The organism is Arthrobacter sp. ZGTC212, from assembly GCF_002929255.1.
GTDB classification, from domain to species: Bacteria; Actinomycetota; Actinomycetes; order Actinomycetales; family Micrococcaceae; genus Arthrobacter_B; species Arthrobacter_B sunyaminii.
The window spans coordinates 841,770-941,779 of record NZ_PJIJ01000001.1; the positions used below are offsets into that span (position 1 = coordinate 841,770).

Below are 100,010 nucleotides of genomic sequence, written 5' to 3' on the forward strand. Positions count from 1 at the left end.
CGCAGTGCGAAGCCGCGAACGTCGCGCCAGGTGTCGGGGGAGCCCTGCTCGCCGGCCACCGAGGAGAAGCGCTGGACGGTTTCCGTCACGGTGCCCGGCTGGAAGACAGCGGCACGCGTGTACTTGGAAACATCCTCGGTGACAACGAACTCACCGAATGCGCCGCCACCCTTGGCGTGCACGATGCGCTCCGGGATGCGCTCACGGTTGAACTGGGCCAGCTTCTCGACCAGGTAACGGTCGTGCAGGGCGATGGCTCCGTTGGGGCCGGCGCTCAGCGAGTTGGCATCGCTGCCAACCGGTGTGCCGGTCTGGGTGGTGGTGAAATTCGACATGCTCTCTCTTTCTTAAGGGTGTTCAGATGACGTCAGGAAGCTTGGCCGGCGCAGTCTGCGCAGAGCCCCCGGTAGAGCACATCCGCAATTTGGATGGTCATGCCGTGGGTGTTCTCCGGCGTCAGGCAAGGCGCGTGCCCCACTGCGCAGTCCACGTCCTCGATCCGTCCGCAGCCGGTGCAGATCGCGTGGTGATGGTTGTCATCCACGCGGGTCTCGTACCGGGCGGGGGAGTGCGGCGGCTCGATCTTCCGCAGCAGCCCGGTCTCGGTCAGGTCCGCCAGGACCACATAGACCGACTGCAGGCTGATGTCCGGAAGCTCCCCGCGTGCTGCGGCGGCGACGTCGTCGGCCACGGCATGGGGGTGATGTTCGACGGCGGTGAGGACCGCCAGCCGCTGCTTGGTGACCCGACGACCGTGGGTGCGCAGCGCTTCGGACCACCGTGCGGTGGTCTCTGCGGTGGCTGCTGTCGATGTCATGGCCACTAGCTAACCACTTATTATGAATAATTCATAATAAGACTCGAGCCTGCCCACTAGTGTGGTCTCAGGAGTTCGGACCGACGTTCAATACAGGGGAATCCTTTGACAGGTACCAAGGCACAGCCAACCCATAAGCGCGTGCGGGTGGGAGAGTACGACGTCGACATCCGCACCTACGGGTCCGGGGCCGATCAGATGGTGCTGGTGCACGGCCTGGGAGCCTCCGGGCGCTATTTTTCCCGGCTGGTGGACGAACTGGCGAAGGATTCCACGGTACATACGCTGGAAATGCCGGGTTTCGGGTCCGCATCCACACCGCACCACGGTCTGGACATGGCCGGCTTTGCACAGATCAGCTGCGATGCCCTGCGGGCCGCCGGGATCGGTCCCGCCCAGTGGGTGGGCCATTCCATGGGTTGCCAGGTGGTGACGGAAATGGCGCTGTGCGCGCCGGACCTGGTGACCTCCGTGGTGCTGATGGGGCCCACGACCAACAGCGGGGAACGCCATGCCGTGCTGCAGGGACTGCGGCTGGCGCAGGACTGCCTGCGGGAACCTCCGGTGATCAACTGGATTCTGCTGACCGACTATCTGCGGGCCGGTCCCCGCTGGTACCTGCGCACCATGCCGAAGATGGTGCGGCACCGGCTCGAGGAGCGCATCGGCAGGGTCCAGGCGCCGGTGACTCTCGTCCGCGGCGCCAGGGACCCCATTGTTCCCGCCCGCTGGCTGCGGGAACTGGCCGCCGCGCGCCCCGGAGCGGTTGCCGTGGAGCTGCCCGGCCAGCCGCACGTGTGCATGTACACCGAGCCGGCGCAGACCGCGGCGCTCCTTCGGGAAGCAGCACGCCGGCAGTGATGCCGCAGCGGATGCGCCGCCGGGCGGCGCTGGCCAGGGCCTGGGCAGCGGACTACGCCTATGTGGGGTTTTGGCAGGTGAACGGGTTCCTGTTCCGCAAGGATCCGTCCGAGTACCTGGTGCCGGAGGCCGGTGCGGCGGGACGCCCGGTGGTCCTGATTCCCGGGGTGTATGAGAACTGGCAGTTCCTGCGCCCGCTGGCGCAGGCACTGTCTTCCTGGGGGCATCCGGTTCACACGGTGGCGCCGCTGGGCTTCAACCGGGGCCGGATCGACCGCATGGCGGAACTGGTCCAGCAGTATCTCGTGGAACGGGACCTTAGCGATGTAATCGTGGTGGCCCACAGCAAGGGCGGCCTCATCGGCAAGCAACTGATGCTGCTGCCGGAAGGTGCCCGGCGGGTGGACCACATGGTCGCCGTCAACACACCCTTTTCCGGCTCCGTCTACGCCCGCTTTTTCTTTGTTCCGTCCATCCGCGCCTTTTCGCCGCGCGACAAGCTGCTGCTGCGGCTCCAGGGCAGCAGCGACGTCAACGCGCGCATCACCTCCGTGTACAGCCGCTTTGACCCCCACATTCCCGGCGGCAGTTCCCTGCCCGGAGCGCGGAATATCCAGCTCGAAACGATGGGGCACTTTCGTCCCATCGGCGATCCCCGGCTGCTGGATGTGCTGAAACAGGAAGTCGAGCGGGAGCCTTAGGACGCCCCGCGCGCCAGCGCCTGCTCGACGGCGGCCTCGGCACCGCCGGTCCAGGGCTCTCCATGGCCGGTCAACAGCGTGGGGGCGCCTGTCGCGGCCAGCAGTTCCAGGGATCGAAGCGCCTCCGGGCTGTTGGCGGTGGCCGCTCCGGAAACGATCTGCGGCCCCTTGGTCCCGGTATACGGGTTGAGCGTCACCAGGGAATCCCCGCAGATCAGCACGCCCCGGTCCGGATAGTGCAGGGCAACGTGCCCGGCAGTGTGCCCGGGTGTATGGATGATGCGCGGTGATCCGGGAAGGGTGGAGCCGGTGTCTTCCCCGAGGCTGTGCACATCGGTGACACCGCGGACGTTTAGCGCTCCCGCCAGGGTCATAGCGCCCAGGTAGGGGATCGACGCGGGGTAGCGGACGGGATAGAGGAACCTGTTGTTCTCATGCTCATATCGGTAGGGGTGGGCCGCAATGTACCGGTCGTCGTCGTGCACCAAAATGGGCGTCCGGAACTCCCGCCGGATTTTGGCGGCTGAGCCTACATGGTCGAAATGCGCGTGGGTCAGCACCAGCGCCGACACGGATCCCGGCCCGTAACCCAATTCGCGGACGGCCCGGGACAGCTCCGGCCACATGCCGGGCAGGCCGGCATCGATGATGGCCAGGCCGCCGTCGTCTTCCACCAGGTAGGTGTTGACGTAGGCATGTTCGATGCGGTGGATTCCCTCTGCAACGTTCCGGGTAAACACGTGACCTCCAAGGATTCGCGGCTTTTCCTCCATCGTAAGGGTGCTGTCTATCGGTGCCGGCAACCCGCCGGAGGCGCCTGTAAGAGGGCCCGGCGGCCTCCGGCTTAGACTGCTCGGGTGCCAAAACTCCTCGCTGACCTGACCCCGCTGCGTGAAAGCCCGGATTTCCGCCGCCTCTGGACCGGAACGGCGCTTTCCGCCGTCGGCACCCAGCTGACGCTGGTGGCCGTCAGCCTGGAGGTCTATTCCCTGACCCAGTCGAGTTTTTATGTGGGACTGCTCGGGTTGGTGGGGCTGGTTCCGCTGGTGCTGGCCGGGCTCTACGGTGGCTCCGTGGTGGATGCGTACGACCGCCGCAAAGTGGCCCTGTTCTCCTCCGTTCTGCTGTGGCTGTCCACGATCGGCATTGCCGCCCAGGCATGGGCGGGACTGGGCAACATTTGGCTGCTCTATGCCCTGGTGGCAGTCAACGCCGGTGCCGGCGGGCTAAACCATCCCGCACGCAGCGCCATCATTCCGAGGCTGGTGCGGCCCGAGCTGCTGCCGGCCGCCAATGCCCTCAGCATGATCACCTTCGGCCTGGCCATGACCATCGGCCCCCTGCTGGCCGGTGTCCTGGTGGCCAGGGTCGGTTACGGCTGGACCTACACCGTCGACGTCGTCACCTTCACCGCCGCAATGTGGGCGGTGTACCGGCTGGACCCGATGCCGCCCGTTGGTGAGGTACAGAAGGCCGGCCTGAAATCGGTGCTGGAGGGCTTCCGCTTCCTGGCGACCCGGCCCAACATCCGCATGACCTTCCTGGTGGACCTTGCCGCCATGGTCATGGCCCAGCCCCGGGCACTGCTGCCCGCCATCGGAGCCGTGCTGCTGGGCGGGGGAGCCACAACGGTGGGGGTGCTGCTGGCAGCCACCGCCGTGGGCGCTTTCCTCGCCGGTCTCTTTTCCGGGCCACTCGGCGCGGTGCGGAGGCAGGGGCTGGCGGTGCTGTGGTCGGTGGTGGCGTGGGGCCTGTCCGTGTCCGCGTTCGGTGTGGTGGTGGTGATGGCCGGACGGAACGACGGCGCCGAACCCACCGCATGGCTCATCCCGGCTGCCATCGCCATGGCGTGTGCGGGCATCGCCGATTCCGTCAGCGGAGTCTTCCGTTCCACGATCCTGCAGTCCGCGACGCCGGACGCCATGCGCGGGCGGCTGCAGGGGGTGTTCGTGGTGGTGGTGGCCGGAGGCCCGCGCCTGGGTGACCTGGTGGCCGGCGTCGACGCCTCCTTCCTGGGTGAAGGATGGGCAGCGGTTATCGGTGGCCTGGTCTGCGTGGTCCTGGTGGGAGTGCTGGCCCGGAGCCAGCCGCGTTTCGCCCGGTACGACGCCCGGCACCCCGGGCCCTAGCGGAACAGACGCGCCCCGTGAAACGTTGATATCGGTGAATCCACTGACGAAAGGACCACCTAAGTGCATCAACACTTCAACGGACTGAAGACCGCCGCGTTGTTCGGTGTGCTCTTCGCCGTGCTGCTGGGCATAGGCGCCCTGCTTTCCAGCGGAACCGGCAGCTCCTCGTTCATCTGGATCTTCCTGTTCATCGGGCTGGCCACCACCGCATACAGCTACTGGAACAGTGACAAGCTTGCCATCCGCGCCATGCGGGCCATTCCCGTCACCGAACAGCAGGCTCCTCAGATGTACCGCATCGTGCGGGAGCTCTCGGCCCGCGCCGGTCAGCCGATGCCCAAGCTCTACATTTCACCCACCATGGCACCCAACGCGTTTGCCACCGGCCGCAACCCGCAGCATGCGGCTGTCTGCTGCACCGAGGGCATTTTGACGCTGCTCGACGAGCGGGAGCTGCGCGGAGTGCTGGGCCACGAGCTCATGCACGTCTACAACCGGGACATCCTGACATCCTCGGTGGCGGCCGCCATCGCCGGCGTCATTACCTCACTGGGGCAGTTCCTGCTGTTCTTCGGTGGCGGTGACCGCCGCAACGCCAACCCGCTGGCCATGATCGCGATGGCTGTTCTGGCCCCGTTCGCCGCGTCGCTGATCCAGATGGCGATTGGCCGGACGAGGGAATACGACGCCGACGAAGATGGCGCCAAGCTCACCGACGATCCGTTGGCGCTCGCCTCCGCACTGCGCAAGCTCGAAAGCGGAACCCAGCGTGCACCGCTGCCGAACAATGACCAGCGGTTGGTCAACACCTCGCACCTGATGATCGCCAACCCCTTCCGGAACGGCGTCCGCGGGCTGATGGCCACCCACCCGCCCATGGCCGACCGCATCCGCCGGCTGGAAAACATGGCCGGACGTCCGCTCGGATCCTGACCGCTGCTCTCGTCCTCGCCGGCCGGCACCAATGCCGGCCGGCGGACGAAGGGTAGGCTCTCAGGCATGCGCCTCATTCTTGTCCGCCACGGCCAGACTCCCTCCAATGAGCACCATTTCCTGGACACTGATGTCCCCGGTCCGGGGTTGACGGAGCTGGGCCTTGCCCAGGCAGCAGCGTTGCCGGAAGTCCTGGGCCATGAGCCCATCGACGGCATCTTTGCCTCCAACCTGGTCCGGACCCAGCTCACTGCTGATCCGTTGGCCGCAGCTCTGGGCCTGCCCGTGGAGGTTCGCCCAGGGCTGCGGGAGATCTCTGCCGGCGATCTGGAAATGCGCAATGACCGCGACGCCGTCATTGCCTACCTCAAAACCGTCTACAGCTGGGTTCGGGGAGATCTGGGAGTGCACATGCCAGGCGGACCCGACGGCCATGAAACCTTCGCGCGGTTTGACGCAGTGATCGAAGAATTACAGTCAGCCGGACTGAAAAACCCTGTGGTGGTCAGCCACGGCGCCATGATCCGCGCCTGGTGCACAGCCCGGGCGGAGAATGTGGAGCCCGACTTCATCGTGGAGAACGCGCTGAGCAACACCGGCGTGGCTGTGATGGACCGGGTCGACGGCGACGGCGACGGCGCCGGCGACGGCCAAGGCACGAAGGGCTCATGGAAGCTGCTCACCTGGATGGGTGAGGCAGTGGGCGGCAGCGCCCTGCGGGACTACGGCGAGGACGGTCCCGCCGGCGAAGATGTGAAGCTCTAGGCACGAACCGGGGCGCAGGCAATCCTTCGCACAGATAAAGGGGTTCTCCGGAGCTGATGAGCCCTTTATCTGTACTAGCGACTTATCTGTACCAGCGCCAGAGGCGGCGTCTGATCAGGCGGGACCCCCCGGATCTGCCCGACTGAACAGGTGCTGCAGGGAGATGCCCGGACAAGGCGACGGCGCCGCACCCCACCAAGGGGAGCGGCGCCGTCGTCGTACTTGCGCTGGATAACCGGCTGCCGCGGCAGCCGCAGAAGGCCTAGCGGAAGTTGATGAACTGCAGGTCCACGTCCACGTCGGCACCCTTGAGTAGTGCCATCGTCGCCTGCAGGTCGTCGCGGGACTTGGATGTCACGCGCAGCTCGTCGCCCTGGATTCGGGAGTTCACGCCCTTGGGGCCTTCGTCGCGGATGATCTTGTTGATCTTCTTGGCCTGGTCCTGGGCGATGCCTTCCTTCATGGAGGCTTCAATCCGGTACTCCTTGCCGGAGGCAAACGGCTCGCCGGCATCCAGGGACTTCAGGGAAATGCCGCGACGGACCAGCTTGGACTGCAGGACGTCGAGTACCGCCATGACGCGTTCCTCGGAGTTGGCCTTCATGAGGATCTTCTCGCCGCTGAAGTCCACCTCGGCGCCGACACCCTTGAAGTCGTAGCGCTGGGACAGTTCCTTCTGCGCCTGGTTCATGGCGTTGGCAACTTCCTGTTTGTCGATCTTGCTCACAACATCAAATGATGACTCGCTGGCCATGTGCGCTCCTTGCAGTAGTTTTTCTCCTGCATCCAGCCTAGTAGGTCCGGGCATCCGTGGCAGCCCTCACAGGCTGCACCCAGCATTTGCCGGGATGGGTCCCATCTTTCCGGGCGACAGTATTGGGGTGAACAACACCGCCAACCCTCCGTCCGATCCCCGTCATCGACGAAGCCAGATGGGCAAACTCCGCACCGCCGCGGCAGGATCCGTGCTGGCTGCGGTTTCCATCACTGGTGTGGGAGCCGCCGCGGCCCCCGCGCAGGCATCGGAGCTGCGGTCATTCCTGACACCGGTGGAAGGGCTGGGTGCAGCGGTCGCCGGCGCCGAGGAGACAGTCTCCGCTCCCCACGCGTCAGCGGAGCGCCGGTTGCTGGGCATCCGGGAAGACCTGGCCAACGCCGTCGCGTGGGGTGCCGTGACGCGGGCGCAGGCCGATGTGTTCTACGCCCAGATGCAGTCACGGATTGCCCGCGGGCTCTAGTCCGGACTGCCTTCAGGGCGGGGCAGGAAGCAATTCACGCCGCCGATTCGTATCTTGGGCAAAAGTTCTGTAAAGTTGTTTAGGCCGCAGTCGCTTGCGGCAGTCTTCCGCGAAGATGTTGATCGCGAAGATGTTCGGCAGATTACCCGAGCGGCCAAAGGGGGCTGACTGTAAATCAGCTGGCAACGCCTTCACTGGTTCGAATCCAGTATCTGCCACCGAACGGGAAGAGCCCGCTCCGCCAGGAAACTGGCCGGGGCGGGTTTTTTCTTGCCCGGGGCACGGCCCCGCATTGCCGCCTTCACCGCTGAGCGAACAACTGCAGACATCTCCGCATCCCCCGGATAGCGTTGAAGGATGGCAACTATCGACATCACTGAGGCAACGTTCCCCGAGACCATTGAGGAAAACGACATTGTGTTCGTGGACTTCTGGGCGGACTGGTGCGGCCCCTGCAAGCAGTTCGCACCGGTGTACGACGCCGTGTCCCAGAAGCATGACGACATCACCTTCGCGAAGGTGGACACCGAAAAAGAGCAGGGCCTGGCGGCTGCTGCCGGCATCACCTCCATCCCTACGCTGATGGCTTTCCGCGAAAAGGTCCTGGTCTTCTCGCAGCCCGGCGCGCTCAACGCTTCCCAGTTCAGTGAACTGGTGGATGCGGTCAAGGGACTGGACATGAAGGCTGTCCACGAGCAGATCGCGGCCCAGGAAAGCGGGCAGGCAGCAGCAGGGTCAGACGGACAGGCCAACTAGCCGTTCACATTCGCCGCTACCGATGAGCGGCACAGGCTTCGCACACTGCGGGGGTCCCCTCAACGGGGACCTCCGCGGTGTGCGTTAAGCGCGTCGTATCAGGCAGCACCGGTTGCGCCGCGGCCGGGGTTACTCTGGCGCCGGCCGCTGTCCCGGTCTAGGGTCTAGGCATCCCGCGGCGGCACCGGCTCCGGCAAACGGTGTACATCCAAACGGCGTACATCGGTGAAGCCCGGGCCCGTATCAACGACGATAAGGCGAGGCGAAGAATCCTATGAGCTCAAACCGCGGAGTTGCCTACATAGAACCCGGTGTCGTGGAAGTGCAGGACATCGACTATCCAACCTTTGAACTCCGGGACGGACCCGGAGTCAATCCCGCCAATGTGGGGCGCAAGGTGCCCCACGGGGCAATCCTGAAGGTGGTCACCTCCAATATCTGCGGATCGGACCAGCACATGGTCCGCGGCCGCACCACCGCTCCTCCCAACCTGATCCTGGGACATGAGATCACCGGAGAAATCGTGGAAACCGGCCCTGACGTGGAATTCCATTCCGTGGGGGATTTGGTGTCGGTGCCCTTCAACATTTCCTGCGGACGCTGCAAGAACTGTAAGGAGCGGAAAACGGGCATCTGCCTGAACGTGAATCCGGACCGTCCGGGCAGCGCCTACGGGTACGTGGACATGGGCGGTTGGGTGGGAGGCCAATCCGAATACGTGCTCGTTCCGTATGCGGACTGGAATCTGCTGCGGTTTCCGGACAAGGACCAGGCAATGGAGAAGATCCTTGACCTGACCATGCTCTCGGACATTTTTCCCACCGGCTATCACGGGGCGGTCACCGCGGGGGTCGGTGTCGGATCCACCGTCTACATCGCCGGTGCCGGTCCGGTGGGCCTGGCCGCGGCGGCCGGAGCGCAACTGCTGGGAGCCGCCGTCGTTATTGTCGGTGACCTGAACAAGGACCGCCTGGCACAGGCCCGCAGCTTTGGCTGCGAAACGGTGGATGTGTCCCTGGGAGACCCCAAGGACCAGATTGAACAGCTCCTGGGCGTCCCCGAAGTGGACTGTGCCGTGGACGCGGTCGGGTTCGAGGCACGCGGCCACGGCCATGGTTCGTCCACAGAGGCGCCGGCCACGGTGCTGAATTCATTGATGGACATCACGGCCGCAGGCGGTGCCCTGGGCATTCCCGGGCTATATGTCACCGGCGATCCGGGCGGAGTGGATGAGGCGGCGCAGAAGGGCTCCCTGAGCCTCGATCTGGGAACCGGCTGGGCTAAGTCATTGGCCTTCACCACGGGCCAGTGCCCGGTGATGAAGTACAACCGGGAGTTGATGATGGCGATCCTGCATGACAAGGTCCAGATCGCCAAGGCTGTCAACGCCACGCCCATCAGCCTGGACCAGGCTCCGGAGTCCTACCGTGAATTCGACTCCGGGGTGGCGCGCAAATACGTCATCGATCCGCACGGCATGGTGGGCGCCCGGGCGTCCTGACCGCAGCGCGGGGGCAGTTCAAGGGCCGGAACCGGAAACGGTTTCGGCCCTTTGGCTGCGTGCAGGGACCTGTCCTCTTCTTATGGGTTTGGCCGCGGAAGTAAGCTCGTAGCTCCGGTGGACCGCGCTGGCTGCGGCGCGCCGGACGCACCATTCACCTGAAGCAGAGCCGGAACGGGGACGTCATGCCCACTTGCAAGCTTGCTGCTCGATACACCTTCCACGGTCAATCCATACCCCGGGACAAGCGGGGCCGGGGAATCTTCCCGCAGGACGGCCGGCCGTGAACGGCGCGGATACCGCCTGGGTACTGATCTGCGCAGGCCTGGTGCTGTTCATGATTCCAGGGCTGGCACTGTTCTACGGCGGCATGGTTCCGGTCCGCAACGTCCTGACCATGATGATGCAGAACATCATCCCGCTGGGCATCATCACCGTCACCTGGGTGCTGGTGGGCTACACCCTGGCGTTCAGCAACCAGGGGAACTCCCTGGTGGGGGAGTTCGACGCGTTTGCCCTGATCGACGTGGACACCCCCCAGTTCCACACTGTGGCGGCGGGGGTAACCATCCCCGCGCTCGCCTTTGTCGCCTACCAAATGATGTTTGCCATCATCACCCCGGCGCTGCTGACGGGGGCGACGGCGGGACGGCTGAAGTTCGCCGGCTGGACCGTTTTTCTGGCCGCATGGTCCATCCTCGTCTATCCGCAGGTGGCCCGCTGGCTCTGGCATCCCAAGGGATGGCTGACTCAGCTCGGCGCCCAGGACTGGGCCGGAGGAATGGTGGTGCACGCCTCGGCCGGAGCCGCCGCCGTCGCCGTGCTCCTGGTTGTAGGCCGACGCCGCGGCTGGCCCAACCTCAAGACTTCGCCCAACAACCTGCCGCTCATGCTGGTGGGCGGCGGCATCCTGTGGTTCGGCTGGTTTGGGTTCAACGCCGGCGACGGGCTCCAGGCCAACGACATCGCGGCCCAGGCCCTGATGAACACACACGTGGCGGGCGGTGCCGCCATGCTGACCTGGCTGCTGGTGGAACGCCTGACCAGCGGCCACTCCACCCTGGTGGGCGCGGTTTCCGGGGGTGTCGCCGGCTTGGCCACCATAACCCCCTGCGCCGGCTTTGTCAGCACCGGCGGAGCACTGCTGATTGGCCTGATTGCCGGCTGCGTCTGCTGCTTCGCGGTGGGGCTCAAGCACGTGCTGCGCTATGACGATGCCCTGGACGTCATCGCCGTCCACTTTATCGGCGGCGTCCTGGGATCCTTCCTGCTGGGCTTCTTCGCGGACAGCTCCGTGAATGCAACCAGCGACGACGGACTGTTCAACGGAGGCGGCGGGCTGCTGCTCTGGCACCAAGTGGTTGCCATTGTGTGCGTGGTCCTGTTTTCCTTCATCCTGAGCTGGATAATTGCCGCGATCATCAGCCGCACCATGGGGCTGCGCGAGCCCGGCCCGGAACAGGACGACCTGGACCAGATCCAGCAGGGCGCCTCAGCCTACGCGCTCAGCGGGATCACCTCACGGCCCACCACCAGAGGACGGGGCTCCGACATGACCTCGACAACCGGAGACGGCGCTCAAAGCCCTTCCAGCGCCCCCGGCTATTTGATCAGCGCGGTCGTCAACACCGATCGTATCGATGGCCTCCGCGATGCCCTGTTGCTGGCCGGGGCCAGATCCCTGGAACTGGCAGACTCCGCGGTGTACTCGGACAGGGTGCGTACGGAAAACTTCCGCGGCGACCAACGGAAAATGGACTTCGAGGATCGGCTGCGCGCACAGGTGGCCGTTGACCGCGAGCACGAGGAGGCGGTGGTGGCAGTGCTGAAGCGCTTTGGGGCCGAGCCGTCGTCCATCTACCGGTTGGCGATCACCCCCTATTAGCCCTTCGCAGGCGGGGCAGGTCTTGGCAGCGACGGGACAGAGAGAAATCCGTGCCCTAACGGCCGCGGTGGTCCTCCGGGGCCAGCCGCGGCCCGAAGGCCTGCTTCCGGAAGCCGCTTAGCACCAGCAGCCGCACGAGCCGCTGCCGGTGGCCCCGCCAGGGCTCCAGCAGCTCCAGCATCCCGGCGTCGTCCGTCCGGCGCCCGGTCAGCGCTTCACCCACGAACGCTGCCAGGTGGTAGTCGCCCACGGAGACTGAGTCCGGAGCGCCGTGCGTGCGCTGCGTGATCTCCGCGGCGCTCCAGGGGCCGATGCCGGGAAGCGAACACAACCGCTCCGTCAGGTCCGTGCCGAGCGGAACCCCGGACAGCCGTTCCAGGCCGGAGGCAGCCGCGCAGGCCCGCAGAATGGTGCCGGACCGGTGGAAATCCACCCGGGCACGGTGCCACTCCCAGCTCGGAACCCGGCGCCAGGTTTCGGCGCCGGGCGGAACTTTCAAGCCGGCGGGTGCCGGGCCCGGAGCATCGGCACCGTATTTGGTCACCAGATACCGCCACGCGTAATAGGCCTCCATGGCGGTGACCCTCTGTTCCAGGATGACGGGAACAATGCTGTCCAGCATCCGGCCGGTGCTGGGCAGCCGCAGTCCGGGGTTCCGGCGCCGGGTTTCCGCCACTGCGGCGGGGAGGGAAGCGGCGAAGTCGGGGTCATCAAAGGCCGTCCAGTCATCACGTTCCCCGAGCAGACCCGGAACGCCAGCCAGCGCCGCCTCGGCGCCCGGCCCCCAGGCCCGGGCCAGCACACGGGCGCCCGGTGCCGGTGCGGGCTGCTCGCTGAGTGCCAGCGTGGCGTTCCCTTCCGGCGTCGAAAAGGCCAGCCACGCAACCCCGGGGCCAATCCGCACCGACGGATCTTTTCTGCCGTGGGCCAGAATGCCCAGCGTCTGGGTCAGGCTCAACGGCCGGTCCGATTCCCAGAGGATGGAGAGCGGCCCGGCTCCGGAGCAGGCGCCGGGTTCCCCAGCGGCGGACACCGGTACGGAGAAGGACATATCTCCATGGTGGCACGCACCGCTGACAGCTCAGGGCCGGGGAGGGGGCCGGGCGGTGTGGCTTTTGCTACGCCGGGTTCCGGGGAAGGCTGGACCCGTGGAACCGAACAAGTAACGTGTTGCACATGAAGTTTGCAGATACTGTCCTGGACCTGATCGGCAAGACCCCGCTGGTGAAGCTGCACCACGTTACCGATGGCATCGCGGCCACGGTGCTCGTGAAGCTGGAATACCTGAATCCGGGCGGATCCATCAAAGACCGCATCGCGGTCCGGATGATCGAGGCTGCTGAACGGGAAGGCAAGCTGAAGCCCGGCGGCACCATCATCGAGCCCACCAGCGGAAACACCGGCGTCGGCCTGGCACTGGTGGCACAGCAAAAGGGTTACCGCTGCATCTTCGTCACGCCGGACAAGGTGGGGGTGGAAAAACGCGATGTGCTTCGCGCGTATGGCGCCGAAGTGGTGGTGACACCCACCGCCGTCGCACCCGACAGCCCCGACTCCTACTACGGAGTCTCCGACCGCCTGGTCCGGGAAATCCCCGGCGCCTATAAGCCGGACCAGTTCTCTAACCCCTCCGCCCCGGAAAGCCACTATGAGTCAACGGGCCCGGAGATCTGGGCGGACACCGACGGCACGGTGACCCACTTCGTGGCCGGCGCCGGCACGGGCGGCACCATCACGGGCACCGGCCGCTACCTCAAGGACATCTCCGCCGACCGTCCAACCGGCCCGGTGCGCATCATTGCCGCCGATCCGGAGGGCTCGGTCTACTCCGGCGGCACGGGACGTCCCTACTTCGTGGAGGGCGTAGGCGAGGACATGTGGCCGGGCAACTATGACCCGTCCGTTCCGGACGAGGTGATTCCCGTGAACGATGCGGAGTCCTTCGCCATGACCCGCCGGCTCGCCCGGGAGGAAGGCCTGCTGGTAGGAGGCTCCTCCGGCATGGCAGTAGTGGCGGCCCTGCGCGCTGCCCGCGACCTGGGCCCCGACGACGTAGTGGTGGTGGTGCTGCCGGACAGCGGCCGCGGCTACATGGGCAAGATCTTCAACGATGAGTGGATGCGCTCCTACGGTTTCCTGCAGGGCCCGGAGCAGGAAGCCGCCGTCCGCGACGTGCTGGCCACCAAGGACGCCTCGCTGCCGGACCTGGTGCACACCCATCCCAACGAGACGGTCCTGGACGTCATCAACATCCTGAACGAGTACGGTGTCTCGTGCATTCCGGTCCTGTCGCAGGAACCGCCGGTGCGCATCGGCGAGGTCCTCGGATCAGTGGACGAGCGCTCGCTGACGGAGAAGCTGTTCCGCGGCGAGGCCAAGCCCACTGACAGCATCAGGGACCACATGGGACCGCAGCTGGCGATGGTCGGCGCCGGGGACTCCGTGGCTGCCGCTAAGGAAAAACTGCAGGAGAACGACGCCGTCATGGTCACCTCAGAGGGCGCGCCGGTGGGAATACTCACGCGGCATGACCTGCTGTCCTACATGAGCGTCTAACCGACATCCATCCTGAAGCAAGGGAGCAAACCATGAGCGAAGGCTTCAACACCCGCGCCATCCACGCGGGCCAAACCCCGGACCCCACCACCGGTGCGGTCATTCCGCCGCTATACCAAAGCACCACCTACGCCCAGGACGGCATTGGCGGACTGCGCAACGGCTACGAATACGGCCGCGGCACCAACCCCACCCGCGATGCGCTGCAGGACCAGCTGGCCGCACTGGAGGGCGGCGCCCACGCGTACTCCTTCAGTTCCGGCCTGGCCGCGGAGGACGCCCTGATCCGCGCCCTCCTGGCCCCCGGAGACCACATTGTGCTCGGCAACGACGCCTACGGCGGCACCTACCGATTGATCAACAAGGTTCTCTCCGCGTGGGGCATCACCAACGCTGCGGTGGACATGTCCGACGTCGGCGCCCTCACCCGGGCCATCGCCGCCGGCAACACCAAAATGGTGTGGCTGGAAACGCCGTCGAACCCCATGATGAAGATTTCCGACATTGCCGCTGTCGCCCAGGCCGCGCACGACGCCGGGGCCTGGCTGGTTGTCGACAACACCTTCGCTTCCCCGTACCTTCAGCAGCCGCTGGCACTGGGCGCGGACATTGTGGTGCACTCCACCACCAAGTACATCGGCGGGCATTCCGACGCCGTTGGCGGCGCGGTCATCCTGAACGACGACGCCGCCGCCGAGAAGATCGGCTTCATCCAGTTTGCGGTCGGCGCGGTGTCCGCTCCGATGGAAGCCTGGCTGACCACGCGCGGACTGAAGACCCTGGGTGTGCGGATGGACCGGCATTCGTCCAACGCCATGGCGGTCGCCAAGTGGCTGCGGGACCAGCCCGCCGTCGAAAACGTGCTCTATCCGGGGCTGGAAGACCACCCCGGACACGACCTGGCCAAGGCCCAGATGAAGGACTTCGGCGGAATGGTCTCAGTGTCCTTCAAGGGCGGCGAGGCCGCGGCCAGGAAGGTGGCCGAATCCACCCGTGTGTTCACGCTGGCGGAGTCGCTGGGCGGGGTCGAGTCGCTGATGAATTATCCGTCGGAAATGACGCACGCATCAGTCAAGGGCACCGAGCTTGCCGTTCCGGAGAACCTGCTGCGGCTTTCCGTGGGCATCGAGGATCTCGAAGACCTGATCGCGGACCTGCAGCAGGCACTGGACCAGTTGTAGGAAACCTGCAGCCTTAAGGCCGCCGCCGGCCCAGGAGCCGGCGGCGGGCCTTGGGATCTCGTTCCTGGAAGAACCTGCTGCTTTGCGGCAGCCACAGCAGCAGCACACACAGCAGCAGGACGGCGCCGAGGGCGACCAGCGCCGGGCCGCGGAACAGCAGCGGTATCCCGAGAATCATGCCCACGGTGGTGAGTGTCTCGCGTGCGCTGCGTTTCCCGGTCCGCAGGCGCAGCGCATAAAACCCCATCACCACCGCCACAGCCAGGGTCACCAGCCCCAAACTGGTGAGTGCGGCGCCGTCGCGGTGCTGGGTCTGGGCTGACGTGATGAAGGAAATCCCGGCCACGGCCACGAGAACGGCCGCCGCCAGCCAGGCTCCGAAAGCGGCCCGGATGATCTTGGGCAGAGGAGTGCGGGGACTGTTCGTCACGGGGCTGCGGTCTGCGGGTCTGGTCACTGGCGGCCGGCCACTACGGGCGTCCGGGTCTGGGTGTCATAGCGGTAGACCTCGCGTCCGCCGATCCACACGGTCAGCGCCCGCTGCATGACATCGAGCGGATCTCCGCTCCAGAGCACAACATCGGCGTCCTTGCCCGGCTCAAGCGAACCGATGCGGTCTGCCAGGCCCAGGACCTTGGCGGGATTGATGGTGACCGAACGCAGGGCTGTCTCGGGATCCAGTCCTTCCTTCACCGCCAGGGCTGCCTGATAGATCAGGAAGTTGATCGGCACCACCGGATGGTCGGTGATGATGGAGATTTCCACGCCCGCTGCGGCCAGCTTGCCCGGGTTTTCCATGCTCCGCTGGCGCAGCTCCACCTTGGAACGGGTAGTAAACAGGGGTCCGATCAGCACCGGCACCCCGCGCTCGGCCAGGACGTCTGCCAGCAGGTGGGCCTCGGTGCCGTGGTCCAGGACCAGGTCATAGCCGAACTCGTCGGCCAGCCGCAGGGCCGTGCCGATATCGTCGGCGCGGTGGGCGTGCTGGCGCCACGGGATTTCCCGGCGCAGTACCATGGCGAGGGCTTCGAGCTGGGGGTCGCGGTCGTCGTCGTCGTTCTTTCCCATGTGGTTCTGCGCATCCATGAACGCCTTGCGGATCACCAGCGCCGTGCCCAGCCGGGTGGACGGAGTCTGCTTCTTGTCGCTGTACACGCGCTTGGGATTCTCACCGAGGGCGGACTTCAGGCCGCTGGGGGAGCGGAGGACCATTTCCTCCACATACCGCCCGTGCGTGTGCAGGGCCACGGCCAGACCGCCAATGGGGTTGCCCGAACCGGGGTTGATGTTCACTGCGGTGACCCCTCCGGCGAGCGCATCATCGAAACCCAGATCGTGCGGGTTGACGCCGTCGATGGCGCGGACCCCGGCCATCACCGGGTCCGTCATTTCATTCGTGTCGTTGCCGGCCCAGCCTTCGCCCTCTTCATGCACGCCGAGGTGGGTGTGCGCGTCGACCAGGCCCGGCAGCAGCCACTGGCCGCCGGCATCGATGACCTGCGCTCCCTCCGGAACGGTGACGTCCGGGCCAAGCTCCCGAATCCTGCCGTCTTCCAGCACCACCGTGCCGTCGAACGGCGGCGCAGTGACGGGAACAACGCGGGCATTAACGATGGCCAAAAGCGGTGCGGACATGAGCAACCTTCCAATGATGGATTGACTGCGCCCAGCCTATCCTGTGCCCCGGACAGTTCACCGATGCGCGGCCCCCGGTAGACTTGCGAGCGTTAATATCTCGGTTGGCTGTAGTGCAGGGAGAATCATGGGCCTGAAGACCCGATCCGGAATGGCCCGGCTGGCAGTAACTCTGGCGGCGCTGTTCGCTGCGGCACTCATGATCACTGCAGCCTTTGTGATTTCCCCCCGGCACGGGCTGGATTTCAGCGTCTACCTGACCGGTGGACAGAGCGTGATCGACGCCGGAGGCGAGCTCTACACCAAGGAACTGCGGTACCGCGAGGGCAGCAGCCTCCTGTTCACGTATCCGCCTTTTTCGGCGCTCCTGTTCGCCGTTCTGGCGCCGTTCGGGCAGAGCCTCGGACTCAACATTTTCACCGGCATCTCGCTGCTGATCGCCGCAGCCACTGCCGTGTTGGGTGTTGCCTACGCCTTCCGGCAGCCGGGAGTGCGCGCCGTCCTCAAGCACCAGTGGCTGCGTCCGCTGGCGCTGGCCGGCATTGGCTTCGTGATCCTGCTGGGACCCTGGCGGGAAACCCTGGCGTTCGGGCAAATCAACATTCTGCTGTTCGGGCTGATCATGGCGGACTTCCTGATTAAGCGGGACACCTGGCCCACGGGACTGCTGACCGGCGTCGCTGCCGGCTTGAAGCTCACGCCGCTGGTGTTCGGCCTGTATTACCTGGCGCGCGGAGACTGGCGCGGCCTGCGGAACATGACCTTTGGCTTCCTGGCCACCTTTGGGCTTGGCTTCTTGATCCTGCCGCGGGAATCACGCACCTATTGGGCCGAGCTGCTGCCCGACACCTCCCGGATTGGCGGGGCCGGATATGTGGACAACCTGGGTATCAAGGGCGCCATCCTGCATTTCACCGGACCGGATTTCCCCGTGGACCTGCCCTGGCTGCTGCTGTCCCTGCTGATGATTGCTGCGGCGGCCGTGATCATCCGGCTCGCCGGCAACCGCGGAGACCTGATCACTGCCCTGGCTGCAACCGCGCTCCTCATGCTGCTGATCTCACCGGTCTCCTGGTCCCACCACTGGGTGTGGGCGGCCCTCTTCATCCCGGTCCTCTGGCGGAACATCGCGGACTTTACGCAGCAGGGAACAGGGGTTCACCGCTGGGGCATGGTCCTGCTGGTCTCATCCTTTGTGGTTTTCCTGCTCTCACCCAAGGCCATTGGCTGGCTCATGGGGGCACCAAACCTTGATTCCCAAATACCCGAGGCATGGCTCATGGCCTCCAGCGTCGGTGTCTTCTGGGGAGTGGGCCTGATGGCCTGGTGGCTCGTCGCGCTGTGGAAGAGCCGCCCGCAGCGTTGGTGGAAACAGTCCGTTTCGGAACAGATCCCGCTGGCTCCCGTGAAGAACGTTCAGCCGTAGTTTCCGGTCACTGCCCGCCGAGTGTCAGGCGGAACACAAACCAGCCTCGTAGAATCATCCGCATGACCCCGGGAACCCTGCTGGCCGTGTGCCGCGTCCACGAACTGCTGCCCACCACCGATTCCACCGGCGTGACGGCAATCGACAAGCGTCCCGTCGTCGGGCCCGTGAAGGTTCACGGTCTCGGTTTGAGCGGGGACATTCAGGCCAGCCGCAAGCACCACGGCGGGGAATCCAAGGCCGTTTACGCCTATTCGCAGGACGACGCCGACTACTGGGCAGGCGAACTGGGCGCGGACATTCCTCCGGGCCTTTTCGGGGAAAACCTGCGGATTGCCGGCCTTCCGGTATCCGAGGCCGTGATCGGTGAGCGCTGGCAGATCGGGGACCGGACCATCCTGGAAGTGACCTGTCCCCGCACGCCGTGCCGGAATTTTGCCCAGCGGATGGAGCAGCCCGGCTGGGTGAAGCGGTTCGCGGCGGCCGGCCGGGTAGGAACCTATTTGCGCGTTGTCCGCAACGGGGCCATCAGCGCAGGAGACCCGGTGACTGTTATCCGGCGTCCGGAACACGGGGTGACCTCCGGCGATGTTTTCCGCGGGCTCAGTCCGGCACAGGCAGGGCTGCTGGCCGACGCGGAGGCTGAAGGGGGACTGGTGCTGTCCCCGGAAATCAAGAAGGTCCTGCGCACCCTGGAATCACGGCAGTCCCGGGAAACCGCGGCCGCCGCCCAATAAACCCAAAAGATCAAGCGAACTCCGGAAAACGCCGTCAAACCAGCAAAATCGAGAGCCGGGAGACCGGCCAAAACAGCTGATTATGGGCCCGTGTGCCCAAGCTCACCGGCAACTGTGGACGGGCCACCCCCGGCATGCCGTACACTTGAAACATCCCCCACTCCGGTATTCCCTTATTCTCCTACGGTTTCTGACCGTTAGGTACGTTGTGTTGGGGCTCGCGTTTTCGAATGCGGGCAGATTCATCTTTTTGGGAGCGCCGGCAAAGAAATCGTCACACCGGCCACGCCTCACAATCCAGTGAAATTGGCCTACAGCTGTGACGGAAAGTCCTGCCATGGGATTGCAACAGCGCCGGACTTACGTCCTGCGGCCGATATTGGCCGCGCGGTCCCAATGAATGAGGATTATTTCTTTTGCTTGACACTGTAGAAAACACTGACACCGCAGCAACCGCCGCTCCCGAAGCAGCTGAAGAGAACCAGGTTCTCTTCACCGATTTCGGTCTTGATGCCCGCGTTCTGCAGGCCCTGGTTGACGTCGGCTACGAAAAGCCGTCCCCCATCCAGGCAGCCACCATCCCCCTCCTGCTTGAAGGCCGCGACGTCGTCGGCCTGGCGCAGACCGGTACCGGCAAGACTGCCGCGTTTGCTGTTCCCGCCCTGTCCCTGATGGCCGGCCTGCCCGCCACCAAGGACACCCAGATCCTGGTGCTGGCGCCGACCCGCGAACTGGCCCTCCAGTCCGCTGAAGCCTTCGCTTCCTACGCCAAGCACATGGACAACTTCACCGTCCTGCCCGTCTACGGCGGCTCCGCTTACGGCCCCCAGCTGGCCGGCCTGCGCCGCGGCGCCCAGGTTGTTGTCGGTACCCCGGGACGCGTCATCGACCACATCTCCAAGGGTTCCCTGGACCTGTCCAACCTGCAGTACCTGGTTCTGGACGAGGCTGACGAAATGCTCCGCATGGGCTTCGCCGAAGACGTTGAGCAGATCCTGGCGACCACGCCCGCCGACAAGCAGGTGGCACTGTTCTCCGCCACCATGCCCGGCGCCATCCGCAAGATCGCCAAGAAGTACCTGAACAACCCGGCGGAAATCACGGTCAAGTCCAAGACGACCACCGGTGCGAACACCCGCCAGCGCTACGTGCAGGTCATGGGCCCGCACAAGCTGGACGCCATGACCCGCATCCTGGAAAGCGAAGACTACGACGGCGTTATCGCCTTCGTCCGCACCAAGATGGCCACCGAGGACCTGGCTGACAAGCTCAAGGCCCGCGGTTACCTGGCCGCAGCAATCAACGGTGACATCCCGCAGCAGCAGCGCGAGCGCACCGTCGAGGCCCTGCGCAGCGGCAAGATCGACATCCTGGTTGCCACCGACGTCGCCGCCCGCGGCCTTGACGTTGAGCGCATCAGCCATGTCATCAACTACGACATTCCGCACGACACGGAGTCCTACGTCCACCGCATCGGCCGCACCGGCCGTGCAGGACGCACCGGCGACGCGATCCTCTTCATGACTCCGCGCGAGAAGTACCTGCTGCGGGCCATCGAAAAGGCCACCCGCCAGCCCGTTGAGCACATGCAGCTTCCGAGCATCGACATTGTGAACAACAAGCGCCTGGCGAAGTTCTCCGAGCAGATCACCGAAACCCTGGCGTCCGAAGACGTTTCGGTGTTCCGCGACCTGGTCACGACCTACCTGGCTGACCACGACGTCACCGCCGAGGAAGTTGCCGCTGCACTGGCCGTCATGGCACAGGGCGGCCGCCCGCTGCTGATGGAAGAAATTCCCCAGGCTCCGGCCCGCCAGCGTGAGCGCTCCGAAGGCCGCAACGACGGCAACGGATCCCGCGGCCCGACACGCCCGCTGACCGAAGGCAATGCAACGTACCGCATCGCTGTCGGCCGCCGCCAGCGCGTCATGCCCGGCTCCATCGTTGGCGCCATTGCCAACGAAGGCGGACTGTCCTCCGCACAGATCGGCGGCATCGATATCCGCGCCGACCACACGCTCGTTGAGCTCCCGGCTGACCTCAGCCAGGACCAGCTGCGCGCTCTGTCCCGCACCCGCATTGGCGGCGAGCTGATCCACCTCGAGCTGGACAACGGCCGCAAGCCGGCCCGCGAACGCGAAAGCGGCGGCTTCAATGACCGCGGCGACCGCGGCGGCTTCAAGAAGGACTTCAAGAAGCGCGACGGCGAGCGCAGCTTCGGCGACCGCAGCGGCAGCGACCGCGGCGGCTTCAAGAAGCGCGACGGCGACCGCGGCGGCTTCAAGCCGGCCGGTACCCGCGCACCGCGTTTCCGCGACTAAGCACCGGGCTTTTTGGAGGGGCAGCGCCGAGAGGCGCGGCCGCTCTGAGATAAGTTACTGACGCACAGGAAAGGCACCTCCGAATTATCGGAGGTGCCTTTCCTTTTCTGCGTGTGGAAGTCTCTCGGGAGTCCGGGGAGTCCGGTGCGTTACGGCCCGGTCATGCAGTTCAGGAGACCAGCGTGCGCTGGCTCTCCAGCCGCAGTTCCAAGTCATTCATGACGATGGCGGCCAAGTCCTCGAGAGTCTGAACATCGTTTTCCGTGAATTCCCGTGGCTCCCGGTCCAAGACGCACAGGGTGCCCAGGTTGTAGCCGTCGCGGGTCTGCAGCGGCACCCCGGCGTAGAACTGCATCCCAAACTCGCCGGCCACCAGGGGATTGGCCAGAGTCCGCGGATCCACCCGCGCGTCGGACACCACCCAGGCATCGTCCTGCAGGATTGCCGAGGCGCACAGTCCCGGGTCCCGGCCGATCTGCTTGACGTCAGTTCCGTGGTGGGACTTGAACCAGATCCGGTCCGTGTCCACCACACTCACTATCGCCACCGGGACGGAGAACAGCCGTGCAGCCAGGGCCGTGATGCGGTCAAAGGCACCGTCCGGGGGAGTGTCCAGCAGGTTGTAGCGCCGCACAGCTGCGATGCGCTCGGCTTCGTCGGCCGGAATCAGCGGCAGGCTCATCCGGTGGCGGGCGCGGGGTGCCACCGCAAGTTCATACAGGGCGAGGGAAGCCTCGTGGGCGGACGGGCGGTCACAGGGCTTTAGAGCCGTCATGGCGGTCAGCAGGCTCCGGAACCCATCCTCGAGGTCCTCGGGGATGGCAGGGGTGCGCAGGAGGCGTGCCACAGCACTCTCCAGGGCGGGCCCCGGGTAGGCAGGTACGCCGGTGAGGCACTGCAGGAGCACCAGGCCCAGCGAGTAGATGTCCGATTCCGTGCCTACCGCCTCGCCGCGGGCCTGCTCCGGGCTCATGTACGCAGCGGTGCCGGTGAAGGTGCCGTTCTGCGGCTGCGGCTCCCGGGCAATCAACGCCACGCCGAAATCGGTGAGCTTGGCGCGGAGGCGGGCGTCGTCACCGCGGTAGTCAAAGAGCATGATGTTGGCCGGTTTGACGTCCCGGTGCACCACGTGGGCGCGATGCATGTAATCCAGACCCACCGCGAGGTCATAGCCCAGTTGGGCCACCTTGCGGGGAGCCAGCGGTCCGTCCTGAAGCCGCAGCCGCAGATCCGCACCCTCCACCAGTTCCATCACCAGGTACACCTGCTGGATACCGGGAGCGGCGAGATGTGTCCCGGCGTCGAGCAGAGTCACGAGACTGTGGTGGTTCAGCCGTGCCAGGATCTTCGCCTCGGCGTCGGCCTGCTCTTGTTCTTCTGCCGTGGCAGCCGAAGTCCGGACCACCTTCACGGCTACGTCGCGGCCCAGGAATTCATCCCGGGCGCGGTAAACGGTGCCCATGGAGCCGGCACCGATTTGTTGCTCCAAACGGTAGCGACCGCCCAACAGGGCACCGTCCGGGTGCTGCGGTGAATCTGTCACTATGCCTACTTTCTCGTCCCCTAAGCATACTGACTATTGGCGGAAAACCCTCCTTCGGGGCACCGCTTCCAGGCGGAGCGGCGGGCTCGGGAAGCTGCCGATTTCCCCGCAGCTCAGAGTGGCCCGGATCACTTTATCTGTGCGGTTTTTGCCCGATTTCATGTTCTCGAAAACTACTGGTAAAGTATTTACTCGTTGCCCCGATAGCTCAGTGGTAGAGCGCCATCTTGGTAAGATGGAGGTCCCGGGATCGATTCCCGGTCGGGGCTCTCAATGGGAGGGCCCGTGTTGCTAAGGCTGTTTGTTTTTGCAGAGGCCAATTTAGGGACGCGGGCTTCACTCATTTAGTGGCGGTGTAGCTCAGTTGGTTAGAGCGCACGACTCATAATCGTGAGGTCGGGAGATCGAGCCTCCCCACCGCTACAGACTAAAACCCCCGGTTTTCCGGGGGTTTTTTCTTTTTCCCGCCGGTTGCCCACCTGCCGCGCACAATCCCTGTCCAATTAGGCCCGCACGCCGCGTCCGGTGTGCAGAGCGCCCTGCGGCAGGACAATTCGTCCAAATCTCCGGTCCGGCCCGTGCCTAAGCTGGATGCACCGTCCGGCGTGACGAGTGACACAGGGGGAATTCCCCGAGAGAAAGTCCGCCGGGGAACAGGGGAGCATACAGATGGTGAATTCAGCATCGCCGGGCGGACCGGCCGCACTGGATGGACCGGCCGGACTGGACGGATCAGCGGCAGGCTGCGCAGCGGACGCCGCGGGCCAGCGGCCGCTTGACGGGATCCTGGTTGCGGATTTCTCCCGCGTGCTGGCAGGCCCGCTGTGCACCATGACGCTGGCGGACCTGGGCGCCCGGGTCGTGAAGGTGGAACGCCCGGGAGCCGGTGACGACACCCGCAGCTGGGGGCCGCCCTGGTCGGAAACGGGTTCAACGTATTTTGAATCGGTGAACCGGAACAAGGAGTCCGTCTGCCTGGACCTCAGCGACCCTGACGATCTGCAGGCGGCGCGGGAATTGGCACTGCGTGCGGACGTGCTGGTGGAGAACTTCAAGCCCGGCGGACTGGACCGGCTGGGCCTGGGGTACGCCGAACTCAGCACCGCGAATCCCGGGCTGGTGTATGCCTCCATCTCCGGCTTCGGAACAACCGGCGGCAGGGACATTCCCGGATATGACTTCATCGTCCAGGCCCTTGGCGGACTGATGAGCATCACGGGGGAAGCCGACGGCGCTCCGTACAAGGCCGGCGTCGCGCTGGTGGACGTGCTGACGGCCAAGGACGCCACCATTGCCGTATTGGCGGCCCTCCAGGCCCGCCGCGCGACCGGGCGCGGCAGCCACGTCCAGCTGAATCTGCTCTCCAGCCTGCAGGGAGCCCTGGCCAATCAGGGGCAGGCCTTCCTGGGGGCCGGAGCGGTGCCGGCCAGAATGGGCAACGCCCACCCGTCGATCGTGCCGTATCAACTCCTTGAATGCGCTGACGGACCGCTTGCCGTCGCCTGCGGCAATGACGCACAGTTTCGCCGCCTCGCCGGGGAGCTGGGAGCGCCGGACCTGGCCGCTGACGGGCGCTTTGCAACGAACAGTGCCCGGGTGCAACACCGTGAGGCGCTGGTGCCGCTGCTGGAAGAGCTGCTGGCGGCGGCTCCGGCTGCCCAATGGCAGGAACGGCTGACGCGGGCCGGCGTGCCGGCCGGCCGGGTCGCGGGCATCGATGACGGCATTGCCTACGCCGAATCGCTGGGACTGGAACCCACCATCGAGGTCCGGGACGCCTCGGGCGCCGTGAGCGGGCGGCAGCTGCGGCACCCCGCCGTCTGGGAGCCGCCGCTGGCACCGCGTGTCCAGGCCCCGCCCCGGCTGGGCGAGCACACGGACAGTGTGCTCTCCTGGCTGCGCAGCGAAGAGGCCGAGAGGCAGCCGACCGATCACCTTTCGTAGTGCCGCAGCTCCATCCACAGCGGTGCAAAGACATCGGGATCATCCAGGTCCACCCCGAGCAGCGAGGAAGCAAGGCTGATGCGGTGCCGCAGCGAGTTGCGGTGCACCCCCAGGCTGCGGGAGGCGTTTTCCCAGTGGCCGCGGTGGCGCAGATACTCGGTTACTGTGCCCACCAGGTCCGCCCGCGGGTAGCCCTGCAGAAGAGTCACCCATTCACGCGCCCGGGAATTGCTGTCACTTCCGGTCCCCACCAGCGAACCGGGCGGTGCCTGCCGCAGGGCCCGCCGGACGGCCGGCATCACCGACGCCGCTTCCCCCAGCGGGACCGGCTCGCTCAGGGCTCCGGCCAGGTGTGGATGGGCCGCCGCAGGGCTGGACGCCGCGGCCCCCGGTTCCTGCCCCGCGGCCGGAACTTCGTGGGCCGGAAGCACCAGGTACAGGGCTGATTCCTCCTCATGGCGCAGCAGGCCGGCGGCCGAATAGTCCGGAAGGGGAGGCAGCCCGGCATCGGGAACCAGAGCGGAAGCGGCCCGAATCAGCAGTCCCGGGTTCTCGCCGGCCCGGACAGTAAGTCCCAGCACGCGCACCCGGCCGGGCAGTTCCTGCAGGCCCACGTCTGCAGCGAGGATGCGTGCCGCCTCCGTGTGTCCGTGAAGGACGAGCTTGGCCACGGCAGCGCCCAGCGTCGCAGTGGCGCCGGAAACCACCTCCCGCTGCCGTGCCTTGAGCGCGAGCAGCGTGCAGACGGTCAGGATCACCTGGCGGTCCGCCGCCGTCAGCGTGCGTCCGGGGCCCACGGCGAGGAAACCGTGGATGCGTCCGCTGGTGCCGATGGAATACTCCACAACGGCCTGCCCGTGAATTTCAAAAGTGGCCGCAGAGTGTGTTCCGGCCCGGTTGAGCCGGAGGGTTTCGGCGCGCAGCGGCGGAATGTACCCCTCGGCGCTGGCGGGCCAGAAGGTTGACGGCCCCGAATCGGCGGGCAGATACGCGGCCCAGCCCCCCAGCGCCTGCGCCAGGCCGCGGACGACGGCGGTGGTCGCGTCCGGGCGCATCGCCGCCTGGGCGAGGGCTGTCTGGGTGCCCAGGCTGCTCATGAGGTCGGCCTGGCTGCTCCTGGCGGACAACCGCCAGTACGCCCGGGAGATGTTCTGGAACGGCACTCCGTCGGGAACGGTCAGCAGTTCAACGCCCGCCGCTGCGCAGGCCTCGGCCACCGGCAGAGGAACCTCCTCCAGCCACGGGCCCAAACCCAGGCCAAGGGCCAAAATTCCCTTGTCCCGAAGCCGCGCCACGTACTCTCCGGCAGCGGCATCATTGCGCACCAGCGGCATGCCGGTGGTGAGCAGCAGTTCCCCGCCCTCCAGATACGGCGTGGGGTCCTCCAGCTCGGACACATGGACGCCGGTGAGCTGGCGGCTAGGCTGCCGCCGTCCGGAGTGGAAGACCAGGAGGGGGCCCAGGGCATTGCTGAGCTCAGTGAGGGAGACCATAGACAAATCATCCAGTACCGCGGCCGAAATTGGCTCAAATGTTCAATGACGCACGTCGCATTGCTCCGTAGCGTGTGCGCATGACCGAGACATCTTTTGAATCCGCAGCCGCACCCCTTCCCCAGACCAGGCACCTGGCAACTGACGTGCCGGGCCCCCGTTCCCGGGCGCTGCACCAGGAGCGCACGGCCCACGTCAGCGCCGGCTTCGGCGTCACATTGCCCGTGTTCATTGACCGGGCCGACGGCGGGATCCTCCAGGACGTGGACGGCAACCGGTTCATCGACTTTGCCTCCGGAATTGCGGTGACCAGTGTGGGTGCCGCCAATCGGCGGGTCCGGCAGCGGGTGGCTGCGCAGCTGGAAAAGTTCACCCACACCTGTTTCATGGTTACCGAATATGACTCGTTCACCCAGGTATGCCGCTGGCTCAACGAACACACCCCCGGCGATTTCGACAAGCGCACCGCCCTGTTTTCCACCGGCGCCGAAGCCGTGGAAAACGCCGTCAAGATAGCCCGCGCGGCAACCGGCCGGCCTAACGTGCTGGTTTTCGACGAGGCCTACCACGGGCGCAGCCTGCTCACCATGGCCATGACCGCCAAGGTAAACCCGTACCGGCTCAACTTCGGTCCGCTGCCCGGCGAGGTTATCCGGGCAGCCTCGGCCAACCCCCTGCGCCCTTCAACCGGTGCCGAGGCAGGGAACGCCGCAGCTGCACTGGCCTCCGTTGAACAGACGCTGGCAGAAAGCGGCCCGGAAACCTTCGCTGCCATGGTCATCGAGCCGATCCAGGGCGAGGGCGGGTTCATTGTTCCGGCGCCCGGTTTCCTGGCCGGACTGCGGAAGATCGCCGACCGGCACGGGATTGTCCTGGTCATGGATGAAATCCAGGCCGGGATGGGCCGCACCGGCACGCTGTATGCCAGCGAGTACGAGGGCGTGGCCGGCGACATCACCCTCAGCGCCAAGGCACTGGCCGGGGGCCTGCCGCTGTCCGCCGTCACCGGACGGACAGAACTTTTGAACGCCGTGCATACGGGCGGACTCGGCGGCACCTATGCCGGCAACCCGCTGGCCTGCGAAGCCGCACTGGCTGTCTTTGAGGAATTCGAAGACGGCACCCTGCTGGCCAACGCCCGGTCCATTGAAGCTGCAGCCCGTGAGCTGCTGGAACCGCTGGTGGAGGAGGTCGGCGCCGTGGCCCAGTTCCGCGGCCGGGGAGCCATGCTGGCCCTGGAGTTTGCCGATCCTGACACCCTGCAGCCCCGGCCGGACCTGGCCGCAGCTGTTTCCGCAGCCTGCCACGCCCAAGGTGTCCTGACCCTGACCTGCGGTACCTACGGAAACGTCATCCGCCTCCTGCCGCCGCTGGTCATTGGCGACGAACTGCTGCGCGACGGGCTGGATGTTCTCCGCACAGCCATCCTTCAGACGGCATCCTCCGCCGCACCCGCAGCCAGCATTTCCTGACACACCCGGCCCGCTGATAGGGGCCGGCCCGACAGCACAACCGCAACGCCCTACAGAGATGGAGCATCATGACCGCCCTTGCCGCCCAGGAACCCGGCGAAGCAGCCTTGGAACCCGCAGACCTCATTAACTTCGACTCCCTGCTCACCCCTGCGGAGCTGGAACTGCGCGCACGGGTGCGCGGTTTCGTCAATGACCAGATCCGCCCCAACATCGCGCGCTGGTACGAGGACGCCCATTTCCCGCTCGAAATTGTTCCGGAAATGGGCAAACTCGGTCTTCTGGGCATGCACCTGCACGGCTACGGCTGCGCAGGCGGTTCCGCGGTCGAATACGGGCTGGCCGGAGCAGAGCTGGAAGCGGGCGATTCCGGACTGCGGACCTTCGTTTCCGTGCAGGGGTCACTGGCGATGAGCGCCATCGCCAAATGGGGCTCGGAGGAGCAGAAAACCCAGTGGCTGCCGGGAATGGCAGCCGGCGAACTCATCGGCTGCTTTGGGCTCACCGAACCGACTGCCGGATCCGATCCCTCATCCATGAAGACTTTCGCCCGCCGGGACGGGGACGACTGGGTGCTCAACGGCACCAAGCGCTGGATCGGACTGGCCAACGTTGCCGCCGTCGCCGTCATCTGGGCGCAGACCGACGACGGCGTCCGCGGCTTCGTTGTGCCCACCGACACGCCGGGCTTTGCCGCCACACCGATTGAACCGAAGCTCTCGATGCGTGCCTCGATCCAATGCGAGATTGAACTGACCGACCTCCGCCTGCCTTCTGATGCGGTCCTGCCCGGCGCCAAGGGACTGCGCGGACCCTTCTCCTGCCTGAACGAAGCCCGCTACGGCATCATCTGGGGCTCCATGGGCGCCGCACGCGATTCCTTCGAAACCGCCCTGGCCTATTCCAAGGAGCGGCTGCAGTTCGACAAGCCGCTGGCCGGCTACCAGCTGACCCAGCAGAAGCTGGTGGACATGGCCCTGGAAATCAACAAGGGATTCCTGCTGGCCCTGCACCTGGGACGGCTGAAGGACGCCGGAACCCTGCAGCCGCACCAGATCTCAGTGGGCAAGCTCAACAACGTGCGCGAAGCCATTGCGATTGCCCGCGAAGCCAGGACCATCCTCGGCGGCAACGGCATCACCTTGGAATACTCACCGCTGCGCCACGCCAACAACCTGGAGTCGGTGCGCACATACGAGGGCACCGATGAAGTGCACACCCTCATCCTGGGGCAGAAACTCACCGGCATCCCCGCCTTCCGCTAACCGCCCGCGAATCCCGTCCGCAGCCTCACCGCCGTCCCACACCAGGAGCTCCCTTGACGCACTCTGCACCAGCCGCCGCACTGCGGCACTACATCAACGGAACATGGGAAGAAGGCACCGGTTCCGTCCTGACTTCGGTCAACCCGGCCCGGCCCGGCGAAACAGTGGCACACGGCCCTCAGGCCTCCACAGAACAGCTGGACCGTGCGGTGGCCGCTGCGTCGGCGGCGGCGGGTGCGTGGGCCGGTACTCCGATGCATGAGCGCGGGGCAATCCTGCTCCGGGCCGTCGGCATCCTGGAACGGGACCAGGAGCGCCTCGGCCTGGAACTGGCGCGGGAGGAAGGGAAAACCCGAGCCGAGGCACAGGGCGAAGTGCTCCGCGCAGCACAGATCCTGCGGTACTACGGCAACGAAGGGGACCGGTCCGCGGGGGAGGTTTTCTCCTCCCCGCGCCGGGGCGAACGGATCCTGGTGGTCCGCAAGCCGCTGGGTGTGGTGGGGGTGGTGACACCGTTCAACTTTCCGATCGCCATCCCGGCCTGGAAGATCGCCCCGGCGCTGGCGTACGGCAACACGGTGGTGTGGAAACCCGCCAGCACCGTGCCGCTGCTGGCGTTGCGGCTGGCCGGTGCCCTGGCGGAAGCGGGGCTCCCCGCGGGTGTACTGAACCTGGTCATCGGACCGGGGAGCCTGGGCAGCGCCCTGGTGGAACACCCGCGGCTGGACGGTCTCACCTTCACCGGATCAACCGGCATCGGACGGCGCCTCGCCGCAGCCGGTGCCGCGCGCGGCGTTCCGGTGCAGGCGGAGATGGGCGGCAAGAACGCGGCCGTCGTTCTCCGGGATGCGGATCTGGATCTCGCAGCCGAGCAGGTCCTGCTGGGAGCGTTCCGTTCCACCGGCCAGAAATGTACCGCAACCTCGCGCCTCATCGTGGACGGGGCGGTGGCCGATGATTTCCTGGACCGGCTCCGCGCCCGCCTTGATGCCTGGGTGACCGGTGACCCCGCCGACGACGGAGTCCACATGGGGCCGCTGATTAACGGAGCGGCTGCGGACAGCGTGAGCGCCGGGGTGGAGGCAGCCCTGGCCGAAGGAGCGGAACTTGCCTATCAGGGCAAGGCTCCGGGCCGCGCCGATCCGGACGGCGGGTTCTTCCTTCCGCCGACGGTGCTGGAACTGCCGGGCGATCCGGCGGCCGGGGCAGCCAACACTGCTTGGCGGGAAGAGTTCTTTGGCCCCGTGCTGAGCGTGCGCCGCACTGCTGATGCCGGACAGGCTTTTGAACTGGCCAACCAGAGCGAATTCGGGCTCAGCGCCGCCGTCTTTACCCAGGATGTCACCCGCGTGCTTGATGCCGTGGACAGCCTTGACGTTGGCATCCTGCACGTGAATTCGGAATCCGCCGGCGCCGATCCGCACGTGCCTTTCGGCGGTGCACGGAAATCCGGGTACGGACCGAAGGAACAGGGCGGCGCGGCGAAGGAATTCTTCAGCCACACCACCACCGTCTATCTGCGCGGGGGAAATCCGGGCTGACAGTTCGGCGCCGGGCACCGCATCACCACCACCGCAACACTCACCCGAGGTAATCACAGAATAGGTAGATCAATGGGCAGAACAGAAGTGAAGTCCACGCGGGACGCAGAGCCGTCCCTCCTCAAGGTCCTCGGTAACTGGGACGTTCTCGCCCTGGGTTTCGGAGCCATGATCGGCTTCGGCTGGGTGGTCCTGACCGGCGACTGGATCACCTCGGCCGGCACCATGGGCGCGGTCCTGGCCATGGTCACCGGCGGCCTGATCATGGCGGTGGTTGGCCTGACCTACGCCGAACTCGTGGCAGCCATGCCCAAGGCAGGCGGCGAGCACAACTACCTGCTGCGCGGAATGGGACCGCGGTGGTCCTTCATCGGATCCTGGGGGATTACCGGCGGGTACATCACCATTGTGGCCTTTGAGGCCGTGGCCCTGCCGCGGACCGCCACCTATCTGTTCCCCAACCTCAACGCGGTTCCGCTGTGGGAGATTGCCGGGGACCACGTGCACCTGACCTGGGCGCTGGTGGGCGCGGTGGCCGCCGTCGTCATTACGGCAGTGAATATTCTGGGTGTCAGGCACGCCGGCGTGGCGCAGACCTTTGTAGTTCTGCTGCTGATCGTTGTCGGACTGATGCTGGTCTTTGGCTCCTTCACCGGCGGATCGACAGCCAACATGGAGCCCTTCTTCACCGGCGGGATGGGCGGCTTCTTCGCGGTGCTGGTGGTGGTTCCGTTCATGTTCGTGGGCTTTGACGTCATACCGCAGTCCGCGGAGGAAACCCACATCCCCGCACGGCAGATCGGCCGCCTGGTGGTCATCGCCGTCGCGCTGGCCACCGTCTGGTACGTGGGCACCATCCTCACCACCTCCTCCGCCATGAACGCGCAGGAGCTCGCCGGCACCGACATTGCGACGGCGGACGCCATGGGCAAACTGTTTGGCTCCGACATCATGGCCAAGATCCTCATCGCGGGCGGAATCGCGGGCATCCTGACCTCATGGAACTCCCTGCTGCTGGGTGCCTCACGGCTGATGTATTCGATGGCGCGCGCGGGGATGCTGCCGGCCTGGTTCGGCAAGCTGCACCCCAAGTACCGCACCCCGGTCAATGCGCTGCTGTTCATCGGGGCGCTGTCCGTCCTGGCGCCGTTCTTCGGGCAGAACATGCTGGGCTGGCTGGTTGATTCAGGGTCACCGAGCATTGTGATTGCCTATGCGCTGGTTTCGCTGGTGTTTGTCCTCCTGCGCCGCCGCGAACCGAAGATGGACCGCCCGCTGCGTATCGGCGGCAAGGGCAACGGCGGTCAGCTGATCGGCATCGCCGCGGTGGTGCTGTGCCTGGGACTGCTCTCGCTGTACCTGCCCGGCATGCCGGCCGCGCTGGGTGCCGTCCCGTGGCTGCTCTTTGGCCTGTGGTGGACGCTGGGACTCTTCTTCCTGCTGCGTATCCCCGGCGGGATCGCCCCCGGGGAACATGCGGAGGAGGATCTGCTGGAACGCCTGGCCGCGCGGCGCCGGCGCTAAACGGGGACGGAGCGGCGGTGGGCCCGGTCAGGGCATCCAGGATCCTAGGACCAGGCCACCACCAGGCGCGCCGCCTGCTCCGGCACCATCACATCAATGCCGGTGAGCTCGGTGAAGCGGCGCAGCCGGTTCATCAGGGTATTCCGGTGGCAGAACAACTGCTCCGCGGACCGGGCGATGCTGCCGGTCGCCAAGTAGGTGCTCACGGCCTCCTGCAGCCGCTCCCGCTCCACGGGGCCGCAGCCCTGCAGGGCCGCGTCCACATCCGGGACCATGGGAATGCCGGTCTCCGCCAGCCGGTGCCGTGCAAGGCGGGCCCACGCGCTGCGCATGGTTAGGGCTCCCCGGTCGCCGGGGCCGGCCAGCGCCGCCAGTGCCCGGGCTGTCTGCGCGGCCAGCCTCAGGCCGGCCAGCCCGTGCACGCGTTCCACCAGACCGCACGGAATGCCGCGGACCTGCTCGGCGGCGTCCCGGACGGCGCTTCCGCTCCGCTCGTCGCACACCCAAAACACCACCAGCCCGTCCGGCAGGGGATGCGTGAACAGGTCAGCGCCGCGCCGTGAAGCCGCTGCCACAGCCAGATGGAGGGCGGCGGTGTTGTCCGCGGCGGCTGCCGCCACCATCAGGATTGCGTCTTCGCCCACCCCGAGGCCCCGGGCAATGCGGGCGAGCATTTCCGGCGGCGCACTGACCGGCCCGAACAGCGCCGCAACATAGCCCTGCCGCAGCGACGTTGCCTCCTGTGCCATTCGCTGGCGCTCCAGAATGTATGCGGCCTGCGCCTGGGAAGCATAGGAATCCACCACTTCCCAGACTGTCTCGGCCCGCCGGACCAGCAGTTCGGCGTCCGCGGCATCAGCCAGGTTCATCAGCTCGCTCCACAGGATGGTGAAATCCAGGCGTATCGCCGTCATCAGCGACTCCACCGGAACACCTGCCCGGGCGCGTGAGACCCCCACATCCAGGGCAATGTCGTGGCGCTCCGCCACCAGGCGCGGGCTGTCATCCCGAGGACGCAGGCTTTCAATCAGTGCGCCGAAGGACACGGTGGCGGTGCGGCGGATCTCGCTGGCCGGCAACGCGCCGTCGTGGTAGTCATTCAGCTGCAGTACCCGCTCCAGGAACAGCGCGGTCAGCCGCTCCACGCTGAGTCCGTCCAGGAGCGCGGTCCACCGTGCTGAGGAGTCCTCGATGTTAAATCCGTGTTTCTGCATGATTACCACTTGATAAACCGCCCTGTTTTTGTGCTTTTGCACATCTTACGGGGCGTAATCCACTGAATTTGTTGCACGCGTCATACGGAGCGCCCTGAGATGCTGGTGCTTCGTTCCCGTCCAGAACGACCGTTTGAACGGTTTGGCACCAGCAGCTGCGGAGGCAGGCATGACACAACCACTGAACCTCGAGGCCGGGGCAACCCGGACTCTCACCGACAAAGAGGCCATGAAGGTTTCTGTCGGAGCCCTGATCGGCACCGCCATGGAGTGGTACGACTTTTTCCTCTTCAGCGCCGCTGCAGCGCTGATCTTCAACGTTCAATACTTCACCAATGAAAATGCCACGGCGGCGGCCCTGGCCTCGTTCGCGACGTTCGGCGTCGGCCTGCTGGCACGGCCGCTGGGCGGAATGTTCTTCGGCGCCATGGGGGACCGGATCGGCCGGCGCAAGACGCTCATGATCACCATCGTGGGCATCGGAGTCGTCACGGGCCTGATCGGTGCGCTGCCCACCTACGCGGCCATCGGCATCGCCGCCCCGGTCCTCCTGGTGCTCCTGCGCGTGGCCCAGGGCCTGTTCGTGGGCGGGGAATGGTCCGGAGCCATGACCATCGTGGTGGAAAACGCACCGCTGGAGCGCCGTGCCCGGTACGCCGCGTTCCCGCAGATTGGTTCACCCATCGGAACCATCCTGTCCTCGGGCGGATTCTTCCTGATGACACTGCTGTTCTCGCAGGAAAACTTTGACAGCTTCGGCTGGCGCATTCCTTTCCTTGCCGCCATTCCGATGCTCCTTGTTGCCGTGTACATCCGCAGCCGGCTGGAGGAATCTCCCGTGTTCGCGGAGCTGCTTGAACACGGGCAGGTGGAAAAGACCCCCATCCGCACCACCCTGAAGGACTCCTGGAAGCAGATCATCGTAGGCATGGCCGCTGCATTGCTCGGCGTCGGCGGCTTCTACCTGGTGACCGCCTTCGTGGTCTACTACGGCGTGTCCATCCTGGGCTACTCCTCCCAGCTGATGCTGCTGGGCGGCATGGTGGCCGCGGCGGTGGAAATTCCCGTGCTCATCCTGGGCGGCCGGCTCGGCGAGCGCTTCGGTTCCAGCCGGGTGATCCTCTACGGCGGCCTCGGATCCGCCGTCGCAGCCATCCCCTCTTTCCTGCTCATCACCTCCGGCACTCCGGTGCTGGTGATCCTGGGCATGACACTGGCCGTGGCCACGCTGTCCCTCCCGTACGCCGCAAACGGCACCATCCTGACGGGGCTCTTCCCCGCCCGCACCCGGTACACGGGCGTCGGGTTCGCGCAGAACACCGCCGGCATGGTGTCGGGCTTCATTCCGCTGGTGGCCACCGGCCTGGTGGCGGCGGCCTCCGATCACTGGTGGCCGGCTGCGGCGATGCTGGTGGTGCTGAGCCTGTTCACTGCGGCCGCCGGAACCATCGCCCCGCGCATGAGCGTGGACCTTCCCGGCTTCAAGCACTAGGTCAACCGGAAGGAATTTCTTGTGGCACAGCGCTCAGCAGGCCATCTCATTGTCCGCCAGCTGGAAGAGCACGGCGTAAAGCGGATTTACACCGTCCCCGGTGAAAGCTTCCTGGACGTTCTGGACGGGCTCCATGATTCAGCCATGCAGACGGTGGTCTGCCGGCAGGAGGGCGGAGCCGGGTTTATGGCGCTCGCGGAGTCCCGGCTCACCGGCGCACCCGGCGTGGCAATGGTGACCCGCGGGCCGGGAGCGGCCAACGCCATGATCGCGGTCCACACCGCCTGGCAGGACGCCACTGCGCTGGTCCTTTTTGTCGGACTGATTCCGCACGCAGACCGCGGCCGGGGCGCCTTCCAGGAGTTCAGCCTGGAGGGCTGGTTCTCCACCACGGCCAAAAAAGTGATGGTGCTCGACGACGAACGCCGGGCAGCGGAAACCGTCGCCGAAGCCATGCACCTGGCCGCCTCCGGACGGCCCGGGCCGGTGGTGATCGGGCTGCCCGAGGACGTACTCGTGCGTCCGGCCGGACAGGGGACCGTGCCGCCCCGCAGAACCGCCGCCGCGCAGCCCGGCGCAGCGGATCTTGACGAGCTGACAACCCGGCTGGCCCGTGCGGAGCGTCCGCTGCTGATCGTTGGCGGAGAAGGCTGGACGGCCGACGACGGCGGGCAGCTGACCGCATGGGCCGTCTCGGCACGGGTTCCGGTGGCTGCGGATTTCCGGTCCTACGACGCCGTGCCGCACACTTCTGCGGCCTGGGCCGGGTGGCTGGGATACGGGCGGGCCGACACCCTGGCGGCACGGCTGGACGAGGCGGACCTGCTGCTCTTTGTTGGCTGCGCACGCACCGACGTCCTCAGCGACGGCTACACGCGCGGGGCGGGAACACCAACCGTCCTGGTACTGCCCGATCCCGATGCAGCAGGCCACGACGGACGCATCGACCTGCATCTGACCGTGACCCCCGCGGCTTTCACCCGGTCCCTGCCGGACCCTTTGGCGGTCCGCGGAAATCGGGACGGTTCGTGGATGGAAGCACTCGCCGCTGATCAGCGGCGGTACGCCGTACCGCGGCCGGACGGAGGCTCCGGCGTCGACCTGGCAGTGGCCTTTGGCCTCCTGGAAGGGCGGCTGCCGGAGAGCCGGATCCTGACCTACGGAGCCGGGAACGCCACCATCTGGGGCGCCCGCTACCTCAGTCACCACGGCGCGGGCTCCCTGGTGGGCCCGCGCAACGGGGCCATGGGACTGGCAGTGCCTGCCGCGGTGGCTGCATCGCTGATCCACCCCGAACGCCCGGTGGTTGCCGTTTGCGGTGACGGTGACTTCTTCATGAACGCCCAGGAACTGGCCGTCGCCGCAGCACAGGGCGCAGCCCCGCTGGTGATTGTGGTGGATAACGGCGGCTACGGCACGATCGTGGCACATCAGCGCCGAAAATATCCGGAGCGGCCCTCCGGCACAGCGCTTGCCAACCCGGACTTTGCCGGCTGGATCCGCAGCTTCGGCGGACACGGAGAGCGGGTGGAGAACACCGCTGCGTTCGGCCCGGCACTGGACCGGGCCCTGGACAGCGGGCGCCTGGCGCTGCTGCATGTGCTGACAGATCCGGACACCATGGCCCCTGCCACGGCCAACACCCTCGCACGAGACACAGCCTCAGTCCCCGGCCGCAGTGCGGAACCGGCGGCGCTGGAAGGAATCCGATGAAACTTGACCTCATCCTGCACGGCGGGAACATCGTCACCTTGGAGGAGGAGCGGCCCGCGGCCCGTTCAGTGGGGGTGCTCAACGGCCGGATTGCCGGCTTTGACGAGGAGCTGGAGGGATGCACCGCCGAACGGAGCATCGACCTTGACGGTGCCACCGTGGTGCCCGGTTTCATCGATGCGCACTGCCACACCACCTGGTGGGGCCTGGGGCTGGACGCCATCGATCTGGAGCAGGCCCGCGGCCTTGATGAGCTGTACGCATTGCTGGAGAACGAAGTGCAGCGGCTGGCGGACACACCCGGGGCCTGGATCAACGGCACGGGTTTCAATCACAAGCATCACGGCGGAGCCTTTCCCGACATCGACCGGCTGGACCGGATCACCGGCGACCGGCCGCTGTATCTGCGCCATGTCTCCGGGCACCTGTCCATTACCAACACCGCCACGCTGCAGCTGGCGGGCGTCTTTGAACCGGGGTTCGCGGATCCCACCGGCGGCGCCGTCCGCAGGGCAGAGGACGGATCACCCAACGGAATCGTGGAGGAAGCAGCCCAGCAGCTGCTGCAGGGCCTGCTGCTGCCCTATCCGGTGACACAAATCGTTAAAGCCCTGGACGCAGCCACCGCCCGCTACGCCGCCGTCGGCATCACCAGTTTCACCGAAGCCGGCGTGGGCGGCGGCTGGATCGGCCACAGTCCGGTGGAAGTTGCGGCGTATCAGCAGGCGGCCGCCGCGGGACGTTTGCATGCCAGAGCTCAGCTGATGCCGGCACTGGATTCCCTGCAGCCGCTGCAGGCCAATGAAGCCGACATGCACGGCACCGGAGCCGGCCGCGGGCTGGATCTGGGGGTGGTGGCCGGTTTTGGCGATGACCGGTTATCCCTGGGCCCGGTCAAGGTCTTCATGGACGGCTCGCTGCTGGGCGCGACGGCGGCGGTCACCGAAGACTACTGCGGACATCCGCACAACACCGGGTACCTGCTTGATGATCCCGACGTCTACCGTGAACGCGTCGACGCCGCCTACCGGGCCGGCTGGCCCATCGCCCTGCACGCGATTGGGGATGCAGCAATCGACCTGGCGACCGAAATCATTGTTGCGTGCCAGGAACGCTACGGCCGCAACGCCCTGCCCAACCGGATTGAACACTTTGGCATCGCCCGCCCTGACCAGTTGGCCGCCGTCGCCGCCGCAGGCATTGCCGTTACCCCGCAGGCAGCGTTCATTGGTCCCCTCGGGGACCAGTTCGCCGCCATGGTGGGGCCGGAGCGCGAGGGCTGGCTGTACCGCGGGCGGTCCCTGGTTGACGCGGGAATCCTGGTGGCGGGCAGCTCGGATCTGCCGGTGGCGGACAACAACGTCCTGCGTGCCCTGCAGTCCTGCGTGGACCGGAAAACCGAAAAGGGAAAAATCCTGGGCGGTGCCGGCGAAGGCCTGACCCCCGAGGAAGCGCTGCGCACTTATACCGACTGGGCGGCCCAGGCCACCGGCACGGCCGCGGACAAAGGCACCCTGCGCCGTGGAAAGCTCGCGGACTTTGCGGTGCTCTCCGGTTCACCGCTGGATGCGCCGGACGTTTCAGCCCTCCAAGTCCTCGCCACCCTTGTGGGCGGCGAATTCACCTACAACAGGCTTGCCGGAGCAGCACCGGGCATCGAACCGGCGGCCCAGACAACAGGAGCTATCCAATGACCACCACCGCACCCCAGTCCCCGTCCCTGCGCGGCAGCGACGCCGAAGCCTTCCTCGCCGATTTCCGCTCCATGAGCACCTTCGGAGCCACCGCCGGGGGAGGAGTGGACCGGCAGGCCGGAACCCCCGCGGACGGGCAAACCAGGAACTGGTTCCGCGGGCTGGCCGAGGGACACGGGTTCGAGGTGCGCTATGACGAAGTGGGCAACCAGTTTGCCCTGCTGGAACTGGTTCCCGGGGCGCCGTACATTGCGATGGGTTCACATTTGGATTCCCAGCCCCTGGGCGGCAGGTACGACGGCGCTTACGGTGTCCTCGCCGGGGCGCATGCGGCCATCCGGCTGCAGCAGCAACTGGCCGCCGGCGGCGACGAGCCGCTGTTCAACATTGCGGTAATTAACTGGTTCAACGAGGAAGGCTGCCGGTTTAAGCCGTCGATGATGGGCAGCGCGGTGTTCACGGGCAAGCTTCCGGCGGAGCAGGTCCTGGCGACCACCGATCCCCGCGGCACATCGGTGCGGGAAGCACTGGAGAGCATTGGCACCATCGGGGATTTCTCGCTGGACCTGGCCGCGTACCTGGAGATCCACATTGAGCAGGGGCGCTCGCTGGAAGATGCCGGCTTGACCATCGGCCTCGTCGAATCCACCTGGGGTGCCAACAAGTACGAGTTCACGGTCCACGGCGAACAGGCCCATACGGGTGCCACCGTAATTGCCGACAGGCATGATGCCCTGCTGGGGGCCAGCGCCCTGGTGGTGGCGGCCCGGGAGATCGCTGACGGGTTCAGCACCCAGGAACACGCCGTCATAACGTCCTGCGGTGAATTCACCGTCTATCCAAACTCTCCCGTGGTGGTCGCCAGCCGGGTTCAGCTGCTGGTGGATGTGCGCAGCACCGACGCCGATGTGCTGGCCGCAGCCGACGCCGAACTCCACCGGCGCATCGCCGCCATTGAAGAGTCCGCCTCCGTACGCATCGAACAGGGAGCCCAGCATGTGTGGGCCGCCAAGGCCTACGACGAGGCCGGCATGGCGCTCGCTGCCGACTGCGCCCGGTCCCTGGGCCTGCCGTACGGAACAGTCCGCACACTGGCCGGGCACGACTCCACCAACCTGAAGGACCTGGTGCCCACCATCATGCTTTTCGTGCCCAGCGTTGAAGGGATTTCCCACAATGAAAAGGAACTGACCAGCGACGCGGACATGCTGGCCGGAGTGGACCTGTTGACGGAACTGTTGGGACGCGTGGCAGCAGGGGGCTTCGTGAGCGGGAAGTAGGCCGGACACGGCCCGGCAACTTGAGGCCCCTTGCACTCCAAGGGGCTATCGCCGGGCCGGCCCGTTGTCTACGCGGGGCAGGCCCGGGCGCCGTTGCTCCTTTCAGATAGCGGAGTCGGCCGTAGCAAGTGCTGCAAGGACTTCTGTTGCAGTTCGCTGCCCGGAGCGCACGGCGCCGTCCATATAACCGTTCCAGATCTCTGACGTTTCGGCGCCTGCCCAATGAATCAGCCCAACCGGTTCGCGCAAAGACTTTCCTAGGCGGGTCCATAGACCGGTTCCGAGCCGCCCACCGTAGCAGCCGCGCGTGAACTCTTCCTCACTCCAGTTCCGTTCCAGGAAGTCAGTAGGCTGCGCGGCCTCAGGGCCGAAGAACTGTTCCAGTTCGGACAGAACGAGGTTCCGTCGCTGTACTGATGTCAGTTCGTTGGCATGGCGGGCATGCGCACCTTCGATGAAGGCCACCAGCACACCCCGCGAAGTGCCGGGAACACAATTGTCGTATACAAGACCGACAGACGTGTCCAAGTTCAACACTGCACCATTGAGGCCAGTCTCGCGCCAGAAGGGCCGCGCGTAACCGACTTGGAATTTGATAACCGTCCCGGCAGGCATTTGCTGAGTGAGGCTGTCTCGGTTGGCTGGCATGGGCGGATCGTAAACCAGCCGTCCGGCCAAGACGGGTGGCAAAGCCACGATGAGGCGGCGCGCCGAAGCGCTTCCCCCATCGAATTCGACATCGACTACCGATTCTCGGCAGCGTATTCGACGCACCGGTGATTTCAACTGCACCCGTGCGCCCAGAGCTGCGGCCATCTCTTCCGAGATTCTGTGTGTACCCCCCGCAACCCTAGAGTCCTGGGCTCCATCTAACGTTGCCATCAATCGTCCCAAGCCGCCGCCGGATTTTATATAAAACAGCAGATGCAGGAGTGAGAATTCATCAGTGTCGGCGGCGAATATTGTGGCCAACATCGTGTCGTAGAACCGTCGGACCACCGGGTCAGCGGTTTGTTCCCGAATCCACGCGTCGGCGGTAACGCGGTCGAGGGCGGCTGCGTCGGGAGTCTGTCCCGGATCAGCCAAATCTATGGATTGGGCCAGCGATTCTATCTGGGCAAGCACGCGGCGGAATGCAGTCACTGATGAGCGGGGCAGACCGAACGTATCGTCCTCGGCGTAGTGCAGTTCCCGGTCAAGACGCAACATGGAACGGCCATCGTTGTAGACCTGAAAGGTTTCCAGCCCGAGTTCACGAATAAGTGTTAGAACTGCGTCCTGCGTCGGCCCGACCCACTGGCCACCCAACTCCACCGGAGTGCCATCGCTGAGGTGCCCACCTTCGTTCCTTCCACCTACGCGGTCCCGCGCCTCCAAAACCAGAACATCCATTCCCGCATTTGTAAGCTGGCGGGCTGCCGTAAGGCCGGAGAGCCCAGCTCCAACAATTATGACGTCATGCATTGATGATCCTTTCGGCGCTGACAGCCTGCGCTGCCTTAGAACCGGCAGTCTATCCGCGGCCGTTCCAACGCTTATGGATGAAACGTCCTAGGCCAGACCCAGTTTTCGGCGAAAGATCTCTTGTGAGGTCTGGACAGCGCCACGTAGCGTCTGCGCAGAATCTCTCCCAAGGAGCCATCATGAATCCACAGTCCAGCACGTCCCGGGTCCCGGGCCCGAACACCGCTTCACCTTTGGCACAGGAGAGCCAGCCGGCACTGAAACGCGTCATGGGAACGACCTCTCTGGTGCTGTTTGGCCTGGCCTACATGGTGCCGATGACCATCTTCACTACCTATGGATTAGTGACCACCCTGACCGAGGGCCACTTGCCAGCCGCCTACGCCGTGACCTTGGCAGCGATGATGTTCACGGCCTTTAGCTACGCCTTCCTTGTCAAAGTGGTCCCCTCGGCCGGATCCGCATACAGCTTCACCCAGCGGATTTTCGGAGGGCATCTGGGTTTCATTACCGGCTGGACTTTGATGTTGGACTACTTGCTGCTGCCGCTAATCAACTACCTGCTGATCGGGATCTATCTCAACGCTCAGTTCCCCGCCATCCCCCTATGGGTGTTCACGTCCGCCGCTATCGTGCTGGTAACCGTTCTCAACGTGGTGGGACTCACTGTGGTACGCAGCGCCAACCTTGTGCTGGTCGGCGCGCAGGCAGTCTTTGTGGTTGTTTTTGTAGCGCTGGCACTGGCAAAGGTTCCTTCCGGCGCTTCTCTCATCGAACCGATGTTTTCAGTTTCCATGTCCCCGGAGCTGATCATGGCCGGGGCAGCAATCCTCTGCCTGTCCTTCTTGGGATTCGATGCCGTTTCGACAATGTCTGAAGAAGCACGAGATCCCCTGCGCACAGTTCCGCGGGCCATTATCTTGACCACATTGTTCGGTGGGGCGGTCTTTATCTTGGTTTCATGGGTCAGCCATCTGGTGCATCCCGACTGGCAGTCGTTCACAGATCCAGATGCCGCGGCAATCGAAATTATGGAAGGAATCGGCGGACAGCTACTCACCGCATTCTTCTTGGCGGCTTATGTAGCGGGAGCCACGGCCTCAGCCATGGCGTCCCAGGCAAGCGTGTCCCGAATCCTGTTCGCAATGGGCAGAGACGGGGTGTTGCCCCGTCGGGTCTTCGGCCAGATCAATATCAAGTTCCGGACCCCGGTCGGAGCAATTCTTGTCGTTTCAATGATCTCGCTGCTGGCCCTCGTCGTTGATCTGGAAACGGTAGCCGCCGTAGTCAGCTTCGGCGCACTTTTCGCTTTCTCACTCGTCAATCTGGGGGCGATCAAGTATTTCCTTGTCGATGGTGGGATGCGCCGGCCGGTCCTCGTGCTGAAATACGGTGTTGTGCCCGGTATCGGGTTCGTCCTCACTGTTTGGCTTTGGTTCAGTCTCTCCGGTTCTGCCATGATGCTGGGTCTGGCCTGGGCGGGAGCGGGAGTGCTCTATCTCGTCGTCTTAACTCGCGGTTTCCGGATGGCTCCACCGCGGGTGGCCTTGGACGAAACGGACGTCGCCGGTTGACGATCCCCTCATTCGGTTGGGACGCGTGGCAGCAGGGGCCTTCGTGAGCGGGAAGTAGGCCGGACGCGGCCCGGTTCTGTGAGCCGCGGGGGCCTTCTGTAGGGTGGAAAGGCCTTTACATTCGCCGGGGGGAGCGGAATCGGGGGTGCAGCAGCGGTATATGAGCTGTCCGCACCCCGTGTTCAGCCCACCACACAGCCCGGAACGAAAGACGAAGACATGCGCGAGCCCAGTCCCGAATACCCCGCTGCCCAAGACCATTTCACCCAAGGCTCTGAGGGGCGGGAAGCCGCCAATCTTCCTGCGATGAGCCGGCGCAGCCGGCGGGGGATCGAGGGCCGCACCGCGGCGGTGTCCGCTCCCGTTCCGCCTGTCCAGCCGCCTGCCGGCTTCGCGGAATCCCTCCGGCAGGACAACCCGTCTTTGGTTTGGGAGGACGAAGCCGGGTATGCCGCGGAGACCGGGCTCGCCGCCGAACAGCCCGATGCCCCGGACTGGAGCAGTGTCATCGCCGGGGAACCGGAAACACGTGCCACCGCCCGGCGCCGGGCCTCCTTCCTGGACACCCAGACTGCCCGCATTCCGGCCACCCGCGGCTTCCGCGGACTGCTGAGCAGCATGGGGATCCGGATGTCCCCGTCCGAGTCCGAGCAGGCCGAGCGCCGTGACATCCGGGCAGTCAGCCAGCATTGGCCCGGTCCAAGGACCATCTCCGTGGTCAACGGCAAGGGCGGCGCCAACAAGACACCCACCACCGTCATGCTGGCGGCCGTATTCGCCCGCAACGGCGGGGGTCCGGTCCTGGCCTGGGACAACAACGAAACCCGCGGAACCCTGGGCTGGCGCACCGAGCAGGGGCCGCATGACTCCACCGTCATGGACCTGCTGCCGAACACCGGCAACCTGCTGTCGCCGTCGGCCCAGTCCGCCCTGCTGGCCCGCTTTGTGCATCACCAGACGGAGGACAAGTTTGACGTCCTGCGCTCCAAGCCCGACGTCCTGGCCTCCGAACAGAAGATCACCATGGCGGACTTCGACGCCCTGCATGAGGTGGCCTCGAAGTACTTCCGGCTCAACCTGGTGGACTCGGGCAACGATGAAAGCGCAGAGCGCTGGCTGCGGATGATCCACCACACCGATCAGCTCGTCATTGCCACCACCACGGTTGAGGAACACGCCGAGGCCGGAGCCCTCCTGCTCGAAGCCCTCCAGGAGCGCGGCGGAATGTTCGCCGAACTCGCCACCAACGCCGTCGTCATCGTCAGCCAGTCGGACCGTAACGGAACCGATGCCCAGGTCCGCGGCGTTGCCCGCGGCTTCGAACCGCTGGCCCGGGCCACGGTGACCATTCCCTACGATGCGGCGCTGCGCAAGGGCCAGATCCGCTACGGTTCGCTGCGTCCGGCCACCCAGCGGGCCTGGCTGGCAGCTGCCGCCGCAGTCGCCGAGGGCCTGTCTGCCAGCTAAGGGGCATTTAGTCAGCTTGCTTATTGTCGCCGGTCTTTCCTAGGGTGGGGGCAACGGAATCGTTCGATTCCAGGCGGATACATACCGCCCCTAGAAGTCTGCGAAACGGAGGCAACATGTCTGAACATGATATTTCCGGCAAGAAGGTCGCTTTTCTCCTCACCGACGGTGTGGAACAGATCGAGCTCACCAGCCCCTGGGAGGCCGTGAAAGCCGCAGGCGGCGTGCCCACCCTGGTCTCACCGTCCAGCGGCACGGTCCAGGGCTTCGACGGCATGGACAAGGGCGAGACGTTTACCGTTGACCTGGCCGTGGCAGACGCCAACGCCGATGATTTCGATGCCCTGGTCCTCCCCGGCGGCGTGGTCAACGCTGACTTCCTGCGCGTGGACAAGGACGCCCAGGCTTTCACGCGGGCGTTCTTCGAAGCGCACAAGCCGGTGGCATCCATCTGCCACGGACCGTGGCTGCTGATCGAGGCCGGCGTCGTTAAGGGCCGTGACCTGACCTCCTACCACACGCTGGCCACGGACCTCAAGAACGCCGGCGCCAACTGGAGCGACGAGGAAGTGGTGGTGGACCAGGGCCTGGTGACCAGCCGCAACCCGGATGATTTGCCGGCCTTCAACGACAAGCTGCTGGAGGAAATTGCCGAGGGCGAGCACGAGGGACAGCACGCCTAACCGGTCAAGCGGGATAATGGGGCGGGGAGACGCGCAGGCGTCTCCCCGCCCTTCGCTTTGCGCCCTGTTCCCTTTTTCTCTGGAGACTCACCCGTGACGACTGCCCCCGGCCGGTATCTGAGCGCCGGAGTTTCGTGGGACGACGACGGTCCGTACCTTGCGCTGCGCTCGCCTGTTGGCGTGTCCTTGCAGATGAGGCTCAACGCCGGGACCGTCCTGTCCTACCGGGTTCTTCCCGGCGAGGACGGCGCGCTGCGGCACTGCCTGGGGTCGGTGAAGGTGCAGGACCGGCACACCCGCATCGCCCAGCCCTGCCCTGAGCATTCGGCGGCAGAACGCGGCTATCAGTGCGGGCCATGCTTCGCCCGCGACGACTGGCGGCTGGTGCATAACGTCCACCGGTCCGGAATCGCGTCGCCGGGACTTCAGCTGTACCTCGAGCAGCCGCACTGGCTGTACGTTGCCACCTTTGCGGACGGCACGAGCAAGGTGGGGACCGCTGCAGCCGGAAGGAAACGCCTGCGCCTCGTGGAACAGGGCGCGGTGGCCGCGCGCTACGTGGCCCGCGCAGACGACGGGCGGGTGGTGCGCATCCTGGAAGACCTGGTCACAGCTGAAGCGGGACTGGTGCAGGCGGTGCGTGCCGGCACCAAGGCCGCTGCCCTGGCGCGGCCGCTGGCGGAGGAATTCCTGGACCGGACCAACTCCCTGCACGCGGCGAAGGTCCGGGAACTGCTGGCCGGGGCGGGCATCCGCGGATTCAGCGTGGTGGCTGAAACCTGGGAGCGTCCGGCCCAGGCCCGGGTGGTGCTGGACGCGGCCGGAGCTGTTGCCTATCCGCTGGACCCGGGCAGCGGCGAGCACGCCATGGTCATTGAAGCCATGGTGGGAGCAGCGGCACTGGTGACGGTGGAAGGTTCGGACACACCGCTCCTTGCCGATCTGGCCCGGCTGAAGGGTCGCCGGCTGAACCTCGGCGCCTATCAGGCACGGCTTCCCGCCCTGCAGACTGCGCTCTTTTAGGGTCAGGAAGGCTCCCGGCCCCGGACCCCCGTTTCGCGGCAGGAGGTGCCCCGCCTGTATTCTGGGGGCATGCTAAACACCCCGTGGGAAACCGGTTCCGCCCTGTATCGCAAGCTGGTTGTATCCGCCCTGGTGGTTTCCGGAGCCGGCGTGCTGATGGTCGTTTTCGGTGCGATCGGAGATTCCCCGCTGCTGATGTACATCGCCGCGCCCGTGATTGTGGTGGGCATGTGCCTGCACCTGAGCGGTATGGTGGTTCGAGCCCGGGACGCCCGGCGCCGGATGAAGGGAACCAAATGAGCATCAATCCTGAACTGCAGGGGCGCAGCTATCCCGCCAGTGAGCCCTATCAAGTGGGCCGCGAGAAAATCCGTGAGTTTGCCCGCTCCGTCAAAGCCGGCCATGCCGCGCACTATGACGTAGCGGAGGCCGCGCAGCTGGGGTACTCGGACCTGGTGGCTCCGCCCACCTTTGCCGTCATCGTGGCCCAGCGCGCCGATGCGCAGCTGATCTCCGACCCGGAGGCCGGCATCGACTTCACCCGCGTGGTCCACGCAGACCAGCGCTTCACGCATCACCGGCCGATTGTCGCCGGGGATGAGCTGATTGCAGAACTTCATGTGGATTCCGTCCGGGCCATGGGCGACGGCGCCCTGCTCACCACCCGCTCGGAAATCTCCACCACGGAGGGCGAAAAGGTCGCCACTGCCGTGTCATCCATCCTCGTCCGCGGAGAAGGGCAGTAACGCCGTGTCGATTGCATTAAGCGAACTCGCCGCCGGACAGGAAATAGGCTCGGCCACGCTGGAGATTTCCCGCGCCGATCTGGTCCGTTACGCGGGAGCGTCCGGAGACTTCAACCCCATCCACTGGAACGAGCGCTTTGCCCGCAGCGTGGACCTGCCCGGCGTCATCGCCCACGGCATGTTCACCATGGGCGCCGCTGTGCAGCTGGTGACCGACTGGATCGGCGATCCGGGTGCCGTGATCGACTACCAGACGCGTTTCACCCGGCCGGTTCCGGTGGAGGATGTTGACGGCGAGGCCGGCGCCGTCGTCGAAGTCACCGGAGTAATTGGAGCGCTCGACGCTGACAATTCCACCGCACGCGTGGACCTCACCGTCACGTTCAACGGCCAGAAGGTGCTGGTCAAGGCACAGGCGGTTGTGCGGATCTGGTGAGTGCGCTGACCTCTTTGCCCCTGGCCTCCCTGACCACCTCCCGCGTGGGCGGGCCCGCCCGCCGCTACATCAACGCCGAAACCGAGGACGAACTCATCGGTGCGGTCCGTGCCGCCGATGAGGCGAAGGAACCGCTGCTGATTGTGGGCGGCGGTTCCAATCTGCTGATCTCCGACGCCGGGTTCGACGGCGCGGTGGTCCACGTTGCCACCCGCGGCTTGGAATTCACCGAGGACAAAAACACGGTCACCGTCCGTGCGCAGGCCGGTCACCCCTGGGATGAGCTGGTGGCGGAAACACTGCGCCGGGGCTGCTCCGGCCTCGAGGCGCTCTCCGGCATTCCGGGCCTGGCCGGTGCGACGCCGGTGCAGAACGTGGGAGCCTACGGCGCGGATGTTTCGCAAAGCATTACCGGCGTCCGCGCCTGGGACCGGGAAACCCGTACCGTAGTGCAGTTCACCAATGAAGAGCTGCAGTTCGGGTACCGGGACTCGGTGCTGAAACGCGCCACAGTGAACGGTTCACCGCGGTACGTGGTCCTGACCGTGGACTTTGGCCTGACCCGGGGCATGGAAAGTGCGCCCGTGCGCTACGCCGAGCTGGCCCGGGCACTCGGCGTGGAGGCGGGGGAGCGGGCCGCTGCCGAAGACGTCCGCCGCGAGGTGCTGCGGCTGCGCGCCGGCAAGGGCATGGTGCTTGACCCCGAGGATCCGGACACCTGGAGCACCGGCTCCTTCTTCACGAACCCGGTGGTTTCCGAGGAGGAGGCCGCGCATCTGCCGCCCGAGGCGCCGCGCTACCCGGTGGAACAGCCCGGAATGGTCAAACTCAGCGCCGCCTGGCTCATTGACCGTTCCGGTTTCCCCAAGGGCTTCGGCCTGCCGGAGACCGGCCAGGGGGCCGAACTGGCCGGCGGCCGGGCTTCCCTGTCCACCAAGCACACCCTTGCAGTAACCAACCGCGGCAACGCCTCGGCCGAGGACCTGCTGGCTGTGGCGCGGGCCGTGGCAGACGGCGTGGACGAAGCCTTTGGCCTTCGGCTGCACCCGGAGCCGCTGCTCATCAACTGCTCGCTGTAATCAGGCTTCCCCGCCGCGGTTCCGGCGCATGATTTGGGCGGCGGCCAGGACTTCGCGCACCTGTCCGCCGTGCCACGACCGGTCCACCAGTGCCCGGCTGCACAGCCACTGCACCAGCCGGGACGTCAGGCTCACCTGGGTTCGCCGGTCCTGCAGTCCGGGCAGCAGCCACTGCGGGTCCAGGAAGCCGTGCAGCGTATAGAGCAGGTCCTCGGCGTCGAAAATCCGCGCGAAGGCGTTCTCCGGGTTGAAGCTGCGTTCCAGTTCCAGCAGGACGGCACGGTCCGGGGTCAGGTATATCCAGCCGTCTGTTTCCAGGTACAGCCGCAGCTGTGCCAGAACCCTGGCGTACCGCGCTGCGGTGGCTGTTTGTTTGCCCTCGGCGCTGAGGGTGAAGAAGGTGCGGAGGATTTCTTCCACGGTGAACTTGTCCATAGCGCCACCTTCCCACCTGCCGCTGACACTCAGCGCACGCAAAAGCGGACCCGTCCCGCAGGGAACGGATCCGCTGGCTGCAGCCGGGTTCGGACCGGGCTGGCAGGGTTAGAGGTTGCCGGTGGCAATCCGCAGCATACGCCGCAGCGGTTCGGCTGCGCCCCAGAGCAGCTGGTCGCCGATGGTGAAGGCGCTGATGTACTCCGGACCCATTTCCAGTTTCCGGATCCGGCCCACCGGAATGTCCAGGGTTCCGCTGACGGCCACCGGGGTCAGCTCCGCCATGGAGGCTTCCTTGGTGTTGGGCACCACCTTGGCCCACTCGTTGTCGGCGTCGATGATCCGCTCAATCTCCGCCACTGTAAGGTCTTCGGTGAGTTTGAGGGTCAGCGCCTGTGAATGTGAGCGCATGGCGCCGATGCGGACGCAGAGACCGTCAAACGGAATTCGTCCGGCCGTGTCCCGGCCCAGGATCTTGTTGGTTTCGGCACCGGCTTTCCACTCTTCCTTAGACTGCCCGTTGCCCAGGTCTGCGTCGATCCAGGGGATCACCGAACCGGCCAGCGGCACGCCGAACTGTGAGGAGTCCATGGCGGGGTTCTTCTGCTGGGCCAGCACCGCGCGGTCGATGTCCAGGATGGCGGAGGCCGGGTCGGCAAGCTGGTCCGCAACCACGGAGTTCAGCGAGCCGAACTGATTGAGCAGCTCACGCATGTGCCGGGCACCGCCGCCGGAGGCAGCCTGATAGGTCATGGAGGTGCCCCATTCCACCAGGCCGTTGCGGAACAATCCGCCCAGCCCCATGAGCATGCAGGAGACGGTGCAGTTGCCGCCCACGAAATTCTTCACCCCGTGGGCCAGCCCGGCGTCGATGACGTCCCGGTTCACCGGGTCCAGGACGATGATGGAGTCCTGCTCCATCCGCAGTGTGGACGCGGCGTCGATCCATAGCCCGTTCCAGCCGGCGTCGCGCAGTTTGGGATAGACCTCCGAGGTGTAACCGCCGCCCTGGGCAGTGACGATGATCGGCAGTTTGGCCAGCGTCTCAATGTCGTAGGCATTCTGGAGCTCTCCTGCACCCGAAGCGAAGGACGGCGCGGCGCCCCCGGCGTTGGAGGTGGAGAAGAACACGGGGTTGATCAGGTCAAAGTCGCCTTCATCCTGCATGCGCTGCATGAGGACGGAACCGACCATGCCCCGCCAGCCGATGAAGCCCGCGGTGGGTACAGGGGTAGCTGCGAAAGTCATGGTTTCAGTTTAGGGCAGGGCCGCGCTGCCGTGGTGGTTGGTGACGCCGCTGTCCGTATCCCGGACCCGGGACCAGAGGGCTATCCGGTAGCAGGTGCCGTTGGTTCCCGTGTGCCAGCCTTCGGCGGGGCTCACCGCAGTGAACCCCCAGTCGGGGCCGAGATGCGGAGCGTAGGTGTCGCCCTCGGTGCTCGCATCAATGACCGTCACTACGGCGGCGTCCGCCAGGGGAGCAGCTGCCTCGTACATCTGGGCACCGCCGACAATCCAGATCTGTTCGCTGCCGCCGGGGCTGTGCCGGGCGGTGTCCAGTGCCTGTTCCAGCGTGGGAACCACGACGGCGCCGGCCGGGGAAATCTCGTCCGCCAGCGTTTTGCTGGAGCTCACCACAATGTTGGTGCGGCCGGGCAGCGGCCGGTAGGCGGCGGGAAAGGACTCCCAGGTGCGCCGGCCCATGATGACCGGGTGTCCGGCCGTGGTGTTCTTGAAATGTGCCAGGTCTTCGGGCAGGTGCCACGGCATTCCTCCGTCCCGGCCGATGACGCCGTCCACGGTTTGGGCCCAGATCATGCCTACCAGCGGCTGCGGCATCCCCAGGGGATTGGCCGCTGACAATGCCGCCAACAGGTCCATGCCCTCAGGAGAAGCATCTCCACCGCTTGTGGCGAAATAGCGGATGCCGGCGGGTTCATTCAAGGGAACGCCTTTCAGACTGCAATCGGAGCTTTGATGCCGGGGTGGTGGCGGTAGTCCAGGACCTCAAAATCCTCCAGGACGTAATCGAAGATCGAGTCAGGCGTCCGGGCCAGGCGCAGCTGCGGATACGGGAAGGGTGCGCGGCTGAGCTGTTCGCGGACCTGGTCCACATGGTTGTCGTAGATATGGACGTCGCCGCCTGTCCAGACAAATTCGCCGGGCTGGAGGCCGGTCTGCTGCGCCACCATGAGCGTCAAAAGTGCGTAGGAGGCAATGTTGAAGGGGACGCCGAGGAACAGATCGGCCGAGCGCTGGTACAGCTGGCAGGACAGTTTCCCGTCGGCCACGTAGAACTGGAACATCGCGTGGCACGGCGGCAGGGCCATGTTGTCCACTTCGGCCGGGTTCCAGGCCGTGACGATGTGCCGGCGGGAGTCCGGGTTGGTGCGGATGCTTTCAACCACCTTGGCGATCTGGTCAATCTGTCCGCCGTCCGGGGCCGGCCAGGAGCGCCACTGGACACCGTAGACCGGGCCCAGTTCGCCGTCGTCGTCCGCCCACTCGTTCCAGATGCTGACGCCGCGCTCCTGCAGCCAGCGGACGTTGGAATCGCCGCGCAGGAACCACAGGAGTTCGAGGGCCACCGACTTGAAGTGCACCCGCTTGGTGGTGATCAGCGGGAAGGAATCACTGAGGTCAAAGCGCATCTGGCGGCCAAAGACACTGCGGGTTCCGGTGCCGGTGCGGTCGGATTTTTGCGTTCCGTGGGCCATCACGTCGCGGAGCAGGTCTTCATACGGGGTTGGGATAGTCACCCCTTTAGTCTATAGCTCAGTCCTCGGCGGAGAGGGCGGCTACCAGACGGCCGTAGCGTCGCCAGGCGAGCAGCCCGGCCACGGCCACCACACCCAGGAAAGCCAGTGTGGGGAGTACGAGCAGGAGATCCGACGCTTCCGGGGGCAGGAACCAGCTGCGCAGAGTCATCCAGCCAATCAGCAGGGATAACGCAAACGCGCTCAGTGCCAGGAAATACAATGTTGAGTCCATGCCGGCCCGCTGGTGCACCTGCTCGTCCACGCCGTACGGGGCGGAATTGTTGAGCGGAAAACGCCGGATAATCAGGGCGGTTGCATAGAGGAACAGGAGCAGTCCGAGGCAAATCAGGGGCCCGGTGAACACGGTCCAGAAGGACTTCTCCGCATAGCGGTCCACATTCCCGGCGCCGTCCCAGTGCATGGGCAGGCTCTGCGGGATCGTGGACCAGGCCAGCGAGCCCGTGGCTGCCACCAGGCCCACCAAGAACCCGGAGGCCAGATACCAGCCGCGGTGCACGCCGGGCAGAGGGATGTTCTTCTTCGCCGTCTCTGTCATTTGGTCTCCCTGTTGCTTCCGGTCCCCGGGAATGTATCGGTCAGAGGGCTCCGCCGGCAGCCTCGGGAGCGCCGGCGTCGCTTCCGCCGCCGTCGCCAACCTGTTCCCGTGCCATGAAATTCTCCAGGTCGAAGAGGTTGTCGGCGCGCTTGGCCACCGTGAGGAGGGTGGACATGGAGGCGACTTCCTCCACCTGCTCCTTGAGGAACCAGAGCATGAACTGCTCTCCCAGGGCATCGCCCTCCGCACGTGCGGCGGCGAAGAGAGCCTCAATCTGGCGGGTGACCTGGCGCTCCTGCTCCAGAGCCAGCTGGATCGGTTCCACCACGGTGGCAAAGTCGTTGCGCACCGCGGCGACGCCGGGGATCCGCACGGGCATGTCCCGGTCCAGCATGTACTGCACCAGCATCATGGCGTGGTTGCGTTCCTCAACCGACTGAGCATAGAAGTGCCGGGCCAGCTGCGGGAGGTCTTCGCCGTCGAAAAACACTGCCATGGCCACGTACTGCTGCGAGGCATTGAATTCGTTACCGATTTGGGCTTCGAGGAGTTCCGTGAAAGTTGTCATTGCCCCACCATAGGGCGGTGGCCGGGATCAAAAAAGGACGGTTAGGCTTAGCTATCCGGTGCGGCACGGCGGAAAACCTAGTCGTCGAATGCCCGGAACCGCTCCAGCGACACGATGCGCCCCTCCTCGGCGGAGGAGACCTGGCAGATGATGGCTTCGCCCGGCGCCAGATACGGATCCTTGTCCGGCAAACCAATGGACAGGCCGGCCGGCATATGGTCTGCCAGAACCTCGAATGTCAGCGGCAAAACCGGCCGGTGCGTGCACAGGGCAACTGGTTTGGCCTTGTCGAACAATGCTTCCACCGCGTTGCGGGCCTTGCCGGGCTTGCGCTTGGCGCTGTGCTCGGTAATGGCGTCGACGGTTTTGAACTTCACGGCCCGTGCCTTCACATAGGGACGCACAGTCTGCACGCAGCGGACCCAGGGACTGGACACCACCCGGTCCGGCAGCCATGCGGCCAGCAGCCGCGACACGGCCTGTGCCTGGCGCAGGCCGGTGGCGGCCAGCGGACGGTCCCCTTCAGCCCGGGTCCAGGATGACCGGGGCTTGGCTTTGGCATGGCGCACCACGATCAGCGGCCATGTCCGGAGCCGGCCTTCGGCATGGGCCTCCTCCAGGATGCGCAGCGGCAGCCGGTCCGAAGGATTGCTGAGCTCGGCATGGGCCTGCGCCGGAGTGCACCAGCGGACGCCGTCCACTTCCTTGCCGTCCGGCCGGGGCTTTCCCTCCTCGATGCGGGCGGCCCAGTAGTGGACGATCTTCATTCCCGACGCCACCGGATATACCGTGGCCGGCAGCGGAATGCCCAGCCTGATCCGGACCCCGGCTTCCTCCTGCACTTCGCGCACTGCGCACTCAGGAGTTGTCTCGCCGGCATCCAGTTTCCCCTTCGGCCACGACCAGTCCTTGTACCGGGGCCGGTGGATCATGAGGACCTCGAGTTCGCCGTTCCGGGTGCGCCAGCAAATGGCGCCTGCAGCCACCACTTTGATGTCTGCGGGCACGGGATCCCCGGGACCGGTTTCCAGCCCGCGACGGGGGAGAGTGGCCTGTTCACCCATGGAAGCTCCCGGTTCGGTGGGCATGGTCATCAACGGCGGACAGCGGCGCGCTGCCGGGACCGGGAAGCGAGCAGCCACGACTGCACATCCAGCAGCGGCTCCCCTCCTTCATTCTTGTGGTGCCGGGTCCAGATGCCGTCCTTCTCCAGATGCCAGCTTGCGGTGGCCGGATCCATGTAGCGGTCCATCAGCGCGATGAGGTCAGCGATGTCCTCCCGGGAGGCAAGCTGCACCAGGGCCTCCACCCGGCGGTCCAGGTTGCGGTGCATCATGTCCGCTGAACCGATGAACACCACAGGGTCTCCGGCATTGGCGAAGGCAAACACGCGCGAGTGCTCCAGGAACCGGCCCAGAATGGACCGGACAGTAATGTTCTCGCTCAGGCCGGGGACGCCCGGGCGCACGGAACAGATGCCGCGCACAATCACATCCACCCGGACACCGGCCTGGGAGGCACGGTACAGCGAATCGATGATGGCTTCATCCACCATCGAGTTGACCTTGATGATCACCCGGGCGGCCAGACCGGCCTTCTTATTGGCAATTTCCCGTTCAATCCGGTCAATCAAACCTGACCGCACCGACCGGGGAGCCACGAGCAGGCGCTTGAACGTGGACTTCGGGGCATACCCGGAGAGCTGGTTGAAGAGCTTCGTCAGATCTTCACCCACCTGTTCGTTAGAGGTCAGCAGCCCCAGGTCTTCGTAATAGCGGGCGGTGCGGGGGTGATAATTTCCGGTGCCGATGTGGCAGTAGCGCCGCAGCCCGTCCACTTCCTGGCGGACCACCAGTGACAACTTGCAGTGCGTTTTCAGCCCCACGATGCCGTAGACCACGTGCACGCCGGCCTGCTCCAGCTTGCGGGCCCAGGAAATGTTGGCCTGCTCATCGAACCGTGCCTTGATTTCCACCAGGGCCAGCACCTGCTTGCCGGACTCCGCGGCATCAATCAGCGCGTCAACAATGGGGGAGTCCCCGGACGTGCGGTACAGCGTCTGCTTGATGGCCTGGACCCGTGGGTCGGCGGCGGCCTGCTCCAGGAAGGCCTGAACGGAGGTGGAGAAGGAATCATAGGGGTGGTGCAGCAGGATGTCGCGGCGGCGCATTGCAGCAAACACATCCGCCGGCTTGGAGGTTTCGGACTCCTTCAGGTGCAGGGACGTATGCGGCACCTGCTTGGGGTAGTGCAGGTCCGGGCGGTCGATGCGGCTGATGCCGGCCAGTCCGCGCAGGTCCAGCGGTGCGGGCAGCGCATACACCTCGTCTTCTTCCACGCCGAGTTCGCGCACCAGCAGCTCGCGGATGCTGGGGTTGATGTCGGTGGTGACTTCCAGGCGGACGGGCGGGCCGAACCGGCGACGCAGGAGCTCCTTTTCCAGCGCCTGCAGCAGGTTCTCGGCGTCGTCCTCCTCCACCTCCAGATCCTCGTTGCGGGTAACCCGGAAGGCATGGTGTTCCATGACGTCCATACCGGGGAACAGCTGGTCCAGATGTTCGGCAATGACGTCTTCCAGCGGAATGAAGCGGGCCACCCGGCCGGCAACATTTCCGGCTCTGGGGCCGTCCACGGAGATCAGCCGGGGCAGCTGGTCCGGAACCTTGACTCGGGCGAAGAACTCCTTGCCGCTCACGGGGTTGCGCACCACCACGGCCAGGTTCAGGGAGAGGCCGGAGATGTAGGGGAAGGGGTGCGCCGGATCCACGGCCAGCGGGGTGAGGATCGGGAAAACCTTGGACGCGAACTGGCGGTGCAGATAGGCCTTGGCGGTGTCATCGAGCTCGTTCCACCCCACGAGATGGATCTGCTCCTCGGCCAGCGCCGGGCGGATTTGACGGGCAAAGACCTCGGCATGGCGCTGCTGGAGCCGGTAGCCGGCCTCCACGATGTGTTCCAGCTGTTCCATCGGGCTCAGACCGGCAGCGGAGGGAACCGCCAACCCGGTGGCGATGCGGCGCTTGAGGCCGGCAACCCGCACCATGAAGAACTCGTCCAGGTTGGACGCGAAGATGGACAGGAAACTGACCCGCTCCAGCAGGTACAGGTCCGGGTCCTCAGCGAGCTCAAGGACACGGGCGTTGAAATGGAGCCAGCTGATTTCACGGTCCAGGAAACGCTCGGGGCTGATGTCCCCTTCCGGGACGAGTGCCGGACCAAAGTCCGGAATATCAATCCGGTCCTCAGTGGCCCGGGGCGCCGACATGGACTCAGCCGATCCGAAAGTGGAGTGCGGCTCGGCGGCGGTATCGGATCCCATGGTTTCTCCCTGCAGTATGGCGGCGGTCAGGCGGTGCCTCCCGGAGGACCGGGCGGCAGGGCCGTCAATTCAACATTACAAGCTGTTCCGGCTCATCCGGCCGCGTACATCACATCCGCGTCCCAGCGGACGAAACCCAGCCGCTGGTACAGCGCCATGGCCGGAGCGTTGTCCGCATCCACGTAAAGCATGATGGCCGGCAGGCCGCTGTCCTGGAGATGCCGGATGCCGGCAACGGTCAGGGTGCGGCCCAGTCCCATGCCCTGGGCCTCGGGAACCACTCCCACCACGTACACCTCTCCGATGGGCGGATGTCCGCCGGCACCGGGATGGACCTTGGTCCAGTGGAAGCCGAGGATGGCATTGTCCTCGTCCCGCACAGCCAGCAGGAATCCTTCGGGATCGAACCAGTCCTCCGCCATGCGTGCGGCGAGGTCGCTCCGGGTCATGCCGCCCTGCTCGGGGTGGTGGGCAAAGGCGGCCGCGTTGGCTGCCAGCCAGGCGTCGTCGTCGGCCCCCGGATGAAAGGCCCGCAGCGAGACGCCTTCGGGCAGCTCGGCAGCGGGCAGCCCGTCAGTTCCGGCGCCACGGCTCAGCCGCAGGCGCAGCAGCTCGCGCACCGGACGGTAGCCAAAACGCCGGGCCAGTTCGACGGCGGCGTCATGGTTGCCGTGCGACCATGCCTGGGGTGCGGGGACGGTGCCGGCGCTAACGTGCTCCTGCACGGAGGACGCCAGGGCGGTGCCCACACCCTTCTCGCGGTAGGCAGGATGGACCACCAGTTCCAGCACGCCCGGTTCTTTCGGACCGTCACTGATCAGTACAGCGACGCCGGCCAGCGCCTGGGTAGCCGACGGATCCGAGGACTCATCATTGGCATAGGTGGCGAAAACCAGCAGGGAGTCCGGGTCCGTGTCACCGGAACGCAGGTCAACGAGGGTCTGTTCGGAGAGCGGCGGGTTACCGTCCGCATCGGCGGCGGCGGCGGCCAATTCGCGGATCCGGTCCAGCTCATCGGGCTCCGGGGTTCCCTTGGTGACTGTGACGGGCCAGGGCATTACGCGTTCGTCTCTCATTGAAGAAGCCTAGCGCCCGGAGGGCACCGGACAAGCGGAGGCGTCCAAAGTTCCCGCAGGCAGTGTCGCAGCAGGTCAGGCTTCTTGGCTCGCGGGCTGCGCGGGATCCCCGGCCAGCCGGGACCGGGTGAACCGGTAGCCCACGTTGCGGACCGTGCCGATCAGGTTTTCATGGTCCGCACCCAGCTTGGCCCGCAGCCGCCGGACGTGGACGTCCACCGTCCGTGTGCCCCCGTAATAGTCGTAGCCCCACACCTCGTGCAGCAGCTGGTCGCGGGTGAAGACACGGCCGGGATGCTGTGCCAGGTACTTCAGGAGCTCAAACTCCTTATAGGTGAGGTTCAGCGCAGTGCCGTTCACCCGGGCCGTGTAGCTCGCTTCGTCGATGACGACGCCGGATGCACGGATCTCGGTGCTGGCAGCTTCCGAGGACGAGTTGATCCTCGCGGACATGAGCCGCAGCCGGGCCTCCAGCTCGGCCGGTCCGGCCGAATCGAGGATGACGTCGTCGGCCCGCCAGTTTGCCGCCACGGCAGCCATTCCGCCTTCGGTAAGAATAAGGATCAGCGGCGTGTCCAGTCCCGTTGCCTTCAGCAGCTGGGTGAGTGAACGGGCGCCGACCAGATCCTTGCGGGCGTCAATAAGCACGACGTCGCTGGGCTCTGTGTCGAGCAGTGCCGTGGGTTCGGCGGGAACAACCTGCACTTTGTGGTTGAGCAGACCGAGGGCCGGCAGGACCTCAACAGAGGGTCCCGGACTGTTGGTCAGCAGCAAAATGTGCGACATGGATCCTCCAAGGTTGGGCGCACATCATCGGGCACAAGCTGGGCCGCGTCCGCAGGCGGGGCGAAGGTGTTGAAAGTATACCCACGGGGCCTCGCCGGACCCGTAGCTTTCATCTGCACTACGTAATAAGGCAGGATGGCTTAGGTGAAACTTTGGAGCGTAGCGGTGCTGGCGGCAGCAGCCCTCATAGGCATCGTCGGTGCTTCGTACTGGTCCGTTGGGGCCGTGGCAGTGGTTACCGGCATTCTTTGCATCGTGGTGGGGATCGGCTGGCCGCACCTCCTGGATGTTCCGGCCAAAAAGACCCAGGGCGCCGTACTGGCGCTCGCAGGCGCAGCCGCCTGTGCCGCCGCGCTGGTGGCACCGTCCACGGCATTACTGACCTGGCTGCCCGGGGTGGCGGCAGTAGGCGTAGGCGCCATCTTCCTGATCCAGCTGCTGCGCGGAACCGGACAGGCCCACCGGCTGGAATCAACCATCGGCAACATCGCAGGTGTCCTCCTGACGGTGATGGGTTCAGGCTGGGTGGCCGCGGACAGGCTGGCCGGTGCCGACGGCAGCCCGGCAGGCCTGACCATCAGTGCAGCCGGCATCCTCGCCGCACTCGCTGTGTCCCTGATCCCCCTGCCGGACAGGATTACCGCCCCGCTGGGCGTAGCCGCCGGCGCCCTGGCCGGTGCGCTGGCCGGAGTCCTGCAGCCGGAAGCCGGAGTGCATGCTGCCGCTGCTGCGCTAATGGGCGCCGCGGGTGCCGCCGTCGTCATGGCGGTCCGCCGGCTGATCCTCTCCCGCGATGATATTTCCACCCGCCGGGGGCGGCTGGCCCTGGCCCTGGCACCCATCGTGGCGCTGGGCTCCGTGGTCTATTTCCTGGCCAGCCTGCTCGTCCCCTGACCTCTTCCTATCCCGGCCGGCAGGTCATGGGACGAAACGTCCGCGGCTCCGGGTTAGGATGTAGCTATGGATTCGCTTGTAGCCCTTGAAATCTTCTTTATCGTCCTGCTTGGCATCACCGGCGTCGGCATGGCCGCATTCGCCGGCCTGGTCATCAGCCGCCTGTACAAAGGCCAGAAGTAGCCCGCCCAAGAGCAACCGAAGGAAGAGGTCAGCGCCATGCCCATGGAGATCCCCACCGATCTGACCCCTGAGCTCGTGCCGCTGTCCTGGCTCCTTGGAGTCTGGGAGGGCTCCGGCAGGCTGGGGGAGGGTGAAGCCGATTCCGAGCACTTCACCCAGCGTGTGACTTTCAGCCAAAATGGCCTGCCGTACCTGAAGTACGACGCCGAAAGCTGGCTCACGGACGAAGACGGCACCGTTCTGCGCCCGCTCGCCGTTGAGACGGGATTCTGGGCGCTGGACCGCCCCCTGAACGACGCCGACGGAGGCCCCGGGCTGACCCCGGCGGACATTGTTCCGGCGCTGCGCAGCGCCGACGAAGTCGAAAAGCTCCGCAATGACAGCGGCGGCTTTGACATCACCGCCACCATCGTCCATCCCGGCGGCATCGCAGAGCTGTACTACGGCCAAATCAAGGGCCCGCAAATTCAGCTGACCACCGATCTGGTCATGCGGGGCGTGAACTCCAAGGAGTACACCGCCGCCACGCGCATCTTCGGTTTGGTCAACGGTGACCTGTACTGGCGCTGGGATGTAGCTGAGGGCGGCAACGCGCTGAAGGCCCACGCCTCCGCCATCCTGAAGAAAACCTCCTAAGCCTTCCGGCGCTGCGGAAACCAAGCACGGAATAGCCGCCCCCGCAAGGACGTTGCACCCGTTATGACTTACCTCAGCCCCCTCCTGTCCCGCCACGGTGCGGTGGAAGCCGGCGGCCTCGACGCCGGTGTTGCAGCCCACTACGGCGATCCCCTGCGCGAGCAGCGGGAACTGGCCCGCGGCAATGCCGTCACGGACCTGTCCCACCGCGGTGTTGTCACCGTCACCGGCCCCGACCGCCTCAGCTGGCTGAACACCCTGTCCTCCCAAAGCGTGAGCGACCTGCAGCCAGGCACAAGCTCGGAGCTGCTGCTGCTCAGCGTCCAGGGACGCATTGAGCACGACGCACGGATCCTGGACGACGGGAACACCGCGTGGCTGATCGTGGAAGCCGCTGAGGCGCCCGTCCTGGCCCAGTTCCTGGAACGGATGAAGTTCATGCTCCGGGTCGAGGTGGCCGATGTCAGCCGGGACTGGGCCGTTGTGGGATCAGTGACGCCAGTGGAGGCCTGGGCCAACTATTCCGTCTGGACCGATCCCTGGCCGAACATTGGTGCCGGCGGTTTCGCCTACACCGGCGTCCCTGAGGATTCCCATCCGGGACGCGACCGCCCCTGGCATGAGTATCTGATCCCGGCAGCGGAGCTGGAACAGGCCGTTACGGACTCAGGGCGCACCCTTGCCGGCACCATGGCCTCCGAAGCCCTGCGGATTGCGGCCTGGCGTCCGCGGCTGGGCGCCGAGACCGACGACAAAACCATTCCGCATGAGCTGGATCTGATCCGGACAGCGGTTCATCTGGCCAAGGGCTGCTACAAGGGCCAGGAAACCGTGGCCCGTGTGCACAACCTGGGGCATCCGCCCCGCCGGCTCGTGTTCCTGCAGCTGGACGGTTCCCAGCACACGCTTCCCGCGCCGGGCAGTGCAGTGATGCTGGGGGAACGCAGGGTGGGAGCGGTGACGTCGGTTGCCCAGCACTATGAAATGGGCGCCGTTGCGCTGGCCGTGATTAAGCGCTCCGTGGATCCCGCGGCAGAGCTGGTGGTGGACGACGATGGCGAGCCCTACGCCGCCGCGCAGGAAATCATTGTTGCCCCGGATGCCGGCCAGGTTGTCGGCCGTGCCGGCGGATTCCTGCGCCCGCCCCGGGCATAGCGGAGTTCAGCACCAAAGACGTTAGACCGATGTACGCACTTGAAAGGAATCCCCATGAGCACCCCGGAATCCCGCCCGGAGATTGACGAAGACATCATCGAACTGGCCGGTTTGGTGTTCGATGCTGCGCGCGCCGGTGATACGGAGGGGATCCGGGGTTACCTGGATGCCGGAGTGCCCGTGAACCTGACCAACGGCTCAGGCGACACACTGGTGATGCTGGCCTCCTACCACGGCCACGAGAGCCTGACCGCGCTGCTGGTTGAGCGGGGCGCGGATGTGAACACCCAGAATGACCGGGGCCAGACCCCGCTGGCTGGTGCCGTCTTCAAGGGCTACACCGGTATCTTCCGCATCCTGGTCGAAGGGGGAGCGGACCCTGACGCCGGTTCGCCGAGTGCACGGGACACGGCAGGATTCTTTCAGCGGCAGGAAATGCTGGCCCTGCTGCAATAACTGCAGGTCCACACGCTGCCCCGAAAGGCTAGGCCGTCAGCTGGACTTCGGAGCGGATCCCGACGGCAAGGAAACCTGCTCCGGCCGCCGTCCGGGCCGCCCCGATGTTGTCCAGGGGCGTGCGGTACTGCGGGATCAGGCCAGCCGCCATGGACTCCTCCACTGCAATGGACGTGACATAGCGTCCCAGTCCGTGCCGGCGGCTGGACGGCGCGGTGAGCGTGGAGATGTCAGCCAGGATGCCGTCCCGGATGTTGTAGCCGGCCCCAGCCAGTGGAACCGGAACTTCTGCGCTGTCATCCACGACTATGAACAGCGCTTCCTTGCCCGCCAAGCCTGCTTCAGCGACGTCGTCGGGCGGGCACAGACGCTCCAGCTGGACGGCAATCTCCGGGTCCTCGGAGACAGCCAGTTCCTCCGCCGGTTCCATGGGCTCCGGGAACGCATCGGCAAAACACAGATGTTCGGAGCCAACGGTTCTTCCGCCGTACTCCGCGGAAAGGCCGGCGAGAGAGGTTTGGCGGCTGAGTTCCGCTGCGCTCTTGCCGCGGGCACGCCGAGCCGCCCATTCGGGCCCGCAGAAGACCTCCCGGCCAAAAAGGCGCATGAAGGACACGCTGCGGGACTCGTCCTGCACGCTGTAGATCCGCGTTCCGTCCCCGGCGGCAGACAGGGCATCATCGGCCAGGCCTAAGCGGCGGGACCAGGCGAGCTGAATGATCGCAATCGTTCCCGGATCCAAATTCATACGTTTCAACCTACACCCGGTCCCGTCTGTGGCTCAGGCCGTCAGCCGAAGAGAATGGACGCTTCGTCGTAGCGGTGCTGGGGAACTGTCTTGAGATTGTCCAGCGCCTTTTCGAAGCCCACGTGCACAATGTCCGTGCCGTGCAGGGCCACCATGGTTCCCCACAGCCCGTCGATCACGGAATCAATGGCAGCCATGCCGAGCCGTGTGGCCAGTACCCGGTCATAAGCGGTGGGAACACCTCCGCGCTGGATGTGTCCCAGGACAGTGGCACGGGTTTCGATGCCGGTCCGGGCTTCGATCTCCGGGGCCAGCAGCTCTCCGATGCCGCCGAGCCGGGGCCGGCCGAAGGCGTCCAGCCCGCGTTCTGAGTGCGGGGACTCCATGTCAGTGGTGACGAAACCCTCGGCAACGACGACGAGCGGGGCGCGGCCGCGGTCACGGGCATGGGTGACCCACTCGGCAACCTGATCCAGGCTCTGCGGATTTTCCGGAATCAGGATGGCGTGCGCGCCGGCAGCCATGCCGGAGTGAAGCGCGATCCAGCCGACGTGACGTCCCATGACTTCAGCGACCATGCAGCGGTGATGGGATTCGCCGGTGGTCCGCAGCCGGTCAATCGCTTCGGTGGCGATCTGCACAGCGGTGTCAAAACCGAAGGTGTAGTCGGTGGCGTCCAGATCGTTGTCCACGGTTTTGGGGACGCCCACGATGTTCAGGCCCGCATCTGTGAGGCGCTGCGCGGCCGCCAGGGTGCCCTCACCGCCGATCGCGATGATGGCGTCGACACCGAGCCGGTCCATGGTGGCCTTGATTTTTTCCGGCCCGCCGTTGGGTCCTTCGAAGGGATTGGTGCGGGAGGTCCCCAGGATGGTTCCACCCTGTTTCGAAATGCCGCGGACGCTGGTTCGGGGGAGGTCGATGATGTCGCCGTCCACCACGCCGCGCCATCCGTCCAGGAACCCGACAAACTCCTGGTTGTGGACCTTGATGCCCTTGAGGACGGCTCCGCGGATTACCGCGTTGAGTCCGGGGCAGTCGCCCCCACTGGTTAGGATGCCGATCTTCATTGTTAAAACCTCTGGTTCAGTTGGGCGGCTGGTGGATCCTCAGCCTTGATTCTAGCCATCGCCGGGCTGCCGGCCATCGCACGGAGGGTCCAGCCGGCCCCGAGGAGCCAAAACAAGCCCAGACTGCTAGCGTTTGCCGATCAGCTGCTCCAGCGCAATGGTGCCGTCATCCTTAGGCAGCAGGAGCCAGGCGGCGAGATACGTCCATACGCCGACAAAAGGCAGCAGGAAGCTGAGCAGGACGGCTATCCGGACCGCTGAGACGTCCCAGCCGTACCGCGCTGCCACCCCGGCGCAGACCCCGCCGGCCCAGCCGCGGGTCCGGCGGACGGGGGAGGAACGGAGAATGTCAAAGAAACGGTTCATGGTATTAGTCTGCCTGTCCGGTGGGGCGACGGGTGTCGTTTCCGCCGCTGGTGAAGTGGTTGCGGCCGCCGAAGGCGGAGATTGCGCCGCCGATCAGCAGGGCGGTGCCGCCGCCCAGCAACAGGCCCAGCAGCACTGCCAGGGGGTCGAAACTGATGTCGGTCAGCAGCCAGGCCAGGAGCAGGACCGCAGCTGCGATGATCAGCAGTCCCCAGACAATGGTGCCGGTCCGGACCGGCCGCTTGGCGGGGGAATCTTCAGGGAAGTGCTCGGAGGAACCCTGGGGGTACGCGGAAGCATTCATCGGTCCAGGTCGCTTTCGTTTACGGTCACCAGGACATTGCTGGCAACTCCCTTGATACGGACTACTAGGGGGTCGCCGTCCGTGTCATTCATTCGTTCATCCGCTGTTTTCCATAACCCCCCGGATTCGGTGAGGGTGACGCCGTCGTCAATCTGGACGTTGCCCGCAAACATGTCCGCGCGGACGAGGACGGGGACATCGTCCGGCACCAGGATGGTGAGGTCGCTGGCAGCCACGTTGACCGGGATCTCAACAGCCGGGTCTGTCTCATCCGCAAGGTAGCGCAGGTCCAGGTTCCCGTCGGCGGCCGCAAGCGTGTAACCCCCGGTGGCCGGAGAGGAAGCAGTGGGTGTCCAGTTCCCCTGATTGGCGACGACGACGGTGTCGAAAGTGCCAAGGTTGCTGCCCGCCACGCCGGCACCGGCCACTGCGGCGATGGCGGTCAGGCCAAGGATTCCGGAGGAACGCCCAAGGGCCCCGAGGATGACGATGCCAAGTCCGTTGACTGCCGCCCCCGCCGCGAGGGCAACGGCCACCGGGGTGCCGATGTCGATAACCGAGGCGTAATCCAGGGTCAGGATGACGCCGATGGTCAGCAGCACCGCTCCAAGGACAACCGCGGTTTCGGCGGCTCCGGGCGTGGTCCGCCGACGGGGCGGGACCGCAGCGGGCCGGACCGACGAAGCCGCAGGCCCCTGCGCGGCGTAGTGGGCGGAAGCTGCAGGACCAGGGGCGGAGGCTGCGGCATACGGAGCGGAGGGGACCGGCGGCATCGGCGGGACAGGCGCGGCAGAAGTGTGGGGGTCGCTCACGGCACCGCGGCCGTTACGGGTGAAGAGCCAGTACACCAGCAGCCCGAGGCCGCCAACCCAGAACAGTGTCCAGAAGAAACCGCCGAGCAGCCCGTCGCCGGACCAGAAAATGCTGGGACTTCCACCGCCCAGGACGCAGGCCACGAGCGCTCCGGTGGTCCCGGACGTCCAAGAGCCGCGCAGGGCTTCCTCTGCATGGATGCGTCCGTCGGGCTCCGGGAGCAGTGCCCAGGCCAGGCCGTAGAGCAGGAGTCCGCCGCCGAACAGGCCCAGGACAATGAACAGCCCGCGGACCAGGACCGGATCCAGTCCGGTGCGGGCTGCGATTCCCTCACAGACCCCGCCCACCCAGCGGTCCTCTCCGCGGACGATGCCCAGGGAACGCAACCAGGTGAAGAAGCCGTTGGGACGGGGCAGCGGGCGGGTGGGATTCTCAGCGGAGTCAAAGGGCGGCAGTGGTTCCGTGGGGGAGCCGGCCGGGTCCGGGACTGGGGGTTGCGGGGTCATGCTTCCATTCTGGCCGGCTGCAGACTGCTGAAACATCCGGGACAGCCCTGAGGAAACCCTGAGATGGCCCTGAAAACAGGCCGGGGACTGGCCCCCGGGACGTTCCGGGACAGCGAACGTGCTTGGATTAGGACATGTTGGATCCGCTTCTGAGAACAGATGACCGCGTGGTGGCAGGGGTCTGTTCCGGGCTGGCCGGGCACCTGGGCTGGTCAGTCGGATTGGTCCGGGCACTCATGGTTCTGCTGGCGCTGGCCGGAGGCGCAGGCCTGGTGCTGTACGCCTGGTTGTGGGTGCTGGTCCCCACGGCGGATGAAGCCGCCGACAAGGTGCAGTCCCACCGCGACCCCAGGAGTGTGGCCCGGAACTTTGCTGCCTACCTGAACGAGCAACCGTCCGGGGAGTCCGACGCCCGGGAACCCGCACCGGCAGATTCCCGCTGGATTGCAGCAGCGTCCAACAGAGAGGTCCTCGCCGGGCTGGCACTGCTTGCCGTGGCCGGAGCGGTCATTGCACAGCGGTTCGGCGCCGATGTGAACTGGCAGCTCCTGTTTCCCGCGGGGACCATCATTGTTGGAGCCGTCCTGGCCTGGTCCCAGCTTGATGAAACACGACGGGCGGGTTTGCTCAGCCGTGCGGGTGCAGACCGCCGCACCGGTCTGCTCAGGCTGGGAGGCGGACTCCTGCTGGTGGTTGTGGGGGTGATCCTCATGGTGTCCGGCGCCTTGACCTGGGACGTCCTGCTGGCAGGCCTGCTTGCCTCGGCAGCTGTCTTGGCCGGAGTGGCACTGGTGTTTGCGCCGTGGGCCGTAAAGTACTGGCGGGATCTGGAAACGGAGCGGACAGGCCGGATCCGGGAGCGGGAACGGGCGGAAATTGCCGCGCACCTGCATGACTCGGTTCTGCAGACCCTGGCCCTGATCCAAAACCGGTCCGGCTCGGAGCAGGACGTTCTGCGTCTGGCACGGGCGCAGGAGCGCGAGCTGCGGCGGTGGCTCTACGCTGATGATCCGCGGACGGCCGGACAGCTGTCGGACCGCCTCAAAGCGGTGGCTGCTTCGGTTGAGGACGAGTACGGGTACCCCGTGGAGGTGGTGGCGGTGGGTGATGCGACCCTGGACCAGCCTGCGGACGCCCTCGTCCAGGCCGCACGGGCGGCGCTGATCAACGCGGCCCAGCATGCACCCGGACCGGTCTCGGTCTACGTGGAATGTACCGCTGATCGTGCTGAGGTCTTCATCCGCGACCGCGGACCCGGCTTCAATCCCGAGGAAGTGCCCGAAGACCGGCTCGGTGTCCGCGAATCAATTGTCGGCCGGATGAGGCGCCACGGCGGCACCGCCGTCATCCGCAGCGGGCCGGACGGAACCGAAGTGCGGCTGGCCCTGCCGCTGACCCGCCCGGCAACGGAAACCACCCCGGCAACGGGAGCTGACCCATCAACGGAAACCACAGAGAACAACCAGCAGTCATCGGAGCGCAAATGATTCCCGGCACCATCGACGTCGTAGTGGTTGATGACCACGCAATTTTCCGTTCGGGCCTGAAAGCGGACCTGGACTCCCGGCTCCGCGTTGTGGCCGAGGCGGATACCGTGGAGCGCGCCGTCGCCGCTGTCCGCGCGCACCGCCCCGCCGTCGTGCTTCTTGATGTACATCTGCCCGGCGGAGTGGGTGGCGGCGGGGCCGAAGTCATAGCCGGTTGCCGCGATTTGCTGGGCAGCACCCGGTTCCTCGCGCTCAGCGTTTCGGACGCGGCGGAGGATGTTGTGACCGTGATCCGCGCCGGCGCCCGCGGCTACGTCACCAAAACGATCTCCGGTGCCGAGATCTCCGATGCCGTGGTGCGGGTGGCAGGCGGCGACGCGGTGTTCTCGCCACGGCTCGCGGGTTTTGTCCTGGATGCGTTCGGAACTGCTGCGGTCGCCGCGGTCGACGACGAGCTGGACCGCCTCTCCGCCCGCGAGCTGGAGGTAATGCGGCTGATCGCCCGCGGCTACAGCTACAAGGAAGTGGCCAAGGAGCTTTTCATCTCCGCCAGGACGGTCGAAACCCATGTTTCGGCCGTCCTGCGAAAACTCCAGCTCTCCAACCGGCACGAACTCACCCGCTGGGCTGCGGCACGCCGGCTTCTTTAGTTCCCCGCAGCCCGGGGCCGGGTCAGCTGGCCCGGCCGAGGAATTCCGTCAGGCGGGACATGCCTTCGGCAAGGTCCTCGTCGCCCAGTGCATAGGACAGGCGGAGGTAGCCGGAGGGGCCAAACGCCTCGCCGGGAACCACTGCCACCTCCACCGTTTCGAGGATCAGCGCCGCCAGCTCGGCCGAGGTCTGCGGCCGGACCGGACCGTCAGAGCCGGGGAACTCCTTGCCCAGCAGCTGCCGAACGTCGGCATAAGCGTAGAAAGCGCCTTCCGGCATGGGGCAATCGACGCCGTCAACCGAGTTCAGTGCCGCCACCATGGCTTTGCGGCGGCGGTCGAAGGCTGTTTTCATCTCTTCCACTGCGGTCAGCGGACCGGAGACAGCAGCAAGTGCGGCCATCTGGGAAACGTTGGCCACATTGGAGGACAGATGGGACTGGAGGTTGGTGGCAGCCTTGATCACGTCCGCGGCGGCAATCATCCAGCCCACGCGCCAGCCGGTCATGGCGTAGGTCTTGGCCACACCATTGAGCACGACCACCTTGTCGCCGAGCTCGGGCGCCGCGGTCGCAATGGAGGTGAATTCCACGCCGTCGTACGTCAGGTGTTCATAGATCTCATCGGTGACTACCCAGAGGCCGCGGGCTGCAGCCCACCGGCCGATTTCGGCAACCTGCTCGGCGGGATAAACGGCACCGGTGGGGTTGGAGGGCGAGCAGAACAGCAGGAGCTTGGTCTTGTCGGTGCAGGCTGCCTCGAGCTGCTCCACGGTGACCATGTATCCCTGCTCGGGGCCGGCAAACACTTCCACGGGAACGCCGCCGGCCAGCCGGATGGCTTCCGGATACGTCGTCCAGTAGGGAGCGGGGAGCAGAACCTCGTCGCCGGGGTTCAGCAGGGTGGCGAAGGCCTCGTAAACCGCCTGCTTGCCGCCGTTGGTCACCAGGATTTGGCTCGGGTCCACGGCATAACCGGAATCGCGCAGCGTTTTCTCCGCGATGGCCTTTTTCAGTTCAGGCAGCCCGCCGGCGGGGGAGTAGCGGTGGAAGCGCGGGTTGCGGGCGGCCTCGACCGCCGCGTCGACAATGTACTCCGGGGTCGGGAAATCCGGCTCGCCTGCACCGAAGCCAATCACCGGCCGCCCTGCTGCCTTGAGTGCCTTCGCCTTGGCGTCTACGGCAAGTGTCGCGGACTCCGCGATCGAAGCGATGCGCTCTGAAATTCGGCCGGTGGAAGGCATGGCGTTCCCGTCTGTGGTTGCGTTGATTTCCCGAAGGGGACTTATGGCATACGCGGCTGCCGGATATCCGGCTGCCGGTTCCAGTTTAGGTGCAGGGGCCGGTGCACGCCTTTTCTTACGGTGCTGCCGCGAAAAAACCAGGCGGCCAACAGCGTGCTGAGCATCGGAAAATGCACGGCAATCCGCCGTCGTAAAACGCCGGTTCGACGGAACAGCAAACATTGAGTAGACTTGATCTTCGTGTTGAAGTCCCAACACTGGTCTGTGCCTGTCGCCGGTTCGCTGACGACGGTTATTACCGGTAGAGTGGTTTCCTCCATAGGGTAGTGGCGCAATTGGTAGCGCAGCGGTCTCCAAAACCGCAGGTTGCAGGTTCGAGTCCTGTCTGCCCTGCGCACGGCTGTCATCACGGCAGCTCAGCAGTCCTTCATGAAGCAGCAGTCCCAGCACTTGCTGCGGCTGTGAACCGAACAGATGAGTGAGGCGATGGTGACCGAGACAGCTGCCGGCAGCTCCAAGGGACACCCCTCCAGCGGGCCCAAGAAGCGCGGCTTCTTCGCGGCCATTGCGCTCTTCCTGCGTCAGGTCATTGCAGAACTGAAAAAGGTGGTCACCCCCACCCGCAAGGAACTGCTGAGATACACCCTCGTGGTCCTGGCCTTCGTGGTCGTGATGATAGTTATCGTGACAGTTCTGGATTTTGTCTTTGGTGCGGGAGCACTGTGGATCTTCGGTGAGGGCAGCGGCGAGAGCTAGCGCCTTCCTTGAGCCCCGCCCCAAGGGCAGGAACCTCAGGCCTTTGAGCTGGAGCTAGTGACAAACCCTATAGAGCTCTGAAGAAGAAAGCAGGAATCTACGTGTCCGAGCAAGAACTCGAATCACAGATCAATGACAATGCCGCTGATCTGGATGCCGAGGATGAAACGACCGCAGCAGACGTCGCCGAGGCGCCCGCTGAGGCCGACGTTCCGGCAGAGGATGCCGACGCCGCCGATGAGGCCGTGAACTCTGATTCCGCAGACTCCGAAGACTCTGAAGAAGAGCCCGAGGAAGATCCCGCAGAAGCCTTCAAGGCCAAGCTGCGGCGCCAGGAGGGTGACTGGTACGTCATCCACTCCTACGCAGGTTACGAAAACCGCGTCAAGGCCAATCTTGAGACCCGCATCCAGACCATGGAAATGGAAGATAACATCTTCGAAATCCAGGTCCCGATGGAGGAAGTCGTCGAGATCAAGAACACGACCCGCAAGATCGTCAACCGGGTCCGAATCCCCGGTTACGTGCTGGTCCGTATGGAACTGACCGACGCCTCCTGGGGTGTTGTGCGACACACCCCCGGTGTTACAGGCTTCGTGGGCAACGCCCACAACCCGGTGCCGCTGAGCCTCAAAGAGGTTTACTCCATGCTGGAGCACACCGTGGTTTCCCCGAAGATCGAAGCCGGCAAGCCCGCGCAGGAATCTTCGAACTACGCAGTGGACTTCGAGGTCGGCGAGCCCGTTACGGTCAACGAAGGACCGTTCGAGACGCTTCAGGCCACGATCTCCGAGATCAAGCCCGAGTCCCAGCAGCTGGTGGTCCTCGTGACCATCTTCGAGCGCGAGACTCCGGTTACGCTTGGCTTCGGCCAGGTCACCAAGCTGCAGTAACACAAAGACTTCGTTGTCTGCAGGTCCGCTTTACCCTGCCGGCAGCGTCCGGCCGCCACGCCATGGCGGCCACCAACCCGGACGGACGCTCCTGTTCCCCGGGAACATAATTTAGAGAAGGACCCTTTCATGGCCCCCAAGAAAAAGGTCACCGGCCTCATCAAGCTGCAGATCAACGCAGGTGCCGCCAACCCGGCTCCTCCGATTGGTCCGGCACTTGGCCAGCACGGTGTCAACATCATGGAATTCTGCAAGGCGTACAACGCTGCAACGGAATCCCAGCGCGGCAACGTTATCCCGGTTGAAATCACCGTTTACGAAGACCGTTCGTTCACCTTCATCACGAAGACTCCTCCGGCTGCTCAGCTGATCAAGAAGGCTGCCGGTGTTGCCAAGGGTTCCGCAACCCCGCACACCGCCAAGGTTGCCAACCTGACCCAGGCTCAGGTCGAAGAGATCGCCACCATGAAGATGGAAGACCTCAACGCCAACGACGTCAAGGCTGCTGCCAAGATCATCGCCGGCACCGCCCGCTCCATGGGTATCACCGTAGAAGGCTAATAACGCCTTTTCCGTGACGCGGGTTCGCCCGCCGAACAAACACTTACACTCAAAAAGCTGCTCGTGCCATAGGGTACGACGGCGTGTGGCAGGGCCGAGCGCGGTCCGACAGACCACAACTGCACAAGGAGAAAAAGCAGATGGCAAAGCGCAGCAAAGCATATGAAGCAGCTGTAGCCAAGATCGATGCGGACAAGCTGTACGCACCGGTTGAGGCTGTAGAGCTGGCGAAGGAAACCAACCCGTCCAAGTTTGATGCCACCGTAGAGGTCGCATTCCGCCTGGGCGTCGATCCCCGCAAGGCCGACCAGATGGTCCGCGGCACGGTTAACCTGCCCCACGGTACGGGTAAGACCGCCCGCGTCCTGGTTTTCGCAACGGGCGAGAAGGCAGAGCAGGCTATTGCAGCCGGCGCTGACTTCGTTGGTTCCGATGACATGATCGAAAAGGTTGCCGCAGGCTGGGTCGACTTCGACGCCGCCGTTGCCACCCCCGACATGATGGGCAAGGTCGGCCGCCTGGGCCGCGTCCTCGGCCCGCGTAACCTGATGCCGAACCCGAAGACCGGCACGGTTACCCCGAACGTCGCCAAGGCTGTCACCGACATCAAGGGCGGCAAGATCGACTTCCGCGTCGACAAGCACTCCAACCTGCACTTCATCATCGGCAAGGTGTCCTTCGACCAGCAGAAGCTGGCCGAGAACTACGCCGCAGCCCTGGAGGAAGTCCTGCGCCTGAAGCCGTCCGCTTCCAAGGGCCGCTACATCCAGAAGGCAACCGTTTCCACCACGTTCGGCCCGGGCATCTCCGTTGACCCCAACGTCACGAAGGTTCTCGCCGACGCATAATTCGGCTTAGGGGCGCCAGCGTTCCGATTCCGTCTCAAAGGCGGCCGCAGCATATCGCTGCGGCCGCTTTTTTGTGCCCTGCAGCAGGTTGCGGCAGGATGTGATCCATGACACCTGACTCTGCGGTTATCGCTCCGCTGCCCATCCCCGGGAGCCTGGATTCTTCGGATCCTGCCTCGGCGGATTTCATCGCCGCCGTTGAGCTTCTGAATGACGCCCTGCGCGAGACGTGGGGCAATGACGACTTCCGGGACGCACCCCAGACGCAGCTGGCGGGCTTTCGTCCTTCATCAATGCGGCGGCGGATTCTGCTGGGTGCGCGGATCGGCGACGAGCTGGTGGGAGTGGCCGCGTTGAAGCTGCCGATGCTGGACAACATCCACTCGGCATGGGTGAATGTGGCCGTGGCTCCCGGTATCCGGCGGACCGGGCTGGGAAAGCGCCTGTATGCGGCGGTTGAGCAGGCTGCAGCGGCCGACGGGCGCCGAACCCTTTTGGGGGAAACTGATCATCCTGTGCGGCCGGGCTCTGATTCCGGCCCGGTGCTGGCGCCGAAGAGCGGGATCGGAGCCATTCCTGCGGACAGCGCCGCACGCTTTGCCGCGGACCGGCACTTTGAGCTGGAACAGGTGGAACGGGTCAGCCTCCTGGATTTGACGGGCAGCATTGACTGGCAGGGGAAGCTGGACGCTGCCGCGGCGGCTGCCGGACCGGACTATGCCCTGGAGTTCTGGCAGGGTGCCTGCCCGGAGCACCTTGTGGATGCGTACGCGCTGCTGCGGCAAAGGATGAGCACGGATGCCCCCATGGCCGGCCTGGACGTGGAGGAGGAGCGGTGGGACGCCGGTCGGATCCGTGAGGGGGAGGCGAAAGTGCGTGAAATGCAGGCCGAAGAGCTGGTGAGCGCTGTCCGGCATGTTCCCACCGGCCAGCTGGCCGGGCACACCGTCCTGATGGTCTTTCGCAGCAACCCGGCGGTGGCCTTTCAGGACGATACCCTGGTCCTGGATAAACACCGGGGCCACGGGCTCGGCATGCTGCTCAAGGCTGCCAACCTGGTGCGGCTGCGGCAGGAGCTCTCCGCGGCATCACGTGTTTGGACCTGGAATGCAGCCGAGAACGTCCACATGCTGGCCATCAACGAGGAGCTGGGGTTTGAGCCCGTCGGATATTCGGGGGAGTGGCAGAAGGTTCTCTGAGGCCGATTTGGCCTGCCCGGGATTCTCCCGTACGCTGGAGATACCAAAGACCGTCGGTCGATGTGCTTTCAATCCCACTCTCATCCTGGATCTCCGGGACCGCGGGTGGACTCCGGTTGATCGGACATCCGAAAGTCCCTTCACAGGGCGGCCTGCGCAGGTGAACGAACTCAGCCAAACGGTGCGCGTCAATGCGTGCCTGCTGCTAAGCCCCGTGCATCTGCCCGGGGCGTTTTTTATGTTCGGGACCCGATCCACCGGCACTATTCCCCGGAAGGAGGGTTATGGCAACGCCAACAAAGGTATCGGCAGTTGAAGAAATCACCACAGATTTCAAGGAATCAACCGCTGCTGTCCTAACCGAATACCGCGGGCTCACCGTTGCACAGCTCAAGGAGCTGCGTCGTTCGCTCGGCCAGGACACCAAGTACTCGGTCGTCAAGAACACCCTGACTGGCATTGCAGCCAAGGAAGCCGGCATCGACGCGTTCGACGGCCAGCTCTCCGGCCCCACTGCAATTGCCTTCATCAAGGGTGACGCAGTTGCAGCTGCAAAGAGCCTGACGGATTTTGCCAAGACCAACCCGCAGCTGATCATCAAGACCGGTGTCTTCGAGGGCAATGCCCTGGATGCTACCGGTGTTGCCGCCTTGGCTGCCCTTGAATCCCGTGAGCTCCAGCTTGCACGCGTCGCCGGTGTCCTCAAGGCACCGATGTCCATGCTGGCACGCTCGGTCGATGCCCTGCGCGTCAAGCTTGAAGAGGGAAGCGATTCTGCTCCCGCCGCGGAAGAGGCTCCGGCCGCCGCAGAAGAAGCTCCGGCCGCTGAAGCAGCCACCGAAGAGTAATCGCTCTTCCAATCCACACTCCGGTGCCGTCGCACCACTAAGGTGCCCGCGCACCACTTATAGGAAGGACGCCACACCATGGCGAAGCTGACCAACGAAGAGCTCATTGAAGCCTTCAAGGAACTGTCCATCATCGAGCTCTCCGACTTCGTGAAGCTCTTCGAAGAGACCTTCGACGTTACCGCTGCTGCTGTTGCAGTTGCCGGTCCCGCCGCCGGTGCTGCCGAGGCCGAAGACGAGAAGACTGAATTCGACGTCATCCTCGAAGCTGCAGGCGACAAGAAGATCGCAGTCATCAAGGAAGTTCGTGCCCTGACTTCCCTGGGCCTGAAGGAAGCCAAGGACGTTGTCGACAGCGCCCCGAAGGCTGTCCTGGAAGGCGCTACGAAGGAAGCCGCAGAGAAGGCAAAGGAAGCCCTCGAGGCTGCCGGCGCCACGGTTACCGTCAAGTAGTAGTTTTTCCCTTCGCGGCTTGACGCCGCGCAGACAGAAAGACCCCGTCCCTTGGGACGGGGTCTTTCTGTTTAGGTGCGGTCCCCGCAGCCTGGTGCTGTCCGGTGCGCGGACGGAGCCCCGGGCCGGCGGGAGAACGGGCTAGTCAGGCCTCGTCGCGGAACAGCAGCAGTGCTTCACCCTGACCGCCGCCGCCGCACAGGGCAACCGCAGCTTTGCCGGTGCCGCGCCGCTGCAGCTCGAAGGCTGCGGTAAGGGCCAGCCGGGCACCCGAAGCTCCGATCGGGTGACCCAGGGCGATGGCACCGCCGTACAGATTGCACTGGTCCAAATCCATTCCCAGTTCATTCAGGGACTGGACGGCCACAGCACCAAAGGCTTCATTGATCTCGATGAAATCCAGGTCCGCGGGGGTCCAGCCGGCCCGGTTTAGGGCGGCAAAGATGGCGTTGGAGGGCTGTGAATGCAGGCTGTTGTCGGGACCGGCCACCTGCCCCGGGGCACCCACCACCGCCAGGACGTCGAGACCGCTCTCTTCCGCGTAGGCGCGTGTGGTGAGAATCAGCGCGGCGGCGCCGTCGGAAAGCGGCGACGAGTTGCCTGCCGTGATGGTGCCTTCGGGATCAAAGGCAGGACGGAGGCCGGCCAGTGTTTCGATGGTCGTAGCGGGACGCACGCCTTCGTCGGAGGTAAGGATGAGCGGCTCGCCCCGGCGCTGCGGAACAGTGACGGGCACAATCTCGGTTTCGAACACCCCGGATGCCATGGCGGCGGCGGCCCGACGGTGTGAAGCGGCGGCCACTTCGTCCTGCTCCAGCCGTTTGATGGCCAGCTTGGTGTTGCCGCGCTCGGTGGAGATGCCCATGGAGTCATGGTCGAAAGCGTCCGTCAGCCCGTCATGGCCGACGGAATCCAGGGCACTGATGTTGCCGTAGTTCCAACCCTGGCGGGACCCGGGCAGCAGGTGCGGCCCGTTTGTCATGGATTCCTGGCCCCCGGCCACCACCACCGTGGCTTCACCGCCGCGGATCAGGCGGGCGGCGTCAACCACGGAGGCCAGTCCGGACAGGCAAACCTTGTTGATCGTGACAGTGGGGACATCCCAGCCAATGCCGGCCTTGATGGAGGACTGGCGGGCCGGGTTCTGTCCGCAGCCGGCCTGGACCACATGACCCATGATGACGGCCTGCACATCGGCGGCCGGCACACGGGCCTGCTCCAAAGCACCCGCAATGGCGAAGGCGCCGAGCTCCACGGCGCTAAAAGAGGCAAGCTGGCCGTTCAGTCGTCCCTGCGGGGTGCGTGCACCACCGACGATGACCACTTCGGTCATGGCTGCTGCATCTTGGTCTGGACGGTTGCTCATGGCGGAATAGTCTCTTTCGTCGTCGAATCTGCTGTGAGCCCGGTGATGCGGACCACGCTGGAACAAGGGTACGCCAAGACACGGGTGCGGGGAGAGAAGAGTCACACCGCCCTCGGCGGGCGGCCGGGCACCGGCGCGCACAATTGGGGCTGCGTGCGGTAAGGTATCTGTATCCGATGCGTCAGCGGTGCGCCGGTGTTGCCTGTAGCTCCCCGTAAAGCGGCCGGCTGGAACACGATTCCAGCCTTGCCCGGCGGGTTGAGCCACGCAGGGTTTCAGGGACCGGGTAGACTTGTCTGCCCATAATGCCCTATAGTAGATATTTGCTTCCCTCTCTTAACCTTCAGCCTTCATATAGCGGTGGGCTCCGTCCTGTGCCAGGCAGCGTTTTGCGCGCCCGGCCGGATGCAAGGACGCACGCGGACCAGGTCCGCTCTGTGCAGAGAAGGAGGCGCGAAACACGCCTGAAGGTCTGTGGAAGGATCCCTCTTGGTCGCCTCGAGCACCTCTAATAATGCAACCGCTAACATCCCGGAGAACATCGCTCCCCGGATTTCATTCGCAAAGATTCACGAACCGCTTGACGTTCCCAATCTTCTTGCCCTGCAGACCGACAGCTTTGACTGGCTTGTCGGCAACGAGCGCTGGAAAGCGCGCGTAGAAGAGGCCAAGCAGACCGGGGAACAGGGCATTGCCACCACCTCCGGCCTGGCCGACATCTTCGAGGAAATTTCCCCGATCGAGGATTTCCAGGGCACCATGTCCCTGAGCTTCTCGGAGCCGGAGTTTGCCGACCCGAAGTACACCATGGCTGAGTGCAAGGACCGGGACGCCACGTACTCGGCCCCTCTGTACGTTAAAGCCGAATTCATGAACAACAACACGGGCGAAATCAAGCAGCAGACTGTGTTCATGGGCGACTTCCCCCTCATGACAGACAAGGGAACGTTCGTCATCAACGGCACCGAGCGTGTCGTGGTTTCCCAGCTGGTCCGTTCCCCGGGTGCCTACTTCGAGCGCACCGCTGACAAGACCAGTGACAAGGACATCTACACCGCGAAGATCATTCCTTCCCGCGGTGCATGGTTCGAACTGGAAATCGACAAGCGCGACCAGGTGGGCGTCCGCCTGGACCGCAAGCGCAAGCAGTCCGTCACCGTGCTGCTGAAGGCACTGGGCTGGACCGAAGGCCAGATCCTGGAAACCTTCGGCGAGTACGACTCCATCCGTGCCACCCTGGAGAAGGACCCCACGGAAACCCGCGAAGATGCCCTGCTGGACATCTACCGCAAGCTCCGTCCGGGCGAGCCGCCCACGGTCGAGGCTGCCCAGACCCTGCTGGACAACCTGTACTTCAACCCGAAGCGCTATGACCTGGCCAAGGTTGGCCGCTACAAGATCAACCGCAAGCTGGGCATCGACAAGCCGCTGACGGATTCTGACGCCTCGGTCCTGAACAACGACGACATCGTCGCCATGATCAAGTTCCTGGTGGCGCTGCACGCCGGCGAGAAGACCGTCCCGGGCAAGCGCAACGGCGAGGATGTTGACATCCGCGTCGAGGTCGATGACATCGACCACTTCGGCAACCGCCGTATCCGCGCCGTCGGTGAACTCATCGAGAACCAGATCCGCACGGGCCTGTCCCGCATGGAGCGCGTTGTCCGTGAGCGCATGACCACTCAGGACGTCGAGGCCATCACGCCCCAGACGCTGATCAACATCCGCCCCGTCGTGGCAGCGATCAAGGAGTTCTTCGGAACCTCCCAGCTCTCGCAGTTCATGGACCAGAACAACCCGCTCGCCGGACTGACGCACAAGCGCCGCCTGTCCGCGCTGGGCCCGGGTGGTCTGTCCCGTGACCGCGCAGGCATGGAAGTCCGAGACGTCCACCCCTCGCACTACGGCCGCATGTGCCCCATCGAAACCCCTGAAGGCCCGAACATTGGTCTGATCGGTTCGCTGGCGTCCTACGCCCGGATCAACGCGTTCGGCTTCATCGAGACCCCGTACCGCAAGGTCATCGACGGCGTTGTCACCGACCAGGTTGATTACCTGACCGCTGACGACGAAGTTGAGCGCACCATTGCCCAGGCAAACGCTCCGCTGCGCGAAGACCAGCACTTCGCCGAGGACCTGGTCCTCGTCCGTGCCCGCGGCGGTTCCGGCGAGCCCGTTCTCGTTGAGCCCGAAGGCGTCGAGTACATGGACGTCTCCCCGCGCCAGATGGTGTCGGTGGCTACGGCCCTGATTCCGTTCCTGGAACACGATGACGCCAACCGCGCCCTCATGGGTGCGAACATGCAGCGCCAGGCTGTCCCGCTGCTCCGTTCCGAGCGCCCCGTTGTGGGTACCGGCATGGAGAAGTACGCCGCCGTTGACGCCGGTGACTCTGTTACCGCCGTCAAGCCCGGTGTTGTCACCGAGGTCTCCGCTGAGCTCGTTACCGTCATGAACGACGACGGCACCGAGTCCAACTACCCGATCATGAAGTTCGCACGCTCCAACCAAGGCAACGCGTACAACCAGCGGGTACTGGTTTCCGAAGGCGCACGCGTCGAGGTCAACAGCATCATCGCCGACGGTCCCTCCACGGACCAGGGTGAACTGGCTCTGGGTAAGAACCTGCTCGTGGCATTCATGTCATGGGAAGGCCACAACTACGAAGATGCCATCATCCTCTCGCAGCGCATGGTCTCCGACGATGTCCTGACTTCCATCCACATCGAGGAGCACGAAGTTGATGCCCGCGACACCAAGCTTGGTGCCGAGGAAATCACCCGTGACATCCCGAACGTGTCCGAGGAAGTGCTCTCCCAGCTGGACGAGCGCGGCATCATCCACATTGGTGCCGAGGTTGAAGCCGGCGACATCCTGGTTGGCCGCGTCACCCCCAAGGGTGAAACGGAACTGACCCCGGAAGAGCGTCTGCTGCGCGCCATCTTCGGCGAGAAGAGCCGCGAAGTCCGCGACACTTCCCTGAAGGTGCCCCACGGCGAGTCCGGAACGGTCATCGGTGTCCGCATCTTCGACCGCGACAACGACGACGAGCTGCCCCCGGGCGTGAACCAGCTGGTGCGCGTCTACGTGGCGCACAAGCGCAAGATCACGGACGGCGACAAGCTGGCCGGCCGCCACGGCAACAAGGGCGTCATTTCCAAGATCCTTCCGATCGAGGACATGCCGTTCATGGAAGACGGAACCCCCGTTGACATCGTCCTGAACCCGCTGGGTGTTCCGGGTCGAATGAACGTCGGCCAGGTCCTGGAAATCCACCTCGGCTGGGCTGCCAAGCAGGGCTGGAAGATCGACGGCAACCCCGACTGGGTCAAGAACCTGCCGGAACTGCCGCGCGAATCCGGCCCCACCACGGTCGCCACCCCGGTGTTCGACGGCGCCAGTGAAGATGAAATCACCGGCCTGCTCGATTCCACCAACGTGACCCGTGACGGCAACCGCCTGATCGGCGCCTCCGGTAAGGCCCGCATGTACGACGGCCGCTCCGGCCAGCCGTTCCCGGAGCCCATCTCCGTGGGTTACATGTACATCCTGAAGCTGCACCACCTTGTTGATGACAAGATCCACGCACGCTCCACCGGTCCGTACTCCATGATCACGCAGCAGCCGCTGGGTGGTAAGGCACAGTTCGGTGGCCAGCGCTTCGGTGAAATGGAAGTTTGGGCCCTGGAAGCGTACGGCGCCGCCTACACGCTGCAGGAGCTGCTGACGATCAAGTCCGATGACATCCATGGCCGCGTGAAGGTCTACGAAGCCATCGTCAAGGGCGAGAACATCCCGGAGCCGGGTGTTCCCGAGTCCTTCAAGGTGCTCATCAAGGAAATGCAGTCGCTCTGCCTGAATGTGGAAGTACTCTCCACCGAGGGCAACACGATTGAAATGCGTGACTCGGATGAAGAAGTCTTCCGGGCCGCGGAAGAACTGGGTATCGATCTGTCCCGCGCAGAGCCCAGCTCCGTAGAAGAGGTTTAGCCGAGCCGGCCGGCCCGCATCAGCGGGCCGGCCTCCGGCAGCCCCTTCCCGTACCCGAGACATTCAGATTTAGAGAACAAGAGAGAACAGGGACCCATGTCCAACGATTCCACGTTCGGCCTTATGCGAATCGGCCTTGCCACCGCGGATGAAATCCGCGGTTGGTCTTACGGCGAGGTCAAGAAGCCGGAAACCATCAACTACCGAACCCTGAAGCCGGAGAAGGACGGTCTTTTCTGCGAAAAGATCTTCGGTCCTTCCCGCGACTGGGAATGCTACTGCGGTAAGTACAAGCGAGTTCGCTTCAAGGGCATCATCTGTGAGCGCTGCGGCGTCGAGGTCACCCGTGCCAAGGTGCGCCGCGAGCGCATGGGCCACATTGAGCTCGCCGCTCCGGTAACCCACATCTGGTACTTCAAGGGTGTCCCCTCCCGCCTGGGCTACCTGCTGGACCTGGCGCCGAAGGACCTTGAAAAGGTCATCTACTTCGCCGCCTACATGATCACCTCGGTCGACGAAGAAAACCGCCACGCGGAACTTCCGAACCTGCAGGCTGAGCACGACCTGGAGCGCAAGCACCTCGTCGACCAGCGCGACTCCGACATCGCGGCCATCGCCAAGGACCTCGAAGGCGAGATTGCCCGCCTCGAGGGCGAAGGCGCAAAGGCAGCCGACAAGAAGAAGGCCCGCGACTCCGCCGACCGCCAGATGGCCAAGGTCCGCCGCGACGCCGACAACAACATCGAGCGCCTCGAGCAGGTCTGGGACCGCTTCAAGAACCTCAAGGTCGGCGACCTCGAGGGCGACGAAGGCCTCTACCGGGAACTTCGGGACCGCTACGGCCTGTACTTCGAGGGCTCCATGGGTGCCGAAGCCATCAAGCAGCGCCTGATGGACTTCGACATGCAGGCTGAGTCCGAGCTGCTGCGCGACATCATCCAGAACGGCAAGGGCCAGCGCAAGACGCGTGCCCTGAAGCGCCTGAAGGTTGTCAACGCATTCCTGACCACCACCAACAGCCCGCTGGGCATGGTCCTGGACGCTGTCCCGGTCATCCCGCCGGAACTGCGCCCGATGGTTCAGCTCGACGGCGGCCGTTTCGCGACGTCCGACCTCAACGACCTGTACCGCCGCGTGATCAACCGCAACAACCGCCTGAAGCGCCTGCTGGATCTCGGTGCCCCCGAGATCATCGTGAACAACGAAAAGCGCATGCTCCAGGAAGCTGTTGACTCCCTGTTCGACAACGGCCGCCGCGGCCGTCCGGTCACCGGACCGGGCAACCGCCCGCTGAAGTCGCTCTCCGACATGCTCAAGGGCAAGCAGGGTCGTTTCCGCCAGAACCTTCTGGGTAAGCGCGTTGACTACTCCGGCCGTTCCGTCATTGTTGTTGGTCCGCAGCTGAAGCTGCACCAGTGCGGTCTGCCCAAGCAGATGGCCCTGGAGCTCTTCAAGCCGTTCGTGATGAAGCGCCTGGTTGACCTCAACCACGCACAGAACATCAAGAGCGCCAAGCGCATGGTCGAGCGTTTCCGCCCGCAGGTCTGGGACGTGCTGGAAGAGATCATCACCGAACACCCGGTGCTGCTCAACCGTGCACCCACCCTGCACCGCCTGGGTATCCAGGCATTCGAGCCGCAGCTCGTTGAAGGCAAGGCGCTTCAGCTGCACCCGCTCGTCTGTGGCGCGTTCAACGCTGACTTCGACGGTGACCAGATGGCAGTTCACCTGCCGCTGAGCCCGGAGGCCCAGGCCGAGGCACGCATCCTGATGCTGTCCTCGAACAACATCCTGAAGCCCTCGGACGGCCGCCCGGTAACCCTGCCTTCGCAGGATATGATCATCGGCCTGCACCACCTCACCACCAAGAAGGAAGGCGCAGCAGGCGAGGGCCGGTTCTTCACGACACCGTCCGAAGCCCTGATGGCGTACGACCTCGGTGAGCTGGACCTGAACGCTCAGGTCAGCATGCGTCTGGAAGGCTTTGTGCCCTCCGCCGACCGTCCGGCTCCGGAAGGCTGGGAAGAAGGCACTCCTGCCCTCATCCAGACCTCCCTGGGCCAGGTCATCTTCAACCAGACCCTGCCGGCGGATTACCCGTGGGTTGAGAAGGTTGCAGACAAGGGCCAGCTGTCCACGATCGTGAACGACCTGGCAGAGCGCTACCCGAAGGTGATGACGGCGGCAACGCTGGATAACCTGAAGGACGCCGGTTTCTACTGGGCCACCCGCTCGGGCGTCACCGTTGCCATCTCGGACATCTCCGCGCCGATCGACAAGCCGGCCATCATGGAGGTTTACGAAGCACAGGCTGCCAAGGTTGAAAGCCAGTACGGCAAGGGCCTGATCGCAGAAGACGAGCGCCGTCAGGAGCTCATCGACATTTGGAACAAGGCAACGAACGAAGTTGCTGCGGCCATGCGTGCGAACATGCCCAAGGAAAACAACATCAACCGCATGGTGTCTTCCGGTGCCCGTGGTAACTGGCTGCAGGTTCGCCAGATTGCCGGTATCCGTGGTCTGGTGGCCAACCCTAAGGGTGAGATCATTCCCCGCCCGATCAAGTCCTCGTACCGCGAGGGCCTGTCGGTGCTGGAATACTTCATCGCCACCCACGGTGCCCGTAAGGGTCTTGCCGATACCGCTCTGCGTACCGCCAACTCGGGTTACCTGACCCGTCGTCTGGTGGACGTCTCCCAGGACGTCATTGTCCGCGAGGAAGACTGCGGCACCGAGCGCGGCCTGAATGTCACCATCGCAGTGCCGGACTCCAACGGTGAACTGCAGCTGCACGAAGAGGTCGAGAACTCGGCGTACGCCCGTACGCTGGCCACCGACGTCGTCGACCCCCAGGGCAATGTCCTGGCCAAGGGCGGCGACGATGTGGGCGACGTCCTCATCGCGAAGCTGTTCGAAGCCGGAGTTACCAACATTAAGGTCCGCTCCGTACTCACCTGTGAGTCCGCCGTCGGTACCTGTGCACTGTGCTACGGCCGCTCCCTGGCCACGGGTAAGACCGTGGACATCGGCGAGGCCGTCGGCATCATCGCCGCACAGTCCATTGGTGAGCCGGGCACCCAGCTGACCATGCGTACCTTCCACACCGGTGGTGTTGCTTCCGCGGAAGATATCACCCAGGGTCTGCCCCGTATCCAGGAGCTCTTCGAAGCACGCACACCTAAGGGTGTTGCTCCGATCTCCGAGACCGCGGGTCGGGTCACCATCGAAGAGACCGACCGCCAGATGCGTCTGGTTGTCACTCCCGATGACGGCTCCGAGGAAATCGCGTACCCGGTCCTGCGCCGTGCCCGCCTGCTGGTTGCCGACGGCGACCACGTTGAGGTTGGCCAGCAGCTGGTCTTCGGTGCGGTGGATCCCAAGCAGATCCTCCGTATCCTCGGCCCGCGCAAGGCACAGGAATTCCTGGTGGACGAAGTCCAGCGCGTGTACCGCAGCCAGGGTGTAGGCATCCACGACAAGCACGTGGAAGTCATCGTCCGCCAGATGCTGCGCCGCGTGACCGTGATCGAGTCCGGCGATTCGGATCTGCTCCCGGGTGAGCTGGCCGAGCGCCGCCGCTTCGAGAACGAGAACCGCCGCGTGGTATCCGAGGGCAAGAAGCCGGCCTCCGGCCGTCCCGAGCTCATGGGTATCACCAAGGCGTCGCTGGCCACCGAGTCCTGGCTGTCCGCTGCTTCCTTCCAGGAAACCACCCGCGTCCTGACGCAGGCGGCCATGGAAGGCAAGAGCGATCCGCTGCTCGGCCTCAAGGAAAACGTCATCATCGGTAAGCTGATCCCGGCCGGAACGGGCCTTCCCCGTTACACCGAGGTCACTGTCGAGCCGACCGAAGAAGCAAAGGCCAACCTGTTCACCGGCCCGAGCGCCTTCAGTGACTTCGACTACGCCGGAGTGGACGGCGGCCTGAGCCCCGAGTTCCATGCCATCCCGCTGGATGACTACGACATGGGCAGCGACTTCCGCTAACCTGAAACGCTGCGGCCCGCCACACGGCATGCCGCAGTAAGGAAAGGTCCCGCACCGTTTGGTGCGGGACCTTTCGCGTTTGTGCCAGACTCTGGGAATGGCCGACAGGCAGCTTTCCAAGGAGTACTGCATGGGCGCAGCACGCACCATTCTCAAGGCCCGGGTCGGCATCGTGGGCGCCGGTCCTGCCGGACTGATGCTCTCGCATCTGCTGGCTCAAGCCGGCATTGAGAGCATTGTGGTGGAGAAACGGGATTATCACACCATCCGCACCACGCACCGTGCCGGAATCCTGGAGCACGGGTCGGTGCGGATGCTCACCGAGGGCGGTGTCAGCAACAGGGTCCTCACTGACGGGCACCGCCACGACGGTATTGACCTTCGCTTCGGCGGCGTCAGCCACCGGATAGATTTCCAGGATCTGGTGGGGGAGTCCGTTTGGCTCTATCCGCAGAATGAAGTGTTCGTGGACCTGGCTGCTGCCAGGGAGCGCGACGGCGGGGACGTGCGGTGGGCGGTCTCCGACACTGAGGTTCTTGACCTTTCCTCCGATACGCCCAAAATCCGGTTCACCGACGCGGAGGGTGCCGCTTTCGAGGTCCACTGCGACATCCTGGTGGGCGCGGACGGTTCGCAGGGCATTTGCCGGCGGGCCATCCCGGCCGGACAGCGCAGGGAGAATTTCATTGAGTACCCCTTTGCCTGGTTCGGGATCCTTACAGAGGCACCGCCGAGTGCACCTGAATTGATCTACACCAACTCCGGCCGGGGCTTCGCGCTGATCAGCCAGCGCACCCAGACTATCCAGCGGATGTACTTTCAAGCCGACCCTGAGGAGAACCCCGACGATTGGTCCGAGGAGCAGATTTGGGAGGAGCTCCAGCGGCGGGTGGACGGCCCCGACGGCTTTGAGCTCAAACGGGGCCCGATCTTTGAAAAGACGCTGTTGAAGTTCCGCAGCTATGTTTGCGAGCCGCTGCGCTACGGGAAGATGTTCCTTGCCGGCGACGCAGGACACACCGTGCCGCCCACGGGAGCCAAGGGGCTCAACCTTGCCCTGGCCGACGTCCAGGTTCTGTCTGAAGCCGTTGAATCGTTGTATGCCACCGGAAAAACAAACCTGTTGGACGGATACAGTGAGCGCGCACTGGCACGGGTTTGGCGGGCCCAGAATTTCTCTTACTGGATGACTTCCATGCTGCATACCAGGGCCGATGCCAGCCCCTTTGAACGCAAGCGTGCGCTGGGGGAGTTGGCCGGCGTCGTTGCCTCCCGGCACGGCAGCGCCTACCTAGCGGAGGCCTACACGGGCTGGCCGGCGACAATCTCGAAATAGAAAGTTCGCATAGTGAACATCTGTACACAAAGTGAACATTGACGTAGGGTGGTCCCATCCTCAAGATGCTTGGCAGCGGTACGGGCGGAGGGGAAACATCGACAAGGGAGAACCATGGAAATGGAAGAAGGCCTGTTCCAGGACAGCCATGTGATCGAACGGCTGGATGCTGCGGAAGCCTCGCAGGACCAGATTTCCGCGGAGATTGATTCGATCCATGCCGCCTACCGCAAAACGGTGGACGACGGCGGTACGGAGGAGACCCAGCCCCGCGTGGACTTCCAGCCGTACCGCAGCTCCCTTCTGCGCCACCCCACCAAGGATCCGCACCACGCGGACCCCGAAACCATTGAGCTGTGGTCCCCGGCCTTCGGCCACCAGGATGTCCACGCCCTGGAAAGTGACCTGACGATCCAGCACAACGGCGAACCGCTGGGGGAGCGGATCATTGTCCGCGGACGCATCCTCGACGGCGACGGGCATCCGGTCCGTAACCAGCTGGTGGAAATCTGGCAGGCGAACTCGGCGGGACGCTACATCCACAAGCGGGACCAGCACCCGGCGCCGATCGACCCCAACTTCACCGGCGTCGGCCGCTGCCTCACTACTGAGGACGGCTTCTACGAGTTCACCACCATCAAGCCCGGACCGTACCCGTGGAAGAACCACTACAACGCCTGGCGGCCAGCGCACATCCACTTCTCGCTCTTCGGCACCGACTTCACCCAGCGCATGATCACCCAGATGTATTTTCCCGGGGATCCGCTGTTCGCCCTGGACCCGATCTACCAGTCGATCACCGACCAGAAAGCACGGGACCGCCTCGTGGCCGCGTACGACCACAACCTCACCTCGCACGAGTGGGCCACCGGCTACAACTGGGACATCGTGCTCACCGGCAGCAACCGCACCTGGATGGAAGAAGAGGACGCAGAGTAATGAGCGAACAGAAGCTGACAGCCACGCCGGGCCAGACCATCGGCCCGTTCTACGGCTATGCCCTCCCCTTCGAGAAGGACAACCAGCTGCTGTCCCCGGGCGTGCCCGGGAGCGTCCGGCTGCAGGGTACCGTGACCGACGGCGCCGGGGATCCCATCCCTGACGCCCTGCTGGAAATCTGGCAGGCGGACGCCGACGGCAATATCCCGCAGCGGACCGGATCCCTGGTCCGCGACGGTTACACCTTTACCGGCTGGGGCCGCACCGCAGTCGACAATGCCGGCAACTACACCTTCACCACGGTCAACCCCGGTCCCGCGGAAGAAGGAGCGGCACCCTTCATTTCCTTCGTCATTTTTGCCCGCGGCCTGCTGAACAAGCTGCACACCCGGATGTACCTGCCGGACGACGAAGAGGCCCTGGCCCGGGATGCCCTGCTCTCCTCGCTGCCCGAGGAACGCCGCCGGACCCTGATCGCCACCCGTGAGGCGGACGGCGGTCTGCGCTGGAACATCAGCCTGCAGGGCCGGGATGAAACCGTTTTCCTGTCCTTCCCCGGAGCCTAACCGATGACCGGATCAGTAAGCGCAGCGGACACCGCAGACTACGGGCTGTTGTCCCCGGTGTGGGCAGGCACCACCGGTGCGGGCCGGACTGGTGACCGCCGGATTGTTCAGAAACTGCTGGACGTCGAACTCCAATGGCTGCGCGTCCTGGCCGGCGCGGGCGTCATTGCACCGCAGTTGCCCGACGAGGCCGCCCCCGCCTTCCTTGCCGACCTCTACGACCCGGCGTCCCTGGCAGCCCGGTCCGCCGGGGGAGGCAACCCGGTGATTCCCCTCCTGGCTGACCTGCGCGCCAAAGTGCGCGATATTTCACCCGCTGCCGCCGAAGCTGTGCACACTGCCGCCACCAGCCAGGACATCCTGGACACGGCACTGATGCTGGTCTCCGCGGACACGCTGGCAGGCATTGCCTCCGATACCCGGCGGACCATGTCTGCCCTGGCCGGTCTCGCCGTCGAGCACCGGCATACCCTCTGCGTGGCCCGGACCCTCACCCAGCATTCACTGCCCTCCACCTTCGGTCTCCGCGCCGCCCAGTGGCTGCACGGGATCGGGCAGGCGGCGGAAGCGCTCGAAACAACAGCAGCCCGTCTGCCCCTGCAATGGGGCGGCGGCTCGGGCACGCTTGCGGCCCTGCGCACCGTCGTGGATGCCAGCGGATCAGCGGCAACGCCTCTGGAGCTTGCCGACGAACTGGCACTCCGGCTGGGACTGGCAGCGCCGGCCGCACCCTGGCAGGGAAACCGGCTGCCCGTCACTGCAGTGGGTGCTGCCCTGCAGGACCTGCTGTCTGCCGCCGGCAAGATCGCCAATGACGTCCTGCTGATGAGCAGGCCCGAGGTAGCGGAGGTCTCCGAGCCGCGGGCGGCTGGCCGCGGGGGATCCTCGGCCATGCCGCAGAAGCGGAACCCGGTGCTGTCCGTGCTCATCCGCAGCGCCGCGCTGGCCGGTCCGGGCTGCGGGGCGGCGCTCCAGACCGCGGCCGGAGCTGCGGACGACGAGCGCCCCGGCGGCTCCTGGCACACCGAGTGGCAGGCACTGCGCTCCCTGCTGCGGCTGGCCTCGGGCGCTGCGGAGAAACTCGCTGAACTCACCGAAGGGCTCACCGTAAACACCGCAGTGCTTCGGGACAACCTGCTCACCGCCGGACCGCTGGTGGTCAGCGAACGGTTGATGGCCACGGTTGCCCCGCTGCTGGACGACGACGGCGGACCCGGCAGCGGCAAGGCCCGCCTTCAGGAGCTGGTCACCGCCGCCCAGACCATGGGGAGCTCTCTGGGCGAAATGCTGCGCGAGTCAGTATCCGCCGATGTGCTGAGCGATGCCGAGCTTGCCGCCCAGCTGGATCCCGCCAACTACGTGGGCGAGGCCTCCGCCCTGATTGACCGCATTCTTGCCGCCTATCCCGTAAGGAGCTCCAGGTGAGCCAGCCCGTCCTCAAAGCCAGCCTCCTCAGCGCCGCCGGCGCGAATGCTCCCGTCCTCATCGCCGGCCCGTCGCTGGGGACCTCCGCCGCGGCGCTGTGGTCCCCGGCCGCCGCCGTGCTGAAGACCTTCATCGTGATCGCCTGGGACCTTCCCGGACACGGCCTCAGCCCCGCAGCCGCCGAGCCGTTCAGCGTGGCCGACCTGTCCGACAGTGTTGCGGCCCTGGTTGCCGCAGCACGTGCCGGCGGCGACATCACAGCGCAGCAGAGCGTGTACTACGCCGGAGTGTCCCTGGGCGGGGCCGTGGGACTGCAGCTGGGGCTGGACCATTCCCAGGAATTCGAGGGACTGGCGATTCTGTGCTCCGGCGCAAAAATCGGCGACGCCGAAGGCTGGGCAGAGCGCGCCGATACGGTCCGGAACCAGGGCACTCCCGCAGTCCTGGCCGGCTCCGCTGAGCGCTGGTTTGCCCCCGGCTTTATCGACCGTGAACCGGCCGCCTCCGCTGCCCTTTTGCATTCCCTCCAGGACGCAGACCGGTTCTCTTATGCGTTTTGCTGTGAGGCTCTGGCCGAATTCGACGTCCGCGGCAGGCTCGGCGACATCACCCTTCCCCTGCTTGCGCTGGCGGGCGAGCAGGACGCGGTCACCCCGCCGTCGTTCGCCGAGTACGTTGCCGAGCGCACGCCCAACGGCACCAGTGCCGCCGTCGGCGGCGCCGCCCATCTGCTTCCGGCCGAAAAGCCGGAAGAAACCGCTCACCTGCTGCGCAACTTCTTTGGTGCCGCATATCAGGAAGGACTGTAGGTTCCATGATTGAGGATGCAGACAAGACCCAGCAGGACGTCTACGACGAGGGGATGGCCGTCCGCCGCGAGGTGCTCGGTGCTGCCCACGTGGACCGCGCGAACGCCGCCAAGGACGAATTCACCGAGGACTTCCAGGAGCTCATCACCAAGTATGCGTGGGGGAGCATCTGGACCCGGCCCGGACTGCCCCGGACCATGCGCAGCGCGATCACGCTCACCGCACTGATTGCCCACGGGCACACGGAGGAGTTCGCCATGCACGTCCGCTCAGCGCTGACCAACGGGCTGACCCGGGCCGAAATCAAGGAAATCATTCTGCAGTCGGCCATCTACTGCGGCGTTCCGGCTGCCAATTCGGCATTCAAGACGGCGCAACAGGTTTTCGCAGAACTCGACGGGCTGGAGAAGCGATGAATCAGGCGTACATCTACGACGCAGTCCGCACGCCGTTCGGCAAGTTCGGCGGTGCGCTGGCCGGAGTGCGGCCGGATGACCTGGGAGCACGGGTCATCCGTGCGGCAGTGGACCGCGCACCTGACCTGGATCCCGCGGCCGTGGACGAAGTGGTCTTCGGCAACGCCAACGGCGCAGGCGAGGAGAACCGCAACGTCGCCAGGATGTCGTCACTGCTGGCTTCCCTGCCCACGTCGGTCCCGGGAACCACCGTGAACCGGCTCTGCGGCTCTTCCCTTGATGCCGCGATCATCGCGTCCCGGCAGATCAACACCGGGGAAGCTGACCTAATGCTCGTCGGCGGCGTGGAGTCCATGAGCCGTGCGCCCTGGGTACTCCCGAAAAACGAGAAGGCCTATCCCGCAGGGAACCAGACGCTTGCCTCCACCACGCTGGGCTGGCGGCTCGTGAACCCCGCCATGCCCGCGGAATGGACCGTGTCGCTGGGCGAAGCGACCGAGCAGCTGCGCGAAAAGTACAACATCACCCGGGACCGCCAGGACGAGTTTGCGGCAAAGTCCCATGTGCTGGCCGCCAAGGCCTGGGACGAAGGCAACTACGCCAACCTGACCGTCGCCGTCGACGGTGTTGCCCTGGACCGGGATGAATCCATCCGTGCCGGTTCGACGGTGGAGAAACTGTCCACCCTCGCCACCGTGTTCCGCCCCGCCGGAGACGACGCCTCGGGCGGCACTGTGACCGCCGGCAACGCCTCGCCGCTGAATGACGGTGCCTCGGCCGCCTGGCTGGGAAGCGAGGCAGCCGAGCGTCTTCTCGGGCTGCCCCCGCTGGCCCGCATTGCCGGGCGCGGCGCCGCCGCAAACGAACCGCAGTACTTCGGCTACGCGCCGGTCGAAGCCGCTAATCTCGCCCTTAAGCGTGCCGGGATCAGCTGGGGTGACGTGGGCGCCGTCGAGCTCAATGAAGCCTTCGCCGCCCAGTCCCTGGCATGCCTCGATGCCTGGGACATCGACCCGGACATCGTCAATGCGTGGGGAGGTGCGGTGGCCATCGGACACCCGCTTGGTGCCTCAGGCACCCGCATCCTGGGAACGCTGGCTCGCCGGCTCCAAGCCTCCGGCGAGCAGTGGGGCGTCGCGGCGATCTGCATCGGCGTCGGCCAGGGACTGGCCGTAGTGCTCGAAAACTCAACAACCACCGCGAACTAGGGGAAACTGTGCTCAACATCGTGCAGGACGTCGACGAAGCTGTTGCGTCCATCACCGACGGGGCAACCGTCATGATCGGCGGCTTCGGCAAGGCCGGACAGCCCGTGGAACTGATCGAGGCGCTGCTCCGGCAGGGAGCCTCGGACCTGACAGTGGTGAATAACAACGCCGGCAACGGTGAACACGGCCTGGCAGCGCTCATTGGTGCCGGCAGGGTGAAGAAAATCATCTGCTCTTTCCCGCGGCAGTCCGACTCCCAGATTTTCGACGCGAAGTTCCGGGCCGGGGAGATCGAACTCGAGCTGGTGCCGCAGGGCAACCTTGCCGAGCGGATCCGGGCCGCCGGGGCGGGCATCGGCGGCTTCTTCACGCCCACCGGGTACGGAACGATGCTCGCTGAGGGCAAGGAGACCCGGATCATCGACGGCCGGGGCTACGTTTTCGAATCCCCGCTCTCGGCGGACTTTGCGCTGGTCAAGGCACTGCGTGCCGACCGGGCAGGGAACCTCGTCTACCGCAAGACCGCCCGGAACTTCGGTCCCATCATGGCCGCAGCGGCGACGAACGCCATTGTCCAGGTCCGCGACGTCGTGGACCCGGGGGACCTGGATCCGGAGCACGTCGTCACACCGGGTATTTACGTGAACACGCTGGTGCGCGTGGCAGAGGAAAAGGAGCCGGCAGCAGCATGAACATTTCAACTGAAGGCACGAGAGCAGAAGGCACAGCAGGCGGGACGGAAACCGGGGACCGCCTGGACAAGTTCCAGCTAGCGGAACTGGTGGCGCGGGACATCGCACCCGGTTCCTACGTCAACCTCGGGATCGGCCAGCCCACCCTGGTGTCGAACTACCTGGTGCCGGAGCAGAAGATTACCCTGCACACCGAAAACGGAATGCTGGGAATGGGGCCCCAAGCGCAGGGCAGCCAGATCGACGGCGACCTGATCAACGCCGGAAAGATCCCGGTCACCGAGCTGCCGGGAGCGGCGTACTTCCATCACGCCGATTCCTTCGCCATCATGCGCGGCGGTCACCTGGACGTCTGCGTGCTTGGCGCTTTCCAGGTTTCAGCTTCAGGAGACCTGGCCAACTGGCACACCGGCGCCGCCGACGCCATTCCAGCCGTGGGCGGAGCCATGGACCTGGCAACCGGAGCCAAGGATGTCTACGTCATGATGTCCCTGTTCACCCGGGAAGGCCTGAGCAAACTCGTCCGCCAGTGCACCTACCCCCTGACGGGAGTGGGCTGCGTGACCCGCGTCTACACTAATGAAGCGGTCTTCCTGCTGAAGGAGGACGGCGTGCACGTGCGGGAAACCCACGGCATCAGCTTCGAGGAGCTTGCCGCCGTGATGGATGTTCCGCTGATCCGCGATCCGGCCGGCACCTAAGGCCGGCACCGTTATCCACGAGGGAGAAATGAGCGAGACCTCCGCCGCAAGCGGCCAGCACGTCCAGTCGCTGGCGCGCGGCCTAAGCGTGATCCGGTCCTTCGATGCAGACCACGTCAGCATGACCCTGAGCGAGGTTTCCCGCCGGACCGGGCTGACCCGTGCCACCGCCCGGCGGTTCCTGCTGACCCTCGTGGATTTGGGGTACATGCGCACTGACGGCCGCAATTTTGAGCTGACCGCCCAGGTGCTGGGCCTGGGATATTCCTACCTCTCGGGCCAGACCCTGCCGCAGTTGGCGCAGCCCCTGCTGGAAGACCTCTCCCGCACCATCTCGGAGTCCACGTCCGCGTCCATCCTTGATGGCCAGGACATTGTCTACGTCGCCCGAATCCATACCCGGAGGCTGATGCGCGTTGGCATCGCCGTCGGTACCCGGTTCCCCGCCTATGCCACCTCCATGGGGCGGGTCCTGCTGGCCGGCCTGCCGGACGGGGAGCTGGAGCAGTACCTGGCTCAGGTCCAGCCCCAGCCGCTGACGGAACGGACCCTCACCTCCGTCACGGACCTCCGGGAAGAGATAACCAGGGTGAGGGAAGCCGGCTGGGCCGTCGTGGACCAGGAGCTCGAAGCGGGGCTGCGCTCCGTTGCCGTCCCGGTCCGAGGGCCGGGCGGGGATGTGATTGCAGCCATCAATACCTCCATGCAGGCATCGTTGGGGACAGGCGGGAGTACTCTGGAGGAAGCTGTTGCGGAGGTCTTGCCGCACCTGCAGCAGACTGCGGCGAAGATTACCGCCGCGCTGGTTGCCGGGAGCTAGCCTCAGGATGTGATTCTTGCCGCATCGTCAGGCGGGGAAGCTTAAGTCTGTTAGACTAATAATCAATTGTTTGTGTGGCAGTGGATGAAGGACGCTTATCGTAGCGGGCCTGTTTCCGGGTTGCAGGGTTCCTGTGCAACGAATGCCACACTTTTGCACGCCTACGGTCGCTTTCGGCGAGACTATCGGAGCTTCTCGGGGCATTGCGGAAACGACGACTTAAAGCGCGTCGCCTCGGCTGTTCCAACAGCTGACAGCGGGGCGGAGCAACCAAGAGAACTTATCTCGAGAAAAAACGGAGAACACGAAAGTGCCTACGATTCAGCAGCTGGTCCGCAAGGGCCGGTCACCCAAGGTCTCCAAGACCAAGGCTCCTGCCCTCCAGGGCAGCCCGATGCGCCGTGGTGTCTGCACCCGCGTTTACACCACCACCCCGAAGAAGCCGAACTCTGCACTGCGTAAGGTTGCCCGCGTGCGCCTGAACGGTGGCATTGAAGTGACCGCCTACATCCCCGGTGTTGGTCACAACCTGCAGGAACACTCCATCGTCCTCGTTCGCGGTGGTCGTGTGAAGGACCTGCCCGGTGTTCGTTACAAGATCGTTCGCGGCGCACTCGACACCCAGGGTGTCAAGAACCGCAAGCAGGCTCGCAGCCGTTACGGCGCGAAGATGGAGAAGAAGTAATATGCCCCGCAAGGGTCCGGCCCCCAAGCGGCCGCTCGTACTGGATCCCGTCTACGGCTCCCCGCTGGTCACTCAGCTGATCAACAAGGTTCTCGTCGACGGCAAGAAGTCCACCGCTGAGCGCATTGTTTACGGTGCACTCGCAGGCGCTCAGGAGAAGACCGGGGGAGACCCCGTTGCAGCCCTGAAGAAGGCCATGGACAACATCAAGCCCAGCCTTGAGGTCAAGTCCCGCCGCGTCGGCGGCGCCACCTACCAGGTTCCGGTTGAGGTCAAGCCGGGCCGTGCAACTGCACTGGCCCTGCGCTGGCTGGTTGGCTACTCCAAGGCCCGCCGCGAAAAGACCATGACCGAGCGTCTGCGCAACGAGATCCTGGATGCTTCCAACGGTCTTGGTGCAGCAGTCAAGCGCCGCGAAGACACCCACAAGATGGCTGAATCCAACAAGGCCTTCGCACACTACCGCTGGTAATAAGCCAGGCCGACGGCGGCCACTCCTTCAAGGCCCTGCATTCCGCTTACGGCGGGGTGCGGGGCCCGAAGCAGATAAACGCAGTCGAACCGGCAAAAACCAACTAAGGGAGAAACCGTGGCACTTGACGTGCTTACCGACCTGAACAAGGTCCGCAACATCGGCATCATGGCCCACATTGATGCCGGCAAGACCACCACCACCGAGCGCATCCTGTTCTACACCGGTGTCAACCACAAGATTGGTGAGACCCACGACGGTGCGTCCACCATGGACTGGATGGCACAGGAGCAGGAGCGGGGTATCACCATTACCTCCGCAGCTACCACGTGCTACTGGGACAACAACCAGATCAACATCATCGACACCCCGGGTCACGTTGACTTCACGGTCGAGGTTGAGCGGTCCCTGCGCGTGCTCGACGGCGCTGTAGCCGTTTTCGACGGCAAGGAAGGCGTGGAGCCGCAGTCCGAGACTGTTTGGCGCCAGGCTGACAAGTACAACGTTCCGCGCATCTGCTTCGTCAACAAGATGGACAAGCTCGGCGCTGACTTCTACTTCACTGTGGACACGATCATCAACCGCCTCGGCGCGAAGCCGCTGGTTATCCAGCTGCCCATCGGTGCCGAGAGCGAGTTTGAAGGCGTCGTTGACCTGGTCGAGATGCGTGCACTGACGTGGCGCGGCGACTCCAAGGGTGACGTCACCATGGGTGCCAAGTACGAGGTCGAGCCCATCCCGGCCGATCTGGCCGAAAAGGCTGAAGAGTACCGCGCCGCGCTCATCGAGACCGTTGCCGAAGCCAGCGACGAACTGATGAACAAGTACCTCGAAGGTGAAGAATTCACCACCGAGGAAATCAAGGTCGGCATCCGCCACCTGACCATCAACTCGCTGGTTTACCCGGTGCTGTGCGGTTCCGCGTTCAAGAACCGCGGCGTACAGCCGATGCTTGACGCCGTCGTCGCCTACCTGCCGAACCCGCTGGACGTCCCGAACATCAAGGGCCACGACATCCGCGACGAAGAGGTCATCCTCGAACGCGCCGCTGATGCCAACGCTCCGTTCTCGGCCCTGGCGTTCAAGGTTGTCACGCACCCGTTCTTCGGCCGCCTGACGTACATCCGCGTGTACTCCGGTCACGCTGCTTCCGGCGCCCAGGTCATGAATGCGACCAAGCAGAAGAAGGAGCGCATCGGAAAGCTCTTCCAGATGCACGCCAACAAGGAAAACCCGGTCGAAGAGATCACCACCGGTCACATCTACGCTGCGATTGGCCTGAAGGACACCACCACGGGTGACACCCTGTGCGACCTTCAGAACCCGATCGTGCTGGAATCCATGAGCTTCCCGGAGCCCGTGATTTCCGTGGCCATCGAGCCGAAGACCAAGGGTGACCAGGAGAAGCTCTCCACGGCCATCCAGAAGCTCTCCGAAGAGGATCCGACCTTCCAGGTCTCCCTCGACGAAGACACCAACCAGACGATCATCGCCGGTATGGGCGAGCTGCACCTGGACATCCTGGTTGACCGCATGCGCCGCGAATTCCGCGTCGAGGCAAACGTGGGCAAGCCCCAGGTTGCCTACCGCGAAACCATCAAGCGCGCTGTGGCCAAGCATGACTACACGCACAAGAAGCAGACCGGTGGTTCGGGCCAGTTCGCAAAGGTCCAGATCGCGATCGAGCCGATGGACACGTCGGAAGGCGTGTTCTACGAGTTCGACAATAAGGTCACCGGTGGCCGTATTCCCCGCGAATACATCCCCAGCGTTGACCAGGGTATCCAGAGCGCGCTCACCGAAGGTGTGCTCGCCGGTTACCCCGTGGTCGGTGTCAAGGCAAGCCTGCTTGACGGCGCCTACCACGACGTTGACTCCTCGGAAATGGCGTTCAAGATCGCCGGACGACAGGCTTTCAAGGAAGCCGCCCGCCTGGCGAACCCTGTACTGCTCGAACCGCTGATGGATGTTGAAGTCCGCACCCCTGAGGAATACATGGGTGAAGTTATCGGTGACATCAACTCCCGCCGCGGCCAGATGCAGTCCATGGAAGACGCCGCAGGCGTAAAGGTCATCCGTGCTCACGTACCGCTGTCCGGCATGTTCGGCTACATCGGCGACCTGCGTTCAAAGACGCAGGGACGCGCCGTGTACTCCATGTCGTTCAACAGCTACGCGGAGGTCCCGAAGGCAGTAGCCGACGAGATCATCCAGAAGACGCGCGGCGAATAAAACCCTGGTTGGTGTTCCGGGGGCAACTTCGGAACACCAGCTGTGTGCAGCGGGCCAAGGCCCAGGCCGGAAGCCCGCTGCATAGCCAGACTGAGCGGCCTCGCCAGGCTGCTGCGGATATACGGCAATTTCATCAAATAAACAGCCCCCAGTAGACTTACATCAGTTTCAGCAGCGAGAAGCGCTGTTGGAGATTGAGTCTTCAACCTTTCTAGGAGGAACCCGTGGCGAAGGCAAAGTTCGAGCGGACTAAGCCGCACGTCAACATCGGCACCATTGGTCACGTTGACCATGGAAAGACGACGTTGACCGCTGCCATTTCGAAGGTGCTTGCTGACAAGTACCCTGATCTGAATGAAAAGCGCGATTTCGCTGCTATCGACTCTGCACCTGAAGAGCGCCAGCGCGGTATCACCATCAACATCTCGCACATCGAGTACCAGACCGAGAAGCGCCACTACGCACACGTAGACGCCCCCGGTCACGCTGACTACATCAAGAACATGATCACTGGTGCAGCTCAGATGGACGGCGCAATCCTCGTGGTTGCCGCTACCGACGGTCCGATGGCCCAGACCCGCGAGCACGTTCTGCTGGCCCGCCAGGTTGGCGTTCCCTACCTGCTGGTCGCACTGAACAAGTCCGACATGGTCGACGATGAGGAACTGCTGGACCTCGTTGAAATGGAAGTTCGCGAACTGCTGAGCTCCCAGGAATTCGACGGCGACAACGCTCCCGTCGTTCGCGTCTCCGGCCTCAAGGCTCTGGAAGGCGACCCGAAGTGGGTTGCTTCCGTCGAAGAGCTCATGGAAGCCGTTGACAACAACGTGCCGGACCCGATCCGCGACAAGGACAAGCCGTTCCTGATGCCGATCGAGGACGTCTTCACGATTACCGGTCGTGGAACCGTTGTCACGGGCCGCGCCGAGCGCGGTACCCTTGCCATCAACTCCGAGGTCGAGATCGTCGGCATCCGTCCGGTCCAGAAGACCACGGTTACCGGTATCGAGATGTTCCACAAGCAGCTTGACGAAGCATGGGCAGGCGAGAACTGTGGTCTCCTGCTCCGCGGCATCAAGCGCGAAGACGTAGAGCGCGGCCAGGTTGTCGTGAAGCCGGGTTCCATCACCCCGCACACCGACTTCGAGGCCAACGTCTACATCCTGTCCAAGGATGAAGGCGGACGCCACAACCCGTTCTACTCGAACTACCGCCCGCAGTTCTACTTCCGCACCACGGACGTAACCGGCGTTATCACCCTGCCCGAGGGCACGGAAATGGTTATGCCCGGCGACAACACTGAGATGACCGTTGAGCTCATCCAGCCCATCGCCATGGAAGAAGGCCTCGGCTTCGCTATCCGCGAAGGCGGCCGCACCGTTGGTTCAGGCCGTGTCACCAAGATCATCAAGTAATTTCCTTACTTGCTGAATCCACGGTGAGGATCCTGCCTCCGGGTAAGGATACGAACTGAAAAGATGTCCCCGCTGCTCACGCAGCGGGGACATCTTGCTTTAACCGGGGTGGGCCGGCAGGCAGGGGAGTTATCCCCATCCGTGCACTCTGTCCTGAAGCCAAAGACAACGCCTCTATGATGTGAAGCAGATTTGCATCGCTTAATGGGGGTTGACGGGCAATGGAGATAGTAGTTGGGGCGGTCCTGGTGCTCATGGGCATCGGCTTCGCCATAGGCTGGTTCTGCCGCGGCCACGGCTCGCAGGCTTCGGAACCTGCTGTGCAGGCACAGGCACAGGCACAGGCACAGGCACAGACGGCGCCCGTGGCGTCAGAGGCTCTCAGCAAGGCTTTCAACGAAGGTTACCGGGCCGGCTACACCATCGCTTCTGCGGCGCACGGGGCCGACAGCGATACTGCCCTGCGGCAGCCCGTCCTGGAAATTCCCAGGCCACCCGAGACTGCCAGGCCATCGGAGACTGCCAAACCACCCGAGACTGCCAAACCGCCGGAAACTCCCCGCCTGGACGGTCCGCCGCCCGAGGCACTCCGGGCCGGACCGGTTCCGTCCCTGTCCACTCCCGCCCGGCCTGCGCCTCCTACGGCCGTGACTCCCGGTCCCAAGCAACTTGCGGCTCTGAAGGCGGAAGAGGAAGCCCGCAAACACCGCAGGGACCTGCGCAACATCAACATCACCCTGTACGCTGCCTGCCTCCTGCTGGTTGCCGCCGCCTCACTCTTCATCGGCTTGGCAATATCGCAGACCGCACGGTTTGCGGGCGTGAGCATTGTTTCCGGCATGTTTTACGCCGGCGGGCTGGCTGTGCATGCGCGAAGCCGGCGGCTGCGGCCAGCCGGGGTGGCCTTTACCGGAACCGGTTTGGCTCTCATCCCTGTGGTGGGCCTGGCTTTGAACAACTTTGTGCTCCGCGATGCGCCCCTGGCCTGGCTGGCCACCTCGCTTGTCGGAACCATGGCGTTTGGCTATGCAGCTGCAAAGCTGGACAGCAGGGTTGTTGCCTATCTATCCATAACCTTCCTGCTCTCGACAGCGCTGGCCTCAGGCGCCGCCCTGCGCTCCGGAATTGTCTGGTACTTTCTCTTCACTGTCCTGTTGGCGACGGCGATCTCCCTGGTGGCCATGCGCCGTCCGGCGTGGCTGAACAACCTGTAGCTGGACGCCTTTGTCCGCTCCCACCGCTTCCTGGTTCCCGCCACGGCAGCCGTGGCGGTCCTAACAGCCGCAGAGCTGGGAGGATGGCAGTTCTCCATCCTGTTCCTGTCGTTCGCCTGTTACTACGCCGTTCTGTTCCTGCAGAGCCCGCGGCGGGAACGCCTGATCAACAGCTACGGTTTCCGGATCTCGGCCACGGCAGGACTGACAGTGCTGTCCTACGAGGTTGGCGATGATCTTGGAACCGCGCTCCTTGTCCTTTCCCTGCTCCTGGCGCTCCAAACGGCGGGACTGGCGGCGTGGCGCCGTCACTATGTTGCCGTTGGCGGAAAACGATTCTTCGGCGTCGATCTGGTTCTCCTGCTGTGCCTACAAGCCGCTGCCGCAGTTGCTGCAGGAATCGCAGCATCCTTCGAAGGCGGCAGCGGGAGCTTGGCCACGTTCACCGCCACGTCCGTGCTGGTACTGATCGCGTTCATGGTTGCAGCTTGGAAGGTTCCTTTTGTTCCCGCCGCAACGGTTGCAGCGGCGGCACTGCCCGGCTTTATTCCCCGGCTCTTTGACCCTTGGGACGGATCCCTGTGGACGGCCGTCCTGCTGGGCGTGTTGGTAGTGGCCTTCCTGGTCCTGCGCGCTGTCTCCTCGGCCGGCGTGCAGCGCCAGGACTTTATCGTCGGCGCGCGGTGCGCCGCTACCGGCCTGGTGCCTGTCCTGTCCGTGGCGGGAATGGAAAGTGCCAGTCTGGATGGGCAGACTGTGTGGGCTTGGCCCCTGACCCTGTCTATTGCCGCCGTACTGCTGAACCAGGTGGTGTCCGTTTACCTGCTGGGCGCCGGCCGTCCGGTTCGGTTTGCGGATGCCGTGCTGGGCGGCGCGGCCGGGCTGGTGCCGGTGCTGACGGTGTGGCTGCGGTTCGTGGAGGATCCGGGGACTGTGCTCACGGTGTGCGTGGTGTTCGGTGCGCTGGCCGTGAATGTGCTGACGTCGGTGGTGCTGCGGCGGTTCTTCGCCGCGAGTTCCTGGTTGGAGTGGGTGGGCCCTGGCGGGTTTGCTGCGGCTGCGCTGGTTGGTGCCGGGGTGCTGGGGCTGCGCGGGTATGAGTTGCTTGCTGGTGCGGCTTTGGTTTACTGCGGGTTCATGGCCGTGCGGTGGGCGCGGGCGGAAGTGCGGGGCCGGTACGTGCTGGCAGCCCAGGTGATGCTGACGGTGTTGGCGGCGCTGGTTGTTGCGGACCTTGAGTTGAGCGTGCACGGGGTGTTTGTTGCGGTGGCTGTTTCGGTGGCCGTTCAGCAGGTGGTGCGGACGGTGTTGCAGGACCGGTTCGGCAGTGTGGGACTGGGGCAGCTGGTACCGGTTGCTCAGTGGGGGAGCATCGCGGTGCTGGCTTTGCTGCCCCTGGCCTACTTCCTCATTGCTGTTCCGGTCCAAAAGTCCACGTACGTGCTGCTGCTGGGAATTGCCATCGGGATGACTCTCTTTATGCAGGCAGCGGCAACGGCACGAATGGTTTCCGGCCGTCCGGTTCGGTTTGCGGATGCCGTGCTGGGCGGCGCGGCCGGGCTGGTGCCGGTGCTGACGGTGTGGCTGCGGTTCGTGGAGGATCCGGGGACTGTGCTCACGGTGTGCGTGGTGTTCGGTGCGCTGGCCGTGAATGTGCTGACGTCGGTGGTGCTGCGGCGGTTCTTCGCCGCGAGTTCCTGGTTGGAGTGGGTGGGCCCTGGCGGGTTTGCTGCGGCTGCGCTGGTTGGTGCCGGGGTGCTGGGGCTGCGCGGGTATGAGTTGCTTGCTGGTGCGGCTTTGGTTTACTGCGGGTTCATGGCCGTGCGGTGGGCGCGGGCGGAAGTGCGGGGCCGGTACGTGCTGGCAGCCCAGGTGATGCTGACGGTGTTGGCGGCGCTGGTTGTTGCGGACCTTGAGTTGAGCGTGCACGGGGTGTTTGTTGCGGTGGCTGTTTCGGTGGCCGTTCAGCAGGTGGTGCGGACGGTGTTGCAGGACCGGTTCGGCAGTGTGGGACTGGGGCAGCTGGTACCGGTTGCTCAGTGGGGGAGCATCGCGGTGCTGGCTTTGCTGCCCCTGG

89 protein-coding genes, 4 tRNA genes and 1 pseudogene (1 of these 94 only partly in view) are annotated in these 100,010 nt (G+C 65.1%); 66 read left to right on the forward strand and 28 right to left on the reverse strand.

From position 1 onward, the window contains the following. Window positions 1-335, reverse strand: partial view of a catalase gene (locus tag CXQ89_RS04130; RefSeq protein WP_104052879.1) — the beginning only. 1,156 nt of this gene lie to the left of the window's left edge; only the first 335 of its 1,491 coding nucleotides appear in the window; the start codon lies at window positions 333-335; the stop codon falls past the left edge of the window. A 32-nt stretch (window positions 336-367) separates the two neighbouring features. After that, the gene (locus CXQ89_RS04135; protein WP_104052876.1) at window positions 368-817 is read right to left on the reverse strand and encodes a Fur family transcriptional regulator; all 450 of its coding nucleotides are present in this window, start codon (window positions 815-817) and stop codon (window positions 368-370) included. 105 nt (window positions 818-922) lie between these two features. On the opposite strand from CXQ89_RS04135, the gene CXQ89_RS04140 reads away from it, so the two are divergent. Together CXQ89_RS04140 and CXQ89_RS04145 are read left to right on the forward strand one after the other, a co-directional pair. After that, entirely contained in the window at window positions 923-1,678 is a 756-nt protein-coding gene (locus CXQ89_RS04140; RefSeq protein ID WP_146067193.1) for an alpha/beta fold hydrolase, read from the forward strand. Further along, window positions 1,678-2,379, forward strand: coding sequence for a triacylglycerol lipase (locus CXQ89_RS04145; protein ID WP_181032221.1), 702 nt, complete (start codon window positions 1,678-1,680; stop codon window positions 2,377-2,379). Before CXQ89_RS04140 ends, CXQ89_RS04145 begins: the two co-directional genes overlap by 1 nt. Here the strand turns inward: CXQ89_RS04145 and CXQ89_RS04150 are convergent. After that, the gene (locus tag CXQ89_RS04150) at window positions 2,376-3,119 is read right to left on the reverse strand and encodes an MBL fold metallo-hydrolase (protein ID WP_104160389.1); all 744 of its coding nucleotides are present in this window, start codon (window positions 3,117-3,119) and stop codon (window positions 2,376-2,378) included. The two genes, CXQ89_RS04145 and CXQ89_RS04150, sit on opposite strands and share 4 nt — an antisense overlap. 117 nt (window positions 3,120-3,236) lie before the next feature. Between CXQ89_RS04150 and CXQ89_RS04155 the strand changes: the two genes are divergently transcribed. The 3 genes from CXQ89_RS04155 to CXQ89_RS04165 all read left to right on the forward strand — a co-directional run bounded on the left by CXQ89_RS04155 (window position 3,237) and on the right by CXQ89_RS04165 (window position 6,209). Beyond that, window positions 3,237-4,508: an MFS transporter gene (locus tag CXQ89_RS04155; RefSeq protein ID WP_104160390.1), complete on the forward strand. Its 1,272-nt coding sequence runs from the start codon at window positions 3,237-3,239 to the stop codon at window positions 4,506-4,508. A gap of 63 nt (window positions 4,509-4,571) precedes the next feature. Further along, window positions 4,572-5,444 (forward strand): zinc metalloprotease HtpX, encoded by an 873-nt coding sequence (gene htpX, locus CXQ89_RS04160; RefSeq protein WP_104052868.1) that lies wholly within the window; start codon window positions 4,572-4,574, stop codon window positions 5,442-5,444. 66 nt (window positions 5,445-5,510) lie between these two features. After that, window positions 5,511-6,209 (forward strand): histidine phosphatase family protein, encoded by a 699-nt coding sequence (locus CXQ89_RS04165; protein WP_104160391.1) that lies wholly within the window; start codon window positions 5,511-5,513, stop codon window positions 6,207-6,209. Between the two features lie 262 nt (window positions 6,210-6,471). Here the strand turns inward: CXQ89_RS04165 and CXQ89_RS04170 are convergent, their stop codons facing one another. Beyond that, window positions 6,472-6,963 carry a YajQ family cyclic di-GMP-binding protein gene (locus tag CXQ89_RS04170; RefSeq protein WP_104052863.1) on the reverse strand — a complete coding sequence of 164 codons (492 nt, stop codon included), beginning with the start codon at window positions 6,961-6,963 and terminating at the stop codon, window positions 6,472-6,474. A 127-nt stretch (window positions 6,964-7,090) separates the two neighbouring features. Here CXQ89_RS04170 and CXQ89_RS04175 point away from each other — a divergent pair, with 127 nt between their 5' ends. The 5 genes from CXQ89_RS04175 to CXQ89_RS04195 all read left to right on the forward strand — a co-directional run bounded on the left by CXQ89_RS04175 (window position 7,091) and on the right by CXQ89_RS04195 (window position 11,589). Then, complete coding sequence (locus CXQ89_RS04175; RefSeq protein WP_146067194.1) at window positions 7,091-7,447, forward strand: hypothetical protein; 357 nt, start codon at window positions 7,091-7,093, stop codon at window positions 7,445-7,447. A gap of 136 nt (window positions 7,448-7,583) precedes the next feature. Beyond that, window positions 7,584-7,665, forward strand: a tRNA-Tyr gene (locus CXQ89_RS04180). Between the two features lie 139 nt (window positions 7,666-7,804). Beyond that, entirely contained in the window at window positions 7,805-8,203 is a 399-nt protein-coding gene (gene trxA, locus CXQ89_RS04185; protein ID WP_104052859.1) for a thioredoxin, read from the forward strand. Window positions 8,204-8,477: 274 nt separating this feature from the next. Next, a complete protein-coding gene (fdhA, locus tag CXQ89_RS04190; protein ID WP_104160393.1) occupies window positions 8,478-9,704 on the forward strand; it encodes a formaldehyde dehydrogenase, glutathione-independent in 1,227 nt (408 codons plus the stop codon). A 283-nt stretch (window positions 9,705-9,987) separates the two neighbouring features. Next, window positions 9,988-11,589, forward strand: a complete 1,602-nt coding sequence (locus CXQ89_RS04195; RefSeq protein WP_104160394.1) for an ammonium transporter — start codon at window positions 9,988-9,990, stop codon at window positions 11,587-11,589. Between the two features lie 55 nt (window positions 11,590-11,644). Here CXQ89_RS04195 and CXQ89_RS04200 read toward each other — a convergent pair whose 3' ends face one another. After that, window positions 11,645-12,640 (reverse strand): DNA-3-methyladenine glycosylase, encoded by a 996-nt coding sequence (locus CXQ89_RS04200; RefSeq protein WP_104160395.1) that lies wholly within the window; start codon window positions 12,638-12,640, stop codon window positions 11,645-11,647. A gap of 125 nt (window positions 12,641-12,765) precedes the next feature. Between CXQ89_RS04200 and CXQ89_RS04205 the strand changes: the two genes are divergently transcribed. Next, window positions 12,766-14,145, forward strand: coding sequence for a cystathionine beta-synthase (locus tag CXQ89_RS04205; RefSeq protein WP_104160396.1), 1,380 nt, complete (start codon window positions 12,766-12,768; stop codon window positions 14,143-14,145). Between the two features lie 32 nt (window positions 14,146-14,177). Further along, the gene (locus CXQ89_RS04210; RefSeq protein ID WP_104160397.1) at window positions 14,178-15,326 is read left to right on the forward strand and encodes a cystathionine gamma-synthase; all 1,149 of its coding nucleotides are present in this window, start codon (window positions 14,178-14,180) and stop codon (window positions 15,324-15,326) included. A gap of 13 nt (window positions 15,327-15,339) precedes the next feature. Here the strand turns inward: CXQ89_RS04210 and CXQ89_RS04215 are convergent, their stop codons facing one another. Continuing rightward, the gene (locus tag CXQ89_RS04215) at window positions 15,340-15,756 is read right to left on the reverse strand and encodes a hypothetical protein (RefSeq protein WP_146067195.1); all 417 of its coding nucleotides are present in this window, start codon (window positions 15,754-15,756) and stop codon (window positions 15,340-15,342) included. 23 nt (window positions 15,757-15,779) lie between these two features. After that, a complete protein-coding gene (locus CXQ89_RS04220) occupies window positions 15,780-16,961 on the reverse strand; it encodes an amidohydrolase (RefSeq protein ID WP_104052841.1) in 1,182 nt (393 codons plus the stop codon). Window positions 16,962-17,088: 127 nt separating this feature from the next. Here CXQ89_RS04220 and CXQ89_RS04225 point away from each other — a divergent pair, with 127 nt between their 5' ends. From CXQ89_RS04225 to CXQ89_RS04235, 3 genes are all read left to right on the forward strand, one after another. Next, entirely contained in the window at window positions 17,089-18,387 is a 1,299-nt protein-coding gene (locus tag CXQ89_RS04225) for a glycosyltransferase 87 family protein (protein ID WP_237687096.1), read from the forward strand. 62 nt (window positions 18,388-18,449) lie between these two features. Continuing rightward, on the forward strand, window positions 18,450-19,124 hold the full coding sequence (locus CXQ89_RS04230; RefSeq protein WP_104160399.1) for an MOSC domain-containing protein: 675 nt from the start codon (window positions 18,450-18,452) through the stop codon (window positions 19,122-19,124). Window positions 19,125-19,540: 416 nt separating this feature from the next. After that, window positions 19,541-21,445 carry a DEAD/DEAH box helicase gene (locus CXQ89_RS04235; protein ID WP_104052836.1) on the forward strand — a complete coding sequence of 635 codons (1,905 nt, stop codon included), beginning with the start codon at window positions 19,541-19,543 and terminating at the stop codon, window positions 21,443-21,445. A gap of 169 nt (window positions 21,446-21,614) precedes the next feature. Here the strand turns inward: CXQ89_RS04235 and CXQ89_RS04240 are convergent, their stop codons facing one another. Then, window positions 21,615-22,988 carry a protein kinase gene (locus CXQ89_RS04240; protein ID WP_237688603.1) on the reverse strand — a complete coding sequence of 458 codons (1,374 nt, stop codon included), beginning with the start codon at window positions 22,986-22,988 and terminating at the stop codon, window positions 21,615-21,617. Between the two features lie 197 nt (window positions 22,989-23,185). Here CXQ89_RS04240 and CXQ89_RS04245 point away from each other — a divergent pair. The 3 genes from CXQ89_RS04245 to CXQ89_RS04255 all read left to right on the forward strand — a co-directional run bounded on the left by CXQ89_RS04245 (window position 23,186) and on the right by CXQ89_RS04255 (window position 24,932). Beyond that, a tRNA-Thr gene (locus CXQ89_RS04245) sits at window positions 23,186-23,257 on the forward strand. A gap of 80 nt (window positions 23,258-23,337) precedes the next feature. Continuing rightward, window positions 23,338-23,411 (forward strand) — tRNA-Met (locus CXQ89_RS04250). A gap of 246 nt (window positions 23,412-23,657) precedes the next feature. After that, the gene (locus tag CXQ89_RS04255) at window positions 23,658-24,932 is read left to right on the forward strand and encodes a CaiB/BaiF CoA-transferase family protein (RefSeq protein WP_104160400.1); all 1,275 of its coding nucleotides are present in this window, start codon (window positions 23,658-23,660) and stop codon (window positions 24,930-24,932) included. Here the strand turns inward: CXQ89_RS04255 and CXQ89_RS04260 are convergent. After that, a complete protein-coding gene (locus CXQ89_RS04260) occupies window positions 24,920-26,425 on the reverse strand; it encodes a PucR family transcriptional regulator (RefSeq protein WP_104160401.1) in 1,506 nt (501 codons plus the stop codon). The genes CXQ89_RS04255 and CXQ89_RS04260 overlap by 13 nt on opposite strands. 80 nt (window positions 26,426-26,505) lie before the next feature. On the opposite strand from CXQ89_RS04260, the gene CXQ89_RS04265 reads away from it, so the two are divergent. The 4 genes from CXQ89_RS04265 to CXQ89_RS04280 all read left to right on the forward strand — a co-directional run bounded on the left by CXQ89_RS04265 (window position 26,506) and on the right by CXQ89_RS04280 (window position 32,227). Beyond that, entirely contained in the window at window positions 26,506-27,897 is a 1,392-nt protein-coding gene (locus CXQ89_RS04265; protein ID WP_104160402.1) for an aminotransferase class III-fold pyridoxal phosphate-dependent enzyme, read from the forward strand. Between the two features lie 68 nt (window positions 27,898-27,965). Then, window positions 27,966-29,162 carry an acyl-CoA dehydrogenase family protein gene (locus tag CXQ89_RS04270; RefSeq protein WP_104052824.1) on the forward strand — a complete coding sequence of 399 codons (1,197 nt, stop codon included), beginning with the start codon at window positions 27,966-27,968 and terminating at the stop codon, window positions 29,160-29,162. A 53-nt stretch (window positions 29,163-29,215) separates the two neighbouring features. Next, complete coding sequence (locus tag CXQ89_RS04275) at window positions 29,216-30,703, forward strand: aldehyde dehydrogenase family protein (RefSeq protein ID WP_104160403.1); 1,488 nt, start codon at window positions 29,216-29,218, stop codon at window positions 30,701-30,703. Between the two features lie 72 nt (window positions 30,704-30,775). Then, window positions 30,776-32,227 (forward strand): APC family permease, encoded by a 1,452-nt coding sequence (locus CXQ89_RS04280; RefSeq protein ID WP_104160404.1) that lies wholly within the window; start codon window positions 30,776-30,778, stop codon window positions 32,225-32,227. Between the two features lie 44 nt (window positions 32,228-32,271). Here the strand turns inward: CXQ89_RS04280 and CXQ89_RS04285 are convergent, their stop codons facing one another. Beyond that, the gene (locus CXQ89_RS04285; protein WP_104160405.1) at window positions 32,272-33,441 is read right to left on the reverse strand and encodes a helix-turn-helix domain-containing protein; all 1,170 of its coding nucleotides are present in this window, start codon (window positions 33,439-33,441) and stop codon (window positions 32,272-32,274) included. Between the two features lie 169 nt (window positions 33,442-33,610). Between CXQ89_RS04285 and CXQ89_RS04290 the strand changes: the two genes are divergently transcribed. The 4 genes from CXQ89_RS04290 to CXQ89_RS04305 are packed head-to-tail and all read left to right on the forward strand — an operon-like array spanning window position 33,611 to window position 39,620. Beyond that, window positions 33,611-34,933, forward strand: coding sequence for an MFS transporter (locus CXQ89_RS04290; protein ID WP_104052814.1), 1,323 nt, complete (start codon window positions 33,611-33,613; stop codon window positions 34,931-34,933). A 21-nt stretch (window positions 34,934-34,954) separates the two neighbouring features. Further along, window positions 34,955-36,646 carry a thiamine pyrophosphate-dependent enzyme gene (locus CXQ89_RS04295; RefSeq protein WP_104160406.1) on the forward strand — a complete coding sequence of 564 codons (1,692 nt, stop codon included), beginning with the start codon at window positions 34,955-34,957 and terminating at the stop codon, window positions 36,644-36,646. After that, window positions 36,643-38,340, forward strand: coding sequence for an amidohydrolase (locus tag CXQ89_RS04300; RefSeq protein WP_104160407.1), 1,698 nt, complete (start codon window positions 36,643-36,645; stop codon window positions 38,338-38,340). The genes CXQ89_RS04295 and CXQ89_RS04300 overlap by 4 nt, the downstream gene beginning before the upstream one ends. Beyond that, entirely contained in the window at window positions 38,337-39,620 is a 1,284-nt protein-coding gene (locus CXQ89_RS04305) for a M20 family metallo-hydrolase (RefSeq protein WP_104160408.1), read from the forward strand. The genes CXQ89_RS04300 and CXQ89_RS04305 overlap by 4 nt, the downstream gene beginning before the upstream one ends. 102 nt (window positions 39,621-39,722) lie before the next feature. On the opposite strand, the gene CXQ89_RS04310 is transcribed toward CXQ89_RS04305, so the two are convergent. Further along, entirely contained in the window at window positions 39,723-41,084 is a 1,362-nt protein-coding gene (locus tag CXQ89_RS04310) for a flavin monoamine oxidase family protein (RefSeq protein ID WP_104160409.1), read from the reverse strand. A 179-nt stretch (window positions 41,085-41,263) separates the two neighbouring features. Here CXQ89_RS04310 and CXQ89_RS04315 point away from each other — a divergent pair, with 179 nt between their 5' ends. From CXQ89_RS04315 to CXQ89_RS04350, 8 genes are all read left to right on the forward strand, one after another. Further along, a complete protein-coding gene (locus CXQ89_RS04315) occupies window positions 41,264-42,658 on the forward strand; it encodes an APC family permease (RefSeq protein WP_104160410.1) in 1,395 nt (464 codons plus the stop codon). A gap of 219 nt (window positions 42,659-42,877) precedes the next feature. After that, window positions 42,878-44,125: a ParA family protein gene (locus CXQ89_RS04320; RefSeq protein ID WP_181032222.1), complete on the forward strand. Its 1,248-nt coding sequence runs from the start codon at window positions 42,878-42,880 to the stop codon at window positions 44,123-44,125. Window positions 44,126-44,241: 116 nt separating this feature from the next. Further along, window positions 44,242-44,808, forward strand: a complete 567-nt coding sequence (locus tag CXQ89_RS04325; protein ID WP_104160411.1) for a type 1 glutamine amidotransferase domain-containing protein — start codon at window positions 44,242-44,244, stop codon at window positions 44,806-44,808. 93 nt (window positions 44,809-44,901) lie between these two features. Continuing rightward, window positions 44,902-45,831, forward strand: a complete 930-nt coding sequence (locus CXQ89_RS04330; protein WP_104160412.1) for a DUF2797 domain-containing protein — start codon at window positions 44,902-44,904, stop codon at window positions 45,829-45,831. A gap of 69 nt (window positions 45,832-45,900) precedes the next feature. Continuing rightward, window positions 45,901-46,131 carry a hypothetical protein gene (locus tag CXQ89_RS04335; RefSeq protein WP_104052801.1) on the forward strand — a complete coding sequence of 77 codons (231 nt, stop codon included), beginning with the start codon at window positions 45,901-45,903 and terminating at the stop codon, window positions 46,129-46,131. Then, the gene (locus CXQ89_RS04340; RefSeq protein WP_104052799.1) at window positions 46,128-46,577 is read left to right on the forward strand and encodes a MaoC family dehydratase N-terminal domain-containing protein; all 450 of its coding nucleotides are present in this window, start codon (window positions 46,128-46,130) and stop codon (window positions 46,575-46,577) included. Before CXQ89_RS04335 ends, CXQ89_RS04340 begins: the two co-directional genes overlap by 4 nt. 4 nt (window positions 46,578-46,581) lie before the next feature. Continuing rightward, window positions 46,582-47,013, forward strand: a complete 432-nt coding sequence (locus CXQ89_RS04345; protein ID WP_104052797.1) for a MaoC family dehydratase — start codon at window positions 46,582-46,584, stop codon at window positions 47,011-47,013. Between the two features lie 5 nt (window positions 47,014-47,018). Further along, window positions 47,019-48,092: a UDP-N-acetylmuramate dehydrogenase gene (locus CXQ89_RS04350; RefSeq protein ID WP_104160692.1), complete on the forward strand. Its 1,074-nt coding sequence runs from the start codon at window positions 47,019-47,021 to the stop codon at window positions 48,090-48,092. Here the strand turns inward: CXQ89_RS04350 and CXQ89_RS04355 are convergent, their stop codons facing one another. The 10 genes from CXQ89_RS04355 to CXQ89_RS04400 all read right to left on the reverse strand — a co-directional run bounded on the left by CXQ89_RS04355 (window position 48,093) and on the right by CXQ89_RS04400 (window position 57,591). Next, window positions 48,093-48,527: a hypothetical protein gene (locus CXQ89_RS04355; protein ID WP_104160413.1), complete on the reverse strand. Its 435-nt coding sequence runs from the start codon at window positions 48,525-48,527 to the stop codon at window positions 48,093-48,095. Between the two features lie 108 nt (window positions 48,528-48,635). Beyond that, window positions 48,636-49,775 carry an aspartate-semialdehyde dehydrogenase gene (gene asd, locus CXQ89_RS04360; protein ID WP_104052794.1) on the reverse strand — a complete coding sequence of 380 codons (1,140 nt, stop codon included), beginning with the start codon at window positions 49,773-49,775 and terminating at the stop codon, window positions 48,636-48,638. Between the two features lie 9 nt (window positions 49,776-49,784). Next, complete coding sequence (locus CXQ89_RS04365; protein WP_258059859.1) at window positions 49,785-50,471, reverse strand: dihydrofolate reductase; 687 nt, start codon at window positions 50,469-50,471, stop codon at window positions 49,785-49,787. Between the two features lie 11 nt (window positions 50,472-50,482). Continuing rightward, window positions 50,483-51,286 (reverse strand): thymidylate synthase, encoded by an 804-nt coding sequence (locus tag CXQ89_RS04370; RefSeq protein WP_104052792.1) that lies wholly within the window; start codon window positions 51,284-51,286, stop codon window positions 50,483-50,485. 16 nt (window positions 51,287-51,302) lie between these two features. Then, a complete protein-coding gene (locus CXQ89_RS04375; RefSeq protein ID WP_104052790.1) occupies window positions 51,303-51,842 on the reverse strand; it encodes a DUF1648 domain-containing protein in 540 nt (179 codons plus the stop codon). Window positions 51,843-51,882: 40 nt separating this feature from the next. Beyond that, entirely contained in the window at window positions 51,883-52,410 is a 528-nt protein-coding gene (locus CXQ89_RS04380; RefSeq protein WP_104052788.1) for a ferritin, read from the reverse strand. Window positions 52,411-52,487: 77 nt separating this feature from the next. Then, the gene (locus CXQ89_RS04385) at window positions 52,488-53,474 is read right to left on the reverse strand and encodes an NUDIX hydrolase (protein ID WP_104160694.1); all 987 of its coding nucleotides are present in this window, start codon (window positions 53,472-53,474) and stop codon (window positions 52,488-52,490) included. A 29-nt stretch (window positions 53,475-53,503) separates the two neighbouring features. Continuing rightward, entirely contained in the window at window positions 53,504-55,729 is a 2,226-nt protein-coding gene (locus CXQ89_RS04390) for an RNA degradosome polyphosphate kinase (protein ID WP_104160414.1), read from the reverse strand. 92 nt (window positions 55,730-55,821) lie between these two features. Next, a complete protein-coding gene (gene mshD / locus CXQ89_RS04395; protein ID WP_104160415.1) occupies window positions 55,822-56,805 on the reverse strand; it encodes a mycothiol synthase in 984 nt (327 codons plus the stop codon). A gap of 75 nt (window positions 56,806-56,880) precedes the next feature. Beyond that, window positions 56,881-57,591: a response regulator transcription factor gene (locus tag CXQ89_RS04400; RefSeq protein WP_104052782.1), complete on the reverse strand. Its 711-nt coding sequence runs from the start codon at window positions 57,589-57,591 to the stop codon at window positions 56,881-56,883. Between the two features lie 144 nt (window positions 57,592-57,735). On the opposite strand from CXQ89_RS04400, the gene CXQ89_RS04405 reads away from it, so the two are divergent. The 4 genes from CXQ89_RS04405 (at window position 57,736) to CXQ89_RS04420 (ending at window position 60,915) form a co-directional block, all read left to right on the forward strand. After that, window positions 57,736-58,485, forward strand: coding sequence for a hypothetical protein (locus CXQ89_RS04405; RefSeq protein WP_146067196.1), 750 nt, complete (start codon window positions 57,736-57,738; stop codon window positions 58,483-58,485). A gap of 219 nt (window positions 58,486-58,704) precedes the next feature. Then, window positions 58,705-59,304: an FABP family protein gene (locus CXQ89_RS04410; protein WP_104101634.1), complete on the forward strand. Its 600-nt coding sequence runs from the start codon at window positions 58,705-58,707 to the stop codon at window positions 59,302-59,304. A gap of 63 nt (window positions 59,305-59,367) precedes the next feature. Next, window positions 59,368-60,459, forward strand: a complete 1,092-nt coding sequence (locus CXQ89_RS04415; RefSeq protein WP_104160416.1) for a folate-binding protein YgfZ — start codon at window positions 59,368-59,370, stop codon at window positions 60,457-60,459. 54 nt (window positions 60,460-60,513) lie between these two features. Then, window positions 60,514-60,915, forward strand: a complete 402-nt coding sequence (locus CXQ89_RS04420) for an ankyrin repeat domain-containing protein (RefSeq protein ID WP_104160417.1) — start codon at window positions 60,514-60,516, stop codon at window positions 60,913-60,915. 28 nt (window positions 60,916-60,943) lie between these two features. On the opposite strand, the gene CXQ89_RS04425 is transcribed toward CXQ89_RS04420, so the two are convergent. From CXQ89_RS04425 to CXQ89_RS04445, 5 genes are all read right to left on the reverse strand, one after another. After that, window positions 60,944-61,663 (reverse strand): N-acetyltransferase, encoded by a 720-nt coding sequence (locus CXQ89_RS04425; protein ID WP_104160418.1) that lies wholly within the window; start codon window positions 61,661-61,663, stop codon window positions 60,944-60,946. Between the two features lie 41 nt (window positions 61,664-61,704). After that, on the reverse strand, window positions 61,705-62,733 hold the full coding sequence (locus tag CXQ89_RS04430; protein WP_104160419.1) for a 6-phosphofructokinase: 1,029 nt from the start codon (window positions 62,731-62,733) through the stop codon (window positions 61,705-61,707). 126 nt (window positions 62,734-62,859) lie between these two features. Continuing rightward, on the reverse strand, window positions 62,860-63,099 hold the full coding sequence (locus CXQ89_RS04435) for a PspC domain-containing protein (RefSeq protein ID WP_104052767.1): 240 nt from the start codon (window positions 63,097-63,099) through the stop codon (window positions 62,860-62,862). A 4-nt stretch (window positions 63,100-63,103) separates the two neighbouring features. Further along, a complete protein-coding gene (locus CXQ89_RS04440) occupies window positions 63,104-63,403 on the reverse strand; it encodes a hypothetical protein (protein WP_237687098.1) in 300 nt (99 codons plus the stop codon). Beyond that, window positions 63,400-64,722 carry a PspC domain-containing protein gene (locus CXQ89_RS04445; RefSeq protein ID WP_181032223.1) on the reverse strand — a complete coding sequence of 441 codons (1,323 nt, stop codon included), beginning with the start codon at window positions 64,720-64,722 and terminating at the stop codon, window positions 63,400-63,402. The genes CXQ89_RS04440 and CXQ89_RS04445 overlap by 4 nt, the downstream gene beginning before the upstream one ends. 134 nt (window positions 64,723-64,856) lie before the next feature. On the opposite strand from CXQ89_RS04445, the gene CXQ89_RS04450 reads away from it, so the two are divergent. Both CXQ89_RS04450 and CXQ89_RS04455 read left to right on the forward strand, forming a co-directional pair. Next, window positions 64,857-66,209, forward strand: a complete 1,353-nt coding sequence (locus CXQ89_RS04450; protein WP_104160421.1) for an ATP-binding protein — start codon at window positions 64,857-64,859, stop codon at window positions 66,207-66,209. Further along, on the forward strand, window positions 66,206-66,859 hold the full coding sequence (locus CXQ89_RS04455; protein WP_104160422.1) for a response regulator transcription factor: 654 nt from the start codon (window positions 66,206-66,208) through the stop codon (window positions 66,857-66,859). The genes CXQ89_RS04450 and CXQ89_RS04455 overlap by 4 nt, the downstream gene beginning before the upstream one ends. A 22-nt stretch (window positions 66,860-66,881) precedes the next feature. On the opposite strand, the gene CXQ89_RS04460 is transcribed toward CXQ89_RS04455, so the two are convergent. Beyond that, on the reverse strand, window positions 66,882-68,102 hold the full coding sequence (locus CXQ89_RS04460; protein WP_104101621.1) for a pyridoxal phosphate-dependent aminotransferase: 1,221 nt from the start codon (window positions 68,100-68,102) through the stop codon (window positions 66,882-66,884). Window positions 68,103-68,422: 320 nt separating this feature from the next. On the opposite strand from CXQ89_RS04460, the gene CXQ89_RS04465 reads away from it, so the two are divergent. From CXQ89_RS04465 to rplL, 8 genes are all read left to right on the forward strand, one after another. Then, window positions 68,423-68,495, forward strand: a tRNA-Trp gene (locus CXQ89_RS04465). 81 nt (window positions 68,496-68,576) lie between these two features. After that, window positions 68,577-68,858, forward strand: a complete 282-nt coding sequence (secE, locus tag CXQ89_RS04470) for a preprotein translocase subunit SecE (RefSeq protein ID WP_104052760.1) — start codon at window positions 68,577-68,579, stop codon at window positions 68,856-68,858. Window positions 68,859-68,959: 101 nt separating this feature from the next. Next, the gene (nusG, locus tag CXQ89_RS04475) at window positions 68,960-69,751 is read left to right on the forward strand and encodes a transcription termination/antitermination protein NusG (RefSeq protein ID WP_104052759.1); all 792 of its coding nucleotides are present in this window, start codon (window positions 68,960-68,962) and stop codon (window positions 69,749-69,751) included. Window positions 69,752-69,880: 129 nt separating this feature from the next. Next, entirely contained in the window at window positions 69,881-70,312 is a 432-nt protein-coding gene (gene rplK / locus CXQ89_RS04480; RefSeq protein WP_104052758.1) for a 50S ribosomal protein L11, read from the forward strand. Window positions 70,313-70,452: 140 nt separating this feature from the next. Next, window positions 70,453-71,160, forward strand: coding sequence for a 50S ribosomal protein L1 (gene rplA, locus CXQ89_RS04485; protein ID WP_104052757.1), 708 nt, complete (start codon window positions 70,453-70,455; stop codon window positions 71,158-71,160). 107 nt (window positions 71,161-71,267) lie between these two features. Further along, complete coding sequence (locus tag CXQ89_RS04490) at window positions 71,268-72,359, forward strand: GNAT family N-acetyltransferase (protein ID WP_104160423.1); 1,092 nt, start codon at window positions 71,268-71,270, stop codon at window positions 72,357-72,359. A 284-nt stretch (window positions 72,360-72,643) separates the two neighbouring features. Then, window positions 72,644-73,207: a 50S ribosomal protein L10 gene (rplJ, locus tag CXQ89_RS04495; protein WP_104052755.1), complete on the forward strand. Its 564-nt coding sequence runs from the start codon at window positions 72,644-72,646 to the stop codon at window positions 73,205-73,207. A gap of 78 nt (window positions 73,208-73,285) precedes the next feature. After that, the gene (gene rplL / locus CXQ89_RS04500) at window positions 73,286-73,660 is read left to right on the forward strand and encodes a 50S ribosomal protein L7/L12 (RefSeq protein ID WP_104052754.1); all 375 of its coding nucleotides are present in this window, start codon (window positions 73,286-73,288) and stop codon (window positions 73,658-73,660) included. A 145-nt stretch (window positions 73,661-73,805) separates the two neighbouring features. On the opposite strand, the gene CXQ89_RS04505 is transcribed toward rplL, so the two are convergent. After that, the gene (locus CXQ89_RS04505; protein ID WP_104160424.1) at window positions 73,806-75,026 is read right to left on the reverse strand and encodes an acetyl-CoA C-acetyltransferase; all 1,221 of its coding nucleotides are present in this window, start codon (window positions 75,024-75,026) and stop codon (window positions 73,806-73,808) included. A 489-nt stretch (window positions 75,027-75,515) separates the two neighbouring features. On the opposite strand from CXQ89_RS04505, the gene rpoB reads away from it, so the two are divergent. The 18 genes and pseudogenes from rpoB to CXQ89_RS18295 form a co-directional block, all read left to right on the forward strand. Further along, a complete protein-coding gene (gene rpoB, locus CXQ89_RS04510; RefSeq protein WP_104053681.1) occupies window positions 75,516-79,016 on the forward strand; it encodes a DNA-directed RNA polymerase subunit beta in 3,501 nt (1,166 codons plus the stop codon). Window positions 79,017-79,112: 96 nt separating this feature from the next. Beyond that, window positions 79,113-83,003, forward strand: coding sequence for a DNA-directed RNA polymerase subunit beta' (locus tag CXQ89_RS04515; protein ID WP_104160425.1), 3,891 nt, complete (start codon window positions 79,113-79,115; stop codon window positions 83,001-83,003). 97 nt (window positions 83,004-83,100) lie between these two features. Further along, window positions 83,101-84,339: a 4-hydroxybenzoate 3-monooxygenase gene (locus tag CXQ89_RS04520; protein WP_258059861.1), complete on the forward strand. Its 1,239-nt coding sequence runs from the start codon at window positions 83,101-83,103 to the stop codon at window positions 84,337-84,339. Between the two features lie 120 nt (window positions 84,340-84,459). Next, the gene (gene pcaH, locus CXQ89_RS04525) at window positions 84,460-85,278 is read left to right on the forward strand and encodes a protocatechuate 3,4-dioxygenase subunit beta (RefSeq protein ID WP_104160696.1); all 819 of its coding nucleotides are present in this window, start codon (window positions 84,460-84,462) and stop codon (window positions 85,276-85,278) included. Further along, on the forward strand, window positions 85,278-85,844 hold the full coding sequence (pcaG, locus tag CXQ89_RS04530; RefSeq protein WP_104160427.1) for a protocatechuate 3,4-dioxygenase subunit alpha: 567 nt from the start codon (window positions 85,278-85,280) through the stop codon (window positions 85,842-85,844). Before pcaH ends, pcaG begins: the two co-directional genes overlap by 1 nt. A gap of 3 nt (window positions 85,845-85,847) precedes the next feature. Continuing rightward, window positions 85,848-87,269 carry a lyase family protein gene (locus tag CXQ89_RS04535; protein WP_104160428.1) on the forward strand — a complete coding sequence of 474 codons (1,422 nt, stop codon included), beginning with the start codon at window positions 85,848-85,850 and terminating at the stop codon, window positions 87,267-87,269. Then, entirely contained in the window at window positions 87,266-88,078 is an 813-nt protein-coding gene (locus CXQ89_RS04540; RefSeq protein WP_104160429.1) for an alpha/beta fold hydrolase, read from the forward strand. Before CXQ89_RS04535 ends, CXQ89_RS04540 begins: the two co-directional genes overlap by 4 nt. Before the next feature lie 5 nt (window positions 88,079-88,083). Further along, window positions 88,084-88,494 (forward strand): 4-carboxymuconolactone decarboxylase, encoded by a 411-nt coding sequence (pcaC, locus tag CXQ89_RS04545; protein ID WP_104101603.1) that lies wholly within the window; start codon window positions 88,084-88,086, stop codon window positions 88,492-88,494. Next, window positions 88,491-89,702, forward strand: a complete 1,212-nt coding sequence (locus CXQ89_RS04550) for a thiolase family protein (RefSeq protein ID WP_104160430.1) — start codon at window positions 88,491-88,493, stop codon at window positions 89,700-89,702. The genes pcaC and CXQ89_RS04550 overlap by 4 nt, the downstream gene beginning before the upstream one ends. 8 nt (window positions 89,703-89,710) lie before the next feature. Then, window positions 89,711-90,394, forward strand: a complete 684-nt coding sequence (locus CXQ89_RS04555; RefSeq protein WP_104052745.1) for a 3-oxoacid CoA-transferase subunit A — start codon at window positions 89,711-89,713, stop codon at window positions 90,392-90,394. After that, on the forward strand, window positions 90,391-91,095 hold the full coding sequence (locus CXQ89_RS04560) for a 3-oxoacid CoA-transferase subunit B (RefSeq protein ID WP_104160431.1): 705 nt from the start codon (window positions 90,391-90,393) through the stop codon (window positions 91,093-91,095). Before CXQ89_RS04555 ends, CXQ89_RS04560 begins: the two co-directional genes overlap by 4 nt. A 28-nt stretch (window positions 91,096-91,123) precedes the next feature. Beyond that, the gene (locus CXQ89_RS04565; RefSeq protein ID WP_104160432.1) at window positions 91,124-91,915 is read left to right on the forward strand and encodes an IclR family transcriptional regulator C-terminal domain-containing protein; all 792 of its coding nucleotides are present in this window, start codon (window positions 91,124-91,126) and stop codon (window positions 91,913-91,915) included. 310 nt (window positions 91,916-92,225) lie between these two features. After that, window positions 92,226-92,600 (forward strand): 30S ribosomal protein S12, encoded by a 375-nt coding sequence (gene rpsL, locus CXQ89_RS04570; RefSeq protein ID WP_104052742.1) that lies wholly within the window; start codon window positions 92,226-92,228, stop codon window positions 92,598-92,600. Window position 92,601: 1 nt separating this feature from the next. Next, on the forward strand, window positions 92,602-93,072 hold the full coding sequence (gene rpsG / locus CXQ89_RS04575; protein WP_104052741.1) for a 30S ribosomal protein S7: 471 nt from the start codon (window positions 92,602-92,604) through the stop codon (window positions 93,070-93,072). Between the two features lie 117 nt (window positions 93,073-93,189). After that, window positions 93,190-95,304 (forward strand): elongation factor G, encoded by a 2,115-nt coding sequence (gene fusA / locus CXQ89_RS04580; RefSeq protein ID WP_104160433.1) that lies wholly within the window; start codon window positions 93,190-93,192, stop codon window positions 95,302-95,304. Window positions 95,305-95,528: 224 nt separating this feature from the next. Then, entirely contained in the window at window positions 95,529-96,719 is a 1,191-nt protein-coding gene (tuf, locus tag CXQ89_RS04585) for an elongation factor Tu (RefSeq protein WP_104052739.1), read from the forward strand. A 221-nt stretch (window positions 96,720-96,940) separates the two neighbouring features. Next, entirely contained in the window at window positions 96,941-97,933 is a 993-nt protein-coding gene (locus CXQ89_RS04590; RefSeq protein WP_146067197.1) for a hypothetical protein, read from the forward strand. 51 nt (window positions 97,934-97,984) lie between these two features. Beyond that, window positions 97,985-100,010 (forward strand): annotated as a pseudogene (locus CXQ89_RS18295) (hypothetical protein); the annotation flags it as partial.

What these genes read in the sequence shown, in the direction of transcription:
- CXQ89_RS04135 (WP_104052876.1), bottom strand. Translation starts at nt 817, where the DNA reads ATGACATCGACAGCAGCCACCGCAGAGACCACCGCACGGTGGTCCGAA.
- CXQ89_RS04145 (WP_181032221.1), top strand. Translation starts at nt 1,678, where the DNA reads ATGCCGCAGCGGATGCGCCGCCGGGCGGCGCTGGCCAGGGCCTGGGCA.
- CXQ89_RS04165 (WP_104160391.1), top strand. Translation starts at nt 5,511, where the DNA reads ATGCGCCTCATTCTTGTCCGCCACGGCCAGACTCCCTCCAATGAGCAC.
- CXQ89_RS04170 (WP_104052863.1), bottom strand. Translation starts at nt 6,963, where the DNA reads ATGGCCAGCGAGTCATCATTTGATGTTGTGAGCAAGATCGACAAACAG.
- trxA (WP_104052859.1), top strand. Translation starts at nt 7,805, where the DNA reads ATGGCAACTATCGACATCACTGAGGCAACGTTCCCCGAGACCATTGAG.
- fdhA (WP_104160393.1), top strand. Translation starts at nt 8,478, where the DNA reads ATGAGCTCAAACCGCGGAGTTGCCTACATAGAACCCGGTGTCGTGGAA.
- CXQ89_RS04200 (WP_104160395.1), bottom strand. Translation starts at nt 12,640, where the DNA reads ATGTCCTTCTCCGTACCGGTGTCCGCCGCTGGGGAACCCGGCGCCTGC.
- CXQ89_RS04205 (WP_104160396.1), top strand. Translation starts at nt 12,766, where the DNA reads ATGAAGTTTGCAGATACTGTCCTGGACCTGATCGGCAAGACCCCGCTG.
- CXQ89_RS04210 (WP_104160397.1), top strand. Translation starts at nt 14,178, where the DNA reads ATGAGCGAAGGCTTCAACACCCGCGCCATCCACGCGGGCCAAACCCCG.
- CXQ89_RS04220 (WP_104052841.1), bottom strand. Translation starts at nt 16,961, where the DNA reads ATGTCCGCACCGCTTTTGGCCATCGTTAATGCCCGCGTTGTTCCCGTC.
- CXQ89_RS04225 (WP_237687096.1), top strand. Translation starts at nt 17,089, where the DNA reads ATGGGCCTGAAGACCCGATCCGGAATGGCCCGGCTGGCAGTAACTCTG.
- CXQ89_RS04230 (WP_104160399.1), top strand. Translation starts at nt 18,450, where the DNA reads ATGACCCCGGGAACCCTGCTGGCCGTGTGCCGCGTCCACGAACTGCTG.
- CXQ89_RS04255 (WP_104160400.1), top strand. Translation starts at nt 23,658, where the DNA reads ATGGTGAATTCAGCATCGCCGGGCGGACCGGCCGCACTGGATGGACCG.
- CXQ89_RS04260 (WP_104160401.1), bottom strand. Translation starts at nt 26,425, where the DNA reads ATGGTCTCCCTCACTGAGCTCAGCAATGCCCTGGGCCCCCTCCTGGTC.
- CXQ89_RS04265 (WP_104160402.1), top strand. Translation starts at nt 26,506, where the DNA reads ATGACCGAGACATCTTTTGAATCCGCAGCCGCACCCCTTCCCCAGACC.
- CXQ89_RS04270 (WP_104052824.1), top strand. Translation starts at nt 27,966, where the DNA reads ATGACCGCCCTTGCCGCCCAGGAACCCGGCGAAGCAGCCTTGGAACCC.
- CXQ89_RS04280 (WP_104160404.1), top strand. Translation starts at nt 30,776, where the DNA reads ATGGGCAGAACAGAAGTGAAGTCCACGCGGGACGCAGAGCCGTCCCTC.
- CXQ89_RS04285 (WP_104160405.1), bottom strand. Translation starts at nt 33,441, where the DNA reads ATGCAGAAACACGGATTTAACATCGAGGACTCCTCAGCACGGTGGACC.
- CXQ89_RS04290 (WP_104052814.1), top strand. Translation starts at nt 33,611, where the DNA reads ATGACACAACCACTGAACCTCGAGGCCGGGGCAACCCGGACTCTCACC.
- CXQ89_RS04300 (WP_104160407.1), top strand. Translation starts at nt 36,643, where the DNA reads ATGAAACTTGACCTCATCCTGCACGGCGGGAACATCGTCACCTTGGAG.
- CXQ89_RS04305 (WP_104160408.1), top strand. Translation starts at nt 38,337, where the DNA reads ATGACCACCACCGCACCCCAGTCCCCGTCCCTGCGCGGCAGCGACGCC.
- CXQ89_RS04310 (WP_104160409.1), bottom strand. Translation starts at nt 41,084, where the DNA reads ATGCATGACGTCATAATTGTTGGAGCTGGGCTCTCCGGCCTTACGGCA.
- CXQ89_RS04315 (WP_104160410.1), top strand. Translation starts at nt 41,264, where the DNA reads ATGAATCCACAGTCCAGCACGTCCCGGGTCCCGGGCCCGAACACCGCT.
- CXQ89_RS04320 (WP_181032222.1), top strand. Translation starts at nt 42,878, where the DNA reads ATGCGCGAGCCCAGTCCCGAATACCCCGCTGCCCAAGACCATTTCACC.
- CXQ89_RS04325 (WP_104160411.1), top strand. Translation starts at nt 44,242, where the DNA reads ATGTCTGAACATGATATTTCCGGCAAGAAGGTCGCTTTTCTCCTCACC.
- CXQ89_RS04335 (WP_104052801.1), top strand. Translation starts at nt 45,901, where the DNA reads ATGCTAAACACCCCGTGGGAAACCGGTTCCGCCCTGTATCGCAAGCTG.
- CXQ89_RS04340 (WP_104052799.1), top strand. Translation starts at nt 46,128, where the DNA reads ATGAGCATCAATCCTGAACTGCAGGGGCGCAGCTATCCCGCCAGTGAG.
- CXQ89_RS04355 (WP_104160413.1), bottom strand. Translation starts at nt 48,527, where the DNA reads ATGGACAAGTTCACCGTGGAAGAAATCCTCCGCACCTTCTTCACCCTC.
- asd (WP_104052794.1), bottom strand. Translation starts at nt 49,775, where the DNA reads ATGACTTTCGCAGCTACCCCTGTACCCACCGCGGGCTTCATCGGCTGG.
- CXQ89_RS04375 (WP_104052790.1), bottom strand. Translation starts at nt 51,842, where the DNA reads ATGACAGAGACGGCGAAGAAGAACATCCCTCTGCCCGGCGTGCACCGC.
- CXQ89_RS04380 (WP_104052788.1), bottom strand. Translation starts at nt 52,410, where the DNA reads ATGACAACTTTCACGGAACTCCTCGAAGCCCAAATCGGTAACGAATTC.
- CXQ89_RS04385 (WP_104160694.1), bottom strand. Translation starts at nt 53,474, where the DNA reads ATGGGTGAACAGGCCACTCTCCCCCGTCGCGGGCTGGAAACCGGTCCC.
- CXQ89_RS04390 (WP_104160414.1), bottom strand. Translation starts at nt 55,729, where the DNA reads ATGGGATCCGATACCGCCGCCGAGCCGCACTCCACTTTCGGATCGGCT.
- mshD (WP_104160415.1), bottom strand. Translation starts at nt 56,805, where the DNA reads ATGAGAGACGAACGCGTAATGCCCTGGCCCGTCACAGTCACCAAGGGA.
- CXQ89_RS04400 (WP_104052782.1), bottom strand. Translation starts at nt 57,591, where the DNA reads ATGTCGCACATTTTGCTGCTGACCAACAGTCCGGGACCCTCTGTTGAG.
- CXQ89_RS04410 (WP_104101634.1), top strand. Translation starts at nt 58,705, where the DNA reads ATGCCCATGGAGATCCCCACCGATCTGACCCCTGAGCTCGTGCCGCTG.
- CXQ89_RS04415 (WP_104160416.1), top strand. Translation starts at nt 59,368, where the DNA reads ATGACTTACCTCAGCCCCCTCCTGTCCCGCCACGGTGCGGTGGAAGCC.
- CXQ89_RS04420 (WP_104160417.1), top strand. Translation starts at nt 60,514, where the DNA reads ATGAGCACCCCGGAATCCCGCCCGGAGATTGACGAAGACATCATCGAA.
- CXQ89_RS04425 (WP_104160418.1), bottom strand. Translation starts at nt 61,663, where the DNA reads ATGAATTTGGATCCGGGAACGATTGCGATCATTCAGCTCGCCTGGTCC.
- CXQ89_RS04430 (WP_104160419.1), bottom strand. Translation starts at nt 62,733, where the DNA reads ATGAAGATCGGCATCCTAACCAGTGGGGGCGACTGCCCCGGACTCAAC.
- CXQ89_RS04435 (WP_104052767.1), bottom strand. Translation starts at nt 63,099, where the DNA reads ATGAACCGTTTCTTTGACATTCTCCGTTCCTCCCCCGTCCGCCGGACC.
- CXQ89_RS04440 (WP_237687098.1), bottom strand. Translation starts at nt 63,403, where the DNA reads ATGAATGCTTCCGCGTACCCCCAGGGTTCCTCCGAGCACTTCCCTGAA.
- CXQ89_RS04445 (WP_181032223.1), bottom strand. Translation starts at nt 64,722, where the DNA reads ATGACCCCGCAACCCCCAGTCCCGGACCCGGCCGGCTCCCCCACGGAA.
- CXQ89_RS04450 (WP_104160421.1), top strand. Translation starts at nt 64,857, where the DNA reads ATGTTGGATCCGCTTCTGAGAACAGATGACCGCGTGGTGGCAGGGGTC.
- CXQ89_RS04455 (WP_104160422.1), top strand. Translation starts at nt 66,206, where the DNA reads ATGATTCCCGGCACCATCGACGTCGTAGTGGTTGATGACCACGCAATT.
- CXQ89_RS04460 (WP_104101621.1), bottom strand. Translation starts at nt 68,102, where the DNA reads ATGCCTTCCACCGGCCGAATTTCAGAGCGCATCGCTTCGATCGCGGAG.
- secE (WP_104052760.1), top strand. Translation starts at nt 68,577, where the DNA reads ATGAGTGAGGCGATGGTGACCGAGACAGCTGCCGGCAGCTCCAAGGGA.
- rplK (WP_104052758.1), top strand. Translation starts at nt 69,881, where the DNA reads ATGGCCCCCAAGAAAAAGGTCACCGGCCTCATCAAGCTGCAGATCAAC.
- rplA (WP_104052757.1), top strand. Translation starts at nt 70,453, where the DNA reads ATGGCAAAGCGCAGCAAAGCATATGAAGCAGCTGTAGCCAAGATCGAT.
- CXQ89_RS04490 (WP_104160423.1), top strand. Translation starts at nt 71,268, where the DNA reads ATGACACCTGACTCTGCGGTTATCGCTCCGCTGCCCATCCCCGGGAGC.
- rplJ (WP_104052755.1), top strand. Translation starts at nt 72,644, where the DNA reads ATGGCAACGCCAACAAAGGTATCGGCAGTTGAAGAAATCACCACAGAT.
- rplL (WP_104052754.1), top strand. Translation starts at nt 73,286, where the DNA reads ATGGCGAAGCTGACCAACGAAGAGCTCATTGAAGCCTTCAAGGAACTG.
- CXQ89_RS04505 (WP_104160424.1), bottom strand. Translation starts at nt 75,026, where the DNA reads ATGAGCAACCGTCCAGACCAAGATGCAGCAGCCATGACCGAAGTGGTC.
- CXQ89_RS04515 (WP_104160425.1), top strand. Translation starts at nt 79,113, where the DNA reads ATGTCCAACGATTCCACGTTCGGCCTTATGCGAATCGGCCTTGCCACC.
- CXQ89_RS04520 (WP_258059861.1), top strand. Translation starts at nt 83,101, where the DNA reads ATGGCCGACAGGCAGCTTTCCAAGGAGTACTGCATGGGCGCAGCACGC.
- pcaH (WP_104160696.1), top strand. Translation starts at nt 84,460, where the DNA reads ATGGAAGAAGGCCTGTTCCAGGACAGCCATGTGATCGAACGGCTGGAT.
- pcaG (WP_104160427.1), top strand. Translation starts at nt 85,278, where the DNA reads ATGAGCGAACAGAAGCTGACAGCCACGCCGGGCCAGACCATCGGCCCG.
- CXQ89_RS04535 (WP_104160428.1), top strand. Translation starts at nt 85,848, where the DNA reads ATGACCGGATCAGTAAGCGCAGCGGACACCGCAGACTACGGGCTGTTG.
- pcaC (WP_104101603.1), top strand. Translation starts at nt 88,084, where the DNA reads ATGATTGAGGATGCAGACAAGACCCAGCAGGACGTCTACGACGAGGGG.
- CXQ89_RS04550 (WP_104160430.1), top strand. Translation starts at nt 88,491, where the DNA reads ATGAATCAGGCGTACATCTACGACGCAGTCCGCACGCCGTTCGGCAAG.
- CXQ89_RS04560 (WP_104160431.1), top strand. Translation starts at nt 90,391, where the DNA reads ATGAACATTTCAACTGAAGGCACGAGAGCAGAAGGCACAGCAGGCGGG.
- CXQ89_RS04565 (WP_104160432.1), top strand. Translation starts at nt 91,124, where the DNA reads ATGAGCGAGACCTCCGCCGCAAGCGGCCAGCACGTCCAGTCGCTGGCG.
- rpsG (WP_104052741.1), top strand. Translation starts at nt 92,602, where the DNA reads ATGCCCCGCAAGGGTCCGGCCCCCAAGCGGCCGCTCGTACTGGATCCC.
- CXQ89_RS04590 (WP_146067197.1), top strand. Translation starts at nt 96,941, where the DNA reads ATGGAGATAGTAGTTGGGGCGGTCCTGGTGCTCATGGGCATCGGCTTC.